Below are 115,343 nucleotides of genomic sequence, written 5' to 3'. Positions count from 1 at the left end.
CCGTGACCCGCTGCGCAACCGCTTCGAGATCGAGGCGGGACTCGTCGAGGGCAACTACGTGCCGCGCGGAGCCTGAGCCGAGCGGAGCGTGACGCGCGACCACGACGTGCCGCACGGAGCATGAGCCGCGCGACCGTGACGGGGAGCGTGAGCCCGCGGCCGCGACGCGCCCGGCGGAGCCTGAGCCCGCGGCCGCGACGCGCGGTCCCGGGCGGAGGAGCGGCGTCAGCGAGCGGTCGCGAGACCGAAGCGCGCGGGCGTGTGAATGCTGCCCGCGTCGACGCCGTGCCGAGAAGTGAGCTCGTCGACGATCTCCACCGTCCCGAGGTAGGCCCCGAGCAAGAAGATGCGGGTCGCGTCGTCGTCGCAGCACAGCATCTCGCCGGCCCAGCCGGCGACCGCGCGGGTGAGGGCCTGACCGGGCGCGCAGCCGCGGCCGGTGCCGGGGGCGCCGCCACGACGCGAGCGGTCGAGCCACGTGACCGTCATGCGCGCGGGTGCCGCGATCGCGGCGATCCAGGTCTCGTCGGGCACCTCGACGAAGATGCGGCCGGTCGAGCAGATCGGCAGCGTCGACAGCAGCGCCTCCATCTCGGCGAGAGAGTTCTCGTCGGCCGTGATGAGGTGCTGCACACGGGTGTGGCGCGAGGATCGGCAGGCGGCGTCGTTGTGCTCGGCAGAGACGGACATGATGGCATCCACTATACCCGCGATGAAGGGTTGCCTAACCTGTGTTGCCGCCCTGAGGCGGTGGCCGCGGAACCGGTCGCGTCACTCCACGAGAGCGTCCCGCAGGCCGGCGAGTTCGTCGTCAGTCACCCCGTGGGCCCGGAGGAATCCGGCGGGCGAGCCGTGCTCGGCATCCAGGCGTTCCAGGAGCGCGCGCATGACCGGCGCGGGAGAGCGGGTCGCCAGTTCTTCGGCGTGCCGGTTCTCGGGGTGCAAAGCGCGGATGCCGGACACGATCAGGCGATTGCGTTCGGCGGGGAGCAGGGACTCGGTGCGTGCGTAGTCCGCGACCACGGCGTCGCGGTCCACACCGGCCGCGGCGAGCGCGATCGCGACGGTGACGCCGGTGCGGTCCTTGCCGACGGTGCAGTGGACGAGCACGGGTTGCGCTCCCGCGATCGCGCGCACCGCGGCGACGATCCGCGCGGGCGAGTCGGAGATCAACTCGTCGTACAGCTCACCGAGGCTGATGTCGCGTTCGAAGAACGACTCGACCGACCCGAGGAACAGCGGCAGGCGGCGCACGTCGACGTCGAGTCCCGTGAGACGGCTCGGCGCGTGGCGCACTTCGTCGTCGTCGCGGAGGTCGACGATGCGCCGGAGTCCCAGCGCGCGGAGGGTCTCGAGGCCCTCGTCGTCGACGTGCCGCAGGTTGCCGGAACGGAAGAGCACGCCCGAGCGCGTGCGCCCCGAGCCCGCCGGCAGTCCCCCGACGTCGCGGAAGTTCGTCGCGCCCGAGACGAGCGTGCTCACGCCGCACCCCCGTGGTCGTGCGGGGCGCGGGGCGGCACCGGGTAGCGGCCCGCGATCGCGACGCGGTTGAAGGCGTTGATCGACACGAGCACCCAGCTCAGGGCGACGTATTCGTCTTCACTGAGGATGCCGCCCGCCCGGTCGTACACCGCGTCGGGGATGCCCTCGTCATGGATGAACGTGAAGGACTCGGCGAGTTCGAGGGCGGCGCGCTCGCGCTCGTCGAAGACCCCCGACTCACGCCAGGTCGCGATCTGCGCGATGACATCGGCGTCGAGGCCCGCCCGGACCGCGGCATCCACGTGCACACGGACGCAGTAGGCGCACCCGTTCAACTGCGACGCGTGGATCTGCACGATCTCGCGCAGCCGCGCATCGATTCCCGCGGCGGCGGCGATGCCCCCGACGGTCTGGGAGAAGGCTCGCAGCGCGGCGTACGCCTCGGGAGCCTTCTTCGACAGATGCACGCGCCGTTCCTCGCCCATGGCCCACAGCCTACGGCGCACCTCGGACACCGCGCCGGGGCCGACGCGCTCTCCCCACGGCATCCGTATCGAGAACAGGCGATGCACCCGGAACAGGGCGAAGCCGCGCGAATGGGCCTGTCCTGGGCACACCGCCTGTTCTGGTGCCACGTGTCGCCGGGCATCGAGCGAGCTGGCGACCGCGGCGGCGCGGTGACAGGCTGGCAACATGCCCGAGACCGACGAGTTCTCCTTCCTCCCCGCGCAGGCCGCCGGCGCCGGCACCGCGCTCCCGACCGTCGCGCGCGTCGAGTTGACGCTCTCGGACGGGCGCACGCTGAGCGGGTTGCGGTGGGGCGAGGCTCCCCCGCGGGCGACGTTCCTGCACGGTGCCGGGCTGAACGCCCACACGTGGGACACCACGCTGCTGCACCTGGGCGTCCCGGCGCTCGCTCTCGATCTCGCCGGACACGGCGATTCGTCGTGGCGCGAGGATGCCGCCTACGTCGCGCGCGTTCTCGCCCCCGATATCGCGGCGGCTCTGGACGCGTGGACCGACCGGCCGCAGGTCGTCGTGGGCCACTCGCTGGGCGGGCTCACGGCGGCCGCGCTCGCGGCATCCCGTCCTGACCTCGTCGCGCGGCTCGTGATCGTGGACATCACCCCCGGCATCGACCCGAGCGCCGGCCCGGCGCAGCTGCGGGCGTTCTTCGCCGGGCCCACCGACTGGGCGTCGCGCGACGAGCTCGTCGAGAAGGCACTGGCGTTCGGACTGGGCGGGGCGCGCGAGGCCGCCGAACGCGGAGTCTTCCTCAACACCCGCGTGCGCCCGGACGGCCGCGTGGAGTGGAAGCACCACTTCGCCCACCTCGCCGCCGCCGCGGCGGCTTCGGACACCGACACGACGACTCCGGATGCCGTGCGCGCGGTGCTGGCGTCCACGGGCTGGGACGACCTCGCCGGCGTGCGCGCGCCGCTCACCCTCATCCACGGAGATCACGGTTTCGTCACGGCAACCGACGCGGACGAGCTCGTGCGCCGGGCACCGGATGCCGAGGTGCGTGTCGTGCCGACCGGGCACAACGTGCAGGAGGAGGACCCGGCCGGCCTCGCCGCGTCGGTGCGGGAGCTGCTCGAACGGGAGTGAGGACCTCGAGACGGCCCGTCCCGCAGTGTCACACACGGCGGCGGCCTCGAACGGGTGAAAGTAGGCTGTCCTCACCCCACACCACGGCACCACAGCACACCCGGATGCCGTCGGCCTGCGAAAGGATGATCCCGCAATGCTGCGCCGCCCCGCCCTTGCCACGAGCGCGCTCCTGATCGGAGCCCTCCTGTTCACCGCGTGCACCGGCACGTCGACCCCGCCTGCCGCGACGGGGGCACCCGATCCGAACGCCACGCTCACCGTGCGCCTGTCGCTGGAGCCGTCCAACCTCGACATCCGCCGCACCAGCGGTGCCGCCCTGGAGCAGGCCCTCGTCGACAACGTCTACCAGGGGCTGGTGACGCGCAACGGCGACGACGACAACGCGATCGTCCCCGCCCTGGCGACCGAGTGGACCGTCTCCCCCGACGGACTGACGTACTCCTTCACGCTGCGCCCGGGCGTGACGTTCCACGACGGCAGCGCGCTGACCGCCGACGACGTCGTCTCGTCGCTGCAGACCGCGAAGGACGATGCGACGATCCAGAACAGCGCCGACCTCGCCGGGGTGGCATCGATCGCGTCGCCCGACCCCACGTCGGTCGTGATCACCCTCGCGCAACCGAACATGGATTTCCTGTTCTCCCTCACCGGTCGCGCCGGCCTGATCTTCAAGAACAACGACGCCACGAACTTCTCGACCGCCACGAACGGCACCGGCCCCTTCACCGTGTCGTCGTGGAACACCGGACAGAGCCTGACCCTCACCCGCAACGACGCCTACTGGGGCGACAAGGCGGGCGTGGCCGAAGTCGTGCTCGATTACATCCCCGACCAGAGCGCGGCGATCAACGCGGCCGTCAGCGGAGACGTCGACGTCGCCCTCGAGATCGACCCCGAGCTGCAGGGTCAGCTCGACGGCACCGGCAACTTCCAGATCGAGTCGGGGCTGACCACCGACAAGGGCACGCTGGCCTTCAACAACGCCCGCGCGCCCCTGAACGACCAGCGCGTCCGCGAAGCCCTGCGGCTGGCGATCGACCACCAGGCGCTCATCGACACCCTCGGCGCCGGCCAGACCCTCTTCGGCCCGATCCCGCCGCTCGACCCCGGATACGAAGACCTCTCGGGCAGCATCTCGTACAACCCCGACCGCGCGCGCGAGCTGCTCGCCGAAGCGGGGGCCGAGAACGTGAACCTCACCCTCACGATCCCGAGCGTCTACCCGACCTCGATCGCGACGTTCCTGGTCTCGTCGTTCGCCGATATCGGTGTGACGCTCCAGGTGCAGTCGGTCGACTTCGGCACGTGGCTGCAGAACGTCTACACCAACCACGACTACGACCTGAGCTTCGTGCGGCACGTCGAGGCGCGCGACTTCGGCAACTGGGCCGACCCGTCGTACTACTTCGGCTACGACAACGCGCAGGTGCAGAGCCTCTACGCCCAGGCACTGGCGACGACCGACGAGCAGACCTCGGCGGACCTGCTGAGCGAGGCCGCCCGGATCGTCTCGGACGAGGATGCCGCCGACTGGCTGTTCCTCTCGACGCCGCTCACCGCGGTCGCGACGAACGTGGCGAACTTCCCGAAGAACTCCCTCAACGTGCGCCTGCCCCTCGCGGGTGTGACGGTCTCGTCGGAGTGATCCGGTACGCGCTGACACGGCTGGGCCTGCTCGTCCTGGGCCTGGCCGTGTCCAGTGCGCTGATCTTCCTGTCGCTGCGGGTCCTTCCCGGCGACGTGGCGCTCCTCATCGCGGGCACTCAAGCCACGTCCGAGCAGGTCGACGCGCTGCGCGAGAGCCTCGGGCTCACGCAACCGCTGTGGCAGCAGTACCTCGACTGGATCGCCGGGATCCTCCGCGGCGACCTGGGCTCATCCCTCGTCACGGGGGCCTCGGTGACCGCCGAGCTGCTCGACAAGGCGCAGGTCACCGCGCCGCTCGCGGCCCTCTCGATGACCGTCGCCCTCGCCGTGGGGCTGCCGTTCGGGGTGCTGTCGGCCGTGCGTCGCGGGCGTCCCGACGGCACCGCCCTCAGCGTCGGCTCGCAGGCCCTCGCGGCCGTCCCGGTGGTGTGGGCGGGAATGATGCTCGTGGTCGTCTTCGCCGTGTGGCTCGGATGGCTCCCCCCGCAGGGCTTCCCGCGCGCGGGCTGGGGCGACCCGGCCGCGGCGTTCCGCGCGCTCGTGCTGCCCGCGGTCACGATCGGTGTCGTCGAGGGTGCGATGCTGCTGCGATTCGTCCGCAGCGCGACGCTCCAGGCGATGGGCCAGGACTACGTCCGCACCGCCGCCGCCAAAGGCCTGACCCGCACGCGTGCGCTGCTGCGCCACGGCCTGCCCAACGTGGGCCTCTCGGTGGTGACGGTGCTGGGCCTGCAGATCGCCGGAATCATCGTGGGCGCGGTCGTGATCGAGCAGTTGTTCACCCTTCCGGGTGTGGGACGGATGCTCGTCGCCGATGTCGCCGCTCGCGACCTCCCCAAGGTGCAGGGCGAACTGCTCGCTCTCACGGCGTTCGTGCTCGTCATCGGCTTCCTCGTCGACCTCGTGCACCGCCTCATCGACCCGCGGCAGAGGGAGGCCTCGTGAGGACGCTGCGCCGGCTCTGGAGCATCGGCACCGGGCGCTTCGGCATCCTGGTCGTCGTCGCCATCGCTCTCACGGCGCTCGTGTCGCTGGTGTGGACGCCGTTCGATCCCGCGAGCGTCGACGCGCGAGCGCGCTGGGCCGACCCGTCATGGCTGCACGTGCTGGGCACCGACGGGAACGGCCGCGACATCCTGAGCCTGCTGATGGCGGGCGCACGCACGACCGTGGTGGTCGCGGTGGGCGCGGGGGTCGTCGCTTCGCTGCTCGGGATCGCCCTCGCCGCTCTCGGGGCGCTCACCGCGCGGTGGGTGCGCGAGAGCGTGGCGGTGCTCGTCGACATCCTGGTCGCCTTCCCCGTACTCATCATCGCGATGATGATCACCGCGGTGTGGGGCGGCTCCCTCGGCGTCGTCATCTGGTCGGTCGGGATCGGCTTCGGCGTGAACATCGCCCGCGTCACTCGACCCGAGCTGCGGCGGGTGCTGCACAGCGACTTCGTCCTGGCCGGTCGCGCGAGCGGGCTGACCCCCCTGCAGAATCTCGTGCGCCACCTGCTCCCCAACGTCGCCCCCGTCTTCATCGTGCAGTTGTCGTGGGGCATGGCCGTGGCCGTCCTGGCCGAAGCGGGGCTGTCGTACCTCGGCTTCGGCGCCCCGATCACGCAGCCGTCGTGGGGCGTGCTGCTGAGCGATCTGCAGGCGTACATCTCCGTCCACCCGCTCGCGGTGGTGTGGCCGGGCCTGGCGATCACGGTGACGGTGCTCGGGCTGAACCTGCTCGGCGACGCGCTCCGCGATGCCGCCGACCCGACGCTCTCCGAACGCACCCCGCAGGCCCGCACGCACGTCCCGGTGGTGGTGTCATGAGTCTCGAGGTCGAGGGACTGCGCATCGAGATCGGCGGCCGCTCGGTCGTCGACGGCGTGAGCTTCGCGGTGCCCGACGGCGCGCGGGTCGGACTCATCGGCGAGTCGGGCTCGGGCAAGTCCCTCACGGCCCTGGCGGTACTGGGTCTGCTCCCGGATGCCGCGACCGTCTCGGGCAGCATCCGCTGGAACGGCCGCGAGATCCTCGGCCTGCCCGACCGCGAGCTCGCCCGGCTCCGCGGCGACGACATCGGCATCGTGTTCCAGGAACCGCGGACGGCCCTCAACCCCATCCGCACCGTCGGGCGCCAGATCGGCGAGTCGATCCGCATCCACGAGGGCGTCTCGCGGAGGGAGGCCCTGCGGCGGGCCGTCATCGAGGCCGCGCGGGTGGCACTGCCCGAACCCGAGCGGATCGTCTCGCGCTACCCGCACCAGCTCTCGGGCGGCCAGCGCCAGCGCGTGGCCATCGCCATGGCGCTGGCGTGCCGTCCGCGCCTGCTCATCGCCGACGAACCGACCACCGCCCTCGACGTGACGATCCAGGCCGGCATCCTGTCGCTCTTGCGCTCCCTGGCCCAGGATGCCGGAATGTCGCTCGTCTTCATCACCCACGACCTCGCCGTGCTCGCGCAGGTCGCCACGCACGCCGTCGTCCTGGAGCACGGCCGGGTCGTGGAGCAGGGGGCGGTCGCCGACCTGCTGCGCGCTCCGGCGTCCCCGGTGACGCAGGCCCTGCTGCGCGATGCGACCGCGACCGTGTGGCATCCGGAGATCGATCGGGGCCGACCCGAAAGCGAACGGGAGAGCGGATGAGCGACACGATCCTGCACGCGCGCGGACTCTCGCGCACCTACCTCACCCCCCGCACCCGCGGCTTCGGCCGTGCCGAACGCACCGCGGGACTGCTCGACGTCGACGTCTCGGTGCGCGCCGGGTCGGCGGTGGGGATCATCGGCGAGTCCGGCTCGGGCAAGTCCACCCTCGTGCGTCTGCTGCTCGGACTCGACGCCCCCACGGCCGGAACGGTCGAGGTCGAGGGGCGCGCGGTCGACGCGGGCGGCTCCGCGCGGTCGCTGCACTGGCTGCGACGGGCCACGGGCATCGTGCTCCAGGACCCGTACGCCTCGCTGGACCCGCGCATGAGCGTTGGACGCATCGTCGGCGAGCCCCTGTGGGCTCTGGGAATCGAGGGCGATCGACGGGCGCGTGTGCGCGAGGTGCTCGAACAGGTCGGTCTCGACGCCGACGTGGCCGAGCGGTTCCCGCACGAGTTCTCGGGCGGGCAGCGTCAGCGGATCGCCCTCGCCCGGGCGATCGTGCACCGTCCCCGCATCCTCGTCGGCGACGAGCCGCTGTCGGCGCTCGACGTGACGGTGCGGGCGCAGATCCTGCGGCTCATCGCACAGCTGCGGGCGGAGGAACACATGACGCTCGTGCTCGTCTCGCACGACATCGGCGTCGTGCAGAACGTGTGCGACCAGGTCGTGGTGATGAAGGACGGCCGGGTCGTCGAACAGGGCCCCACCGAGAAGGTCCTGCTGCAGCCGCAAGCCGCATATACGCGCCGGCTGCTGGCGTCGGTGCCCACCCTCCCCGCCTGAGCACCGTCACGAAAACAGGCTGCGCACCGAGAACAGGCCGATCCCGGCCGGATCACCCTGTTTCCGCGGCATCCCCTGTTTTCAGCGCGCGGATGCCGCGTTCCGGACGCCGCGGCCCCACCCGGACGCCGCGGCCGAACCTCGACGCCGCGGCCGGTCCCCAGGCCGTGACCAGAACAGGCTGCGCGGCGAGAACAGGCCGATCCCGGCCGGATCACCCTGTTTCCGCGGCATCCCCTGTTCTCGATGCAACGCGTGCCACGGCCCGGACGCGGCAGTCCCACCCCGACGCCGCGGCCCCAACCTCGACGCCGCGGCCCCAACGCCGCACCCCCACCTCAGGCCGTCACCAGAACAGGCTGGGCACCCACAACAGGCCGATCCCGGCAGAATCGCCCTGTTTCCGCGGCATCCCCTGCCGTCGAGGCAACGGATGCCGCGATGTCGGCGGCCGGCGCTAGCCTCTGCCCATGACCCCCGGCATCGTTCCCCCGTTCCTGCTCGATCGGCTCGCTTCCACCGACGATCCCCGCCTCGCGCGCGCCGCCGCCGCCGCGCGGAAAACCCTCGCGATCCCCCGCCCCGAGCGCTCGACACGCACGCGCCTGCGGCTGTCGATCGACGGCGGAGCGCTCGTCGCCGAAACCGGGCCAGCCCCCGACCGCGTGATCTCCGACGCCGGCAACAGCGAACGTCTGCCCGGTCGACGGGTGCGGACCGAAGACGATGCGCCGACCGGTGACCGCGCGGTCGACGAGGCCTATGACGGACTCGGCGCGACGTTCGACTTCTTCTGGGATGCCTTCGCGCGCAACGCCATCGACGGCGCGGGCGGCTCGCTGTCGGCCACCGTCCACTTCGGCGACGACTACGACAACGCCTTCTGGAACGGCGAGCGGATGGTGTTCGGCGACGGCGACGGCGACGTGTTCATCGGGTTCACCCGGTCTCTCAGCGTCATCGCGCACGAACTCGGGCACGGCGTCACCGAGGCCGCCGGGGGCCTGGAATACCAGGGGCAGTCGGGGGCACTGAACGAATCGCTCTCCGACGTCTTCGGCGTGCTCGCCGAGCAGCACGCGCGGGGGCAGCGCGCCGACGAGGCGTCGTGGCTCGTCGGGGCGGGGATCTTCGCCGACGCCGTCCAGGGCGTGGCGCTGCGCTCGATGTCGGCACCGGGAACCGCCTACGACGACGACGTGCTCGGCGCGGATCCCCAGCCCGGGCACGTGCGCGACTATGTCGAGACCGACGACGACAACGGCGGCGTGCACATCAATTCGGGCATCCCGAACCGGGCCTTCTTCCTGCTGGCCACCCGCCTGGGCGGCTTCGCGTGGGAGCGCGCGGGGCTCATCTGGTACCGCACCCTCACGTCGGGAACGCTGCCGCTCACCGCTGACTTTGCCGCCTTCGCCGCGGCCACGCGAGCGACCGCGGCGGCGGAGTACGGTGAGGAGTCGGAGGAGGTCGACGCCGTCCGAGCCGCGTGGGCGGGAGTGGGCGTCGAAGAGGATGCCACGACCTGACGGCCCCGACGACGCGCGTTTCGTCGTGGTCGTCGTGCGTTCCGGCGGCATCGCGGGCCTGTCGAAACGCTGGCGCGCCGAACCCGACCCCGACAGCCGCCCGCGGTGGCGGGAGCTCGTGGAGAGGTGCCCGTGGGACGCGCCTCCCCCGCCCGCGTCGGGGGCTGACCGCTACCAGTGGCGCATCGAGGTGCAACGCGGCGACTCCACCGTCCACCAGGCGCGCTTGGGCGACGGGCAGATCGCGGGGCCGTGGCGGACGCTCGTCGACGAGGTGCGTCAGGCGGCTCCCGCCGCGCGTGGCTGACTCCGGCCCCTACCGCGCGTGGGTGACTCCGGCCTCAGCCGCGCGCGGCTGACTCCGGCCCCTGCCGCGCGTGGCTGACTTCGGTCCCCCGCCGCGCGTGGGTGACTCCGGCCTCAGCCGAAGAGCTTCCGGCGCTTTTTCTTCGAGGGGATGCTCTTCTGCAGATAGACCACGCCGAGCCAGCGGCCGAACTTGAAGCCGACCCGGCCCATGCGGCCGACCTCGACGAAACCGAGTTTCTCATGCAGGGCGATCGAGGCGTCCGCCCCCTTGTCACTGATGGCCGCGACCATCTCGCGGATGCCCTTCTCGGCACACGCGTCGATGAGCGCTTCCAGAAGCGCGCGCCCGAGACCCTTGCCCGCGGCGGCCTGCCCCAGGTAGATCGAGTTCTCGACGGTGTACCGGTACGCCGACTTCGATTGCCACGGCTGCACGAGGGCGTAGCCGAGGATCTGGCCGCTCGGCGATTGCGCGACGAGGAACGGCAGATCCAGCTTGTGGAGCGTCGTGAACTTCTCGCGCCACTTCGCGATCGACCAGGCCTTCTCGTCGAAGGTGACCACGGAGTTGCGCACGTAGTAGTTGTAGATCTCGCGGATGTCGGGGATGTCCGCCTCGGTCACGCGGCGGATCTCGTACGCGAACGGCCGCTCCGGCTCGGGCGCCCGCCGCAGGTGCGCGGGGAGCCGGCGTCGGGTCTTCTCGTACTCCTCTTCCAACACGCACGCCACTTTACGGGGCGGCGGGTTTCGGGCGGATGACCGCCGAGCCGCTCAGGCGGGCAGACGCCAGTCCACGGGAGCCGCGCCCTGCTGCTCGAGCAGCGCGTTGACGCGCGAGAACGGGCGGGAGCCGAAGAAACCCCGACTGGCCGACAGCGGCGAGGGATGAGCGGATGCCACGATCGCGGTGTCGCCGAGCAGGGGCGTGAGGTTCGCGGCATCCCGCCCCCACAGCACGGCCACGAGCGGCGCGTCCCGGGCGACGAGGCGGCGGATCGCGTGCTCGGTGACGCGCTCCCACCCCCAGCCGCGGTGAGACGCGGGGGCACCGGGCGCGACGGTCAGGACCCTGTTGAGCAGCATGACGCCCTGCTCTCCCCAGGCCGACAGGTCGCCGTGCGGCGCGGGCGCGATGCCGAGGTCGTCCGACAGCTCACGGTAGATGTTCGACAGGCTGCGCGGGAGCGGCCGCACGTGCGGGTCGACGGCGAACGACAGGCCGATCGGGTGGCCCGGGGTGGGGTACGGGTCCTGCCCCACGACGAGCACGCGCACCGCGTCGATCGGGGTACGGAACGCCCGCAGCACCAGGTCGCCCGCGGGAAGGTACGGGTTCCCCTCGGCGCGGAGCCGCTCGCCGAGCGCGGCGATGTCCTCCGCCACCGGTGCGAGGGGCTCCACCCACGAGGCGTCGATGAGGCCCGCGTCGGCGAGCTCGGCGAGGGACTTCGCCGTCACGCGGCGTCTTCCTCGTGCACCGACCCCTGGAACGACCACGGGAAGTCGATCCACAGCGAGGTGTCCTTCCACGAGTAGTCGGGGGCGATGATCGTCGTCGGCTTCGAATAGATGACCGCCGAGCGGGCATCGGCACCGTGCCGGTCGAGGAGCTTCACCGCCAGGTCGAGGGTGCGGCCGCTGTCGGCGACGTCGTCGACGAGCAGCACGCGGCGGCCCGCGAGGTACGACAGGTCCAGCGCGGGGGGCAGTACCTCGGGCGCGTCGAGGACGGTCCCGACGCCGGTGTAGAACTCCACGTTCAGCGCGCCGCAGTTCTTCACGCCCAGGCCGTAGGCGATCGCGCCGCCCGGGAGCAGCCCGCCGCGGGCGATCGCGACGACCACCTCGGGCCGGAATCCGTCGGCGACGATGGCGCGGGAGATCTCTCGCGTCGCGACGCCGAAGTCCTCCCAGGTCAGCCGTTCGCGCTCATCCGTCGTCTCCGCCACGCGGATCCCCTCTCTTCGTGTGTCTTTCACCCTAGGGTGAATCCCGGATGCCGCCTCGCGCGGTGCTAGCCTCACGCCATGTCGCGCGTCTCCGGCGCGGTCGGTCGGGTGCGCGGGTCCGCGCTCGGGGTGACCGCGGGACTCATCGGGTGGTTCGTGCTGGTCGAGCTCGCCAGCGGCATCCTGCAGGGGTACTACGTGCCGCTGCTGCCCGACATCGTCGTGCACCTGGGCATCCGCGACGCCGACGTCAACTGGTTCGAAGCGGCACAGCTGCTGCTCTCCGCCCTCGTCCTCCCCGTGCTGGCGAAGCTCGGCGACGTCTTCGGCCACAAGAAGATCCTGCTGGCCTCCGCCCTGGCGACCGCGGCGGCGAGCTGGTGGCTGGTGTTCGCCGACACGTTCCCCGCGTTCCTCCTCGCGTGGGCCCTGCAGGGCTTCTACGTCGTATGGCTGCCGCTGGAGATCGCGCTCATCTTCGATCGCGGACGCCGGCAGAGCCGCGGTGTCTCGCAGACGCGGCGTGCGGCGGGCCTGTTGGTCGTGGGGCTCCAGGCCGGAGCCATCATCGGCGCCCTCGCCGCCGGACGCTTGTTCGCCGCGACCGGCGGCGATCTGCGCCTCGCCCTCACGGTCCCGGCGATCGCCGTTACCCTCGTGTGCGTCGTCATCTGGCTCGGCGTCCCCGAATCGGAACGGATGCCGGGGCGTCGCCGCCTCGACATCGGCGGGTTCGTGATGCTCGCCGCCGCCCTGCTGTGCCTCACCGGCGCACTGTCGTTCGTGCGCCTGCCCGCGGGCCCGGGGCCGGCGGTGATCGTCCCGCTCCTCGTACTCGGGGTGGTCTTGCTCGTCGTGTTCGCGCGGTACGAGCTCGGCCGCCCCGATCCCGCGGTCGACATCCGCGTGCTCCGCCGCCCCGAGATGTGGCCCGTGCAGGCCACGTCGTTCCTCGTCGGCATCAGCCTGCTCGGCGCACAGGGACCGCTGGCCACGTACGCCGGCACGGATCGCGCCCTCGGCTACGGACTCGGACTGGATGCCACGGACCGCTCGAACGTCATAGGCGTGTACCTCGTGTCGCTCATCGTCGGGGCGGTGCTGTTCGCGGTCACCTCCCGCCGGGCGAGCCCGCGCGTCGTCCTCATCGGCGCCGCGGTGCTCGTCGGCCTCGGATACGCCCTGCTCCTGCCCCTCCACGTCGAGCTGTGGCAGGTGCTGCTGTGTCTGGCGATCGCGGGCCTCGGCTCGGGGGCGCTCGTCGCGGCGATGCCGGCGGCAGCCGCGGCGGCGGCTCCGCGCGGGCAGACGGGCGTGGCATCCGCCCTCACCAACACCACGAAGACCGTCGGAGGGACGATGTCGTCGGCGGTGTTCGGCGTCGTCCTCGCCGGGGGCGCGGGAGCCGCGGTGGCGGCGACGGCCGCGCCGCTGGCGGGATACCTGACCGTGTGGGGAATCTGCGCGGCCGGCGGATTCGTCGCCGCGATCCTGCTGCTGTTCGTCCCGAAGGTCGCGTTCGCCGACAGTGCGGAGGGCGAGGCCGCCGCGGGGGCGGCGCGCGGCGAGGTCGCCTGAGCGCTCGGGGTCAGCGCACCCGCAGCGGACCGCGCGCCAGCAGGTGCTGCGCGGACTGCGCGACCGGGCGCATCGTCACGAGGTCGAGGTTGACGTGTCCGGGCGCCTCGAGCGCGTAGGCGATGACGTCGGCGACGTCCACGGCCACGAGCGGGGCTTCGACGCCTTCGTACAGCTTGTCGGCCCCCGCCTGGTCGCCGCCCAGGCGGTTGACGGTGAACTCCTCGGTGCGCACCATGCCCGGCGCGATCTCGATGACCCGCAACGGTTCGCCGTTCAGCTCCTGCCGGAGCGCGCCGACGAGCATCGACTCCCCCGCCTTCGCGGCGTTGTAGCCCGCTCCGCCGGGGTAGGCGGTCTGCGCGGCCGTGGAGGTGACGAACAGCAGGTCGGCGTGTCCGTCCCGCTCGGCCGCGCGCCGCAGGAGCGGGAGCAGGGATGCCACGAGCCGCTGCGACGACAACACGTTGGCCTCGAACATCCACCGCCAATCCTCGGGGTCGCCGTCTTCGACGCGGTCCGCGCCGCGCGCCCCGCCGGCGACGTGCACGAGGGCGTCGACACCGCCGGTCTCGTCGAGCCACGCGGCGAGCGTGGCGACCGCGTCACCGTCGGTGAGGTCGGCCACGTGGGCGACGATCCCCGTCTCGGCCTCGAGCGCGGTCAGGCGCTCGGCACGACGTGCCACCCCCACGACGTCCCACCCGCGGGCGCGCAGCTCCCGCGCGGTCGCCTCGCCGATCCCCGAACTGGCCCCGGTCACCACTGCGCGTCGCGTCATGGCATCCACGCTACCCGCGGCCGGCGACACGGAGTCGCCGCGAACGTTACGGCGCGTGTCCGCCCCTGTTGTCGGTGTCGGCGGCTCTCTCTACGCTCTCAGCAGGCCGTGGCATCCGTCGTCGGCCCCCGAGATTTCCGAAGGAGAAGCCGTGTCCGCACCCGAGAACTGGCGTTTCGAGACCAAGCAGATCCACACGGGTGCCCAGCCCGACCCTGTGACCAAGGCCCGCGCCACTCCGATCTACCAGACGACGTCGTACGTGTTCGACAACGCCGACCACGCCGCGAACCTCTTCGCGCTGGCGGAGTTCGGCAACATCTACACCCGCATCCAGAACCCCACCCAGGACGTCGTCGAGCAGCGCATCGCCGCGCTGGAGGGGGGCACCGGCGCCCTCCTGGTCGCGAGCGGCCAGGCGGCCGAGACGTTCGCCGTGCTCAACATCGCGCAAGCCGGCGACCACATCGTCTCGTCGAGCTCGATCTACGGCGGCACGTACAACCTCTTCAAGTACACCCTCGCCAAGCTCGGCATCGAGACGACCTTCGTCGAGAACCAGGACGACTCCGAGGAGTGGCGCGCGGCGGTCCGCCCGAACACGAAGCTCTTCTTCGCCGAGACGATCGGCAACCCGAAGATCAACGTGCTCGACATCCGCACGGTCGCCGACGTCGCCCACGAGAGCGGCGTCCCGCTCATCGTCGACAACACGATCGCGACGCCGTACCTCATCCGTCCGTTCGAGCACGGCGCCGACATCGTCGTGCACTCCGCGACGAAGTTCATCGGCGGCCACGGCACCACGATCGGCGGCGTCATCGTCGACGGCGGAACCTTCGCCTGGTCGCAGAACGTCGAGAAGTTCCCCGGTCTCACCGAGCCCGACCCCTCGTACCACGGTGCGAGCTACACCACCGCGGTCGGCGACGGCCTCGCGTACATCATCAAGGCCCGCGTGCAGCTGCTGCGCGACCTCGGCGCCTCGATCGCTCCGCACAGCGCGTGGCTGCTCATCCAGGGCCTCGAAACCTTGTCGCTGCGCATCGAGCGCCACGTGCAGAACGCGCAGGAGATCGCCGAGTGGCTCGAGAGCCACGACGACGTCGCGAGCGTGAACTACTCGGGTCTGCCCACGTCGCCCTGGTACGCCGCCGCCAACAACTACGCACCCAAGGGCGTCGGCGCGGTGCTGTCGTTCGAGCTCAAGGGCGGTGTCGAGGCGGGCCGCGAGTTCGTCAACTCGCTGGAGCTGTTCAGCCACCTCGCCAACATCGGCGACGTGCGCTCGCTCGTCATCCACCCGGCCTCCACGACGCACTCGCAGCTCACCCCCGAGCAGCAGCTGACCTCGGGGGTCACCCCGGGTCTCGTGCGCCTGTCGGTCGGTCTCGAGAACATCGCCGACCTGAAGGCCGACCTCGACCAGGCCCTCGCCGCCGCGCGGCGCCTGTCGGAGGCCGCGCGCGCCTGACGCGTCCCCTCGACGCCCCGATCCGGTCCACCGGGTCGGGGCGTCGTCGCGTGTGGCCCCGCCCGCGCGTCACGCGCCCTCCGACGCCGCACGATGGTCCCCGGGCCGCCCCGTGGCCCGCGCCCTCCCCGGCCTCGGTCCCGGCCGCACACCGGGAGGAGATTCGGCGGAGGGAGGACCCCGCACGGGCGAGGCATCCTCCGCTCCGCGGATCTCCTCCGCCCCGCGCGGACGCAGGCCCGGACGGGGGCTGGACAAGCGCGTAACAGTCGGTACGCACCCCGCGCGAGCCGGGAGAATGGATGCCATGGACTGGCAGATCTCCGAAGACACGGTGCCCTCGGCGCCGATCACGGAGGCCGACGCGCGGTCCCTGCTCGGGCGCCCGCCGGCCACCGGCGCGTGGCGCGACGGCGATCCCGCGGGCGATCGGCGTTTCGCGGCGTTCGGGGAGTTCCGCACCGAGAACGGTGAGAGCCTGCCGGGCTTCCGCCTCGCGTACGAGACCTGGGGCGAACTCTCCCCCGCCCGCGACAACGCCGTCCTGATCCCCCACGCGCTGACCGGCGACAGCCACGTCCGCGGGGCCGCGGGTCCCGGTCACCCCACCGCGGGCTGGTGGGGCGATCTCGTGGGCCCGGGCGCCGCCATCGACACCGACCGCTGGTTCGTCGTGGCTCCGAACGTGCTGGGTGGATGCCAGGGCTCGACGGGACCGGCCAGCATCGCCCCCGACGGGTACGAGTGGGCCTCGCGCTTCCCGTACCTCACGATCCGCGACCAGGTGGGGGCGCAGGCTCTCCTGGCCGACGCGCTCGGCATCGATCGCTGGTCGGCGGTGATCGGCGGTTCGATGGGGGGCATGCACGCGCTGGAGTGGGCGGTGGGGCTCCCCGACCGGGTCGAGCGCGCCGCCATCCTCTCGGCCCCGCCGGTCACGACCGCCGACCAGATCGCCCTGAACACGGTGCAGGTCGACACGATCCGGATGGACCCCCGATTCGCGAGCGGCGAGTTCTACGACGCGGGCGACGGCGACGGGCCCCACCGGGGACTCGCCCTGGCCCGGCGCATGGCACTGCTGAACTACCGCAGCCCCACCGAGCTCAACCAGCGCTTCCAGCGGTCGTGGCAGTCGGGCGTCAGCCCCCTGGGCCACGGCGGACGCTTCGCGGTGGAGTCCTACCTCGACTTCCACGGCAACAAGTTCACGCGACGGTTCGACGCCAACAGCTACCTCACCCTGGTCGAGGCGATGAACTCGCACGACGTCGGCCGCGACCGCGAGGGGGTCGAGGACGCCCTGCGGCGCGTCACCGCGACGACCCTCGTGCTCGGCGTCGACACCGACCGCCTCTTCCCGGTGGACGGGCAGCACCGCATCGCCCGCGGCATCCCGAACACCCTCGATGGGGATCAGGCGGTCGTGCTCTCGAGCGACTTCGGCCACGACGGCTTCCTCATCGAGACCGCCGCCGTCGACCACCACCTGCGGCGGCTCTTCGCGGCCTGAGCCCGGATGCCGCCGGCAGCGGCACCGCGAGTCAGCCCTGCGTCGGGATCGAGCCGGTGATCGCGGTCTGCGCGGCCTCGGCGGCCGGCATCCGGTGCGCGGGGTGACGCCCACTGCGGTCTTCGACGCGGAACGAGATCACGGCCACGATCAATCCGCCCAGCGCCAGCGCGCCCCCCACCCAGGCGGGGGCGACGAGGCCGAGTCCCGCGGCGATGACGAGCCCGCCGAGGAACGCGCCGAGGCTGTTGCCGATGTTCAGCGCGGAGTGGTTCAACGCCGCCGCGATGGACTGGTTGTCCTCGGCCACGTCCATGAGCCGTGTCTGGATCGAGGGGCTGAGCGCCGAACCGAAGAACGCGACGAGGAACGCGAAGAGGACGAGGCTCACGATCCACCCCGCCGTGAGGGCGAGTCCCACCGAGGCCAGGCCCAGCGCGATGAGTCCGGCGAACAGCCAGAACCGGAGATCCTTGTCGGCCAGGGCGCCCCCGACGATGTTGCCGATCGTCATCCCGACGCCCACGAGCACGAGGACGACCGAGACCGCCCACTCCGGCTGACCCGCCACGTCGGTGACCATGGGCGCGATGTAGCTGTACATCGCGAAGAAGCCGCCGAACCCGACCGCGCCGATGCCGAGCGCGAACCACACCTGCCCGAGACGGAACACGCGCAACTCGTCGCGCAATCGCCGCCCCGGCATCCCCGGGTGGGCCGGCACGAAGAACGCGATGCAGATCGTCGCGAGCAGGAAGATCGCCGCGACCACCGCGAACGCCGCACGCCAGCCGACCTGCTGTCCGAGGAGGGTCCCCAGGGGAACGCCGACCACGTTCGCGATCGTGAGCCCGGTGAGGACGAAGGCGACGCCCTTCGCGCGATTACCGGGCCCGAGGGCGTCGGCGGCCACGAGCGCACCGATGCCGAAGTACGCGCCGTGCGGGAGGCCGGCGAGGAAGCGGGAGGCCGCGACGAGTTCGAACGTGGGCGCGATCACGGTCAGCACGGTGAAGAAGGTCAGCGCCGCGGCGAGCGCGATCATCACGCGATGCCGGGGGAATCGCGCCACCGACCCCGCGATCGTCGGCGCTCCGACGACCACGCCGAGCGCGTACAGCGACACGAGCCAGCCCGCCTGGGCGATCGCGTCGTCGGGAGAGGCCGCCCATGCGGAGGGGGCGAGATCGCGCGCGATGTTGGGGAGCAGCCCCATCACCACGAACTCGGTCATGCCGATACCGAAGCTGCCGATGGCGAGAGAGAGGAGCGCCCGCGTCGCCGCACCCCTCGAGGTCGTCTGAGAGGTCACTCGCCGATGGTAGTCCGCGGCGGCGCGCGGTGTCGAATCGTTTCGGCGCGGTGCGTGCCCGCGCGGGCCGCCGGAGTCAGGACGCGTCGTCGATCGCGCGCTCGAGCCGCTCGATCTTGCCGTCGATCTCGCCCGTGCGCCCCGGGCGGATGTCGGCCTTGAGCACGAGCGAGACGCGCGAGCCGTAGGGCATCACGGCATCCGTCGCCCGCTTGACGACGTCGAACACCTCGTCCCACTCGCCCTCGACCTCGGTGAACATCGAGGTCGTCCGGTGGGGCAGGCCCGAGGCGCGGACCACGGCGACCGCGGCGGCCACGGCGTCGTGCACGGACCCGTCGGCATTCTCCGCCGCAGCGGTACCGACACCGGACGGGGCGACCGAGAACGCGATGAGCATGACTCGAGGCTACTTCGCCGCGACGCGGGCGGGAACGGGGCGGCGCCCGAGCACCCAGTCGCGCAGGGAGGCCGGGTGCGGGACGCGACCGGTGGCCACCCGCACGACCCGGACGATCGCCCACACCATGAGCACGAGCGCGAGGAGGTTGCGCAGCTCCAGCAGGATCACCGGGAACGGCGCCGGGTGCGTGGCCATGAGCCCGTCGTACACGAGCGGGTACACCCACTGCGTGAGACCGCAGATCGCCAGCGTCATCGCGGCGAAGCCGTACCACCGGCGACGGTCGAGCATGAGGCCCAGCACGACCGGTGCGAACAGCCAGACGTAGTACTGCGGCGAACCGACCTTGTTCAGGGCGATGAACGCCGCCACCAGCGCGAGCGAGAGCGGCGGGAACACGCTGAGGAACGTCGCACCGCGCCACATCTTCTGCGCCCCGATGACCGCCACGGCGGCCATCACGAGCAGCATGAGCGGGGTCATGACCGCGATCACGATGTCGGAACCCGGGCCCGAAACCTGGAAGGTGAGCACCCCGCCGTCGTAGTAGACCTCGGAGCCGGGGACGTAGAACGACGCCAGGAACATGTACAGCCCGCCGACGGGGGCCTCCATCTGGATGCCGCGGGAGGTCTGGTCGCCCACGAACCCGAACACGTAGGGCGCACCGCCCAGAGCCACGACCGGGATGATCGTCGCCAGCGAGACCGCGACGGCACCCCAGATCAGGGCGAGGCGGCGACGCACCGCCACGAAGCCTGCGGCCAGGATCGCCGCGGGCCACACCTTCATCCACACCGCGATCGACAGCAGGACGGAGGCCAGGAACGGCCGCCGGACGAGCCAGATGCTGCCGAGGATCGCCAGGGGGACGGTGATGCCGTCGATCCGGTACAGCCCCACCGGGCCGACCAGCAGGATGGCGGCGAGCCAGAACCAGGCGGCGAGCACCCGACCGCGCGAGCGGCCGCGGCCGACGAGGATCACGAAGGCGACGAGGTTGAACAGCGACACCGTGATCGCCCACGCCGGCGTGTATCCCACGGCCCAGGCGAACAGCCACGCGAACGTCATCGGCAGGAACGCGAGCTGCGGGTAGATCCACTTCTCGGTGATGCCGGGCCATTCCCACATGTCCGAGCGCGTGCAGGAGGTGACGTCGATCCCCCCGAAGAGCGCGCAGCGCGACCACGGTTCGTACACCAGATACACGTCACCCATGGGTTCGTTGGGCTGCTGATAGCCCAGGATCCCCACCGTGACGTGAACGGCGACGAACGCCAGCAACAGAACGACGACACGCCTCACCACCGGATCATCCTAAGCGGGCGGGCTCCGGCGCCCCCGACGGACGGATGCCGCCCACCGCGCGACGCCGCGGCCCGCGGCGTCCTCCGCCGGGCAACCGTTATGCGATCGAGTCCGTCACTCGGTGCCGAGGAGCGCGGCGACGACCGGCGGCAGCGCCTCCGCCACGTCGAACGCCGTGATCGGGCCGCCGCCTCCCCCGTGCCGCGCGGCGGCGGCGGTACCGGCCGTTCCGTGCAGCCACGCCGCCGTCGCCGCACACGCGGCGAGGTCGTCCGGCGCGGTGCGACCGTCCGCGACCGCGGCGGCCACGACGGCGCCGAGCACGCCCGCCAGAACGTCGCCCGTTCCGGCCGTCGCGAGCCAGGGCGTCCCGGTGCGCACACGCTGTACCCACCCGCCGGGCGCCGCGACGACCGTCACCGCACCCTTGGACAACACGACCCCGCCGAGGCGGTCCGCCGTCTCGCGAGCGAGGGCTTCACGGGCGTCGTCGTCCGCCGCCGTCCGGGCCTCGAGCCCGAGGGCCTCCCGCAACCGCGCCAGCTCTCGGGCGTGCGGTGTGACGATCACCGGCGCGGAGGCCGACGCCACCAGGTCGAGCGCGCCCGCGTCCGCGACGACGGGTTCCGAGCCCGCGAGGATGCCGCGCAGCGCCGCCGTCTCGGAAGCGTCGCGCTCGGCGGCATCCGTTCCCGACCCGATGACCCACGCCTGCACGCGACCGTCGGCGGTCACGGTCTCGGGGCGTCGCTGCAGCACGAAGTCCTGGGCGCGCGCCGGACCGAGGTACCGCACCATCCCGGTTCCCGTGCGCCACGCGGCCTCGACTCCCAGAACCGCGGCACCGGGATACCGCGCGGATCCCGTCCGCATGCCCACGACCCCGCGGGAATACTTGTCGTCGTCGCCGGTTGGCTTCCGAAGTGTGCGGGCTGCCTCGAGCCCCGTCCAGTCCCTCGCCGTCATGGCGTCACCCTAGAGCCCGAAGGTCCGATGTGAGCACCCTCTTCACTCCCTTGACCGTCCGCGGTATCGAGATGCGCAATCGCCTGTGGGTCTCGCCGATGTGCCAGTACAGCGCCGTCGACGGCATCCCGAACGACTGGCACCACGTGCACCTCGCGCAGTTCGCCGCGGGAGGGGCGGGCCTCGTCATCGCCGAGGCGACCGCCGTGTCGCCGGAGGGCCGCATCTCCCCCGCCGACGTCGGGCTGTGGAACGAGGCGCAGGTCGAGGCGTGGGCCCCGATCGTCGCCGCGATCCGTGCGCGCGGCGCCGTCGCGGGCGTGCAGCTGGGACACGCGGGACGCAAGGCCTCCACCACCCCGCCGTTCGGCGGCGGTCGCGGCTCGGTCGCACTCGAGGACGGCGGCTGGACGACGGTCGCCCCCTCCGCCCTCGCGTACCCCGGCTTCGCCGAGCCGCGCGCGCTCGACCTCGCCGGAATCGACCGGGTCGTGCAGGACTTCGCCGATGCCGCGCGCCGCGCGATCGCGGCCGGCTTCGAGGTGCTCGAGATCCACGCGGCCCACGGGTACCTGCTGCACCAGTTCCTCTCGCCGCTGAGCAACCACCGCGACGACGAGTACGGCGGCTCGTTCGACGGCCGCGTACGCCTGCTCGAACGTGTCACCGCGGCGGTGCGCGAGGCCGCCCCGGCGGCCGCGGTGTTCGTACGGTTCTCGGGGACGGATGCCGCCGACGGCGGGTGGGACATCGACGACACGGTCCGCGCGGCCGAGCGTGTGGCGTCCCTCGGCGCCGACCTCGTCGACATCTCCAGCGGCGGGCTCGTGCCGCACCAGCACATCGAGACCGGCCCCGGCTACCAGGTCCCGCTCGCCGAGACCGTCCGGCGCGAGACCGGGCTCCTCGTCGCCGCCGTCGGAATGATCGACGACGCCGCGCTCGCCGAGGCCGTCGTCGCCGACGGGCGCGCCGACGCGGTGCTCGCCGCACGCGAGTGGCTGCGCGACCCGCACTACGCCCTCCGCGCCGCGGCCGAACTCGGCGTCGCCGTGCCCGCCCCGCCCCAGTACCTCCGGGCCTACTGAGGTCGCATCCTCTGCGATGCGCACGACCTCAGCCGGGACGCCCCGAGATCAACGGAGGTCGTGCGCATCGCTGAGATCATGCGCGAGCCGGCGCGGACCCGGATGCCACCGCCCGGCCGCCGCGCACCTCACGCGAAGCGGCGGCGGGCCGTGGCATCCTGCACCTCGCCGACCAGCTCTTCGATGACGTCCTCGAGGAACAGCACCGCCCGTACGTCGCCGGCGTCGTCGCGCACCTGCGCGAGGTGGCGGCCCGATCGCCGCATGAGCGCGAGGGCGTCCTCGAGATCGGTGGACTCGAGCACCGACACCATGTGGTGGATGCGCTTGGCCGGGATGGGCCGCGCCATGTCGGCTTCGTCGTCGGGTCCTTCGGCGACGCGGAGGACGTCCTTGAGGTGGACGTACCCGGTCGGGTGTCCGTGCTCGTCGACGATCACATAGCGGGAGTAGCCGTGCCGGGCCACCGCCCGCTCGATCTCGGCGGGAGTCGTGTGCTCGGGCAGCGTCACCAGCTGCGCCATCGGCACCGCGATGTCGGCCGCCTTCTTCTCGGTGAACTCCACCACCGCGGTCACGGTGCCCGCGGCGTCGTCCAACACGCCCTCACGGCGCGACTGGTTCACGATCGTGGCCACCTCGTCGAGCGTGTAGGTCGAGGTCGCTTCGTCCTTGGGTTCGACCCGGAACAGCCGCACCACGTGATTGGCGATCCAGTTCAGCGCGACGATGATCGGGTAGAACGCCTTCGAGACCGCCACCAGCGGCGGCGCGAGCATCAGCACCGCCCGGTCCGGCAGCGAGAACGCGAGGTTCTTCGGCACCATCTCGCCGAAGACGACGTGCAGGTACGACACCAGCAGCAGCGCCACGACGAAACCGGCGATGTCGACGGCGGTCTCGGACAGCCCCGTCAGACCGAGCGGCTCCGCGAGGAGGTGGTGGATCGCCGGCTCCGAGACGTTCAGGATCAGCAGCGAGCAGATCGTGATGCCGAGCTGGCAGGTCGCGAGCATCAGCGTCGCGTGCTCCATGGCGTACAGCGCGGTCTTGGCCGCCCGGGAGCCGCGTTCGGCGAGCGGTTCGACCTGCGAGCGGCGCGCCGAGATGACGGCGAACTCGGATCCGACGAAGAAGGCGTTCGCGATCAGCAGCACCACGAGCCACGCGATTCCGGCCCAGTCGCTCATCGCTGGTCACCTCCTCGAGCCGCACGCACGAGGTCGTCGACTCCTTCTTCGGTGGGGGTCGGGGTGAACTGCACACGGTCGACGCGTCGGCCGTCCATGCGGTGGACGGTCAGGATGCCGTCATCGATGGCGACCGTGTCCCCCACTGCGGGGATGCGCTCGAGCTCGGCCATGAGGAAGCCGCCGACGGTGTCGTAGACCTCTCCCTCGGGCACGCGCACGCCGGCGCGGTCGAGGAGTTCGTCCGGACGCAGGTCGCCGGGGAAGGTGACGGATGCCGCGGAGCGCACGATGCCCGCCCGCGATCGGTCGTGCTCGTCGAGGACCTCGCCGACGATCTCTTCGACGAGGTCCTCCAGAGTCACGACCCCGGCCGTCCCGCCGTACTCGTCCACGACGATCGCCATCTGGTACCCGCGGGACCGCAGCTCGGCCACGAGGGTGTCCAGGTGCACCGTCTCGGGAACGCGCAGCGGCTCGGTCGCGAGGGCGGCGACGGGGACGTCGGCGCGGCGGTCGCGCGGCACGCCCACGGCGGCCTTGAGGTGCACGACCCCGATGATGTCGTCCATTGACTCGTCGTAGACGGGGAAACGGCTGTGGCCCGTGCGCCGGGCGAGCTGGATGACGGCGTCGGTGGGCTCACCGGCGGCGAGCGCGTGCACGCTCGGCCGCGGGGTCATGACATCGGCGGCGCTCAGCCGCGCGAACGTGAGGCTGCGGTCGAGGAGCGAGGCGGTGTCCTGCTCGAGCATGCCGGCGCTCGCGGACCGCTTCACCAGGCTCGACAGCTCTTCGGCGGTGCGCGCTCCGGAGAGCTCTTCCTTCGGCTCGATGCCCGTCGCCCGCAGGACGCCGTTGGCGCTGCCGTTGAGGACGGCGACCGCGGGGCGGAACACCGCGGTGAAGGCGACCTGGAACGGCATCACGAGCTTCGCCGTCTGTCGCGGGATCGCCAGGGCGAAGTTCTTGGGGACGAGCTCGCCGAGGATCATCGACAGCACTGTCGCGAAGCCGACGCCGACGACGGCCGCGAGCGGCACGAGCACGGCTTCGGGCAGCGACCACGCGACGAAGACGGGGCGGAGCAAGTTGGAGATCGCCGGTTCCATCGTGTAACCGGTCAGCAGCGTCGTCAGGGTGATGCCCAGTTGCGCGCTCGAAAGGTGGGTCGAGGTGATGCGCAGGGCATCGATCGTCAGCGACAGCCGGGATTCGCCCGCGGCGCGCCGCGATTCCAAGTCGGCGCGGTCGAGATTGACCAGGGCGAACTCGCTGGCGACGAAGAGTCCCGTCCCGACCGTGAGAAGCAGCCCCACGCCCAGCATGACGTAGTCCATCACGCGTCACCCCCGCTCACGGCGGGAGAGGGTCGTCGGGGCTCGGGTCTACAACTGGGAGGGTCGTCCATCGTGCCCCGATTCTATGGCCTCCCGGCGTCCGCGGCACCGGGCGGGCGGCATCCCGGTCGGACCCCCAGGATGGGGGGATGGATGCCGCCACCTCCTCCCTCCAGCGAAAGGCCGCCGCCGCGGAAGACGCCGTGCTCGCCGCGTACCTCCGCCGCTACGGACCGGTCGCATGGGCGCACGCCGCGACCACCGGAGACGGCGCAAGGACGTGGCACTACTGGTGGCACGCCCACCTCGTGCACGCGCTGTGCGAAGCCGAGCGGCACCGGCCCACCGCCGCGCGTCGTCGTCTCATCGGTGACCTGCTGCGCGGAATCACGGTCCGCACCGCGGGCACCTGGATCACCCCCTACTACGACGACATCGCGTGGATGGCGCTCGCCCTGGCCGAGGCGCGCCCGCACGGCCACGCGCGCGCCCGCATCGCACGAGTCCTGGAGCGCGCGATCGATCCGGCCGTGGGCGCCCTCCCCTGGCGCACCGGCAGCGTGCTCTACAACGCCCCCGCCAACGGACCGGCGGCGATGGTCCTCGCCCCCAGCCGCCACCGTCGGAGCGCGCTGCAGCTGAACGAGTGGATGGCCACGACCCTCGACGAGCCGGGCACCGGACTGGTGCGGGACGGCATCGAGCACGGGGTGGTGCGGTCCGAGCTGTGGACCTACAACCAGGGCGTGGCGATCGGTGCCGCCGTCGCCCTCGGCGACCGACCGCGGGCCGCCGCTGTGGTGCGGGCCGTCGAGCGCTGGTGCGCCGCGGACGACGGCCTGTTCCCCGCGGCCGGGGGAGGCGACGGAGGGCTGTTCGCCGGCATCCTGGCTCGCTATCTCGCCGTCGCGGCGACGCGCCTGGACGAAGAGGATGCCGCCCGCGCCCGGCGACTGGTGAGTCGCAATGCCGAGACCCTCTGGGAGGGGCGTCGCGGCGGGCGTTTCGCGGCCGACCCCCGCCGACCGGCGAGAGCCGAGGGCGACGACCTCGACCTGTCGGTCCAGCTCGGCGCGTGGATCACGCTCGAGGCCGACGTGACGGCGGCCGACGCGGTCACCAGCTGACCGGAAGCGCCTTGCCCTCCTCGTAGCCCGCGGCCGACTGCAGCCCGACGCGAGCCCGCTCGTGGAACTGCGGCACTGTGGCGGCTCCGGCGTACGTGAACGAGGACCGCACGCCCGACGTGATCATGTCGAGCAGGTCTTCGACGCCCGGACGCTGGGGGTCGAGGTAGATCCGCGACGACGAGATCCCCTCGGCGAAGAGCTCCTTGCGTGCGCGCTCGAACGCGTCCAGCCCCTGGAATCGCCCCTGCACCGCCTTCGTGGAGGCCATCCCCCACGACTCTTTGTAGATCCGGCCGTCGTCGTCCGTGCGCAGACGCCCGGGCGACTCGATCGTGCCCGCGAACCACGAGCCGATCATGACCGACGCCGCCCCCGCGGCCAGAGCCAGGGCCACGTCGCGCGGGTAGCGCACGCCGCCGTCGGCCCACACGTGCGCTCCGGCGGCCCGGGCGGCCTCGGCCGTCTCGAGCACCGCCGAGAACTGCGGACGGCCGACCGCGGTCATCATGCGCGTGGTGCACATCGCTCCGGGGCCGACGCCGACCTTGAGGATCGAGGCGCCCGCTCGCGTCAGATCGCGCACGCCGTCGGCGGTGACGACGTTGCCCGCCGCGATCGGGATGCCGAGCTCCAGCGCCGCGACCTCGCGGAGCGCGCGCAGCATCTGCTCCTGATGACCGTGGGCGGTGTCGACCACGAGGACGTCGACGCCGGCAGCGGCGAGCGCCCGCGCCTTGCCCGCGACGTCGCCGTTGATCCCGACGGCCGCGGCGACGATCAGGCGACCGTCGGCGTCCACACCGGGGCGGTACACCGAGTCGCGCAGCGCGCTCCGCGCCGACAGCGTCCCGACGATGCGGTCCCCGTCCACGACCGCCACGATGTCCGCCGACCCGACGAGCTCGAACACCTCGTGCGGATCCCCGATGCGGGAGACCTCCACCAGCGGGGCGTCGGTGCGGGCGATGTCGCCCAGGGTGGCATCCGGGAGCGCGGTCGCCAGGCGCGGGGCGGGCACGATCCCGCGAAAGCCGTCGAGCCCGACGGTGCCGTCCGCGCGCTGCTCGGCGACGACGATCCCCCGTCCGGCCACGGCCGGCAGGACGAGCCGCGCGTCGGCGACGGTCGCGGACGGCGGGAACACCAGGGCCGCGTCCCACGCGGCCGGTTGCGCCTTGACCCACTGCACCGCCTCGACCAACCGGGGCAGGGACATGTCCTGCGGCAGCACGCCGAGTCCGCCCCGCCGGGCGAGCGTCGCCGCCAGCCGCGGGCCGGTGACCGAGTTCATGTTGGCCGAGACGAGCGGAAGCGTCGCACCGCTGCCGTCGCCGGGAGCCAGATCGACCCCGAGCCGGCTGCCGACGTCGGAATGACGCGGGACGAGGAAGACATCCGAGTAGGTCAGATCGACATCGGGCTGTGCACCGGAGAACTCCATGGCATCCACCTCACCACATCCGAAGTCCCACAAGAGCCCGGAGCGCCGCCAGGAACCTCGGCTAGGCTGGAGCGAGTGCGCAACGAGGACGACTGCGTGCATCCACAGGAATCTTCATCGAGGAAAGCAGGCGATCGACTGTGTCGAGCCAGGTGACGGGCGTCGGTACTTCGAGCGAGGGCGAGTTCGGCGCGAACGAGTGGCTCGTAGACGAGCTCTACGAACAGTTCACGGTCGACAAGCACTCCGTAGACAAGGCCTGGTGGCCGATCCTGGAGGCGTACCACCCGGTCGTCGACGGATCCGCCGAGGCCGCGGCCCCGCCGTCGGAGCCGAAGCCGGTGACCGCGCCGATTCCGGTGGTCGGTCAGGCGCCGGTGGCACGCACGACCGCGAAGCCCGCGGCGCCGCAGCCGATCCCGGCGCAGGCCCCCAGCCCGATGCCCTCGGCCGGTTCCGAGAGCACCGAAGAAGACCGCGTCACTGTTCTCAAGGGCATGCCGAAGGCGCTCGCGAGCAACATGGACGACTCGCTCACGGTGCCCACCGCGACGAGCGTGCGGACGATCCCGGCCAAGCTGATGATCGACAACCGCATCGTCATCAACAACCACATGTCGCGCACCCGCGGCGGCAAGGTCAGCTTCACGCACCTCATCGGGTGGGCGCTCATCCAGGCGCTCAAGGAGTTCCCGAGCCAGAACGTCTTCTACGCCGAGATCGACGGCAAGCCGTCGGTCGTCGCCCCCGCGCACGTCAACCTCGGCATCGCGATCGACATGCCCAAGCCCGACGGCACGCGCGCGCTGCTGGTCCCCAGCATCAAGCGCGCCGACACGCTGTCGTTCAGCGAGTTCCTCGCGTCGTACGAAGATCTCGTCCGCCGCGCGCGATCGAACAAGCTCACGCCCGCCGACTTCCAGGGCACGACGATCTCGCTCACCAACCCCGGCGGCATCGGCACCGTCCACTCGGTCCCCCGCCTCATGCGCGGCCAGGGCGCCATCATCGGCGCCGGCGCGCTCGAGTACCCCGCGGAGTTCCAGGGCGCGAGCGAGAAGACGCTCAACGAACTGGCGATCGGCAAGACGATCACGCTCACCAGCACGTACGACCACCGCGTCATCCAAGGTGCGGGCTCGGGCGAGTTCCTCAAGAAGGTGCACGAGCTGCTCATCGGCCAGCGCGGCTTCTACGACGCCATCTTCGCGGCGCTGCGCATCCCGTACGCGCCGATCCACTGGGCGGCCGACATCAGCGTCGACCTGTCCGAGCGCATCGACAAGAGCGCCCGCGTGCAGGAGCTCATCAACTCCTACCGCGTCCGCGGCCACCTCATGGCCGACATCGACCCGCTCGAGTACGTCCAGCGCACGCACCCCGACCTCGAGATCGAGTCGCACGGTCTGACGTTCTGGGACCTCGACCGCGAGTTCGTCACCGGCGGTCTCGGCGCCAAGCGCGTCGCCAAGCTCCGCGACATCCTCGGCGTCCTGCGCGACTCCTACTGCCGCACCATGGGCGTGGAGTACATGCACATCCAGGACCCCGCGCAGCGCCAGTGGTTCCAGAGCAACATCGAGGTCAAGTACACCAAGCCCGGCCACGACGAGCAGCTGCGCATCCTCTCCAAGCTGAACCAGGCCGAGGCTTTCGAGACGTTCCTGCAGACGAAGTACGTCGGCCAGAAGCGCTTCAGCCTCGAGGGCGGCGAGTCGCTGATCCCGCTGCTCGACCAGATCCTGCAGGGCGCCGCCTCCGCGGGTATGGACGGTGCCGCGATCGGGATGGCCCACCGCGGTCGCCTCAACGTGCTGACCAACATCGCCGGAAAGACCTACGGTCAGGTGTTCCGCGAGTTCGAGGGCGCCGTGGCCGTGGGCAGCAAGCGCGGCTCGGGCGACGTGAAGTACCACCTCGGCACCGAAGGCACGTTCGTCGGCGACTCGGGCGACGAACTGCCGGTCTACCTCGCCGCCAACCCCTCGCACCTCGAGACCGTCGACGGCGTGCTCGAAGGCATCGTCCGCGCCAAGCAGGACCGCAAGCCCATCGGGACGTTCTCGTGGCTGCCGATCCTCGTGCACGGCGACGCGGCCTTCGCCGGCCAGGGCGTCGTCGTCGAGACGCTGCAGATGTCGCAGCTGCGCGGCTACCGCACCGGCGGAACGATCCACGTCGTGGTGAACAATCAGGTCGGCTTCACGACCACGCCCACCGACGCCCGCACCTCGGTGTACGCCACCGACGTCGCCAAGACCATCCAGGCTCCGATCCTGCACGTCAACGGCGACGACCCCGAGGCCGTCGTGCGCGCCGCGGATCTCGCATTCCTCTACCGCGAGGAATTCCACCGCGACATCGTGATCGACCTCGTCTGCTACCGCCGCCGCGGGCACAACGAGGGCGACGACCCCTCGATGACGCAGCCGCTGATGACCAACCTCATCGAGGCCAAGCGCTCCGTGCGCCGCCTGTACACCGAGTCGCTCGTCGGCCGCGGTGACATCACCGAGGACGAGTACGAGCAGGCCAAACGCGACTTCCAAAGTCGCCTCGAAGTCGCTTTCGCCGACACGCACGCCGCCGAGACCGGGTCCACCCCCGTCGTCCCGACCGATGCGTCCGACGAGATCGTCGTCGGGGCCCCCGAGACCACGGGTGTCTCCCGCGAGGTCGTGAACCACATCGGCGACGCGTTCGTGAACAAGCCCGACGGCTTCACGGTGCACAACAAGCTGCAGCAGCTGCTCGAGAAGCGCCTGGACATGAGCCGCAACGGCGGGATCGACTGGGCCTTCGGCGAGCTGCTCGCCTTCGGTTCGGTGCTGATGGAGGGCACCCCGGTGCGCCTGGCCGGTCAGGACTCGCGTCGCGGCACGTTCGTGCAGCGTCACGCGGTGCTGCACGACCGCTCCAACGGCCAGGAGTGGCTGCCGCTGGCCAACCTCAGCGAGAACCAGGGCCGTTTCTGGGTCTATGACTCGCTGCTGAGCGAATACGCCGCCATGGCGTTCGAGTACGGCTACTCGGTCGAGCGCGCGGACGCCCTCGTGCTCTGGGAGGCGCAGTTCGGCGACTTCGCCAACGGCGCGCAGTCCGTCATCGACGAGTTCATCTCGTCGGCCGACCAGAAGTGGGCGCAGCAGTCGAGCGTCGTCCTGCTGCTCCCCCACGGCTACGAGGGACAGGGCCCCGACCACTCGTCGGCGCGCATCGAGCGCTACCTGCAGATGTGCGCGCAGGACAACATGATCGTGGCGCGCCCCTCGACCCCCGCGTCGTACTTCCACCTGCTGCGCCGCCAGGCCTACCAGCGTCCGCGCCGGCCCCTGGTCGTCTTCACCCCGAAGGCGATGCTGCGGTTGCGCGGTGCGACCAGCCCCGTCGAGGACTTCCTCGAGGGCCGGTTCGAGCCGGTGCTCGACGACGACCGCGGCATCGACCGTGGCGCGGTGACGCGCGTGCTGCTGCACGCTGGCAAGATCCACTGGGATCTCCGCGCCGAGCTCGACAAGAACCCGAACCCCGAGATCGCTCTCGTGCGTCTCGAGCAGTACTACCCGGCACCGATCGACGACCTGAACACCGTGCTCGCGCAGTACCCGAACGCCGAGCTGGTCTGGGTGCAGGACGAGCCCGAGAACCAGGGCGCGTGGCCGTTCGTCGCTCTCGAGGTCGCCGACCAGCTGCGCGGCCGTGGCATCCGGGTCATCTCCCGCGCCTCGGCGGCATCGACGGCGACGGGTTCGCCGAAGGTGCACGCCAACGAGCACGCCGAGATCATGAAGGCGGCGCTCACGAGCTGAGCGCACCGACGACGAGGGGGCCCGGTCATCGACCGGGCCCCCTCGTCGTCGTCGAGTTCAGGATGCCGGGGCGGCGAGGCCGAGCGTCGGGGCCAGCGCCGGGATCGCGAACGCGAGGCTCCCGTCGAGCGCCTCGCCGGTGTGTCCCGCTCCCTCGACGATGTGGGTCAGCACGGTGAAACCCGCCGCCTGGGCCACCTGGGAGTTCGCGAGCTGACCGGGACCGTACGTGGTGTCGAGACTGCCCCACGTGAAGATCGCGGTGTGACCGGCGTAGGTGCCCGCCGGTGCGGAACTCATGATCACCGACGGCTTGTTCGCCTGGAACGCGGCGGCGTCGCCGTTGTAGACGTCCGCCACCGTCTGGTCGACGTGCTCGGAACCGGGGAACTCGTTTCCCATGACGTCGAGCATCTGCCCCCAGACATGGGGGTACTTCGCGCCGTACATGACTGCGCAGGAGCCGCCGTTGGAGAAACCGCCGATCGTCCAGTACCGGTGGTCCTTGACGATGTTGAGGTTCTGTTCGGCCCACTGCGGCACGAGCTGGTTGATGTACGTGGCGACGGCGCCGAACTTCGCGGAGTCGACGCAGGCCGGGTCGCGGTCGGGCGCGGTGAGCTGGTCCACCACGATCGCGATCGGAGCGAGACCCTTGTTCGTCGACGCGAAGGCGTCGAGGGCCTTCGCCAGCGCGGTGGGGTCCGGCGAGCCGGGCTGTCCCATCATGAACACCAGAAGGGGCAACGCCGGGGGGTTCGCGACCTGAGCGGCAGGGGGAAGATACAGCGACGCGTCGCGTGCGGCGTACTGTCCCGTGGGGATCTTGGTGCTGCCGGTCAGGGCGCTCACCGTTCCCTTCGCGGGCATATCGGCCGGGGGCTCCCAGGCCTGGTAGAGGGCCGCGGGGTCTCCCGCGGCGGCATTCTGCTGTGGGAGGGAGGCCGGATCGAGGGCCTGCACACCGAGGATGGCGGCGAGGTTGTGCGTCACTCCGTAGGAGGCGTTGACCCCCAGCGCCGCGGCCAACAGCGAGGCGAGGACCGTGACGGAACCGACGATCCGCCGCCCCCAGGGTCGGCGGCAGATCCCCACGACGCCCACCGCCGCGGCGGCGACGCCTCCGGCTGCCCAGAGGCCCGCGCCGGACGGCAACGGCCCTTGGAAGACGCCGAAGTGCTCGAGGACCCGAGCCACGCCGTACATGACGACTCCGGTCCCGAGGCCGATCATGAGGGTGCGCACGAGACGGCGCGGAGGCCACACGATGACCGCCACCGCGCCGAGGGCGGCGATCACGGCGCACACGATGAGCAGCGGCGAATCGATGAGTTCGAATGACAGCACGAATCGGATCACCGACGGCCTCCCCACGCGGTCCGGGCCAGAGCGACGATCTCACGACGGGACGCATCCGGCAGATAGGCGCGACCGACGGCGGCGCCGATGGCGGGCAGGTGCAGCGGATCGCGGTACGCCAGCGTGAGCTCGCGGTAGCGCGGGCGGAACTTGCCCTTGAAACGGAACAGCGAAGCGAACCCGTACGCGGGTTCGAGAACCTCGGCCAGCCAGCGCAGCAGCGCGCGCAACGGCGCGGGGTCGCCGTCCATGGGCGCATCCGGCGCCTCGGCCAGCGGAGCCCCCGACAGACTCAGGACCGCCGCGCCCTCCTCCTGCAGCTGCAGGGCGGCCTTGGCGATGAGGAACTCCATCATCCCGTTGGGGCCGTCGGCGCGTCGGCGCATGAAGTCGAGCGTCCATCCGGTCACCGCGCCGTCGGTCCAGGACGGCATCCAGCTCGTGACGGCCTCGATGCGACCGTCGGGCCCGACCGCCAGGAGCAGCCGCACATCGCGGTCGCGCAGCTCGTCGAGGGAGCCCAACGTGAAGCCCATCTCGGGGAGCGCCCGATCGGCGACCCATTCCTCGTCGATCGCGATGATCTGAGAGGCCTGCGAGACGGTGAGCTCGTGCCAGCGCGTCCAGACCGCGGTGTAGCCCTCGCGCTCGGCGCGGGTGAGCGGCTGACGCACCTTCTGCCACGCCTTGCCCGCGAACGTCAGACCGGGCAGATCCATGACGGTCTCGACGCCGACCGGCACATGGCGCCAACCGAGGCCCTCGAGGTCGGCGGCGGTGTCCGCGTGAACGCTGTAGAAGGCCGGGATCCACCCGTGCTCGACGCAGAATTCCGAGAACGTGCGCAGCACTTCCGGCCGGCGAGCCGCCGGCGCGACCGGATCGGCGACGGCGAGCGCGACGTCGCCCACGAGGCGATAGGCCACCGCGCACTCGCGGTCCTCGGAATACCAGTGCCGGTTGCCGGACCAAGTGCCGAGGAAACCCAGGGTGTCGCTCCCCCGCCGCAGCAGTTCGCGGTACCGGAGGGTGTCGCCGGGATCAGGACGCTGTACCCGCCGATAGAGCCAGAGGATCGCGCCGATCGCGATGGCCCAGAACAGCACGCCCACCCACTGATACGCGAAGAGCGCCGGACCGTGGTGGGGGAACGTGCCGGAGCCCGCCGGGTTCGTGTACGCCGGCGGAAGGAAGCGCCGCAGGGTGAGCAGGACGAGGTCGGGGATCGACGGGTCCCGGTCGAAGGCGCGGCGCCCCAGCGACTCGATGATGAAGAACGCCGTCGCGCAGGCGAGGAACGCGACGCCGATCACCCCGGCGACCGTGCGGGCGGCGCGCCGGGTGGCCCGCACCGGGAAGCGTCCGCGGGCGACGAGCAGCACGACGGCGAGCGTCAACGGGATGGCCACCGTCGCCAGCGCCCACAGGACGTACTCGGCGCCGCTGCCGTCCACCCACGGGTCGATGCGCAAGCGGCCGTCCACGAGCGACACGACGGGGATGACCGCGGATGCCGTGAGCGCGAGCACCGCCAGGATGAGCGCCGCACGGCGGCCGAGCCGCAGCCCCCACGCGGCCACCAGCATCAGGACGAGCGGCGTCACGGCCAACAGGGCAGGACCGAGCCCGCGCGTCATCAGCAGCGCCAGCTGCTCGTCGCACACCGCGGACGAGACCCGGCCGCAGCGCGCGAGGAGCTCGTCGTCGTACTGGGTGTAGGCGTCGACCACGAGGGACAGGGGCCCACGACCGCCGCCGCTCACGAGGGCGACGAGAGGGCCGCTCCCCACGACCTCAACGAGGAGCGCGAGCAGGGTGCGCGTCTCGCGCGTGGAGCTGCGGTGCCACGCGCGCCGCTCCCGCCCACGCGCGAGGATCTCGCCCACGCCCAGACCGATCACCGCAGCGGTCACGCGGTACCACGAGTCGGCGTCGCCGGCGTAGAGGGCGAACAGCGCGAGGGTCGCGAACCCCACGAGCCGGAGGCGGCGACGCCACAGCGTGGGCGCGAAGGCGGACGCGGCCATGACCACCCCGGCGATCGGGGTGGTGGGATCGAGGACCGGCACTTCGGCGGCCACCACGGGGCGCAGGTCGGTCACCGCCCACGCGGCGGCGTGGAAGCCGATCCCCGTCAGCAGCCCGCCCACGCCGAGGACCCCGAGGAGCACGGCCGTGCGTCGCGACCCGAGCAAGCGTTCGGCGTACGCGAGCGCCGTCAGCGCGAGCGCCACCGACACGACGGCGTCGATCGGCGAGTCCGGGATCACGAGCGCGGTGATCACCGTCCACCAGCGACCGACGGTGAAGGTCGCGAGGGGCCCGGCCCCCCAGACCGACGCGTCCTGTCCCCATAGCGTGCCCGTCAGGGCGGCCGTGGACAGCACCACGACGACGAACGCGGACGAGACCGGATGCAGCGCGAGGTACCGTCGGACGGCCCGAACGAATGCGGCCCCGCGTTCGCGGGTACGCCGACCGCGCGCCGGGGCGGCGGGGTCGGGCGGAGCGTCGGACATCGGCGGGATGCTACTTGGCGACTCTGTGGGCAGCACTCAGTACCAGATGTCCAGGAGGGGCGTGGCGGCAGGAGCGAACGCGCCGTCGATCTCGCCGAGTCGGGCGGGCTCCCCCGCGACCAGTCCGGCCGAGGCCAGTTCGGTGGCGCGCACGCCCCCGAGCAGCAGCGAGGCGAGCGCCCCGACCGGCATCCGCACGTCGGGCTCGGCGTCGGTGGGTTCCACGACCGCGGCCCCGCCGGCGTCGATGCGCACGGCCCACGCGCCGTGTGCGAAGCCGAGGGGGTCGTCGATCCCGAAGACCATGTCGAGCGCGCCCGAGTAGTCACGGGATGCCAGAGCCCGCGGCACGTCGAGCACCCTGAGCCAGTGGTGGTCGGTGAGGGTGGCCGTGACCGCCCGGCGGTCGGAGATCATCCACTGCACTGGCGGGGCCGGCGGCTGCAGATCGGCCTTCACGCGGGCGACGAGGTCGTGTTCGAGGGCGAATCGCCACAGCGCAGCGAGCGCCTCGTCGCCGTCGGCGAACAGCGCGCGCACCTGCAGGTCGTGGGCGGTGTAGTCCTCGCGCTCGTCGAGCGTGTACACCAGGATGCCCCGCTCGACGCCGTCGAGGTCGCGGTACGCCACGGCGCGGATCTTCTTGGCATCCTTCGACTCGGGCGTCAGCCCGGCGACACCGCGCCAACGGCCCTCCCACCCGGGGACCGCGCCCGGTCGGCGCACGCGGATGCGCTCGTGCACCGCGGCCAGCCGCTCGGGCAGGCTCTCGGGTGCGACGAAGTCCAGACGCCCCGGTGCGACCGGACCCGTCCAGCGGGCGCGGCTGGTGTCCACGACGACGTCCGATGCCCAGGCGGCGGGAGAGAAGCCCCACCGCCCGTAGATCGTGGCCTCGGTCACGGTGAGACCCGCCAGGGCGTACCCCGCGGCGGCGGCCGTGCGCAGTTCGCCGGTGAGCATCGCCCGTGCGATCCCGCGGCGGCGGTGCGTGGGCGCGACCGTGACCGCGCTGATCGACCAGAGCGGGAGCGTGCGGCCCGGCGAGACGGTGAGCTCGCTCGCCCACGAATCCACGGTGGCGACGGGAGCCTCGGGAACGGCGCCCGCGCGGTCGAACACTCCCGTGAGTCGACGATCGCGCAACGACTTCCGCGCGCTCTCGACCTCTTCGGCGGTCGGCTCCTCGCCGAGGAATCCCCGCGACACCGACCTCAGGAACGGTGCGAAGGCGTCTCCGTCGGGGTCGACAAGGGCGTACTCGAGGCCGGATTCGGCCAATGCGTTCGAGGAGGCGGTGTCCAGCGGAAGGGTCGAGGTCTGCGTCGGAGCCATGCTCCCAGCCTAGAGACGACCGGGGACACTCCGCCCGAGGGTCTCAGTGGGTCGCTTGGATGGAACGCAGGCGCGACAGCACCTGGTCGCGCAACTCGTCCGGCGCGGTCTCCTTGCACGCCCGCGCCACGACCTCGGTGAGGGTCCGGGCCACGAGCGCTTCGTCCTGGCATCCGGGGCAGTTCTCGAGGTGCTCGCGGATGTCGTTGTGCTCGGTCTTGCAGACCTCGTTCCGGAGGTACTCCTCCAGATCGCGTCGGGCCTTGTCGCAGCCGCAGTCGCTCATTTCTTCACTCCCGTCGCGGCCTGGATGCCGCGCTCCTTCGCATAATCCGACAGCAGGTCGCGCAGCAGCCGCCTGCCGCGGTGCAGACGGCTCATGACCGTGCCGATCGGAGTCTTCATGATGTCGGCGATCTCCTGGTAGGCGAAGCCCTCGACGTCGGCGAGGTACACCGCCATCCGGAAATCCTCGGGGATCGACTGCAGGGCGTCCTTGACGACGGACGCGGGCATGTGGTCGATCGCTTCGGCCTCGGCCGAGCGGGCGCTCGTGGCCGTGGTGGACTCGGCCCCGCCGAGTTGCCAGTCCTCGAGGTCGTCGATGGCGCTCTGATAGGGCTCGCGCTGCTTCTTGCGGTACGTGTTGATGTACGTGTTCGTGAGGATGCGGTACAGCCACGCCTTGAGGTTGGTGCCCTGGGTGAACGTCGACCACGAACCGAAGGCCTTGACGAAGGTCTCCTGCACGAGGTCGGCCGCGTCGGCCGGGTTGCGCGTCATGCGCATCGCCGCCGCATAGAGCTGATCCATGAAGGGCAGCGCCTGCTCTTCGAACTGCGCGCGAGGCTCCGTCGCATCTGCCGTGTCGTCCATCAGGCGCAAGTCTACGTCGGGCGTTCCCGACGCCCACTGCAGCGCCGGACGCTGGAGAAGTGCGGTCATGTGTCGTCCCCCTTTCAGTAGGGTAGGAACCGATGAGCGACCACGGGTATTCCCCCCTTTCCCCGACCGCCGCGCCGCGCGGAGAATGGGCCGCGCCCGTCGCCGACACGGCGGTGGATGCCACGGTGACCGTCCCCGGCTCGAAGTCGCTGACCAACCGCGAGCTCGTGTTGGCGGCGCTCGCCGACGGCCCGGGTGTCCTGCACGCGCCCCTGCACTCCGACGACTCCGCCCGCATGATCGACGCGCTGCGTGTCCTGGGCGTGGGGATCGAAGAGATCGACGAGGGTTCGCCCTTCGGGCCCGACCTGCGCGTGACGCCTCCCGCCGCCTTCACCGGCGGCACGACCGTGGATTGCGGTCAGGCCGGCACCGTCATGCGCTTCGTGACGCCCGTCGCCGGACTCTCCCGCGGCGACGTGCATCTCACGGCCCACGAGAGCGCCCTGCACCGCCCGATGGGCGCGATGATCTCGGCCCTGCGCGAGGTCGGCGTCGACATCGACGACGGGGGCAACTGGACCCTGCCCTTCACCGTCCGCGGGCACGGACAGGTGCGCGGCGGCGAGGTCGAGATCGACGCGAGCCAGTCGAGCCAGTTCGTGTCGGGGCTGCTTCTGGCCGCGCCGCGCTTCGACGTCGGCCTGCACCTCCGGCACGTGGGCTCGCGCCTGCCGAGCCTGCCGCACATCGACATGACCATCGAAGCGCTCGCCCACCGCGGCGTCCACGTCGAGCGTCCGTCCACGGGCGAGTGGATCGTCCCCGCGGGCCCCGTGCGCGCGAAGGACATCGCGATCGAGCCCGACCTCTCCAACGCCGCCCCGTTCCTCGCGGCGGCGATGGTCGCCGGCGGCTCCGTCGCGATCACCGGATGGCCGGCGCACAGCACGCAGCCCGGTGCGCTCCTCCCCGAGATCCTCGGCGAGATGGGCGCCCACGTCAGCCGGCGCGGCGGCACCCTCACCGTCACGGCCGGCGACCGCATCGTCGGCGCCGAGCTCGACCTGGCCGCCGCGGGTGAGCTGGCGCCCACGATCTTCGGGCTCGCCGCGTTCGCCGACGGCCCCACGACCCTGCACGGGATCGGGCACATCCGCGGCCACGAGACCGACCGCATCGCCGCCCTCGTGGGCAACCTGCGCAGCCTCGGGGGCGAGGCGCACGAGCTCGAGGACGGCATCCGCATCGTCCCCGCTCCTCTCCACGGCGGCGGGTGGAGGGCGCACCACGACCACCGGATGGCCACGACGGGCGCCCTCATCGGCTTGCGCACCCCGGGCGTCGTGATCGATGACATCGGCACCACGGCGAAGACCCTGCCGCAGTTCGCCGCCCTCTGGCACGCGATGCTGGGCACCGATGTCTCGGGCTGACGCGTGAGCTGGCTCGACGACGCCGCCGACGACGACGAACCGGAATTCGACGAGTCGTCGGTCCGGGTCCGCCCGAATCCCAAGGGGAACCGGCCGCGCACGAAGCGCCGACCGGCGCACGCCGACGCCCGCATCGCCCGGGTCCTGGCCGTCGATCGCGGCCGGTACACGGTGCTGATCGACGAGGACGGCCCCGACGAGCGCCGTGTGCTCGTCACGCGGGCCCGCGAGCTCCGCAAGCAGGCCATCGTCAACGGCGACCGCGCCCGCGTGGTCGGCGATCTCTCGGGCACCGAGGGGACGCTCGGCCGCATCATCGGGATCGAGGAGCGCACGTCGCTGCTCCGCCGCAGCGCCGACGACACCGATCAGGTCGAGCGCGTCATCGTGGCCAACGCCGACCAGATGCTCGTCGTCGTCGCCGCCGCCGACCCCGAGCCGCGCGAACGCCTCGTCGACCGGTACCTCGTCGCTGCCCTGGATGCCGGCATCCGTCCGTTGCTCGTGGTGACCAAGACCGACCTGGCCGACCCGAGCGAGTTCCTCGCGCACTTCGACGGCGTCGACCTCCGCGTGTTCACCAGCGGGCAGGACGCCATGCCGCTCGAGCGCATCGGCGAGGCCCTCGTCGGGCACTCGACGGTGTTCGTCGGGCACTCCGGCGTCGGCAAGTCCACGCTCGTGAACGCGCTGACGGGCTCGGTGCGCGCGACGGGTCACGTCAACGAGGTGACGGGGCGAGGGCGCCACACCTCGTCGTCGACGGTCTCGCTGCGCTACCGCGGCCCGGCCGGGTCGGGGTGGGTCATCGACACCCCGGGCGTGCGCTCGTTCGGCCTGGGGCACGTCAACCCCGCGAACGTCCTCGCCGCCTTCACCGACCTCGCCGAAGTGGCCGAGGAGTGCCCGCGCGGCTGCACGCACCTGCCCGACGCCCCCGACTGCGCGATCATCGAGGCCGTGGCATCCGGTCGCCTGGGTCCGGGAGCGGCGGCACGACTGGACTCGCTGCAACGGCTGCTCACGACGTTCCAGTCCATCGAGCGTTCTAGGCTGGAGGGGTGACGATTCTCGAAGCCGGCCAGGCCGCTCCCGATTTCACCCTGCTCGACCAGGACGAGCACCCCGTCTCGCTGAGCGACTTCCGCGGTCGCCGCGTGATCGTGTACTTCTACCCCGCGGCGCAGACACCCGGGTGCACGACGCAGGCGTGCGACTTCCGCGACAGCCTCGCGTCGCTGCAGGGCGCGGGGTACACCGTGCTCGGCGTCTCTCGCGACACCCCCGAGAAGCTGCGCTCCTTCCGCGACAGCGACGGACTCACCTTCCCGCTGCTGAGCGACCCCGACCACGCGGTGCACGAGGCGTACGGTGCGTGGGGCGAGAAGCAGAACTACGGCAAGACCATCACCGGCGTGCTCCGTTCCACCTTCGTCGTCGACGAAGAGGGCCGCATCGTCGAGGCGCAGTACAACGTCAAGGCCACCGGCCACGTCGCACGCCTGCGCAAGGCCCTGGGCCTGGCCACCGCCTGACCCACCGGTCTCCCCCTCGCCCTTCGACGCTCCACGTCAGAGCCCGCCCGCGGACACGACTCGACGCCGCGCGGCGGAGCACGCCCGCAGACACGACGAAGGAGATCCGAACCCGGAAGACGGCTGCGGCCCGTGATGACGCGGCGGCCGAACGACGCGGGACACGGTTCTCCTTCGTTGTGCCCGCGCGACCGCGCCCACGCGCACGCGCGGGACGGTGGATGGACCGCGGCACGGCGAATGGATCCGGGGTCGACCGGGGGGGCGGCGACGCCGTGCGTCAGGTGTCGTCGCGTCGTCGCGGGGCCGCGGCTCGTACGGCGAGCACGAGCAGGACGAGGCCCACGACGGCCGGCGCGGCGATGAGCAGCGCGGCCGTGGCGGACGCCCACTCCCCCGTCACGGCGCCGATCGCGACCGACAGGATCAGCAGCTGCGTCACGATGCCGCCGGAGCGCCCGGCCGAGACGTCGCGCGCTGTCGCGACGGCGAACGCCCCGATCGCAGCCGCGCCGATGACGGTGAGCACGATGAGCGCGAGCGAGCTGACGACCGAATCGGTGTCTCCGCCCACGAGCGCGACCACCTGCCACCCGGCGAGGGCCAGGATGCCGACCGCCTCGAGTCCGAGCACGAGAGCTGCCAGAAGACGAACCGGCATCACCGCATCCTTCCCGACGAGTGTTTCCCCGGCGTTGCAACCTGGAAACCTGCCGGTTACCTCTTGATCGGCCGGAAGCGCTGTGGGAGCATGGGAAAAGCCGTGTGCTCCCACAGCGACGTGGGGCGAGCGATCGCTCGCGTTCCCACCAGGGTACCGGACCCGAACCCCGGTGCCCGCCGATGAAAAATCTTCCGCAACAAGGAGCACCCCTATGGATTGGCGCGACAAAGCAGCCTGCCTGACCGTCGACCCCGAGCTGTTCTTCCCCGTGGGCAACACCGGACCCGCGGTCGACCAGATCGAGAAGGCCAAGTCGGTCTGCGCGCGCTGCACCGTCACCGAGGTCTGCCTGCAGTACGCCCTCGAGTCCGGCCAGGACTCGGGCGTGTGGGGCGGCCTCTCCGAGGACGAGCGCCGAGCCCTCAAGCGTCGCGCCGCGCGCGCCCGCCGCGCGTCCTGACGACGGTCTCGGCAGAGACGAAACCCACCCCTCGGGGTGGGTTTCGTCGTTTCCGGCGGGTCACAGAATCAGTGATGCGCACAACCTCAGCGGGTTCCTCCCCCGCCCTCGGAGGTTGCGCGCATCGCTGAGCGTGCGACCCCGCGGCGGTCAGCCCGCCGAGCGGTCGATGTAGCGCAGCGGGATCTCGATCGTGACCTCGGTGCCGTTGCCCATCAGGGTGTGCCAGTCGATCGTGCCGCCGAGTTCGCCCTGGATCAGCGTCCGCACGATCTGCGTGCCGAGGCCCCGGCCGACCTGCCCCTCGGGGAGACCGACACCGGTGTCGCGTACGCGCACCTCGAGCATCTCGTCGCCGCGCTCGGCCGAGATCTCGACGTCGCCCTCCTGGCCGGCCAGTCCGTGCTCGACGGCGTTCGTGACGAGTTCGGTCAGCGCCAGAGCGAGGGGGGTGGCGTACTCGCTGGGCAGCGTTCCGAACCGGCCGGTGCTGCGTGTGCGGGCACGGGTGTTCGGGGCCGCCGCCACCTCGGCGACGAGCTTCAGCACGCGCGCGAACACGTCGTCGAAGTCGACGTTCTGCGCCAGCCCCTCGGACAGGGTGTCGTGGACCACCGCGATCGCCGAGACGCGCCGCATGGCCTGGGTCAAGGCATCCCGGGCTTCGTCGGAGTGCGTGCGCCGCGCCTGGATGCGCAAGAGGGATGCCACGGTCTGGAGGTTGTTCTTGACGCGGTGATGGATCTCGCGGATCGTCGCGTCCTTGGTGATGAGCTCCTGCTCCTGGTGGCGGATCTCGGTGACGTCGCGGCTGAGCACGATCGCGCCGATCCGCGTCCCCCGGTCGCGGAGCGGGATCGTCCGCAGCGACACCTGGACGCCCCGCGCCTCGATGTCGGCGCGCCACGGCGCCCGACCGGTGACCACGATGGGGAGCGACTCGTCGACGTCCTGGCGCTTGGCGGGGAGGATGCGCTCGGTGACCTCGGCGAGGGACTCCCCCTCGAGCTCGTCGTCGAAGCCCATGCGATTGAACGCCGAGAGCGCGTTGGGGCTCGCGAACGTGGTGATCCCGTCGACGTCGAGGCGGATCAGGCCGTCGGAGGCACGGGGCGCACCGCGCCGCGGCGAGGTGGGGGCCTTCAGATCGGGGAACTCCGCCGACGAGATCATGCCGAACAGGTCGTCGGCGCAGTCGTTGAAGGTGATCTGCTGGCGTGAGGGGGTGCGGGTCTCGCCGAGGTTGGTGTGGCGGGTCAGCACGCCCACGGTCGCCACGGCGTGCCCTTCGCGGGAGAGCTCGCGCACGATGGGCACCGCGCGCACGCGCGTCGGGGTCTCTTCGAACCAGTCGGGGGATGCCGAGTCGACGATGCGTCCGCTCTGGAACGCCTCGCGCACCTGCGTCCGCCACTGGGGGCGCACGCGGTCGCCGACGATGTCGCGGTAGAACAGCGTCGCCGCTCCCCCGGGCCGGGTGTGCGCGACGGCGACGAACGAGTCGTCGGGGGTGGGAACCCAGATCACAATGTCGGCGAAAGCGAGGTCGGCCAGCAGCTGCCCGTCACCGGCGAGCCGGTGCAGCCACTCGACATCGGCCTCGCTGGAGCGGCCCTGGGCGTAGACGAGTTCGCTGAGTGTCGACACCCCTCCACACTAGAGGCCCGCATCCCACGGGAATGCCGCTGCCCCGGGTGCACGCACCCGGGGCAGCGGCGGAGGGGGTCAGGCCTGCGTCACGCCCACCGTGTAGGTGGCCTGCGACGAGCCGTACGCGACCGCGCCGGTGGTGACCCCGAAGGAGCGCACCAGAACGATGGCGTTGGCCGTCCCTCCGACGGTCGGCACGGTGGCGAACGTCGGAGAGACGTATCCGTCCGCGTCGGGGTCGAACTCGAGCACGTCGGTGTCGGTGAGGCTCACCGTCACGACGGAGCCGTCGGCCAGCGGCATGCCGTCCCGTGCCACGTCGATCGACAGCGGGAACGAGTCACCCACCTCGACGTCGGAGATGTCGTACGCGCTCGCCGTGATCTGACCGGAAGCGGAGGCCGCGGGAGCGGCGACCGCGACCGCCACGACCGGGACGCTCCAGGCGAGGGCGGTGGTGAATGACCGCCGTGAGACGCCGTCGGCGGGAGTGGACTTGTTCATGATCAGGTGTTCCGTTCCTGGGTGAAGGCGATACCGGTGACGACGCTCACCGCGTCGCCGTGTAGGAGAGCGCGACGGTGTTGGCACCCGACGCGCCGGCGATCTCGACGGTCGCCGCGCCCGCCGGGAGCGAGGTCAGCGCCGTCTTGAAGATCGCCTCGGCCGAGGCCCCCGGGGCGAGGGACGAGAGCGTCTTCGTGCCGTACGCGCTCTTCACCCGCACGGTGACCGTCTCGGGCGAGGTGTTCTTCACGGTGACCGTGAGGCGCGCTTTGCCCCCGACGACGGCGGCCGTCGCGGTGCCGTCGATGGTGAGGGCGGTCGCCTTCGCCACGACCGTGAGCGCGGGGAGGGTGACCGTCGTCGCCCGGGAAGCCGCGGCGGTGATCGTCACGGTGCCGACGCCCGAGGCCGTCACCGACGGAGCGGCGGCCAGACCGAGAGCGTCCGAGGTGACCCGCACGCTCGTCTTGCCACCGGCGAACGTGGCCGGCCCCGAGACGGTGAAGGTCACCGAGACGCCCGACATCGCGTGCCCGGACCCATCGGCGACCGAGACGCCACCCGGCGCTGCGGTGTCGCCCACGACGACGGTCCGCGCCGTCCCGCGCGCGGTCAGCACCGGCGCATCGGTCGAGCCCACCGACGCCAGCGACGCCGAGGCGACGGCGGAGACGTTGCCGGCCTTGTCGGTGGCACGCGCCTGAACGGTGTGTCCCCGGGAATCGAGGGTCAGGGCGGCGGAGTACGCCGTCCAGACGCCGCCGTCCACCCGGTACTCGGTCGAGGCGACACCCGAACCGGCATCCGTCGCCGAGACCGTCACGGTGCGACCGCTCACGGAAAGTGCGACCTGAGGCGCGTCCCGGTCGACCGCCACGGAGACGGGGATGCGCACGACGCTGCCGCTGGGCTGTGCCCGCACGATGATCTGGCTGGCGGCGACCGCGTCGGCGGGCACCGTCAGGGCGAGGTTCGCCGCGCCGCCCGACACCGTCACGGGTGCGAACGTGGCGGAGCTCCCGACCCACTCGACCGTCGCCGTGGTGTTGACGGGGCTACCGGTGGAGGTGAGGTCCAGACCCGACACCGCGAGCGAGAGCGAGGACGTAGCCGTGACGGGGGCCGACGGGATGCCGGTCACCTGGGCCGAGCGCCGAGCGAAGTCGGGAGCGAGCCCGGGGTTCGCCTTCACGTAGTCGATCCACGCGTCGCGGTCGATGAGGCCGGAGTCCTTCGTTCCGGTTCCCTGAGTGAAGATCCGGAAGTTGTCGCCGCCCTGCACGAGGAAGCTGAACGACCCGATGCGGTACGAGGCGGTGGGGTCGATCGGCGCGCCGTCGACCGAGATCGAAGTGACCCGGTCGCCGGCCGCGCGGGAGGCGTCGAAGGTGTATGCGACGTTCTTCGACAGACCGAGCTTCAGGAAGGGCCGAGAGGGCACCGTCCCGTCCGGGTTGGTCTGCCACTGCTGCTCGAGCAGGGTCTTGAACTGCGCGCCGGTCAGCGAGGTCGTCCACAGGTTGTTCACGAACGGGAGCACCGCGTTGGCTTCGGCGTAGGTGACCACGCCGTCGGGAGCGTACGCCAGGTCGGCGCGCAGGCCGCCCGGGTTCACCACACCGATCTGCGCGCCGCCCCGCTCGGCCGTACCGAGGCTGGCCACGAGCGAGTCGGCCACGAGGTTGCCGAGCGTCGACTCCTTCGAACGGTCGTCGCGGGAGCCGCCACCGTACACACCGTTGGTGTAGGCGCCACCGGCGAACGCGGTCGTGATGTCCTTCGACACCGACCCGACGGGCTGGTTGCCGATCTGCGCGGCCGCGGCCAGGGCGGCATCCGTGATGCTCTTGACCTGGGCGACCCGCGGGTAGGTCGACACGAGCGTGTTCGTGGCCACCTTGGTGCGGGCGACGTTGGCACCCGTGTAGGAGAGCACGTCGCCGGTCGTGTCGGACACCGTCAGGACGACGTTGCCGATGTTCTCGCCGTAGTTCCCGGTCTGGATGACCGGGCGCGTGCGACCTTCGACTCCGGGGACCGGAGCGTCCCACGCGTACGTCTTGTGCGTGTGCCCGGTGAAGATCGCGTCGACCTTCGCCGAGGTCTCGGTGACGATCTCGGCGAACGGACCGCCCGCGGCGATCTCCTGCTGCAGGGTCGCCCCGTCGGGGGTGCCGGCGCCGGCGCCCTCGTGGTAGGCGGCGACGATGACGTCCGCTTCCCCGTTGGCGGGGTCGCCGTCGGTCAGCTGGGCCGCGACGCGGTTGGTGGCCTCGACGGGGTCGCCGAAGTCGAGTTCACTGATGCCGCCGGGCGAGACGAGCGCCGGGGTCTCCTGCGTGACCGTGCCGATGACGCCGACCCGCAGACCCGACACCGTGCTGATCGCGTACTCGGGCAGCGCCGGGGTGGTCGTCCCCTTGCGGTACACGTTGGCACCGAGGTAGGCGAACTTCGCGTTGGGGCCCGTGCCGACCACGCGGTCGACGAGGTCGGCGAAGCCGCGGTCCAACTCGTGGTTGCCGATGGCGGAGGCCTTCAGGTCGAGCGCGTTGAGCACGTCGATCGTCGGCTGGTCGTCCTGAGAGGCCGACGCGAACGGCGAGGCGCCGATGTTGTCGCCGCTGGAGAGGAAGAGGGTGTTGGCCTCTCCGTACTGGGCGCGCAGCTGCTCGACGGTGCCGGCGAACTGCGGGGTGTTGGCGTCGATGCGCCCGTGGAAGTCGTTGATGTCGACCAGGTTCACCGTCGCGGTGGGGGTGAGGTCGACGCCGACGATGACGGGGTCGTGGTCGCTGGAGCGGAACGCGGAGGTGTCGTAGAAGTTCGTCGCGTTGTAGTTGTAGCGGCTGTACTCCAGAGCGATCGACTCACCCGAGTTGATGTTCCAGATGTCGGCGCCGCGGACGCGCGAGTCGGCCGACGCCGACGCGAAGACGTGGTCGAGCGATCCGCTCTGTCCGCTGAACGAGTAGGAGTACTTGCCCGACTTCGACCCCTGGTCGATGTAGCCGGCGGTGGTGAGGACAGCGATCGGGTCTTCCTTCGAGTAGGCGTTGAAGTCGCCCATCAGGAACACCTTGTCGGTGCCCCACTCGCTCTTCAGACCGTCCGCGAAGGACACCAGGTCACCGGCCTGCGCGACGCGCGAGGCGTTCGAGGCGCCCTGACCGTCGCCCTTGTCGGCGTTCTCGCCACTCCCCGACCCCTTCGACTTGAAGTGGTTGACGATCGCGATGAACTCCGAGTCGTCGCCCTTTCCGACGAGGCCGAACTTCTGCGCGAGCGGGCGGCGAGCGTTGTCGAAGGCCGAACCCGTGGTGAGGATGCGCGAGTCGCCCTCGGTCCGCACCGCCGCTTTCTTGTAGATGAAGGCGGTCCGGATGACGTCCTCCGTCGCCGGCAGGGCAGACGGGGATGCCACGAAGGCCCACACGTCGCTGCCGGCCGCGGTGTTCAGTGCCGCGGTGAGGGTGCTGAGCGCGGTGTCGCGGTTCTTGCCGAAGGCGGCGGAGTTCTCGATCTCCTCGAGGCTCACGACGTCGGCGCCGAGGGCGGTGATCGCCGTGACGATCTTGTCCTGCTGGCGCTGCAGGTTCGTGGCGTTCGCGGCGCCGCGGGCGTCGCAGCCCGTGTTGACGGTGATCGGGTTACCGGCGCGGTCGTTGTAGAAGGAGCAGCCGGAGAGAGTGTCACCCGTGGTGGTGAAGTAGTTCAGGACGTTGAAGGTCGCGACCTTGATATCGCCGCCCACCGCAGCGGGAGCCTCGGCACGCACGCGGGAGAAAGCCGCCGGAGACACCGAGGCGTCGTTGTCGGCGGTCAGCTGCGTGGTCGGCTGGAACTTCCAGGCGTTGTTGCGGTAGTCGAGCACCACCGGTCGCGTGAACGTCGCCGCAGCGCCGACCGAGACGGTGGTCTTGCTCAGGTACGGCAGCGGGATCGCCTTGTTGGCGGTGCTGCCCAGGAAGTTGATCGTCGCGCCGTCATCGAGCGTGACCGCGCGCGCGGCGTTGTCGGCCACCGCGGCGGTGTAGTCCGCCGTTCCGGGGCGAGCGATCTCGGTGGGCGTGATGAGCGGCTTCGTGCCGGTGGCCAGGCCGATCTCGCCGTACTGATTGGTCGAGTACGTGTTGCTGACGGTGTAGTCGCCCTGCGGAGCGACGAGCATGCCCTCGAGCGCCTCGCGCTGCGACGCTTCACGGGGGACGGCGACGGTGGCGGGGGTGACGCTGCCGGTGCCGACCTTGCTCAGACCGCCCGCGGCGACCGACAGCTGGGTGAGGCCGAAGTACTCCGCGACGGTTCCGGTGACCTGCACGAGGTCGCCGACGGCGACCTGGGACACGGTCGACGGCGAATAGATGAACAGGCCGTCGGAGGCGGTGTGGGTGGCGAGGTCGACCGCGCCGCCCGTCCCCTCGGTCTGGACGTAGTACCCGGCGAAACCGCCGGTGGGGTACGCCGCCGTGACGACACCGCGCGTGGTGACGCTCTGCCCGGTCAGGGGCGAGGAATCACCGGTGCCCTGGATGGTCGCGATCGGGGTGACGGATGCCGCGGGCGTCGACGGTGACGGGCTCGGCGATGCGCTGGGCGACGCAGAGGGGGATGCGGACGGAGAAGCGGACGGCGACGGCGACGGCGAGGGCGTCGTCGATGCGGAGTTCTGCGGCGTGATCGCGCTGGGCTGGGTGAAGTCGGCGCCGTTGTCATCGGTGTCGGCGAACCCGGTGCGAGCGAGCGAGTTCGGCACGCTGTTCGCGCCGGTCACGGTGGCCACGCTGCCCTCGAACGTGTTCGAGGCGCCGTAACCGAGGAGGTCGGCGATCGCGGTCTGGTTCGTGACGCTGCCGGTGGGAGCGGTGACCGCGCTCGTGGTCTTGGCGAGGATGAGCGTGCCGGTCGTACCCGACGGCGTGATCTTGCCCGCGAGGTCGAGGTCGGGAGTGGGCAGCGCCGCTCCGGTGGACCCGTTGCCGTTGAGCTGGACGAGGAAGTACGCGTGCGCCTTGATCGTGCCGCTGAGCGCGCCCACCCCGTTGGATGCGCCGGTGCCGGTGGCCGAACGGTACTGCAATGACCAGCTGGACAGGTCGACGTCGACCCCACCCGGGTTGTATAGCTCGACGAACTTCTTCGCGTACGGCGCGTTCGCGCTGCCGCCCTTGAGGTAGGCCTCGTTGATGACGACGCCCGAGCCTCCGGTGTCGGCCTGAGCGGGTGCGATCGCCGCGAGGGGGATGAGCGCCCCGACGATCGCGGCGGCGAGGGCGCTGGACAGCGCCGACATGGACAACGGGCGCGCAGACATGGCGATCTCCTAGATAGGCGTGGGGAACCACGTGCGACCGTAGGGATCGATGATCACCGGCGGGGGATCGCGAGGTTAGCGGTTCACGAACGCGGCGCTTCACGACGGTGTCTCCGGGCGCGGGAGTCGCGTGGCGACGGGCGCGGCGTCGGGTGAACATCTGCGGGTGAAGGAGTCGGATCGGGCACTCGGGGGACATAATGATCGCGTGTCCGAGGCCCCCTCACCTCCCGACCGGTTCGCGACCCCCGAGTCCGTGGCCCGGGTGCTGGGGATCGACGTCGCGACGGTGCTGTCGCTCGTGACGGAGGGCCGGATCCGCGGGGTGTGGATCGGCGACCCCGAGACCTGCCGCGTCGAGCTCGACAGCGTGGAGGGCTACCTCGACGATCAAGCCGAGAACGCCCGCAGAACGGCGCTCTGGCTGCAGTCGCAGACCGCGAGCTTCCCCGAGCTGTGGGGCCACGGCGACGTGCGCCATCCCGACTGATCAGCGGTCCTCTTTCACCCGTGGATCACGCCGGTCGGCGGGGTCGGTGACGCTCGCCGACACCCACGGGCTCCCCTACGGTCGGGGCCACTGATCCCACCGGTAGCCCTGAGACGGAAGCCCCCCATGCCCGTTCCCCTCCCCCGCGGCCCGGCGCGCACCTCGGCCGCCGTTCGCTCCGAGTCGTCCTTCGCCCCGCAGCGCACCTCGTCCGAGCACCTGCCCTCCGCCGAGGTCTTCACCCGCAACGTCGTCCGCGGCGTGCTCGAGGTGTTCGCGGGGGTGCGCGAAGCGGAGCAGCTGGCGCGGTGGACGACCGAGGAGGTCTACCGCGCCATCGTGGTGCGCGCGGGGCTCGCGGCCCGCGCGCGCAGCGCGCGACGCATGCCGACCCCGCGCGACGTGCACCAGATCCGGTCGGTGCACCTCTTCTCGCCGTCCGACGGGGTCGTCGAAGCGACCGTCATCGCCTCCGCCCGCACCCGTACACGCGCGATCGCTCTGCGCGTGGAAGGCCTGGACGGACGCTGGCGCGTGACCGCGCTGGCGCTGCTCTGACCCCGGCTCAGGGCCGCCAAGAGGCCAAGAAGTTGCCCAGGCGCTCGATGGCATCCGAGATCACGCGCGCCTCGGGGAGCGTCACGATGCGCACGTGGTCGGTCGCGGGCCAGTTGAAGCCCGATCCCTGCACGAGCAGCACGTGCTCGGCGATCAGGAAGTCGTGGACGAACTTGGCGTCGTCGGGGATCTCGTACACGTCGGGATCGAACCGCGGGAAGGCGTACAGCGCACCGCGCGGCAGCACGCACGACACGCCCGGGATCGCTTCGAGGCCCTGCCACGCGGCATCCCGCTGCTCGTGCAGACGGCCGGTCGGGGCGATGAGTCCGTCGATCGACTGCACGCCGGACAGCGCCGCCTGGACGGCGAACTGCGCGGGCACGTTCGGGCACAGACGGGTGGATGCCAGCAGGTTGATGCCGTGCAGGAACCCCTCGGCGTGGTCCTGGGGACCGGTGATGACGAGCCAGCCCGAACGGTAGCCCGCGACGCGGTAGGTCTTGGACAGGCCGTTGAAGGTCAGGCACAGCAGGTCGGGCGCGACGGTGGCCATCGGGATGTGCACGGCGTCGTCGAACACGATGCGGTCGTAGATCTCGTCGGCGAGCACCAGCAGCGAGTGTTCGCGGGCGATCGCGGCGAGCCCCTCGAGAACCTCGCGCGAGTACACCGCGCCGGTGGGGTTGTTCGGGTTGATCACGACGATCGCCTTGGTGCGCGGGGTGACCTTCGAGCGGATGTCCTCGAGATCGGGCTGCCACTCGCGGGTCTCGTCGCACAGGTAGTGCACGGGCGTGCCACCGCCGAGGCTCGTCATCGCCGTCCACAGCGGGTAGTCGGGGGCGGGGATCAGCACCTCGTCGCCTTCGTCGAGGAGCGCCTGCATCGTCATCGTGATCAGTTCGGACACGCCGTTGCCGAGGTACACGTGATCGGGATCGACGTGCGGGAAACCGGGCTCCTGCTCGTACCGCGAGACGACCGCACGGCGGGCGGACAGGATGCCGCGGCTGTCGCTGTAGCCGTGGGCGTGGGGCACCGAGGCGATCATGTCGCGCACGATCTGGTGCGGCGCCTCGAAACCGAAGATCGCCGGGTTGCCGGTGTTGAGCTTGAGGATCGAGTGCCCTTCGGCCTCGAGCCGATCGGCCTCGACGAGGGCCTCCCCACGGATCTCGTAGAGGACGTCCTTCAGCTTCGACGACTGATCGAGGGGGCGCAGCGGGCTCATCGGTTCAGGATATCCCCGCGGCGATCCGGCCAATCGACCATCGGTGGCCTTCCCGGACGCACGGATGCCGTGCCCCCGCGAGACGGCGGGAGCACGGCATCCGCGTGCGGGTTACTTCTTCTTGCCGGCGGCGCGACGATCGGCGCGGTTGCCTGCGGCGGGCTCGGCGGCGTCGGTGCGCTGGCCGAAGGCTCCGCGCGGACCGGCGGGCGCGTCGGCGGCGGGGGCGGCGGCCTGACCGGCCTGACGCAGGCGGTTGGTCGCCGCCTGCTGCACCTGGCCGCGGTCGTTGCGGACCTCGACCTCGCCCGCGTCGTTCGCCGCGGAGTACTCCAGACGCTGACCCTCGACGGGGGCGGGCGCGAGGCCCTTGGCCTCGACCTGCGTGACCTCTTCGCCGTCTCCCTTGCGGACCTCGACCTCGAGGTTGTAGAGGAATCCGGCGGATTCCTCCTTGATCTGCCCCATCATCGACTGGAACATCTGGTACCCCTCGCGCTGGTACTCGATGAGCGGGTCGCGCTGGGCCATCGCGCGCAGACCGATGCCGTCCTTGAGGTAGTCCATCTCGTAGAGGTGCTCACGCCAGCGGCGGTCGAGCACCTGCAGGACGACGCGACGCTCGAGCTCGCGGAGCGCCGGGGCACCGAGGGTCTGCTCGCGGTTCTCGTACGCGATGCGCGCGTCCGAGATGATCTCGCGCTTGAGGCCCTCGGGGGTGATGCGACCCTTGTTGCCGCCGGCTTCGGCGACGACCTCGTCGATCGTGACGCTCACCGGATACATCGTCTTCAGCTCGGTCCACAGCGCGTCGAAGTCCCACGACTCGGTGTGGCCGCTGCCGGTGTGGTCGTCGATGATCGCCGTGATGGCATCCTCGATGAAGTGCTGCACGCGGTCGGCGATGTCGTCGCCCTGGAGCATGTGACGGCGGTCGGCGTAGATGGCCTCACGCTGGCGGTTGAGGACGTCGTCGTACTTCAGCACGTTCTTACGCATCTCGGCGTTGCGGGCCTCGACCTGCGACTGGGCGCTCTTGATCGCGCGCGAGACGAGCCCGGACTCGATCGCGACGTCGTCGGGGAAGTTCGTGCGGGAGAGGATCGCCTCGGCGGCGCCCGACTGGAACAGGCGCATCAGGTCGTCGGTGAGCGAGAGGTAGAAGCGGCTCTCGCCGGGGTCGCCCTGACGGCCCGAGCGGCCGCGCAGCTGGTTGTCGATGCGACGCGACTCGTGGCGCTCGGTCCCGAGGACATACAGGCCGCCCGCCTCGGTGACCTTCGCGGCCTCCTCGGCGACGGTGTCGCGCATGGACTGGTAGACCGAATCCCACTCGGACTCGTACGCCTCGGGGGTCTCGACCGGGTCGAGTCCCTTCGCCTTCATCTCTTGCACGGCGAGGAACTCCGCGTTTCCACCGAGCATGATGTCGGTTCCGCGACCGGCCATGTTCGTGGCGACCGTGACCGCGCCCAGACGCCCGGCGCGGGCGACGATCTCGGCCTCGCGCGCGTGGTTCTTGGCGTTGAGGACCTCGTGACGCACGCCCTTCTTGGACAGCAGCCGCGAGAGGTACTCGCTCTTCTCGACGCTCGTCGTGCCGACGAGGACCGGCTGGCCCTTCGCGTGGCGCTCGACGATGTCCTCGACGACCTGGGCAAACTTCGCCGTCTCGTTCTTGTAGACGAGGTCGGCCTGATCCTTGCGGATCATGGGCTTGTTCGTCGGGATCGGGACCACGCCGAGCTTGTAGGTCGACATGAACTCCGCCGCCTCGGTCTCGGCGGTACCGGTCATGCCGGAGAGCTTGTCGTACAAGCGGAAGTAGTTCTGCAGCGTGACCGTGGCCAGTGTCTGGTTCTCGGCCTTGACCGGCACGCCTTCCTTGGCCTCGATGGCCTGGTGGATGCCTTCGTTGTAGCGGCGCCCGACGAGGATGCGCCCGGTGTGCTCGTCGACGATCATGACCTCGTCGTTCATCACGACGTAGTCGGTGTCGCGCTTGAACAGGGCGATCGCCTTGATCGAGTTGTTCAGGAACGAGATCAGCGGGGTGTTCGCCGATTCGTAGAGGTTGTCGATGCCGAGGTAGTCCTCGACCTTCTCGATCCCGGGCTCGAGCACGCCGATGGTGCGCTTCTTCTCGTCGACCTCGTAGTCGACGCCCGCTTCGAGGGTGCGCGCGAGCTTGGCGAACTCGGTGAACCAGCGGTTGGCCTCGCCGGAGGCCGGACCCGAGATGATCAGCGGGGTGCGCGCCTCGTCGATGAGGATCGAGTCCACCTCGTCGACGATGGCGTAGAAGTGACCGCGCTGCACCAGGTCCTCGCTGCGCCACGCCATGTTGTCGCGCAGGTAGTCGAAGCCGAACTCGTTGTTCGTGCCGTAGCTGATGTCGGCGGCGTACTGCTCACGACGGATCTCGGGGGTCTGACCCGACACGATGGTGCCGGTCGTCATGCCGAGGGCGCGGTACACGCGACCCATGAGCTCGGACTGGTAGCTCGCGAGGAAGTCGTTGACCGTGACGACGTGGACGCCCTTGCCCGCGATCGCGTTGAGGTAGGCCGGCAGGGCCGCGGTGAGCGTCTTTCCCTCACCGGTCTTCATCTCGGCGATGTTTCCGAGGTGCAGGGCCGCGCCGCCCATGATCTGGACGTCGTACGGACGCTGTCCGAGCGTGCGCTTGGCCGCCTCGCGGACCGCCGCGAAGGCCTCGGGCATGAGCTGGTCGAGCGTCTCGCCCGCCTCGTACCGCGCGCGCAGCTCGACGGTCTCGTTGCGCAGTTCTTCGTCGGTGAGCTGCTCGTAGTCCTCCTCGAGGGCACCGGTCGCCTTCACGACGCCCTGCAGTCGGCGGAGGATGCGCCCCTCTCCGGCGCGCAGCAGTTTCTCGAGCGGATTGGCCACGAAGCATCTCCATCTGTCGGGTGCGACGCCCCCCTGGACGTCGGCCTGCGCACAGGCATACACGCCCATGTTATCCGTGTTACCCGTTCGTGACCTGCGAGCCTGCTGGCTTTCACCCCGTCCTCGCGCCTCAAGCGAACACCCGGCTCCCGCACGGGTGCCCGGCCTAGGATCGACCCATGGCCGGTTTCTGGGGTAAGAGGAAGCGCGAAGAGCAGGATGCCGCGGATGCGGATCTGGCACGCCGCGCGGAGCTCGCCATCGTCGCCGCTGACGAACGCGTCCGCCTGACGTCCGACGAGCTGGATTTCGCCCGCGCCGAGCTGGGCGACAAGGCGACCGAAGACCTCGCGGCCGCGCTGCAGTCGGTCAAGGTGCACCTGGCCGAGGCGTTCCAGCTGCACCAGCTCAATCACGACGAGATCCCCGACACCAAGGACGAGCTGCGCACCCGCAACGGGCGCATCATCCAGCTGTCGCAGTGGGCGGAAGACCTCCTCGAAGAGCGCACCGCGGTGCTCCGGCCCAAGATCGACGCCGTGCGCCGCGCGCCCGAGACTCTCGCGCGCGTGCGCGCCGACCGCGACCGGCTGGCCGAACGCGTGCCGCACGCCCGCGAGGTGGTCGAGCGGCTCGCGCAGCGCTACAGCCACTCCGCCCTGCAGCAGGTCGCCGGCAATCCCGAAGAAGTCCAGCAGCTGCTCGACTTCGCCGTGCACACCGCAGGGGTCTCCGAGCGGCGCCGTGAGGCCGGTCAGCGCGAGCAGGCGTCGGTGGCGCTCGAGGCGTCGACCGAGGCGGTCCGGCGTGCCGAGTCCCTGCTGGATGCCGTCGACACCTTCGAGATCGAGGCGTTGCGCGCCGAGTCGACGCTCGCCGCCGTGATCGACGATTCTCGCGGCGACCTCGTCGAGGCGCGGCGCGGTCCGCAGACGCCCGTCGTCCTGCAGGCGATGGCGACCCTCGAGCGCGAGCTCGCGGCCCTCCCCGCCGCCGGAGCGCGCACCGACCCGTTCGCCGCACTCTCTTCGCTGCGTCAGGCGAACGCCGACCTCGATCTCGCGCGCGAGCGTGCCGCGCGGCCGGTCCCCTCGCAAGAGCAGGTCGAGCACGCGATCGACGACGCCGACCGTCAGCTCGCCGTGGCCCGCGGCCTCATCACCGGCCACCGCGGCTGGATCGGTGCGGATGCCCGCACGCGATTCGTCGAGGCCGAGCGGCTGCGCGCGGGACTGCCCCTGGGCCCGATCCCCGAGGAGCAGCGCGAGACGGTGCTGGCCACCGCGCGACGGACCGGAGGGCTGGCATCCGAGTCCCTCCAGCTCGCGCAGCGCGACATCGAGCAGTCCCGGCCCGATGACTGGGGCGGCAACGGGTACGGTGGCGGCGGATCCGGCCGCGGCGGCGGCATGGGCGGCGGCAACATGGTCGGCGGCATGCTCGGCGGCCTCGTCATCGGTTCCCTGCTGGGCGACATCTTCGACGGCTGAGCCGTCGCCGATACGCACGAAGCGGGGCCCCGTCCGATGGACGGGGCCCCGCTTCGTGCGTTCGTGATCAGGACGCGACGCGCTCCTCGGGCGACGCCTGCGTCCCCAAGGCGATGACGCCGTAGTCCCAGCCCTTGCGGCGATAGACCACGCTGGGGTGGTCGGAGCGGGCGTCGATGAACAAGAAGAAGTCGTGGCCGACGAGCTCCATGCGGTCGACGGCGTCTTCGACCGTCATCCACTCGGCGTCGAACTGCTTCTGCCGGATGACGACGGGCGAGTAGTCCTCTTCCGACTCCGCACCGGAGAGCACGGGGACCTCACCCGTGGCGACGGCGTGCAGCACGTCGACCGAGGCGGGCTGGACGTCGATGCCCGAGAGCTCTCCCGTTCCCTTCTCGAACTTCGCTCCGCGCGGGTGGTTCCGCGCATCGACGCGCTTCTGCTTCGCCCGACGGACCTGCTCCGAGATCTTGTCGACGGCCAGATCGAGAGCGGCGAACTTGTCGGTGTCGGTCGCCTCGGCCCGCACGACGGGGCCCTTCCCGTCGAGGGTGAGTTCGACCGTGTCATCCTCCATGCGCCCGTTGCGATAGGAGCGGTGGGTGACCTTCACTTCGAGCGACGTCGCGCGGGGCGCGAGGTGCTCGATCCGGCTGACCTTCTCTTCGACCACCGTGCGGAATCGATCGGTGATACCGACTCCCACGCCGACGATGCTGGTGTCCATCCGTGACCTCCTTGTTCCGGGTTCCGCCCGGTCTAAGGGCGGAACAGCCGTCGCCTTCAGTCATCCCCACGGTAGTGGCGCGACACTGACCTGTCACGTACCAATCACCTCCGATTCATGTGAGGATCCGCTGCGTCTCGGCGTGTCTGCGAGCGTGACGGCGAGAACCTCGTCCGCTCCCGCGGCCCGCAGCGCCTGGACCGCCTCGGTCAAGGTCGCCCCCGTGGTCACGACGTCGTCCACGATCACGACCGGACCCGGAGGAGGACGGCGCGCGACGAAGGCACCGGAGACATTCACCTGCCGAGCGCGACGGTCGAGTCCGCGCTGATCGGCCGCGGTGCGCCGCATCCGCAGGAGCGGGACGGGGCGTACCCCCGCGCGGCGCACGAGAAGGTCGACCGGGCGGTATCCGCGTCGCCGATCGGCCGCGCGCGAGGCGGGCACCGTCGTCACGGTCGCGCCGGCGGGCACGACGGCGAGTGCCGCGGCGAGGGCGGGGCCGAGCGCACGCGCCAGTCCCGTCCGCCCGTCCGTCTTGAGGGCGCGGATCATCCGGGCGGCCGGACCGTCGAATCGCACCGCGCTCACCACCTCGACATCCACGGTGAGCAGACGCCGCCGCACGCGGGGCGCGAGCGACGCGCGGCATTCGTCGCACACCTCGACGTCGAGCGCGCCGCAGCCCGCGCACGCCACCGGGAACCAGAACGCGAGGGCGTCGAACGCCGCCGCACGCCATCCGTGCGACGACAACGTCGGGAGTGGAGCGGTCACGACGTCAGGATGCCGGGTCTCCCGGGCTCCGTGGGGGCGCGGTCGCACGATCCGTGGACAGCCGGCCGAAGACGGCGCCTCGGCAGGAGCGGTCAGGACGTCGTGCCCTGCTGCACCGCGAGCACGCGGATGTCGCTGGCCACGAGCGTCCACGAGCTGCCGCGGCGGCTGAACAGGCGCCCGGAATCATCGAGGATGCGCACACTCGCGCTCCCGCCCGCGATCGCCCGGGCGTTCTCGGGGACCGGTCCGACCGTGCCGCGCCCGCCGACGCTGAGCTCGTCGAGACGAGCGGCACCCTCGACGGAGGTCAACACGCCCACCGTGGTGTCGTCGAGCCACGCGAGGTCGAACGCACCCGGTTCCGAGAACGAGAGCACGTGCGGCGGTCCGAGGTTGACCGTCGTCCCCTCGCGGACGATGCCGGCCAGCCACACCTCACGCACGCCCGCGACGGTCACGACCGCGGCGATCCGCGTGCCGTCGCGGGAGATCTGGAACGCCACGACCTCCGACGCGTCCGGCCAGGCGTTCCCGATGTCGCGGGGCACGCCCTGGGGAGTGTAGGCGCGCAGCTGGGAGGGAGCGGTGCGCGGGACGCTCCAGATCGCTCCCTCGGCGTCGATCGACGGCGGGAGCAGGCCCGGCCGATCGTCGAGCAGGTAGGTCGCCCCGTCCGCGAGGGCGCTGGCGACGGTGCCCTGCTGCGTCAGGACGGCCGCGAGGCTGCGATCGGCCTCCAGCTCGATGCTGGTCGGGGCGAGCGACTCCACCGCGTCCGACAGGGCGGGAATGGTCTCGACGGCCTCGCCGCTGAGGACCCCGAAGCTGCCGTCGGCCGTCAGCACCGCGGGCGACGGGTCGACGCGCGTCACCTTCACCGGCAGCTCGCTGGCGGCGATGGGAGTCCCGTCCACCGTCATCTGGACTTCGCTGATTCCGGCCGTGACGAGGCTGCGCGCCAGCTGGGTCTGCATGCGGTCCAGGGTCGTCCGATCCAGGCTCAGCGCCGCCCGGGGCAACTGCACCTGGGCGACGCCGCGAGAGGACAGGGTCACCGAGCGCCCCACCAGCGACAGCTCGTCGGGGAATGCGCTGCGCACGGCACCCGCGAGCCACCCGCTGGGCTGCCCGTCGACGAGCGCCGTGGTCACACGACTGGCCACGAGCGGGCGCGGGAACCACCGCACGTCGGGCACGATGAAGCTCCACGTCGGATCGAAGTACGCCACGGATGCCGCCTGGTAGACGGTCGGGAAAACCTCTTCGTAGAGAACGACGCCGTCGGGCGCGGACGTGATGCGCCACTGGTCGTCGACGCGCGCGAGGCTGAACGACAGGGTCTGAGTGGCACCGTTCACCGCCGGGGAGTAGGCCCCGTTGGCATCCACACCGGCGACGGTGGACAGTTGCACCCCCACCGACGAGCCGTCGGGCACGGCGGTCGCGCGACGGTCGGCGAGGCGGTCGATCGTCACGCGGGTGCGCGGGTCCCACTGCGTCCCCGGGGCGAGGAAGAGCTTCGCCGTCGCCCAGTCGTCGGCCGGGCCGGACCCGGCCCGCAGGAACCCCTCGACGATCTCGGCGGGAGAGGCGTCGTCCTGCGGTCCGTCGGGGACGAAGGCGAAGGCCTGGGAGTCGTCGCCCTGCGGCCCGCGGCCGGGGTTGACGTAGCCGGTCGTGGGAAGACCGGTGCAGGCGGTGAGGGCCAGCACCAGCAGGAGTCCGAGGCCGGCGAGTGCGCGCTTCACGAGGGGGTCCTCCCCGTCCGTCCGAGGGAGATCGGCTGGGTGAGGCCGAGCGCTTCGAGCGCGCCGCCCTGTTCGTCCTCGGGCACGAGCGGCAGCGGCGACCCGCCGAGCGGGCGGCCGTCGCGCGGGAGGGTGAGCAGGAAGTTCGATCCGCGACCGAGCTCGGACCACACCGACAGCGTGCCCCCGTGCAGGCGGGCGTCTCCCAGGGCGATCGAGAGCCCGAGGCCCGTCCCCCCGATCGTACGGACGCGGGAGGGGTCGGCCCGCCAGAACCGGTCGAACACGCGCTCGACGTCTTCGGCGCGCATGCCCAGACCGAAGTCGCGCACGCTGAGGGCCACGGCATCCCGGTCGCTGTCGACCGAGACGACGATGGGACGGCCCTCGCCGTGCTCGATGGCGTTGCCGAGCAGGTTGCGCACGACGCGGCGGACGCGCCGGGCGTCCATGTCGATGGGCGTGTAGCCGCCGGGCGCGACCAGCCGCACGTCACTGCCGTGCTGCTGGGCGAGCTGCTCCATCGACGCGATGACGTCTTCGGCGAGGTGCGCCATGCTGGTGGGCTCGAGCTCGAGTTGAACGGATCCGGCGTCGTACCGGCTGATCTCGAGCAGATCGCCCAGGAGCACCTCGAAGCGCTGCACCTGCGCGTGCAGCAGCTCGGCGGCGCGCGCCGTGGCCGGCTCGAACTCCCCGCGCTGGTCGTTGATCATGTCGGCGGCGAGGCGGATCGTGGTCAGCGGTGTGCGCAGCTCGTGCGAGACGTCGGACACGAACCTCTGCTGCACGAGCGAGAGATCGGCGAGTTCCTTGATCTGCGACTCGATGCTGTCGGCCATCGCGTTGAACGACCGGTTCAACGTCGCCAGTTCGTCCTCGCCGCGCACCGGCAGCCGGACGCCCAGGTCGCCCGCGGCGAGCTTGGCGCTGGTCTCGGCGGCATCCGCGATCGGAGTCGTGACCGACCGCAGCACGACCCACGCGATCGCGCCGATCAGCACCACGAGCACCAGCCCCACCACCCACAGCAGGACCTGGACGAACGCGAGGGTCTGCGACGCGCTGGCGAGGTCGTAGCCCATGTACAGCTCGTAGTAGTCGACGCCGTCCTCGGCGGGGAACCGGAGCTGATGACCGACAAGGATGCCGGGCACGATGCGGCCGTCGTCCGAGGGCAGCGCCACCGACTGCCACCACTGCAGATCGGGGTTGGACTGCACCTGGGTGCGCAGCGCCTGGGTGACGATCGAGGAGTCGAAAGCCGGAGAGATGAAGGGCTGCGGGGCCAGCGGCGACGGCGGCCCGATGCGGTAGAGGGCGATGAGGTCGCTGGAGGACTGCTGCGACAGGCGCGTGGCGATGCCGTTCATCAGCGTCTGCGCCGCGGCGGGATCCGTGGAGTCCACCGCGGCGTCGAGCGTGGCCTGGGCCGCGGCCGTCGCGCGCTGCGCCTCGAGGAGCACCTGGTCCTTGCGGGCGGTGAACAGCTCGTTCTGGATGACCAGGGCCATCGCCACGCACGTGACGAGGATCGTCGCGGCGGTCAGCGCGACCGTGATGACGATCGTGCGGAACCGCAGCGATCGCCGCCACAGGGTCGCGAGGCGGTCACGGATGTCGCGCCAATCGATCGGCCGCCTGATCCGCGAGACCGGAACTGCGCGCACCGCGCCCGTCATGCGGGCCTCAAGCCACCGCGCCGGCGCGGTAGCCGACCCCGCGCACGGTGGTCACGATGCGCGGGTTGTCGGGGTCGGCCTCGATCTTGGCCCGCAGGCGCTGCACGTGCACGTTCACCAAGCGGGTGTCGGCCTTGTAGTGGTAGCCCCACACCTGCTCGAGGAGCATCTCGCGCGAGAAGACCTGCTGCGGCTTCTCGGCGAGCGCGACGAGGAGTTCGAACTCCAACGGCGTGAGCGCGATCGGCGTGTCGCCGCGGCGGACCTCGTGCGCCGCGACGTCGACGACGAGGTCGCCGATGCGCAGCGTCTCGTCGACCGCGGCCTGGGTGGGGCGCAGCCGCGTACGGATGCGGGCGACGAGTTCTTTCGGATTGAACGGCTTGACGATGTAGTCGTCGGCGCCGGACTCGAGACCCTTGACGACGTCGGCGGTGTCGGTGCGCGCCGTGAGCATGATGATCGGGATGCCGGACTCCGCCCGCACGCGGGTGCAGATCTCGATGCCGTCGACGCCCGGGAGCATGAGGTCGAGGAGGATGAGGTCGGGGCGCTCGGTGCGCCAGGCCTCGACCGCGTGCGCACCGTCGGCGCAGAACACCGTCTCGAATCCCTCGGTGCGCAGCACGATGCCGATCATCTCGGCCAGCGCGGTGTCATCGTCGACCACCAGGATCCGTGAAGTCATCGGGTGTACGTCTTCCGTCTCGGACCCGTTCGAGAACGGGCAAGGCGCCGCGGGTGGGGGCGCATCACCCCGAGCGTAGTCGACGTGTCCGCGGTGCGGCCGAGCGTGCGGGGGGTGTGTGACACGATGAAGGACACAGCCGACCGCCGAGGAGGCGCCATCGTGACCGCGTACCCCGCCTGGACGCCGGCCTCGCGCGCCGGCATCGTGCCGCTCCACCCCTACGGTTTCGGCACCATCCTCGGTCGGTCCTTCGTGGCCCTCCGGCACAACCCGCGGGTCCTCCTCGGGTTCGCCCTTCTCGTGCAGACGCTCGCCTACGTCATCGTCAGCGTCGCGGTCGCCGCGGTCGCCATCGCGACCTTCGCGCGGCTCGACACGCTGGTCGAGGGCACCGAGGAGTTCGACACCGTCATGGTCGGGTCGATCGCCCTCACCGGCCTCGCTGCTCTCGTCCTGGGCGCCCTCGCCGGCGCTCTCAGCGTTCTCGTGCAGGCCGTCGTCGTCTCCGAGGTCGCCTCGGCCGTGGTCGCCGAGAAGCCGACGCTCCGCGACGCATGGCGTCGCGTGCGGCCGGTGTTCCTCCGACTCATCGGCTACTCGCTCCTCATCTTGCTGGCCATGGCCGTCGTCCTGGCACTGCTCGGCGGGATCGCCGTCCTCCTCGGTCTCGTGCTGCTTCCGCTCGGGATCGTGGCCGGCATCCTCTTCGCGCTCGGGCTCATCCCGCTGTACCTGTGGCTGGCGACGAAGCTCTTCCTCGTCCCGTCCGCGATGATCCTCGAGGGCGTCGGTATCCGCCGGGCCATCGCCCGGTCCTGGGTGCTGACGCGGCGCCGGTTCTGGCCGACGTTCGGCGTGATCGTCATCATCTCCCTCGCGTTCGGGGTCGTGGGACAGGTCATCTCGATCCCACTGGGCCTCCTCTCCGGGGGGATCTCCACGATCGTCGCCCCCACCGGTGCCTCCGACCCCAGTGCCCTCATCGCGTTCGTCGTCATCCAGCTGGTCGGGCAGGTCGGCATCCTGCTCGTGCAGTGCATCGCGGTCGTGGTGCAGTCGACGTCGGCCGTGCTGGTCTACGTCGACGCCCGCATGCGCGTGGAGGGTCTCGACCACGACCTCTTCGCCTACGTCGACGCGCGAGACTCGGGCACACAGGATCTCCCCGACCCGTACCGCGTGGGTGCGGGCCGCACCTGGTCCCCGGCGCCCGCCTGGGGCCCGCCGGCCGGAGCGCCCGGAACGCCGTCGGGCGCTGCCGCATGGGCCGCGCCGCCGTCCCCGGCCGGGGCCCCCGCCCCCGCCCCCGCGCCGCCGGCCGCCTCACCGCCGTACACCGCCGCACCGCCGCAGCCCTCTGCCGCACCGCACACGACCATCGACACCGCCCCGGCCCCGCCCGCCGACCCGACCGCGTGGGCCCCGCCCGCGACGCCGCCGGCCGACCCGACCGCGTGGGCCCCGCCCGGCAGCCCGCCCGCGGAATCGTGAGCCCGATTCTCTGGCCGAGGCCGGCCTTCTCGCCGCTGCTGCCCGACGCCGACGAGGCACGCCAGTGGGCCGAGCGCGAACTCGCCGATCCCGTGTACCAGGCCGCCGAGCCGACGTTCTTCGACCGCCTGGTGCGCGCCGTGCTGGAGTTCCTCGAGCGCCTCTTCTCGGCCCCCGCCTCCGGCGACTGGGGCCCGTGGGCGTTCGTCGTGCTCGCGGTCGTCGTCATCGCGGCGATCGTCGTGGGAGTGCTGGTGTGGGGACGTCCCCGGGCGCTCGTGCGCGCACGGACCGCGGCACGGGCCCTGTTCGACGACGACGACGCACGTTCCGCCGAGCAGCTCCGCGATGACGCCGTCGCGGCGGCCGACCGCGAGGACTGGGACGCGGCGGTGGTGCTGCGCTTCCGCGCCTTCGCGCGCGGCCTCGGCGAGCGCGGGATCGTGGATCCGCCGCCCGGAGCCACGGCGCGGCTGTTCGCACGGTCTGCGGCCGACGCCCTCCCCGTCCTGGGCGCCCAGCCCGCCGAGGGCGCCGCCGCGTTCGACGACGTGCGGTACCTCGGGCGGCACGGCACCGCGGAGTCGTACCGCCTCATCTCTCAGCTCGACGAGGCGGCCGTGCGCGCCCGGGTCGTCGGGGTGGATGCCGCGGGGGTGGCGCCGTGACCACGACCGCTCTCTCCCCGACGGCTCGTCGCCGCGTCGGCGCCGGGTGGATCGCGCTGATCTCGGCCCTCGTGCTGATCGGACTGTTCGGGACGACGCTGGTGTACGGCGGCTGGACGCAGCGAAACGCGCTCGACCCCGAGTCCCCGGCGCCCGACGGGACCCGTGCGCTCGTCCGGATCCTCGAGCAGCAGGGGGTGCGCGTCGTCGTGGCGCGCGACCGGGCCGCCGCCGAGCGGGAGCTCGCCGCGACCCCGTCGACCCTCGTCATGCGCGACGCGCCGATGCTCTCGGACGGAACCCTCCGCAGCCTCGGCGCGAAGGCCCGCGACGTCGTGCTGATCGAACCGCGCTCGCGCAGTCTCGACGTGCTGCTGAACGGTTCTTCGCTCGGCGGCGTCGTCGAGGAGCGCACCGTCGACCCCGGGTGCGAGGCGGCCGTGCCGCGGACGGCGGGCCCCTCCCGCGCCGGCGAACTGTACGTGCCCGGGGAGGGCGTGACCGGCTGCTACCCGGCGGAGGACGGATACGGCGTCCTCGTCTCGGGGAGCGGCGACCTCACGGCCGCGGCGGTCGACGGGCTGTCCGTGGTCACGAACCGGGCGCTGCCGCTCGAGGGAAACGCCGCCCTGGCCGTCGGCCTGCTCGGCCGCTCCGCCTCGCTCGTCTGGTACGTGCCGTCCCCGTCGGATGCCGACACCGGGGTGGCTGCGCCCACGATCGGCGACCTCACTCCCTCGTGGGTGACACCGGCGTTGGTGTTGCTGCTGCTCGCGGGGCTGACGGCCGCTTTCTGGCGCGGTCGGCGATTCGGCCCCCTCGTCGCCGAGCGTCTGCCGGTCACGGTGCGGGCCACCGAGACGACCGAGGGCCGCGCGCGGCTGTACGCCGCCTCCGGCGATGCGGCGCACGCCCTCGACGAGCTGCGGCGCGCCACGCGACGCCGCCTCGTGCGCCTCCTGGGCATGTCCGCGCGCACGCCCGCCGAGCACCTCGCCGACGCCGTGGCCGAGCGGCTCGCCGCCGACCGCGCGGTGGTGCACGGCATCCTGATCGACGATCTTCCCGGCACCGACCGCGAGCTCGTCGCCGCGAGCGATCGCCTGCGCGACCTCGAGACGAGCGTCCGCGCCACCCTCCCCACGGAAAGGAACCCCCGATGACCGACAGTCCTCTCGGCTCCCCCGACCCGGCCGGCGCCGCGATGCCGGCGTCCGAGGCCGTCGCCCCGACGCCGAGCGCTGCGCCCGCACCGTCACCGGGCGATGCCGACCTGCGGCAGGCGATGCACCGGGTGCGCGCCGAGGTCGGCAAGGCCGTCGTCGGGCAGGACGGGACCGTCACGGGGCTGCTCATCGCTCTGCTGGCGCGCGGCCACGTCCTGCTGGAGGGCGTCCCGGGTGTGGCCAAGACCCTGCTCGTGCGCTCCTTCAGCCGCGCGCTCGGCCTGGACACCCACCGTGTGCAGTTCACCCCCGACCTCATGCCGGGCGACGTCACCGGTTCGCTCGTGTACGACGCACGCTCGGGCGAGTTCGAGTTCCGCGCGGGGCCGGTCTTCACGCACGTCCTGCTCGCCGACGAGATCAACCGCACGCCCCCCAAGACGCAGGCGGCCCTGCTGGAGGCCATGGAGGAGCGGCAGGTCTCGTCCGACGGAGCGAGCCGCCCGCTCCCCGATCCGTTCCTCGTCGCCGCGACCCAGAATCCCGTCGAGCACGAGGGCACCTACACACTGCCCGAGGCGCAGCTCGACCGCTTCCTGCTGAAGCTCGTGGTCGACCTCCCCGGCCGCGACGCCGAGGTCGACGTGCTGCGCCGGCACGCGGGCGGGTTCGACCCGCGCCGGCTGGGCGAGGCGGGGATGGATGCCGTGGTCACCCCGGCCGAGATCCTCGCGGCGCAGCGCGCCGCCGCGTCGGTCGCCGTCGCCGACGACGTGCTCGGCTACGTCGTCGACCTCGCCCGCGCCACGCGGCAGAGCCCGTCGGTGCTGCTCGGCGTGAGCCCGCGCGCGTCGACCGGTCTGCTCGCGGCGGCGAAGGCGTGGGCGTGGCTCGTCGGCTCGCCCGCGATCACGCCCGACCACGTCCAGACGATGCTCGTCCCCGTGTGGCGGCACCGGATCCGGCTGCGGCCCGAGGCCGAGATCGAGGGCGTCTCGGTGGATGCCGTCCTCACCTCGGTCCTGCAGCAGACGCGCGTCCCGCTCTGATGTACGTCACCGGCCGTCTGGCCCTGCTCGTCGCGCTCGGGGTGATCCCGCTGATCCTGCTGCACGCCGCCGGCGCGGCGCCCTGGGCCGTGGTCGGCGGGTGGCTGGTGCTGTGTGCCGGACTGGCCGCGGCCGACACGCTCCTGGCCGCCGACGCGCGTGCGCTCGAGATCACGCGCCGCTTGCCGGACCGCGCCCTGCGCGATCAGCCCGTCGCGGGCGAGCTGCGCGTGCGCAACACCGGCCGACGGACGCTGCGCGCCCGGGTGCGCGACGCGTGGCAGCCGACGGCGGGCGCCCCGCCCGAGCGACTGCACCTGGTGGTCCCTCCCGGTGAGCGCCGGGGTGCTGCTCTGTCGCTGCTGCCGCGGCGGCGCGGAGAGCTGCGCAGCGAGTTCGTCGTCGTGCGCTCTCAGGGTCCCCTGGGGCTCGGGGGGCGGCAAGCGACGCTCGCGGCACCGGCGCGGCTGCGCGTGCTCCCGCCCTTCACCTCGCGACGGCACCTCCCCTCGCGGCTGGCGCGGCTGCGCGAACTCGATGGCAACACGTCGCTGCAGGTGCGCGGGCAGGGCACCGAGTTCGACAGCCTGCGCGAGTACGTGCGCGGAGACGATGTGCGCTCGATCGACTGGCGGGCCACCGCGCGCGCGGGCACGACGATGCTGCGCACGTGGCGCCCCGAACGCGACCGGCACGTCGTGATCGTCATCGATACGGGTCGCACGGCCGCGGCACGCGTCGGCGACGGCGCGCGTCTGGATGCCGCGATGGAGGCCGCCCTGCTCCTCTCGGCCCTGGCGACACGCGCCGGAGACCACGTGCACCTGCTCATGTTCGACCGGGTGACCCGCGCCCGGGTCACGCGCGTCGACGGAGCGCAACTGCTCCCCGCACTCGTGGACGCGATGGCCACCGTGGACCCGCAGCTCATCGACACCGATTGGGATGCCGCGTTCGCCCAGGTGCGCGGTCTGACCCAGCGCCCCGCGCTCGTGGTGCTCCTCACCGCCGCCGACGACCCGGAGGCGGCGCGCGCGTTCCTCGCCTCGCTCCCGGCCGTCGCGGCGCGCTCGCGTCTGCTCGTGGCCACCGCCACCGACGGTCCGGGAGAACCCCCGGCACGCGACGACGCCGCGGCCGTGTACGCCGCCGCCGCGATCGAACGCGCGCGCTCGGACGCCGAACGCGTGCGCGCGGCGGTCGTCCGCGCGGGGGGCGATGCGGTGACGGCGTCGGCCGACGACCTCCCCCCTCTCGTGGCGGACCGCTACCTCGCCCTCAAGGCCGCCGGGCGCCTCTGACGCACCGGGTCGCGGCATCCGGGACTAGCACACCGCTCCGCCATGCACCCGTCCGCATACGTCGCGGCTTATCCTGGGGGGTACCCTTCCAGCCGCCGGCGTGTCCCTCCGCGCCCGGCTGCGCCGTCTACGCACAGGATGCGGGAGCTCTCTTGCCAGGAAACGCCACCACTCGCTTCGACGATGTGGCCCTCGTGTCGGTGGCGAGCGTGCTGCCCAGCCGAGTGACCACCTCTGACGACATCGAGGAGAGGCTCGCCCCCGCGCTGACGCGGCTCAAGCTCAAACCGGGGCTGCTGCGCCGGGTGGCCGGTGTCGTGGAGCGCCGCAACTGGGCCGAGGGAGAATCCTCCGACGAGGCGACGATCGCGGCGGGCAAGCAAGCGCTGGCCGAGGCGGGCGTCGACCCGAGTGAGATCGGCCTCATCATCAACACCTCCGTCACGCGCAAGCACCTCGAGCCCTCGGTGGCGGTCCGCCTCCACCACGGCCTGGGGCTGCCGAGCTCGGCGATCAACTTCGACGTCGCCAACGCCTGCCTCGGCTTCATCAACGGCATGAGCCTGGCGGCGGGCATGATCCAGTCCGGCCAGGTGCGGTACGCGCTCATCGTCAACGGCGAGGATGCCGACGAGATCCAGGTCAACACGATCAACCGGCTCGTGCGCGAAGACCTCGATCGCGACGCCTTCATGCAGGAGTTCGCCTCGCTCACGCTCGGTTCCGGCGCGGCGGCGGCGGTGCTCGGCCGCGCCAGCGACCACCCCGAGGGTCACCGCATCGTCGGTGGGGTCACGCGCGCCGCGACGCAGTTCTACGACCTGTGCGTGGGCAGCGTCGACGGCATGTTCACGGACGCGAAAGCCCTGCTCAAGGGCGGCCTCGACCTCGTCGTGTCGGCCTGGAAAGAGGCCAAGGGCGAGTTCTCATGGACGGGCATGGACCGCTACATCACCCACCAGGTCTCGTCGGTGCACACCTCCGCGATCGTCCGCGCGGCCAAGCTCGACCGGAGCCGCGTGCCGGTGACCTACCCGAACCTGGGCAACGTGGGCCCGGCCTCCATCCCGATCACCCTGGCCGAGGAGCAGAAGACCCTGCGTCGCGGCGATCGCGTGCTGCTGATGGGAGTGGGCTCCGGGCTGAACACCGGGATGTTGGAGCTGGCCTGGTGACGGTCACCGGTCTGCGGGCGACTCTCCCTCCCGCCGGGCTCCCCGGCCTGGACCCGGCCTTCTCCCGACTCATCGACGTCGAGGGCACCGGCGCCGACGCGGGCCGACGCCGCACGTGGCACATCCTCGACACCGGCGACCTGCTCGACGAGCGCGGCATCACCCCGGTCGGCACCATCGTGGCCGTCCACGGCAACCCGACGTGGTCGTACCTGTGGCGCGCGTTGGTGACCGCCTCGCTCGTCCGCGCCGACGCGGGCGCGCCCGCCTGGCGCGTCGTGGCCGTCGACCAGCTCGAGATGGGCTTCTCCGAGCGCACCGACGTGCGCCGGACGCTCGCACAACGCATCGCCGACCTCTCCGCCCTCGTCGAGGCGGCCGGCATCCGCACCCCTGTCGTCACGATCGGCCACGACTGGGGCGGTCCCGTCTCGCTCGGGTGGGCGGTCGAGAATCGCGACGGTCTCGCGGCGGTCATCGCTCTCAACACCGCCGTGCACCACGCCGAGGACGCGCTGCTGCCGTTCCCGCTCCGGGTCGCCACGGCCCGGGGGATGCTCGCGGCCGGCACGACCGGCACGACGGCGTTCCTCGACACGACCCTCGCCCTCGCCGACCTCGACCCGGCGGTACGGGCCGCGTTCCGCACGCCCTACGCCACGGTCGAACGCCGACGGGGCATCGGCGGGTTCGTCGCCGACATCCCCGCCACGGCGTCGGACGAGAGCACGCCCGCCCTCCGCCGCCTCTCGGCGGGCCTGCGCGACCTCGACGTCCCGGCCCTGCTGCTGCGCGGGCCGAAGGACCCCGTGTTCGGCGAGGTGCACCTCGACGATCTCGTCGACCGTCTCCCGCACGCCGACGTGCACCGCTACGAGGGGGCGGGGCACCTCGTCGCCGAGGAGCGACCGTACGCCGAGGCGGTCCTGGACTGGCTCGCCGAGAAGGTCGTACCGGGCCCGGATGCCGGCTCCCCCGAGTCCGCACCGCCCGCCGACGACGCCCTCGGGGACGACGACGCGGCTCCCGCTCCCCTGTGGGACGCGCTCACGACCCGCCGCGCCGACGACGACGTCGCGGTGATCGACATGGCCGCTCGCCCCGGCCGCGCCCCGCTCCGGGTGAGCTGGCGACAGCTCGCCGCCCGCGTCGACGAACTCGCCGCGGGACTCGACGCGATCGGCGTCCGCGCCGGCGACCGCGTCTCGCTCCTCGTCCCGCCGGGACCGACCCTCACCGCCGTGCTGTACGCGTGTCTGCGCATCGGCGCCGTCGTCGTCGTGGCCGACCGCGGGCTCGGCATCCGGGGTCTCTCGCGCGCCGTGCGGGGTGCGGTACCCGACGTCGTGATCGGCGAGGTCACCGGCCTCGCCGCCGCGCGCGCCCTGGGCTGGCCGGGACGCCGCCTCTCCGCCGCAGCGCTGCCGACCGCTGCCGCGCGCGCCCTGGGCGTGGAGGCGAGCCTGTCCGAGGTGGCCCTCGCCGGCCGCGGGCGCGAACTGCCCGCTCCCCCGCACATCGACGCCGACGCCGCGGTGCTGTTCACGTCGGGATCGACGGGCCCCGCCAAGGGCGTCGTGTACACCCACCGGCAGCTCTCTTCGCTGCGCGACGCGTTGGCCACGCACTTCGACGTCGGCCCGGACACGGGACTCGTCACCGGTTTCGCGCCGTTCGCCCTCCTCGGCCCCGCCCTGGGTACGCGATCGGCCACCCCCGACATGGACGTCTCCGCGCCGCGCACCCTCACCGCGAGCGCTGTCGCGGCAGCGGTCCGCGCGTCGGACGCGCGCATCGTGTTCCTCTCCCCCGCCGCCGTCCGCAACGTCGTCGCCACCGCCGGCGCGCTCACGACCGAGGACCGCGCCGCCCTGGCCGGCGTGCACACGTTCCTGTCCACGGGCGCACCCGTGGGAACCCCGCTGCTGCGACGGGCGCACGAGCTCATGCCGAACGCGACGGCGCACACGCCGTACGGCATGACCGAGTGCTTGCTCGTCGCCGACATCACGCTGCCCGGGATCGAGGATGCCGCGGCCTCCGGCGATCGCGGGGTGTGCGTGGGCACACCGATCGGCCGCGGCCGCGTGCGCATCGCCGCCCTCGACGCCGAGGGGCGAGCCACCGGCTCTCCCGTCACCGATGCGGGCGTGACCGGCGAGGTCGTCATCAGCGCGCCGCACCTCAAGCGCGGCTACTTCCGCCTCTCCCTCACCGACCGCGAGGCGCGTCGCGACCTCGACGCACTGCCCGGGCGCTGGCACCGCACGGGCGACGTGGGCCACCTCGACGCCGTCGGACGCCTGTGGGTCGAGGGCCGGTTGCCCCACGTCATCACGACGGCCCACGGACCGGTCACCCCCGTCGCGATCGAGCAGGACGTCGAGTCCGTCTCGGGCGTCTCGCGTGCCGCGGCGGTGGGCGTCGGGCCCGTCGGTCGGCAGGTCGTCGTCGCCGTCGTGGAACGCGATCCGGGCGTGCGGCGCGCGGGCGTGGCATCCCCGGGTCTCACCGAGGTCGTGCGGGCGGCGACGCCGCAGGCCCTGGCGGCCGTGCTGGTGGTGCCCGCCCTGCCCACCGACATCCGGCACAACTCCAAGATCGACCGCTCGCGTCTCGCCGCCTGGGCGGAGCGGATCCTGGCCGGCGAGCGGCCGACGGCGCCGTGAAGGTCCTCGCCACCGGCGCGTCCGGATTCCTCGGCCGCGCGGTCGTCGTCGCTCTTCAGGACGCCGGGCACGAGGTGCGGACACTCCAACGCCGCCCCTCGGGGATGGCCGGCGCCGACGACCGCCTCGGTTCGGTGACCGACCCGGATGCCACGGCCTCCGCCGTCACCGGGGTCGACGCCGTGGTTCACCTGGCGGCGAAGGTGTCGCTCGCAGGAGACCCGGCCGAGTTCCAGGCCGTGAACGTCGAGGGCACCCGCACGCTGCTGGACGCGGCATCCGCCGCGGGCGTGTCGCGCATCGTGCACATCTCCTCACCGTCGGTCGCCCATGCGGGCCACGCCCTGGCCGGAGTGGGTGCCGAGCCCGCCGACCCGGTCGCCGCGCGCGGCGAGTACGCGCGCACGAAGGCCGAGGCCGAGTTGCTCGCCCTCGGTCGCGCCGGGGCGACGGCATCCGTTGTCGCCATCCGGCCGCACATCGTCTGGGGTCCCGGCGACACGCAGCTCATCGCCCGGGTCGTGGATCGCGCGCGCCGCGGACGGTTGCCGCTGCTCAACGGCGGCACCGCACTCATCGACTCCACGTTCGTCGACAACGCCGCGAGCGGGATCGTCGCCGCCCTCGAGCGCGTCGACGACGTCAGCGGCCGCGCCTACGTGCTGACCAATGGCGAGCCTCGGCCCGTGGGCGATCTGCTCGCCGGCATCTGCCGCGCCGCGGGCGTCCGGCCGCCGGCGTTCAGCGTGCCCGCCGGTCTCGCCCGGGCGGCCGGATCGCTCGTCGAGCGGGTCTGGGCCGTACGCCCGGGCACCGACGAGCCGCCCATGACGCGCTTCCTTGCCGAGCAGCTCTCCACCGCCCACTGGTTCGACCAGACCGAGATCCGCCGCGACCTGCACTGGACGCCCCGCGTCTCGATCGACGAGGGTCTGCGCCGCCTCTCCCGCGCTTGACGCGCGGCATCCGTCCCCCGCGCCCTTCCCCGGTAAACGCCATTCCTCTCGAGACACGCGGTGTCGTGGCGTGTCTCGACAGGGACGGCGTTTATCGGGGCGGAGGAGATCCGGCGCAGACGCGGGAGGCCCGCCCCCAGCGGGGACGGGCCTTCGGGGCGCGGGACTCAGACCAGGTCGAACCGGTCGAGCTCGGTGACCTTGCGCCACGCGGCGACGAAGTCGCGCACGAACTTCTCCTTCGCGTCGTCGGAGGCGTACACCTCGGCGAGCGCGCGGAGCTCCGAGTTCGAGGCGAACACGAGGTCGACGCGCGTGCCGATCCCGACCGTCTCGCCCGAGCCGTCCTTCGTCCCCTGGAAGGCGTGCTTGCCGGAATCCAGCGGCTTCCACGTCGTGCCGAGGTCGAGGAGGTTCACGAACACGTCGTTCGTCAGGGCGCCGGGGGTGCCGGTGAAGACACCCCAGTCCGAGCCGTCCCAGTTCGCGCCGATCGCCCGGAGGCCGCCGACGAGCACGGTCATCTCGGGCGCGGTGAGCGTGAGCAGGTTCGCCTTGTCCAGCAGCAGGAACTCGGCCGGGAGTCGCGTCTCGCGCGAGGCGTAGTTGCGGAAGCCGTCGGCGATCGGCTCGAGCCAGCGGAACGAGTCGACGTCGGTCTCCTCCTGCGTGGCGTCGGTGCGGCCGGGGGTGAAGGGCACCTCGACCTCGACGCCGCCCGCGCGGGCGGCCTGCTCGACACCGGCGTTGCCGGCGAGCACGAGCAGATCGGCGATCGAGACCTTCTTGCCGTCCGACGCCTGCGCGTCGAACTCGGCCTTGATGCCCTCGATCACCGAGAGCACGGATGCCAGCTGCTCGGGATTGTTGACCGTCCAGCTCTTCTGCGGCTCGAGGCGGATGCGCGCACCGTTGACGCCGCCGCGCTTGTCGCTGCCGCGGAAGGTCGAGGCCGCGGCCCACGTCGTGGTCACCAGCTGCGCCACGGACAGACCGCTGTCGAGGATCTGCTGCTTCAGCGCCGCCGCGTCGGCGGCGTCGATCAGCGGGTGGTCGACGGCGGGCACGGGGTCCTGCCAGTCGAGCACCTCGGCCGGCACCTCGGACCCGAGGTAGCGGGCACGCGGTCCCATGTCGCGGTGGGTGAGCTTGAACCACGCGCGGGCGAAGGCATCCTGGAAGGCGGCGGGGTCTTCGGCGAAGCGGCGCGAGATCTTCTCGTACGCCGGGTCGACGCGCAGGGCCAGGTCGCTCGTGAGCATGCGGGGCTCGCGGCGGCCGTCCGAGTGCGCCTCGGGAACCATGTCGGCTCCCCCGCCGTTGACCGGACGCCACTGGTGAGCACCCGCGGGGCTCTGGAAGAGCTCCCACTCGTAGGCGAAGAGGATGTGGAAGAACTCGTTGTCCCAGCGGGTCGGGTGGTAGGTCCAGGTGACCTCGAGACCGCTGGTGATCGTGTCGTCGCCCTTGCCGGTGCCGTGGCTGTTCTTCCAGCCGAGGCCCTGGTCCTCGATGTCGGCGGCCTCGGGGTTCGGCCCGACGTGCGAGTCGCTGGCGGCGCCGTGGGTCTTGCCGAAGGTGTGGCCGCCGGCGATGAGGGCGACGGTCTCCTCGTCGTTCATGGCCATGCGCCCGAACGTCTCGCGGATGTCGTGGGCCGACAGCTGCGGGTCGGGGTTGCCGTTGGGGCCCTCGGGGTTGACGTAGATGAGGCCCATCTGCACCGCGGCCAGCGGACGCTCGAGCTCGCGGTTGCCCGTGTAGCGCTCGTCGCCGAGCCACGTGGTCTCGGGGCCCCAGTACACGTCGTCGTCCGGCTCCCACACGTCGGTGCGACCGCCGGCGAAGCCGAAGGTCGGGAAGCCCATGTCCTCCAGCGCGACGTTGCCGGCGAGGATCATGAGGTCGGCCCACGAGATGGACTGGCCGTACTTCTTCTTGATCGGCCACAGCAGGCGGCGGGCCTTGTCGAGGTTGACGTTGTCGGGCCAGCTGTTCAGCGGTGCGAAGCGCTGCATGCCGGCGCCCGAGCCGCCGCGACCGTCCGTCACGCGGTACGTGCCGGCGCTGTGCCACGCCATGCGGATCATCAGGGGACCGTAGTGGCCGAAGTCGGCGGGCCACCAGTCCTGCGAGGTCGTCATGACCTGCTGGATGTCCTTCTTCACGGCATCCAGGTCGAGCGCCTCGAAAGCGGCGCGGTAGTCGAAGCCCGCGTCGAGCGGGTCGCGCAGCGCGTTGTTCTTCGCGAGGATCTTCACGTTGAGGCTCTCGGGCCACCAGACGCGGTTGGCCGACCCCTGGGTCGGGTGGGGCAGCGCGCCCGCGGGCTCGCTGTCGGCGGGGGCTTCGCCCACCGGCAGTCGGTTGTCGTCGGGGGCGGGGCCGTCGTGGAAGACGGGGCATCCGTTCAGAGTGTCGCTCATCGGGATCCTCTCGGTGTTTCGGCTTCGGACTTCGCTCGACACTCGGGACACACGCCCCAGAACGTCACCTCGGCGGTCTCGATGAGGAAACCGCTCCCCTCCGGCATGTGCAGGCACGGCGCCGACCCGACGACGCAGTCCACGTCGTCGATCCGGCCGCACCCGGTGCACACCACGTGGTGGTGGTTGTCACCGACGCGCAGCTCGAACGTGCCGGCGTGACCGGCGGGTTCGATGCGGCGGGCCAGTCCCGCGTCGGCGAAGTCGCCGAGCGCGTTGTACACCGACTGCTTGCTCGTGCCGGGAAGGGTTCCGACGATGCCGTCGAAGACGTCATCGGCGGTGGCGTGCGGGCGGGCGCGCAGGGCTTCGAGCACCGCGACACGCGTCGCCGTCACCCGCAGCCCCACCCCGCGGATGAGGGCATCCGCGGTGGCATCCGTCCGATCGTCGAGCATTCCCCCACTCTAGCTTGTTTTGAGTGAATCAAAAATGACGCGCGGGGGAACAGCGAGATTCGCGGATGCCTCAGCCCGAGACCAGCGTCGGCGTGCCGCCCTCGTACTCGGTGACGTCGCCGGTCTCGCCCGACCTGAACGCTCGGCGACCCACGACCAGCATGTAGACCAGGAACACGCCCAGCGCGGCCGCGCCGATCGCGATCTTCACCTGCCAGGGCCAGGTCGTCGGCGTGACGAAACCCTCCACGAGCCCCGAGAGCCCCAGCGCGAAGACCAACCCCACGGCCACGGTCGCCAGCGCGCGCCCCTCGGCGGCGAGCGCGGCGGCGCGGGTACGCCGCCCGGGCGCGACCCAGGCCCAGAAGATGTGCAGGCCCGCCGCACCGGCCACGAAGATCGCCGTGAGCTCGAGCAGACCGTGCGGGAGGATGAACTGGAAGAACACATCAGAGCGGTCGAACGCGATCATGATCGCCGCCGACGAGCCCACGCCGATGGCGTTCTGCATCATCACCATGAGCGGCCACACGCCGGTGACGCCGAAGAGCACGCACTGCGCGGCGATCCACGCGTTGTTGGTCCACACCGTGCCGGCGAAGACGGCGTTCGGGTTCTCGCGGTAGTACTGCACGAACTGCTGATCGGCGTAGTTCTGCAGCTCGCTCTGCGCGCCCAGCGCCGCCACCGCGCGAGGATCCGACGAGATCCACAGGGCGACGAGGGAGGCGACCACGACGAAGCCGACGGCGATGGCGAGCGTCGTCCAGCGCACGCGGTACAGGGCCGCGGGGAGCTGCCGGAGGAAGAAGCGCGGCACCTGGCGCAGCACGTTCTCGCGGACACCCGTGAGACGCAGCCGCGTGCGCGCGAGCAGGATCGAGACGTAATCGCCCTGGGGCGTGCGCCCCGCCGACGTCTTGATGTCCGCGAGATCCGCCGAGGCCGCGCGGTACCGGGTGACGAGCTCGTCGACCTCGGGACCGGTCAGCCGCCGCGTCCGGCCCAGCTCGTCCAGCCGCGCCCACTCCTGCCGGCGCGCGGCCGTGAGGGCGTCGAGGTCCATGTGATCAACTGTACGCATGGCTTCGCCCGCGGCATCCCCTCCGGTCCCCGGTCCCGCGACGACGCTCGTGCACGCCGCGGCCGACGAGACGCTCACCGGCGAGGCCGTCGCACTGGACGTGCAGCCGCTCGGGTTCTTCCTGCGCGCGGTGGGATGCCTCATCGACATGGTCGTCGGCATCGTGCTGCTCGTGGCCGGCTCGCTCCTTCTCACCGCCCTCGTGGCCGGTGGGACGATTCCGGACAGCGCTTTCCGCATCGGCGTCATCGTGCTCATCGTGGCGGTGATGGTGGTCGTTCCGACGACGGTCGAGACACTCTCCCGCGGGCGCAGTCTCGGCCGCCTCGCGGTGGGCGGGCGCATCGTGCGCGTCGACGGCGGAGCCACCGGCTTCCGCCAGGCGTTCATCCGCGCGCTCGTGGGCGTGCTGGAGCTGTGGTTCACGCTCGGCGGCATCGCCGCCGTCGTGGGGATGTTCACTCCGCGCGCCCAGCGAGTCGGCGACCTGATGGCCGGCACGGCGTGCGAGCGCACGCGGACGCGCCCGCTGCCGGCGGCGGCGCCGGGGGTCCCCCCGGGGATGGAGGGGTGGGCGGCGGTCGCCGATGTCTCACGCCTCCCCGACCGGCTGGCCGCCCGCGTCGCGCAGTTCGTCCGCGGAGCCGACGCGCTCGAGCCCGCCGCCCGCGCGCGCGTCGCCGCGAGCCTGGCGCAGTCGGTGCAGCCGTACGTCTCCCCCGTGCCCGCGGTCGACCCCGAGACGCTGGTGCGCGCTGCGGCGGCGGTGCGACGCGACAGGGAGTACCGGGCGCTCCTGCTCGAGAACGAGCGGGCGGCGTCCCTGACCTCGGCGCCCGACGCCTGAGGCCTGAGGCCGGGTCAGGCCCGGAGGGTCTCGTGGCGCACGACGACCCAGCCCCGGGGAACCGACAGGCGGTCGGCGTGGATCGCGCACAGATCGTGCGCGTGCGGGTCGCCCGCACGGCCGAGGGGGCCGAGCGCGGCCATCTGGTCGCCGTAGTCGTAAGTGAGGGTGCTCATCGCCTCGCGGGCGCATCCCACCTTCGAGCAGAGTCTGTCGCGCATCGCGGGTCAGCCTAGGCCGGGGCCGCGCCGGGCCGACGACGCCGCGCCGCGGCCGAGCGGGGTGGGTCGGCGCGCAGGCGAGCCGCCGCGCGACCCAACACGTCCGCGAGCGCCTCGACGTCGGCATCGTCGAGCGCTGCGAACAGGAGACGGTGAACGGCTTCGATGTGGCCGGGGAACACCGTCGCGAGCGTCGCACGGCCCGCGTCGGTGAGTGTCACGACGATGCTGCGCTCGTCCTCGGGCGACGGGGCGCGGGTCACGAGCCCGCGCTGCTCGAGCAGCTGCGCCTGGTAGGTGAGGCCGCTGCGGCTGTAGACGACGCCGTCCGCGAGATCGGTCATGCGGAGCGCGCCTCCGGGAGCGTCGCCGAGACGGGCGAGCAGCTGGAACTGCACGTACCCGAGGTCACCCGCTTCTCGCAGCTGCTTCTCGACGGCGTGCCGCACCAGGCTGCTCACCTCGGTGAACGCGAAGTAGGCGTCGAGCTGCCGCGGACTCAGGGCGGCAGGGAGATCGGTCATGCGTCGATCCTACCTTGCTTCGAGTTCGAAGCACTGCTACCGTCCTCATATGCTTCGAGTTCGAAGCACCAACGAAAGGACATCATCATGAAGGCAGTTCGGTTCCATAACGTCGGCGGACCCGAAGTGCTCCGCCTCGAAGAGGTCGAGATCCCGACGCCCGCGGCGGGACAGGTGCGGCTGCGTGTGACCGCCTCGGCATTCAACGCCGCGGACAACGGGATGCGGGCCGGATTCCTCCCCATCCCGATCTCGCTCCCCCACATCCCGGGGTATGACGTCTCCGGCGTCGTCGACGCGCTCGGCGCGGGCGTCACCGGCCTCGAGGTCGGGCAGGGCGTCATCGGGTTCCTGCCGATGGAGGCCGACGGCGGGGCCGCGGAGTACGTCGTCGCCCCCGCCGCCGCACTCGTCACGGCACCACACAGCGTTCCCCTCGCCGACGCGGCCGCCCTGCCTTCTGTCGCCCTGACCGCGTGGCAGGCGCTCTTCAATGACGGTCGGCTGCATGCCGGTCAGCGTCTGCTCATCGTGGGCGCCGGCGGAGCGGTCGGTGGGCACGCGATCCGCCTCGCGCGGCGCGCCGGTGCACACGTGATCGCGACCGCGAGCTCGCGCAGCGTCGCGGCGGTCGCGGCCGCAGGGCCGGACGTCATCATCGACCACGCGGCCCAGTCCCTGCTCGACGCGGTGACCGAGCCCGTCGACGTCCTGCTCAACCTCGCCCCGCTCGACCCCGAGGAATTCGCGAGCCTGGTGGCGCTCGTCCGCGACGGCGGCACCGTGGTCAGCACCACCGCGTTCATGACCACTCCTTCCGACGAAACGCGCGGCGTGCGCGCGGCCACCGTCTTCGTCCGAGCGAACCGTGAGCGCCTCGCGCAGATCGTCAGGCTCGTCGATGCCGGCGAACTCGTCGCCGGCGTCGACCGTCGGATCGGGCTCGACGGCCTCCCCGCCCTGCACGCCGAGGCGAGCGAGGGCCGCATCGCGGGCAAGGTCGTGGTCCTGGCATCCGCCGACGCCCGATGAACCGCGGGTCGGCGGGCGTTCATGATGGCACCGCCCGCCGGCCGCCGCGCCGTCACCGCGGGAAGACTGGATCGTCGCCCACCACGCGACGGCCCGACGGTCACCTCGACCGTAGGATGGGCGCATGCGTCGTCGATCCCGTGAGGCCCGGCCGGTCGCGCGGCCCTCGCGCCACGGTCGTCACGGCCGCGAGAACCGCAGCCCCGTCGTGCGGCCGCCCCTGCCCCCGCTGGACACCCGGATCGAGCGTTTCGACATCGCCGTGAGCACGGCCGCCGAATTCCTGCGGTCGGCGTGGAGCGAGCTGCGCGACGTGTCGTTCGAGATCGGCATCATGCCCCCCTCGGCCACCGGAGCGATCCCCCGCTGGCAGGTGCTGCGCGAGCAGAAGCGCATCATCCTCTACCGCGTTCCGATCGAGCGACTCGGCCACCCGCACATCGACGACGACCTGCACCGCCGCATGATGATCGAGGGCGCCGTGTTCCGGGCAGCGGCCGAGTACCTCGAACGCGACCCATGGGATCTCGGCCCCGAGCGCTTCCGCTTCTTGTGAGCGGCGCCGCTGCTCAGGGCAGGATCGTCAGGGCTCCCGCCGCCGCGTCGGCGGGCCACAGCGGGTAACCGGCCAGCGCCCCGGGAGCCGCGTACGAGACCGCCGCGTGCACCGCGCGGTCCGGAGCGAGCTCGTACACGCCGGCCGTGACCGGCACCGCGACGGAGCCTCCCGCGGGCACCGTGACGGTCACGGGGACCCCGCCGGACTGCGGCGTCACCGAGACCGACGCCGGTCCGCTCGCGTCATCCGCGGCGATCACGAGCGTGCCCCCGGCACCGGGGGCGACCGCCACGAGACCGGATGCCGCGAACGCGGGGGCCGGGGCATACCAGGCGAAGTCCGCGCCCTCCCCGAAACCCGTGGTCGACCACGCGCCGCCGACGACGGGCTCGGTCGCCTGGACCGAGATCGTGTAGGCGCCCGAGGCCAGTCCCGACAGGTCGAGCGAAGTGGGTGTCCCGGCCGGCAGAGCGAGCGTGCGGGGATCGCCCACCGGCGCACCACCGTCGACGGGAGCGATCGTCACGGTCGCCGACGCCTCGGCGCCGGGCGAGAGCAGCCGCAGGACCGTGCCCGCGTTCCCTTCGCCGGTCGTGAGCACCTGAACACCGGGGATGACGAGATCGGTCGCGGCCTGCGCGAGCGGGGCGGCTTGATCGCTGCCCCCGGGGAGCAGGACGCGGGTGAGACTCGTCTGGAGCGAGGCGTGCACGGGCGCGCCGGTGGCCACGACCCGCACCACCGGGCTCTCCTCGCCCAGCAGCAGGCCGGCGAGCGGGAGGACGCGCTGCCCACCGGCGGGGACGACGAGGCCGGTGCCGCCCGGCGGTGTCGAGACGCCCTGAGCGCCGTAGACCGACAGCTGCACGGTCGCCGGGACGTCGCCGGGATTGCCGAGGACGACGAGGTCGTTCGCGCCCGTCGTGGTCGCTCCCGCCACCAGCCAGGACTCCGCCAGCGGCGGGCGGCACGCCGAGGCGCTGAATCCGGTGAGGTCGCTCGAGGCGACGGTGGCGGAACCGGCGGCGGCGTAGGGGGTCGCGACACGGTCGATCGGAGGCGCCCGGAAGGCCGTGGCATCCCCCGATCCGTCGGCGGTCGCGCCGCCGAGGGTCGAGACGTCCGCTCCCGTCCCCTCCGGTCCCGCCACGGTCTCCTGGGCGGCGGCGACGCTCAGGGCGCCCGCCGACTCTGCCGTGCGCCCCAGGGCGAAGACGGGCCCGTCGCACGCGAGGACGGTGTCCGAGGGAGCCGGGGTGACCTGCACCCGCACCGGTTCGGCCACGCGGGTCGGCCACGGGGCGGCGATGCCGGCCACCGTTCCGACGACCACGGCCGCGGCGACGGCGCTGCCGGCGACGACACGGGCGCTGGTGGTGGCCCAACGGACCAGGCGACGATCGCTCATCGGGTACCTCCCCGGACGGGTCCGACGGTGCGCGGAGTGCGGCGGGCGACGCGCCGCGATGCGGCGGTGGGAACCGCCAGCAGCAGGGCGACGAGCAGGGCCGCGAGCGAACCGACCGCGACGAGCTGCTGCACGCGGGTCTGGTGGGCATCGAGCCCGGCGCGCGGCTGGACCTCGGAGGTCACGCGCCACAGCTCGCCGCGTGCGGTCGACCCGACGCCGTCGAGCGAGTTGCGCTGGTCGAGGGAGGTCGCCGCGGTCAGACGGGCGCCGCGGATGACGTCGTCCTCTCCCCCGGGAGCCGGTTCGAGCAGCACGAACGCGATGCCGCGGGCCGCGAGGCCGGCGACGGCGTCTTCGGAGGACGGAGTGACGAGGTCGGCGGCGAGCGCGGCGAGTTCCTCGTCCGCGGGGCGGGCCTGCGTGCGGGTGGCCTCGACCGTGCTCTGCCCGGTCAGGGTCGCACTGCCGCCCCATACGACGTCGACGCGCAAGCCGTCAGCGCGGGGATCCAGCACGATCGTGCCCATCGCGGTCGACCCTCGCCCCTCCGCGGCGACGAAGGCGGGGAGCGTGGAGACGGGGCCGTTCGTGAGCACGGCGCGGGGAGATGCGGTGGTCACGGCCGTCAGCGAGGGCGCCACGGCGACGAGCAGGGCCGCGAGGGCCACGACCGCCCCGATCGGCCGCAACACGCGCACGCGCTCGACGAGACCGGCATCCAAAGCGATCACGGCCGCGCCCACGACGCCGAGCCAGGCGACACTCAGCCCCGCGCCGGGCCACAGGGCCACCGGCGTGGAGTGGTCGAACGTCACCGCGATCCCGACGGCGGCGAACGCGGTCGCCAGGCCCGTCGCCGCGATCACGAGCAGGCTGGTCGCCGTGATCCACCGGGGGGTCAGCACGGCCAGGAGGGCGAGCACCGCGAGCGGGGCGGCGAGCAGCGCCACCCACCACACCGGACCGCCGGTGAGCGCGGCCCACCCGCCCGGATCCGAGGTGGGGAACCCGGCGGCCAAGAGCGCACGTCCGAGGGGGTCGGCGGTGGCTTCGGCGCCCGCGAAGGGCACACCCGGATCCGCGAGCAGTCCCCAGGGGTTCCCGAGCCGGACCTGGGTCCAGATGAGCGGCGCGAACACCACGATCGAGGGGATGACGAGCCACACCACGCGGGCGATCCCCCGCGGGGCCGCCAGGGCCACCACGACGAGCGCGGCCGACCACAACACGACGACGGCCGGAGCCAGCGAGGGGGAGCACGCCAGCACGGCGACGAGCAGGATGGATGCCGCTCCCGCGGGCGCCCACGACCGGTGCGCGACGCTCGCGGCGAAGAAGAGCCACGGCAGCAGCAGATGCAGCAGGAGCGCGGCGGGCCGGCCCTCGACGAGCGCGGCGAGGAAGGTGGGGGCGAGCGCCCAGGCGAGCGCGGCGGTGATGCGCAGGAGAGAGGATTCCGTGACGCGTGTGGCGGCGAACCACCCGCCCAGCACCGCGAGCGGCAGGGCGAGGATCCACAGCACCACGAGCGCCCGCGACGGCTCGGCCGGGGACAGGGATCCGATCAGGGCGATGAGTGCCGAGAACGGGTCGGCGGGACCGACGACGTCCAGGCCGAGAGGACGCGCTCCCCAGGCCGCGTCCTGCCACAGCTGGGCGACGCTCGCCCGCAGGGGGGCGAGCGCGCCGCCGCCGAGGACGGGCCAGGCCAGCAGAGGGGCGAACAGCAGGGCGGAGACCGCGAGGGCACCGAGGACGACCCACGCCCCGCCGCCGACGAAGAAGCGCAGCTCGGAGCGCACGGGCGCGTCGCTCTCGGCCGCGTCTCCCGCCCACTGCAGCCGGAGCTCCGACCGCGAGACACGCAGGGGCGCGATGCGGGACCATCCGACGGTGCGCAGAGTGCGGATCCGTCGGCGGGCGCGGGCGACGGCGGCCGGGCGGGCCATCACGAGAATCGCGGCACCCCACTCCGGCACGACCTTGTAAGGCACCTTGGCCACGAGGTGGGCGATCGTGCGCCACAGCGCCAGCGGCAGGAACGACAGCCAATGCAGCACGACCGCGGCCGCCGGCGCGTACGCCAACCGACGGTGCAGTTGCGCGGTGCGCTCGGCGAAGGCACGTCGGCGGGCGCGGGCGCGACCCCGCGCCATCGCGGCGACGCCGTCGCCGGCCACGGCGATCCGTGCGGCGGGAACGAGCGAGACGCGGTCGCCGGCCAAGCGCGCGCGGATGCCGAGGTCGAGTCCCTCGTCCGCGCCGCCGAGGGCCGGGTCGAGGCCGCCGAGCGCGCGCCACGACTCACGGCGCACGAGCACCCCGCGGACGTCGACGCCGAGCACGTCGGCATCCCCGTCGCGTTGGCCCTGGTCCAGTTCACCGGCGGCGAGTTCGACACTGCGGCCGTAGCGGGTCACGCTCACGCCCAGCGAGACGATCTCGGCCGGGTCGTCCCACGCGACGAGTTTCGGCGCGGCCAGGGCGAGCGACGACGACAGCTCCAGCGCGCCCGCGAGGCGCAGCAGGGCATCGGGGTCGGGCGCGGTGTCCTGGGCGAGGAGCCAGACGGCGTCCCCCGTCAGACGGGGGCTCGCCAACGCGGTCGCCGCGGCGAACGGCGTCCCCGGGGAGGCGGTGATCACGCCTTCCGCGCCGGAGGCCGCCGCGATGCGGGTCAACTCCGGATCTGCACCGCACAGCACGATCGTCAGGGCATCGACCGGCCGAGTCTGGGCGGCCAGCGCCTCGAGGGTGCGCGTGAGGTGGGGAGCGGCGGGGATGCGTCCTTCGGGGCGGACCACGAGGACGGCGTGTACACGGGCGGGCATGGCGTGGTCAGCCTAGGCGGGGTGTCCGGTGTTCGCGGACGCCGCGCCGAGCCGTCGAGGATCCCTCAGGAAGGCTCGGATGCCGGGAGTCAGGCGCGACGCTTGAGCTTGCGGCGCTCGCGCTCGCTGAGGCCGCCCCAGATGCCGAACCGCTCGTCGTTCTGGAGGGCGTACTCGAGGCACTCCGAACGAACGTCGCACGACGTGCAGATGCGCTTGGCGTCGCGGGTCGACCCGCCCTTCTCGGGGAAGAAGGCCTCGGGGTCCGTCTGCGAACACAGCGCGTCGGTCTGCCACGCGAGGGTGTTCTCTTCGGTGGCGTCGATGTCACGACGGACACCGGGAACCCCCAGATCGACCGGATCGACGAACCAGTTGTCCGGGACACCGGACCGGTACTGCGATGTCGCCATCTCGTCCTCCCCCTCGTTCGACCCACGGACGCGTACGAGTAATTACACCCGTGTCATTCGAATTGGTCAAGCTGCGGATCGTAAACCCTCAAGGGCGAGGTGAACCTTCACGCGGTCCTCTCGGCGTGTCGCGCGTCACTCCCCCGGCATCGCGACGAAGACCTCGCCGCCGGTGACGGTCACGGGCGACTCGTCGGGAGTGACCACCGCGGCCTGGCCGGGCGCCAATTCGATGGCGGTACCCGAGGCCCCCGTCACCACGGCGCGCCCCGCGACCGACAGCGCGATCGAGACACCCCGCAGCACCACGTCGGCGGGAACGTGTGCGCCCGTCACGTGAGCGAGGGCGAAATCGCGGATGCCGGGGGCGAACAGCTCGGTCCCGTCCGCGGCCGCTCGGGGAGCGAGGAGGGGCGGGGCCGCCGGGCGGAAGTCCACGAGGGCGAGGAGCTCGGCGACGTCGATGTGCTTGGGGGTGAGGCCGCCGCGCAGCACGTTGTCGCTGGCGGCCATGATCTCCACGCCCAAGCCCGCGACGTAGGCGTGCAAGACACCGGCGGGAACGAAGATCGCCTCGCCGCGACGCAGTTCGACGAGGTTCATGAGAAGGGCGACCACGATGCCGGGGTCGGCCGGGTAGGCCGAGGCAAGCGTCCGCGTCAGGCCCAGTTCGCCGGCGAACTCCTCGGACTCCGCGGATGCCGCAGCCGACACGATCTGCTCGATCTCCGCCGCGCCGGCCTCGCCGAGCGCCCACGCGATCGCCGCGCGGAGAGCCGCAGCGGGTTCGGCGGCGTCCAAGCGCTCGCGGAGGGCGCGCACCCCGTCGCCGTCGCCGAGCGCGGCGACCAGCCGACGCGTCGCGGTGACGTCGCGCAGGCCCGCGAGGGCCGTGAAGGTCTCGCTGAGAGCGACGATGACCTCGGGCTTGTGGTTGTCGTCCTTGTAGTTGCGGTGACCCGCGTCGACGGGCACGCCGGCCGCCTCTTCGCGCGCGAAACCCTCGACAGCCTGACGCTTCGAGGGGTGCACCTGGATCGACAGGGGCGCCCCGGCAGCGAGGAGCTTCAGGAGGTAGGGAAGACGGGAGGGCACTCCGGCCTCGGCCGCAACGTCGCCGAGCCACGTGTCCAGCGTCCGGTCCGACCCGTCGTGCACGAGCGCCGGGGAACCGGCGTGATCGCCGAACCACACCTCCGCCTCGGGGGCACCCGAGGGCGTGCGGCCCTCGAGGTCGGCTAGGAGCGTCGCGCTCCCCCAGGCGTAGTCACGGGGCGTGTTCGAGATCTCAACCAGCACGGCCGCCAGCCTAGCGCTGCCCCCTCGGCCCGGAGAGCGGCGGACGGTAGCCTGATCTGACCATGGCGATGTACACCAGTCACCCGGTCTCGGCGCTGCCGGCCGCTCCGACGCGGGAGACCACGGGTCACCTGCTCCTCCGCGCGTGGTGCGTCTTCGTCCTGGTCCTCGCCCTCGGCGGTGTCGGGGTCGTCAACGCGATCGGCCCTACCGCCACCGGCGTCGTGGTGGTCGCCGCCGGGATCGTGTCGGCGGTGGTGTGGATCGTCGTGCGACCGCCCGTCGCCGTCCGTCGTCTTCCGTGGCTCGCGTTCGCCTACGTCGCGTGGGCCGGGGCCTCGGTGGCGTGGAGCGCGTGGCCGGCGGCATCCGTCCTCACCTGGCTGCTGCTAGCTCTCACCACCTTCCAGGGACTGTTCATCGGCGCGGTGCTGGCGTGGCGCGACGTCGTCCGCGCGGTCGCCTCGGCGGCCAAGTGGATCGTCGGACTCTCGCTGCTGTTCGAGCTGGCGGTGTCGCTCTTCGTCCGCGGCCCTCTGCTGCCGGGATTCGTCCTGCCCGTGGGACGCATGGATCCGATCGTGTACTGGTCGCGCGACAACCTGTTCGACGGAGGTCGCATCCAGGGGATCTTCGGCAACGCGAATCTCCTCGGTGCCGCGATGCTCGTGGCGATCATCGTGTTCGCCATCCGCATCGCCGCGGGGGCACCGCGCCGATCCCTCCTGGTCGGGTGGATCGTCGTCGCCGCGTTCCTGTTCGTGCGGGCCGGCTCCGCCACGACCGTGATCGCCGCGGGGTTCGTCGTGCTCGTCCTGGCCACGGTGATGGTGATGCGCACCGCCCGCCGCCCCGGCGAGCGGACGCGATGGTACGTGCTGTACGCGCTCATCGGCCTCGGCGGGGGCGCCGTCCTGTGGTTCGGGCGCGACGGGGTCTTCGGCATCCTCGGCCGCGGCGCCGACCTGACCGGACGCGAGGGCATCTGGGCCGACGTGCTCGCGCGTGCCGACCAGCACCCCCTCGTCGGCTGGGGGTTCTCCACGCCCTGGATCGCCTCCGAGCCGCTGATCGACGGGTGGGTCGTCGACCACGGGCAGACGGTCGTGCAGGCGCACAGCATGTGGCTCGACGCCTACCTGCAGCTGGGCGGTGTCGGCGTCGTCCTGCTGGCGCTGGTGTTCCTCGCCTACGTCTGGCGGTCGTGGTTCTTCGCCGTCGACCGCCCGCGATGGGATCTGCGCGCCGACCGCCCCTACTCCCCGCTCACGCTCCTGCCCACGCTGATCGGCGGCCTCCTCGTCGTGCAGGGCCTCACCGAGTCGGCACCGCTGCTGCTGTGGGGATGGATGTTCGTCGTGCTGTTCGGGTCGAAGATCAAGCAGTCCCCGCTCGTGGGCGTGGGCCCCGCCGAGCAGAGCATCGCGATCGAGCGCGGCGAGCTCCAGAGATCGGGGTCGTGAGCGCCGACCGCTCCCCCACGCGCCCCGATCCCCGACCGGTCCTGGCGTCGGCGGAGCTGGCGCGGGCGTTCACCATCGCATCCTTCGCGGCCGTCTTCGGCGCCTCCGCGATCCGGGGCCTCGCCGGCGACGTCACGTATGCGACCGTCCTGACGGGACTGTGCGCGCTCGGCGTCGCCATGCTGATCGTGCGCCGCCGCGAAATCGAGGTGCTGCACCTCGCTCCCACGACCCTCGTGGTGTTCGTGGTCTGGGCGGGCGCCAGCGTGCTGTGGAGCACCGACGCCGCCCGCACCGCCGTGGGATGGGCGGCCCTGGTGGGGGTGTCGTTCCTCGGCGTCGTCATCGGGCACGTGCGCGACGCCCACCAGAGCGTGCGGGCGCTCGGCGACGTCTTGCGCTGGCTGCTGGCGGCCTCGCTCGCGCTCGAGGTGCTCAGCGGCATCCTGTGGGACACCCCCATCCCGTTCCTCGGCATCCGGGGCGACATCACCGAACTCGGCCCGGTCCAGGGGCTGTTCGGCAGCCGCAACGACCTGGGCGTCGTGACGGTGATCGCGCTCCTGACGTTCCTCGTGGAATGGCGCACGCGGTCGGTCCGGCCCGCCACGGCGGCGGCATCGGTCGCGCTCTCGGTGGGCCTCGCCCTGCTGAGCGGCTCCCCCACGGTCGTCCTGGTGGCGGTGGTCACCGCCGTGGCCGCCGCGGCACTCGCGGCGGTGCGCACCCTGGCCCCGCGCCGGCGCCGCGCGGCTCAGCTGACGCTCGGGGTCGCGGTCCTCGCGGCGCTCGCCCTCGCCTGGGCGCAACGCGCGGCGATCGCCGCAGCCCTCGACGGCCGCGACGATTTGTCGCTGCGTACCGATCTGTGGGGCGAGATCCTCCGGTTCTCCGACGACAGTCCCGTCCACGGGTTCGGGTGGTTCGGGCCCTGGCCGCCCGACACCGCACCGTTCAGCGTCCTCAATTTCGGTCTGGACCAGCAGCACGCCTCCGCGCTCAACGCGTACCTCGACGTGTTGCTGCAGCTGGGCTGGGCGGGACTGCTCGTCTTCCTCGTCCTGTGCGCGCTCGCCCTGGCGCGCGCCTGGTTGGTGGCGGGCGAGCGTCGCGCGGTCGTGCACACGTGGGCGCCGTTGACACTCGTCGCGCTACTGACGGTGTCGCTGTTCGAGAGCTCCGTGCTGTCGGGCGCCGGGCTCTTGCTGCTCGTGCTGTGCGCGGTGCGGGCGGGGCAGTCCAGGTCCTGGCGCGAGCGGCTCGGCAACCGCGCCGCTCCCGCTCCCGGCGTCGCGACGGGCGGGGCCGACGCTCAGGGCCGGCCCGACGGCGCCGGGTAGACTGCGGGCTGGCCGCGACGGCCCGCGCCTTCGACGAAAGACTTCTTCGTGACGTACACCCTTCAGAACGCGGTGCTCCCCCTGGACCGCGATCCCGATCTGCTCCCCCTGTACGTCGACCCCGAGACGTGGTCGACGATCGACGAAGAGCCCGTGCGGGTCACCAACGTCGCCCAGCTGAGCAACGTGCTCGACCGGCACCGGGCCCGCATCGTCGCCGGTCGCCGCGTCTCGTTCGGCACCTACTTCAACGCCTTCCCCGCCGCCTACTGGCAGCACTGGACGGCCGTGCGCGAGGTCCGCCTGAGCGTGCGCACCTCCGGGGATGCCACGATCCTGGTCTACCGCTCCACCGGCGGCGGCACGCGGCAGCGCATCGAGACCCGCGAGGTCCGGGGCGATGGGGTCGACAGCACCTTCGACCTCGTGCTCGACCAGTACAGCGACGGCGGCTGGATCTGGTTCGACGTCGCCGCCGACCGCACCGACGCGATGTTCGAGGGCGCCCAGTGGACGACCGAGCAGGAGCCCGTGCGCGCCGGCAAGGCGAGCATCGGTATCACCACCTTCAACAAGCCCGACTACTGCGTGACGACGCTGCAGGCCCTGGCCGATTCGCCGGATGTGCTCGACGTCGTCGACCGCGTCTTCCTCATCGATCAGGGCACGGCGCTCGTCTCGGACGAGACCGAGTTCCCCGAGGTCGCCGCACGCTTGGGCGAGACCCTGCAGGTGGTACGCCAGCCCAACCTGGGCGGCTCCGGCGGATTCGCCCGCGCCATGGTCGAAACCTTGCAGCGGCCCGAGAGCGACTTCGTCCAACTCCTCGACGACGACGTGCGCATCGAGCCCGAGTCCATCCGCCGCTCGGTCGTCTTCGGCCGCTACGCCTCGGTCCCCACGATCGTCGGCGCGCACATGTTCGACCTCCTCGACCGCCCGAAGCTCCACGCCTGGGCCGAGGTCGTCGACGACGAGCCGTTCATGTGGCGCGCGCTCTTCCAGGAGCGCCTCCCGCACGACTTCAGCGTCGCGAACCTGCGCCAGACGCCGATGCTGCACATGCGCCTCGACGCCGACTACAACGGCTGGTGGATGTGTCTCATCCCGACCAGCATTCTGCGCGAGATCGGTCTGTCCCTTCCGGCCTTCATCAAGTGGGACGACGCGGAGTTCTGCGTGCGGGCCCGGGATGCCGGCTACCCGACGGTCTCCATGCCCGGCGTCGCACTGTGGCACGTGTCGTGGGTCGGCAAGGACGACTCGATCGACTGGCAGGCCTACTTCCACGCGCGCAACCGCATCGTGGCCGCCCTCCTGCACTCGCGGTCTCCGCGCGGCGGCACCCTCATCCGCCACAGCCGACGCGTCGACCTGAAGCACCTCATGATGATGCAGTACTACCCCGTCGAGCTCCGCCACCGGGCACTGCGGGACATCCTCTCCGGGCCCGCGCACATGCGCGAAACGCTCGACCGGGCCATGCCCGAGGCCCGTCTCATCGCGCAGAAGCACCCCGAGACCCGCATCCACAAGGACTCCGGCGTGCCGCTGCGCTCGCGACGCGGACGCCAGGTCTTCCGACGCCTGAAGAAGAACGAGTTCGACAGCCCCACCGGGCTGGCCCTCCGCACGTTCACCATCCGCACGCTCATCTCGCACTGGGTGCACGCACCCCGCCCCGAGAACCTCGAGCAGCCCGAGGTCGAGTTCGGCAAGGGCGACGCCCACTGGTGGCGCGTACCCCTGTACGACAGCGCCCTGGTCAGCGCCGCCGACGGGTCGGGCAAGAACGTCTACACGCGTGACCGCGCGCAGTTCCGCCGGATGCTCCTGGACACCGTGCGCCTGCACCGCCGCCTCCAGCGCGAGTGGCCCCGCCTGTCGAAGCAGTACCGCCAGGCCCTCCCCGACATGGTGTCCGAGGCGCAGTGGCGCGCGACCTTCGAGGAGCGTGCGTGAGCGTGGCATCCTTCGATCCGTCAACCGCGACCATCGTCGTCGTCACCTACAACCGCACCACTCTGCTCACGCGCCTGCTCGAGAGCATCGAGCGGATGTCTCCCGCCCCCGGGCACCTCGTGATCATCGACAATGCCTCGACGGATGACACCACCGAGGTCGTCGAGTCCTTCCGCGATCGGCTCCCCACCGAACTGGTGTACCGCCGCCTCGAGACCAACACCGGAGGCTCCGGCGGTTTCAGCGAGGGCATGCGCGTCGCGTACGAGCTGGGCTCGGAGTGGATCTGGCTCATGGACGACGACGTCGAGGTCGTCACCGACGGCCTGGACCGCATGGGGCGATGGGCGCCGAAGTTCCGCAGCATCCAGGGTCGCCGCTACGACTACGACGGCAGCGAGTTCTACTGGCAGTACCGCGTGGCCGAGTCGATGGCGATTCCCATCCCCTTCGCCCCCGCCGGATTCGACTCGTCGGGCTTCAAGCCGATGAACTCGGGCTGCTTCGAGGGCATGTTCATCCACCGCGACGTCGTGGCGAAGATCGGCCTGCCCGACCCGCGCTTCTTCATCTACTGGGACGACCAGCTCTACGGCTGGCTCGCGTCCCGCGTGACCGACTCGGTCATCGTGAACGAGTTCGTCCTGCGACGCACCCGCGAGATCAAGCAGTGGGACATGGGCATCCGGCACATGAACGCCTCCAGCGACGCGTACCGGTACTACATCATGCGCAACCGCGCGTACCTGGCGAAGTACTACCGCGAGCTCGGCGTCTACCGGGCCGTGCCGTTCGCGGCCGGAACGGCCCTGACCTTCGTCAAGGAGCTCATCCGCCTGGTCGTGGTGGAGCGGAAGCTGCGCGGCACGAGCCACCTCTTCCGTGGGCTCCGCGACGGACGCACGATCTCGCGCGACGCCTCCTGGCGCCCGATGCCGCCGCTGGAGCCCGCTCAGCCGGTCGCGTAGTCGGCGTTGTAGCGGTCGAGGACCTCGGCGATCGGGGCGTCCAGCTGCAGCCCGCCGCCGTCGAGATAGAGCCCGCGCGAGCAGAAGCGGCGCAGGTCCTTCTCGTTGTGGCTGACGAAGAAGAGCGTCCGGCCGTCGGCGAGTAGCTCGTCGATCCGGCGGTAGCACTTCTCGCGGAACGACCGGTCGCCGACGGCGAGCACCTCGTCCACGAGCAGGATCGGTTCGTCCAGCTGCGAGACGACCGAGAACGCCAAGCGCACCTTCATCCCGTTCGAGAGGTGCTTGTACGGGGTGTCCACGAAGTCGCCGATCTCGGCGAAGGTGATCATGTCGTCGAACCGGCGCGAGACCTCGGCGCGCGGCATCCCGTGCAGTCCGGCGGTGAGGCGCACGTTCTCGCGCACCGTCAGGTCGCCGACGAAGCCGCCGGTGATCTCGATGAGCGGCGCGACGCCTCCGTGCACCTCGACCGTGCCCTCGTCGGGCAGCAGGACGCCGGCGACGAGCTTGAGGAGCGTGGACTTGCCCTGTCCGTTGCGTCCCACGACGCCGATCGCCTCGCCGGGCCCCACCGAGAACGACACCCCGCGTAGGGCCCAGAACTCGTCGGGACGCGTCCGGCGGGCCGCACCCCCGAAGAGGTCCTTGAGCGAGCGGCCGCCGCGACGGTTGCGTCGGAAGCGCACGCCGAGATCGTGCACCTCGATAGCGGGACGGTCCATCACAGCTCCTTCAGCACCGGACGCTCCAGGCGCGGGAACAGCCACACACCCAGACCCAGGATGCCGAGGCTCAGCGCGGCGCCGACGATCACCGTGAGCGGATCCCATTGGTCGGGGAAGAACCCGACGCGGTACAGCGTGATGATGCCGGCCAGCGGGTTGAAGGCAGCGAGGTCGGCGAAGACGCCGGGAAGGTTGCCGACGCCGTAGATGATCGGGGAGGCGTAGAACAGCGCCCGCAGCACGAGACGGGTCGTCCGCTCGAGGTCGCCGAACATCACGCACAGCGGGGCGACGATGAGGCCCAGTCCGACCAGCAGCATCGTCTGCAGCAGTACGGCGACGGGGAACAGCAGCAGCCCCCACGACACCTGAGCGCCCCCGAACAGGGCGAAGAGCACGAGCACGGGGAGGGAGAAGAGGAACTCGATCCCCTTGCTGAGCACGATGCGCGTGACCCAGATGGTGCGCGGGATCGACGTGGAGCGCACCAGACGGGCGTCCTTCTTGAACGCCCGCGTGAAGTCGGTCACCGCGGAGTTGAACCACACCCACGGCAGCAGCGCCGCGATGAGGAACACGATGTACGGGTCCTCCCCCACCGACCGGTGGAAGACCTGGGTGAAGACGAACCAGTAGATCCCGCTCATCACGAGCGGATCCAGCACCGACCACAGGTATCCCAGCGCGCTCGTGGAGTACCGCACACGCAGATCGCGCGACGACAGCAACCACAGCGAGTGGAGGGAGCGCCGCACCGATCCGGGGGCGCCGACGGTGGCGGGGGTCACCGGAGAATCCTATGCGCCCGCCCTCACCCGAGGCTGAGGGGCAGCTGCTCGGCCAGCGACGGGGCGAGGGTGCGGGAGTACGTACGAGAGAGGTGGTTGTCGTCGCGGTAGACCGCGACGTTGCCGATCACGCCGGGGCAGAAGTCGTCGGGGCAGATCCACTGCGTGAGGTCGACGAGCCGCACCCCGGGGGCGGCGAGATCCCGCGCCGGATTGACGTCGGCGAGGGAACCGGCCCGAGGAACGGCGCAGTCGACGGGATCGTCCGCCTCCATCACGCACCCGTACATGTCGAACGCGAACCGGGGGTTGTCGCGGACCGCGATGACGTCGATGCCCGCGTCGCCCATGCGTCCGAGGAAACGTTCGATGCCCGGCCGGAGGGTCTCATCCGTGTCGCCGGCATCGGAGCGGGTGACGACGGTCAGCACGGCCGCGGGCGCGATCCGCTCCGCGTGGGCGATCGCCGCCTCACGCCACGCCCCGCACTGGTCATCCAGTCCGGGGTCGTCCATGCCCATGGAGCATCCGCCCTTGATGAGGAACACGACACCCCACCCGTTGTCGGCCGCGACGGGGAGGAGGGCTCCCGTGACCTGCTGGGAGTGCGAGTCGCCGATCACGACGACGGTGTCGCCCGCGCGGGAGGTGCCGCGGGTCTCCGAGCACGTCCCGTGCAAGATGTCCTCCTGCACGGCGCGTTCCGCCGCGCACTCGTGGTCGAGGTGCACCCACTCCTCTTCGAGCATGGTCGGCAGCGGAAGCAGAGCGGCCTCCGCGGGCGGCTCGGGAAGCGCGGAGTCGCGCAGAACGGCGGCGCCGGGGTTGTCGAGCAGGGCGCGGGCCTCGATCTCCCGGTCCTGAATCGCCGTGGACACCTGCCAGGCGGCGAGGGGCGTCACCACGACCGCGGTCGCCACGACGAGCACCGCGACCGGGACGAGAGGGGAGGGGTCCGTCCGCCGCCAGGCGCGGACGGGCGCGTCGACGAGAGCGGTGAGCCCCCGCGCCAGCACGAGCGACGCGCCGATGACCAGCGCCCCGCCGACGATGCCCGCCTCGGGCCGGTCGGTGAGCACGAGCAGCGTGATGAGCACCGGCCAGTGCACGAGGTAGAGGGCGTACGCGTCGCGTCCGAGCATCCCGAGCGGACGGGAGGCCAGCAGTCGCGCGGGACCCGCGGGGCGTTCCCCCGAGCCCGAGACGACGATGGCGGCCGCGCACAGCACGGGCCACAGCGCGAGGAACCCGGGGAACCCTCCGCGCACGTCGACGACCATGCCGAGCACGAGCAGCCCTACCAGACCCGCCCACCCGACGATCGCGCGGACAGGCGCGCCGAGACGCACGGAGGGCAGGATCACCACGAGCAGCGAGCCCGCCGCGAATTCCCACAGCCGGGCACCGGTGTCGAAGTAAGCGGCCCGCTGGTCGGCGGCGGTCAGGAGGACCGAGTACACGAAGGATGCCACGAACACCGCGCCGAAGGCGGCTCCCACCACGCGATCGGGGGCGAGCGCCCAGCGGCGGACGACGATCTGGCAGACCGCGAGGACGGCCACCCACAACAGGAACGCCTGGCCCTGCACCGAGAGCGACCAGAAGTGCTGCAGCGGACTCGGCGTCTCGGTGCGGGCGTAGTAGTCCACCGCGTCGGCCGCCAGGAGCCGGTTCTGCACGTAGAGCAACGAGGCCCAGGTCTGCTCCCAGACGGAGGCGAACGCGGTCGGCGGATACAGGGTCCGCACGAGGGCGAGCACCCCGACGAGAGTGATCGCCGCGGCCGGGAACAGCCGACGGAAGATGCCGAGCAGGTGCCGCACCGGGCGGACCGGAGTCGGGCCGGCCATGCGCCGGACGAACCCTCGCGTCAAGAAGAACGCGGACAGCATCAGGAAGACGTCGACGCCGCCTGAGACGCGCCCGAACCACACGTGGTAGGTGACGACGAGCAGCACGGCCACGGCCCGCAAGCCGTCGACGTCGGGACGGTACTCCCACCGCGCGTCTCCCGCGGCGCGGGCGAGGGACGGCGAGTGGCGGGAGGAGAGTCCGGTCGCCGTCACGCCAGCTGGTTGTTCCACATCGACAGGGCCGAGCCGATCGCCATGTGCATGTCGAGGTACTGGTACGTGCCGAGGCGGCCACCGAAGAACACGTCCTTCTCGCCCTTCGCCAGCTCGCGGTAGGCCAGGACCCCCGCCCGGTCGTCGGGAGTGTTCACCGGGTAGTACGGCTCATCCGCGCGCGTGGCGAAGCGCGAGTACTCGCGCACGACCACCGTCTTGTCGGTGGGGTACCGATCAGCGCGCTCGGGGTGGAAGTGCTTGAACTCGTGGATGCGCGTATAGGGGACGTCGGCATCGGCGTAGTTCATGACGCTCGTGCCCTGGAAGTCACCGATCGGCAGGACTTCCTGCTCGAAATCGAGCGTGCGCCACGACAGCTCGCCCTCCGCGTAGTCGAAGTAGCGGTCCACGGGACCGGTGTAGACGACCGGCACCTGGCCGACGGTGGCCGCCTTGTTCAACGGCTGCGTCTCGTCGAAGTAGTCGGTGGAGAGCTTCACCTCGATGTTCGGGTGATCCGCCATCCGCTCCAGCCACGCGGTGTAGCCGTCGACCGGGAGCCCCTCCCACGTGTCGTTGAAGTAGCGGTTGTCGTACGTGTACCGAACGGGGAGCCGCGAAATGATCTCCGCCGGAAGATCCTTCGGATCGGTCTGCCACTGCTTGGCCGTGTAGTCCCGGATGAACGCCTCGTACAACGGTCGGCCGATCAGACCGATCGCGCGCTCCTCGAGGTTCGCGGCATCCTTCGCGTCGAACTCGCCGGCGAGCTCCTGCACGAGCGCCCGCGCCTGGTCGGGCGTGTACGCCGCCTGGAAGAACTGGTTGATCGTGCCGAGGTTGATCGGCAGCGGGAACACCACGCCCTTGTGCGTCGTGTAGACGCGGTGGACGTACGACGTGAAGTCGGTGAAGCGGTTGACGTACTCCCACACCGACGGGTTCGACGTGTGGAACAGATGCGCGCCGTACCGGTGCACCTCGATACCGGTCTCGGACTCGGCCTCGGAATAGGCGTTGCCACCGATGTGGTGACGGCGATCGATGACCGTCACCTTCCGACCCGAGGCAGCCGCGCGCTCCGCGATCGTGAGACCGAAGAAGCCCGAACCGACGATGAGAAGATCCATGGAGAAAGAGACTTTCGTGTCGACGGACGCGCGGGTCTCGCCCCGCACCCGACCAGTCTATGCGGGCACCTCGCCGCCGCCCTCAGGGGTGGATCAGGTGCCGTCCGTTAGCATGGCGTGTCGAAATGACCGCGAACGGAGACGGGCTTGCATGGGTGACTGGATCAGCGCGATTCCGTCGTACCTCGTCGTCGCGGCCGTTCTGATCGTCCCGGGAGCAGCGGTCGTCGTCGCCGGCTGGGGCTTTCGCAGCCCGCAGCGCCTGCTTCTCGCACCGGCGATCTCGGTCACCGTCGCCGCCGTCGCGGCATCCGTCGCCCCCCTGGTGGGGTTGCGGTGGAATCTCGTCCCCCTCGCGCTGACGACCCTCGTCGTGGTCGGCATCGCGATCGGTCTGCGTCGCTTCGCGGGTACCGACGGGGCCCCGGCCGACCGCCGAGTCGGACTCGTCGCGCTCGTCTCTCTTGCTGCCGCCGCACTCGCGAACGCGGTCGTCTTCGCGCGCGCCTTCGGTTCGCCCGACAACATCGCGCAGCGGTTCGACAACATCGTGCATCTCAACGCGATCGCGCTCGGTCTGCAGAACGGCAGCGCCTCGCCCTTCCAGATCGGCTCGACGTCCGACATCGGCTTCTACCCGAACGCCTGGCACGCGTTGACGACCCTCGGCGCCGAGCTGACGGGCGCGTCCGTTCCGGTAGCCGTCAACGGCGCGAACCTCGCGATCGTGTCGATCCTGTGGCCCGCCTCGACCCTGGCGCTCGCGGGCGCGTTCTTCGCGCAGAGGCGGACCGCGTACATCGTCTCAGCCGCCCTCTCGACCGGTTTCGGCGCGTTCCCCGCCCTCTTCTTCAACTGGGGCGTGCTCTACCCCAACCTGGTCGGATACGCGATGATGCCCGCGGCCCTCGCGGTGGTCGTGACGATGCTGCGCGAGCGGCGGGCTCCGGCCCTCGTACGGTCGGCGCTCCTCACCGCCCTGTTGGCCGGCGGTACGTTCCTCGGCCACCCCAACGCCTTCCTCAGCCTGCTGTTCTTCTCCGCCGCCGTCGTGATCACCACCCACGCCGTCCGAGCCGCGACCGAACGCACGCGAGGGTCGATCCTCGGTCTCGCGATCGCGGCCGCCGGTTTCGCCGTCGCGATCGTCGGAACCGTTACCGTCTTCCGCACCGGGGCGGAGCACTCCGGGTGGGCTCCGTGGCAGCAGTTGGCCCAGTCGCTCGGCGAGGGGCTGCTCGCCTCTCCGCGCGGATTCTCCCCGACCCTGATCATCTCCGTCCTGCTGATCGCGGGTTTCGTCGTCGTCGCCCGACACCCCCGGGAACTTCCCGTCCTCGCTCCGTTCGCCGTGGCGGTGCTGTTGTTCGCGATCTCGTCGGGCCTGCGGATCGACCACCCACTGCGCCAGCTGCTGACCAACCCCTGGTACAACGACTCCAACCGGCTGGCCGCTCTGCTGCCCCTCGTCGCGGTCCCCGTGGCGACTCTCGGTGCCGTCGCCGTGGTCGATCTCGCACGCCGCTGGGGCCGCGCGCGTCGCCTGCCCGCATGGACCGGCCTCGTCGCCGGAATCGCTGCGATCGCCGCCGTGTTCTCGGTGGCCATCGGCCCGAACGTGCGCATCGCGCTCGCTCAGGTCCACGAGGCGTACGCCTACACCGACAGCTCACTGATCCTCTCGAGCGACGAGCAGGCCCTGCTCGAACGCCTCGACGACGAAACCCCGGCCGACGCCCTCATCGCCGGCAGTCCGAGGACGGGAACGTCCCTCGCCCTGGCGTTCGCCGATCGGAACGTGGTCCAGAAGCACGTCTTCGGCTCCCCCTCTCCCGAGGTGCTGTTCCTCAACGCGCACCTGCGCGACATCGACACCGATCCCGCCGTCTGCCGCACCGTGGACGGCCTGGGCGTGGACTACGTGCTCGATTTCGGCCGACAGGACGTGATCGATCCCGCGGGCGCGACGGCGTACGACGGGATCCAGGACCTCGCGGCGGGGACGCACCTCGTGCTCGTGGATGAACAAGGCCCGAACGCCCGCCTGTTCCGCATCGAGGGGTGCTGATCATGGCGCGCCGAGCGACCGTCGCGGTCGCGTACGACTGCCTGTTCCCGTACTCCACCGGGGGCGGGGAGCGGCAGTACCGCGCGTTCGCCGACGCGATCGGCGCCGCCGGGCTCGATGTCGACTACCTCACTTCGGTGCAGTGGGACGGCCCCGTCCCCTCCGAAGAGCGCTTCCGGATCGTGCCGGTGTCCACGCGTCTGTCGCTGTACACCGCCGACGGAGTCCGGCGCATCCCGGCGGCCCTGCGGTACGCCGCGGGCCTGTTCCGGGAACTGCGGCGACGTCGTTCGCGGTACGCGGCGGTCATCGTCAGCGGACTGCCGATCTTCAACGTCTTCGCCGCACGCCTGGCCCTCTGGGGGTCGGGAACGCGACTCGTCGTGGACTACCTGGAGGTCTGGCACCGCCGCCAGTGGGTCGAATATTCCGGGGCCGTGACCGGCACGATCGCCTGGATCCTGCAACGGGCCGCGATCGCGATGACTCCGCTGGCGACCTGCCACTCGCAGTTGAGCGCGAGCCGCCTACGACGCGAGGGACTGCGCAGCGCGCCCCTCGTCAGCCCCGGGCTCATCGACGCCGCCGTCGAGACCGCACCGACGTCCCCGGCATCCCGCCCCCCGTACGTGCTGTACGCCGGCCGCCACATCCCCGACAAGCGCGTCGAGACGCTCCCGGCGGCCGTCGCCGAGGCTCGCACCGCGATCCCCGACCTGCGCCTGGTCATCCTCGGGACGGGGCCGAGTACCCCGCAGGTCCGCGCCGAGGTGGATCGCGTCGGCGGTGCGGAGTGGACCGAGTTCCCCGGTTTCGTGTCGGATGCCGAGCTCGACACGCTCCTGCACGGCGCCCTGGCCCTGATCAACCCGTCGCGACGCGAGGGCTACGGCCTCGTCGTGGTCGAGGCGAACGCCCACGGCACGCCCGTCGTCCTCGTCGCCGACGAGGGAAACGCCGCGACCGAGCTCGTCGACGACGACGTCAACGGCGTCGTCGCCCCCGCCACTTCCCCCACCGACCTCGCCCGGGCGATCCGGGCCATCGCCGACGGCGGTGACGACCTGCGCCGCTCCGCGCGCGCCTGGTACGACACCGCCGTGGGCACCCGCACCATCCGACGTACCGTGGAGGGGATCCTGTCGGCGTTGCAGCTGCCGACCTCCCCCGCACCGCGGATCATGAAAGAAGACACGCCGTGACCTCTCCCGCCCCGAACGACGCCGTCGAACTGACGATCCTGATGCCGTGCCTCAACGAGGCCGAGACCCTCGAGGTCTGCATCCGCAAGGCGCAGGGATTCCTCCAGCGCAGCGGCATCCACGGCGAGGTTCTGATCTCCGACAACGGCAGCACCGACGGCTCGCAGGCCATCGCCGAGGGCTTGGGAGCCCGCGTCTCGCACGCGCCGCGGCGCGGCTACGGCGCGGCCCTGATCAACGGCATCGAGCAGGCCCGCGGCCGGTACGTCATCATGGCCGACGCCGACGACAGCTACGACTTCGAGAACCTCGAACCGTTCGTGGAGCGCCTGCGCGCGGGCGCCGACCTCGTGATGGGCAACCGTTTCCGCGGCGGGATCGCCCCCGGTGCCATGCCGCCGCTGCACAAGTATCTCGGCAACCCCGTGCTGTCGTTCATCGGTGAGCTGTTCTTCCGTCCCGGCATCCGCGACTTCCACTGCGGTCTTCGCGGCTTCAACCGCGCCCGCATCCGCGAGCTGGACCTGCAGACGACCGGCATGGAGTTCGCCTCCGAGATGGTGGTGCGCGCCTCGCTCGCCCGCTACCGCATCGAAGAGGTCCCCACGACGCTGAAGAAGGACGGCCGGTCGCGCCCGCCGCACCTGCGCAGCTGGCACGACGGCTGGCGCCATCTGCGCTTCCTGCTGCTCTTCGCGCCCCGCTGGCTCTTCGTCTACCCGGGTCTGGTGGCGTTCTTCCTCGGCGCGATCGCCGTGGGCGTCCTCGCGTTCGGGGGCGTGAACATCGGCGGCGTCGGCTTCGACGTGACGACGATGGTCTACGCCAGCGCGCTGTGCGTCATCGGGTTCCAATCCCTGCTCTTCTTCTGGCTGACCAAGCTCTACGCCACCCAGGAGGGATTCCTGCCCACCAGCGAGAGGTACCGGCGCATCGTCGCGCGTTGGTCGGCCGAGCGCGGGCTCCTCATCGGCCTCGGCCTGTTCGTGCTCGGCGTGGTCATCGGCATCGTGCAGGTCATCCTGTGGGGCAATCTCGATTTCGGCACGCAGAACGCCGCCCAGGCCGTCCGCATCGCCGTGCCCAGCGCACTGCTGATCATCCTGGGCTTCCAGACCGTGATGATGAGCTTCTTCTCGGGCGTGCTCACCACGCCCCGGCGCGAACAGCGCCCCGAAGCCGTCATCGAGAGCTGATGCCGTCCGGCCGCATCCTCGTCGACCTCCTCGGTTTCACCGGCTCGCGGGGAGGGACCGAGACGTACGTCCGGGAGCTTCTGCCGCGCCTCGGCGACCTGCTTCCGGACGTGCGCTTCGCCGCCCTCACCGGGCGCACGGGGACCGAACGGGTCGAGGCGTTCTTCCCGGGCCGCGTGCAGACCCTGCGGGTCGTGGGCGCGGACCCCGCGACCTGGGCGCTCGGAGCGGTGGCCGCCACCGACGCGATCGCGCGTCGGCACCGCGCCGACCTCGTCTGGGCCCCGCAGAACTTCGGCCCCGTGCTCCGCGGGGTCCCGCGCGTGGTGACCGTCCACGACGCGATCTACGACGAGATCCCGGGCGGGCTCGCGCAGCGCGCGCAACGCGGACTCACGTCCTGGCTAATGCGCCGCTCGGCACGGACCGCTGATCGGGTCCTGACGGTCTCGCACGCCGCCGCGAAGAGCATCGTCCGCAACCTCGGCGTCGACGCTGACCGCATCGCCGTGGTCCACAACGGCAGCGCCGATCCGCGACCGGTTGACGATCCCGCCGCGGTCGTGGCATCCCTCGCCCTGCCCCCGGGACGCCCCGTCGTCCTCAGCGTCGGCAATCGGATGCCGCACAAGAACTTCCCCGGGCTCCTCTCCGCCGTGGCGTCCCTTCCGCCCGCCCGGCGCCCCGTCACCGTGATCGCGGGCAGCCGACTGCCCGATCCGCTCGATGAGGACGTCGCCCGCCTCGGGCTCCAGGGCGACGTCGTGCTGCCGGGATGGGTGAGCGACGCGCAGCTGGAGGCCCTGTTCCAGGTCGCCGATCTGTACGTCTGCCCCTCGCTCGTCGAAGGATTCGGCCTGCCGGTCGTCGACGCCCTCCGCCGCTCGGTCCCCGTGCTCGCGAACGACGTCCCGGTGCTGCGCGAGGTCGGCGGCGACGCCGCCCGGTACGCCGATGCGACGGATGCCGCGGCCTTCGGCGCCGCGCTCGCCTCCGCGCTCGCGAGCCCGCCGGATGCCGCCGCGCGCGGCCGCGCGCAGGAATGGGCGTCGCACTTCACGTGGGACGGTGCGGCCGAGGCGACCGCCGTCGAGCTCGAGCGCATGCTCGCTGCGGGAGCGCGCCGATGAGCGCCGCCGACGCCGCGCCGCTCCAAGGTCCGTCGATGAAGCGACGCCTGCTCGGATTCCTCCTCGTTCCCGCGATCGCCGCGCTCTCCCCGTTGATCGCCCTGCCCGCCGTCGTCCAGATCGCCGGGGCGAGCGGATGGGCCAGCGCCATCGCCGGCGAGAGCATCGGGACCTTCGCCGCCATCGCGATCGGATGGGGGTGGGCCACGATCGGTCCGGCCCTGATCTCGATCGCCGCGGACGACGACGAGCGCGCGCGCCTCTACCGCGAGTCCATCGCGGTGCGCCTGATGATCTCGATCATCGCCCTGCCCGCGCTCGGGGTGATCTGCTGGTTCATCGCCTCGCCGGGGTCCGAGTGGCTCACGGTCCTCATGGGCGCCCAGGGCGCCCTCATCGCCCTCTCGTTCACGTGGTTCTGCGCGGGCGTCGGGGATCCGAAGACGATCGTGATCTTCGACGCCGCCCCCCGCCTCATCGCCAACCTCGCCGCGGCGGGGCTCGTCCTGATGACCGGCGTGGTGGTGCTGTACCCGCTCGCGGGAATCGCCGTGACCCTCATCGGGACCGGCTTGTTCACGATGCGCCTGCTGCGCCGGCATCCGGGTCCGTGGCCGCGTCCCCGGGACATCCCCGCGCTGCTGCGCTCGAACCTCTCGGTCGCGCTCAACGACGCCGGGCTCAGCGGGTACTCCAGCGTCCCCGCGCCCGTCGTGAACGTCACCGCCTCGGCATCGGCCGCCGGCGGCTACGCCACGGCCGACAAGATGCTCAAGCTCGGGCAGTTCATCCCGATGACCCTCGCCAACGCTCTGCAGGCCTGGATCGGCGAGGCGCACGGCGCGCACCGAGGACGCCGGATGGGCGTCGCGCTGGTTCTCGCGGCGGGCGCCGGCCTGATCGGGTGGGCGGGACTCGCCCTGGTCGGGCCGTGGCTGACGAGCACGTTCCTCCCCGCCGCTCCCGCCCCGTTTGACATCCTGCTGGTGATGGGCCTGGTGTTCTTCTTCTTCTCGGTGCGGACCGCCGTCGCCCGCCTGGTGCTCTTCCCGGCCGGTCAGGCCGGCGCCGTGATGCGCGCGACCCTCATCGCCACCGCCCTCGGCATCCCCCTCATGATCGGTCTCGCCCTGGTGTGGGGACCGCTCGGGGCCGCCCTCGGCTACGCCTTCACCGAGGGCGCCGCCACTCTCCTCCTCGCCCGCCGCTGCTTCCGCGTGCTGCGCGACCTGCGGCACGCCCCCAGCGAGGCCCCGGTATGACGTCGCCGCGCCGCGTGCTCGACCGTCGCAGAAAGGAAGGCCCCGTGAAGGTCGCCATCAACGGACGATTTCTGCTGGACTCCTTCGGCGGCGTACATCGCGTCGCCGTGGAGCTGAGCCGTCACCTCGCGGACGAGCGGTCTGACATCATCCTCGTCGTTCCCCCCGCCGCGGTCGACGAGGTGCCCGAGGGTGTCCCGTTCGAGGTCGTCGGTCGGGCGGCGGGCGCGGTGTGGGAGCAGATCGACCTCCCCCGCTGGCTGCGGCGGAACGGCTCTCCCGTGCTGCTGAACTTCGCCAACATCGCCCCGATGACCTACGCGAACCAGATCACGATCCTGCACGATATCGCCCCCGCGATCCGCCCGCAGGACTTCTCCTTCCTGTTCCGCGTGCAGTGGCACCTGGCGGTTCGCCTCGGCATGCGCCGCCGCGGCCAGCAGATGGTCACCGTCAGCCGGACGTCGCGGAGCGAGATCGCCGCGCATTTCCGGATGGATGCCGACAGCATCACCGCCATCCCGCTGGGAGCGGACACCCTGCCCCTCCCGTCCCTCTCCCCCGCCCCCGCCGACCGCACGATGCTCGTGACGTTCGGTCGCCACGGCGCCGCGAAGAACGCCCGGGCCGCGATCGACGCCCTCGCCCTCCTCCCCGCCGATTCCGGCATCGAGGTGGCCTACGTCGGCGACCTCGACCCCGCGCTCGAGCCCCACGCCGCCGCGAGGGGGATCGCTCCCGGCCGCATCCACTGGCTCGGCCGCGTAAGCGACGACGAGCTCGCCGAGGCGTTCTCGCGCGCGGCGGCCTTCGTCTGGCCCTCGCTGCACGAGGGGTTCGGTCTCCCGCCCCTCGAAGCCCAGCGGCTCGGTACCCCGGTTCTGGCATCCGACATCCCGATCAACCGTGAGATCCTCGGTGATTCCGCCCGGTACTTCCCGGCGACGGATGCCGCGGCCCTCGCCGCCCTGTTCAGCGAGATCGCCCGCGACCCGTCGCTGCGCGCCGACCTGTCGCGCCGGAGCCTCGCCAACGCGGAGGACTTCACGTGGCGCCGGGCCGCGGAGCGGTGGAGCGCCCTGATCGACGCCCGCGTGGGCTGATTCCCCGCCGCCGGGGTCGGCGGGGCACAATCGAGGGGTGAACATCGGCTTCGTCGTGACGACCCTGGGGCGCCTCGACCCCCTCCGCGCCCTCCTCACCTCGCTCGAGGGTCAGCTCCGCGGCGGCGACCACGTCGTCCTCGTCGCGCAGGGCGCCCAGGACGACGTCGCGGCCCTCGCGGCCGAGTTCTCCGGGCGCGGTGTCCCGGTGACCGCCACGACGTCGGGTCGCGGGGCCTCTCTGGGCCGCAACACCGGTGTGGCCGCGCTCCCAGCGGGCGACGCCGTCGTGACGTTCCCCAACGACAACACCACCTACCCGCCCGGCACCGTCGATGCCCTGCACGCCGCCGTCGACGACCCCGCGTTCCTCGCCGGCGGGTTCACGTCGTGGGACGAACGCGGTCCGAAGACGACGCTTCCCGCCCCCGGCACACCCCTCGACAAGTACAACGTGTGGGCCGTCATCGAGATGGGCATCCTGATGCGCCGCTCGCTGTTCGACGCCGTGGGGGCCTTCGACGAGGACCTCGGCCCCGGCTCCGCGACCCCCTGGCAGGTCGCCGAGGGCACCGATCTGCTGCTGCGCGCGATGGCCCACGAGCCGCGCCTGCTGCGCGAGTTCCGCTGGCTCCCCGCCGATGTCCACGTCGACGGGATCTCCACCGGCTTCGGACTGTCGGATGCCGAACGCCGGCGGAAGCTGCGCGCCTACGGGCGCGGGACCGGCCGGGCGTTCGCCGTCCACGGATACCCGCTGTGGTGGCGTGCGGCGTTCACCGGTGCAGGCCTGCTCTACGGCGTGCGGAACCCGAAGCCGATCACCCTCGCCGACGGCTGGCCGATGTTCCTCGGCCGCCTGGAGGGCGCGCTCGGGCGCACCCTCGGTCAGGCACGGATGGTGTCCACGACGCGCTGAGGCTCCGCGGGGCGGACGGAGCGCCGCTGGTAGGCTACGGAAGTGTCTTCGAGAGTTCTGATCACCGGCGGTGCCGGCTTCATCGGGTCCCATCTTTCCGAGCGTCTGCTCGACGAGGGCCACGAGGTCATCTGCGTCGACAACTTCTTCACCGGGTCGCGCCGCAACGTCGAGCACCTCTTCGCGAACCCGCGCTTCGAGCTGATGCGCCACGACGTGACGTTCCCGCTCTACGTCGAGGTCGATCAGATCTACAACCTCGCGTGCCCCGCCTCCCCCGTGCACTACCAGCACGACCCGGTGCAGACCACCAAGACGAGCGTCATGGGCGCGATCAACATGCTGGGGCTCGCCAAGCGCTTGCGCGTGCCGATCCTGCAGGCCTCGACCTCCGAGGTCTACGGCGACCCCGCCGTCCACCCGCAGACCGAGGACTACTGGGGCAACGTCAACCCCATCGGCACCCGGTCCTGCTACGACGAGGGCAAGCGCGCCGCCGAGACGCTGTTCTTCGACTACCGCCGTCAGCACGACCTGGCGATCAAGGTCATCCGCATCTTCAACACGTACGGCCCGCGCATGCACCCCAACGACGGACGCGTGGTGTCGAACTTCATCGTGCAGGCGCTCCGCGGCGAGCCGATCACCATCTACGGCGACGGATCCCAGACACGCTCCTTCTGCTTCGTCGACGACCTCGTCGACGGCATGGTGCGCCTCATGAACACGGGCCACGAGGTGACCGGCCCCATCAACGTCGGAAACCCGGGCGAGTTCACGATGCTCGAGCTGGCCAACGCCGTCCTCGAGATCACGGGCAGCTCGTCCACCATCGAGCACCGCCCGCTCCCCCAGGACGACCCCAAGCAGCGCCAGCCCAACATCGATCTCGCCCGCCGCGAGCTCGGGTGGGAGCCGACGGTGGCGCTACGCCCGGGCCTGGAGCGCACGATCGAGTACTTCCGCGGAGTTCTCGCCACCGCCTGAGCGTGCCGCCCGCGCACCCGTTGCGCCCCATCGGAGGCCCCTGATGCTGCAGTCCCTGCGTTCGCTGTGGCGGTCGGCGCGCGATCGGCGCGCTTTCCGCCCATTCGTGGCCGGGTTCGACCGGCTGTGGTGGGCGCGCGCCATCGAGCGGGCCGACCTCGTCGATCTCGACTATGTGGGGGCGCAGACCGGCCGTGATCTCACGGCGCGCGCGGCGATCCGACGCTACGTCGGCGGCGGATACCGAAACGGCTTCCGACTGAACCCGCTCTTCGTGGACTCCGCGGTGGGCGATCACCTCCCCGAGGCTTGGCGCGTCCCGGCCCTGTACGCGTACGTCATCGCCGATCCACGGGGGCTGCAGGTGAGCCCCCTGTGGGACGCGGTCGCCTACGGCGAACGGCACCCTGACGCGTGGGACGTCCCCGGTGGCCCCGTGGCCCACGCGTGGCACCGACGCCGGCGCGACTCTCTCCCATTCGGCCCTGACGCGGCCCCGTCCCCGGCTCCCTGGGACGTCTTGAACGACGTCATCGCGGATGCCGCGCACCGCGCACGAGTCGGTGGCGAGGTCCCCGCACCGGCGGGCACGGTCCCTCTGGATCGCGAGCTCCTCATCGCGCTGGGCCCCGAAGAGTGGGACTTCGACGAGTCGATCGCCGAGGCCGTCGCCTTCGCCGCGGTCCCGGGGCAGGGAGCGGCGATCGCCGTCCTGGACGGCCGCGCGGAGGACTGGACGCTCGCGCGCATCGCTGCGGCTTCGACGGATCGCATCCGGGTGAGTCGGCGACGGCACGACGACCCGTCCGCGGCGCTGGACGAGCTGCGTCGCACCTCTCTCGCGACGGTCCTGATCATTCGGGGACCGAATCAGACGCTCACCGCCGCCGACGCCGCGGTCTTGGCCGACCGGGTGGAACGCGATGCCCCCGGGACGTTCCTCGCGCCGGTGTGGCTCGACGGCGACGGCACGATCGCCGCGGTCGGAGCCACCGCCGAGGGGCGTCTTCTCGCGGGTCACCCGGCGGAGGATCTCGCGGCACTCCTCGACTCCGGCCCGACGTGCGAGGTGCCCGCCCTCGCGGGCTCCACGTTCGCCGCGCGCCGTAACGACCTCCGCGCGGATCTGCGTGGCCCGGATGCCGCGACCTTGGCGTCGGCAGAGGGGCGCGCATGCGTGTCCCTCGATCTGTTCACTCGGACGCGGTCACAGGTCGCTGCCGCGCAATTGCCGCCGATCGCCGAAGACGCCGGAGCCCTGCTGCAGCGCGCCGGGTGGGATCGCATCGATTCCGGGCCCTCCCCTCGTGTCCGCCGGCCCGTCCGCGAGACGGTCCTCGCGGACGGCTCCCGCGTGCCCGTCCTGCGGTGGGCCCTGCGCACCGCCGCCCCCGTGGGTCCGCGAGCCGAGGGATGGGGCGACACCCACTTCGCGCGAGCCCTGGCCGCCGCACTACGGCGCCTGGGCCAGGAGGTCGTCATCGACGCCTACGCGGCGCGCGACCGCGCGACCCGCCACCTCGACGACGTCACCGTGGCGTTGCGCGGACCGGAGCCCCTCGAAGCGTCCCCGTACGGCGTTTCACTGCTGTGGATCATCAGCCATCCAGATCAGATCGGTCCCGCGGACGTCGCCGGTTTCGATGCCGTCTTCGCCGCTTCCGCACCGTGGGCGCGCCGAGCTACGGCCGAACTCGGCGTGCCGATCTCGGCGCTGCTGCAGTGCACGGACTCCACGCGGTTCCACCCCTCCGGTGCACCGCGCACGCATGACATCCTGTTCGTCGGCACCGCCCGCGGCATCCTCCGGCCCTCGGTGGTGGAGCCCATCCGCGCCGGGATCCCGGTCACCGTGATCGGCCCCGACTGGCGCGGGTGGATCCCCGCCGAACGCATCGCGGCGACGGGCGTCGGGAACGACGCACTGCCGGGGCTGTACGAGCGCGCGGGCGTGGTCCTCAACGACCATTGGCCCGCGATGCAGGAGCGCGGATTCATCGGTAACCGCCTGTTCGACGTCGTCGCCGCGGGTGGTCGCGCGATCAGCGACCGCGTCGACGGCATCCCGGAACTGTTCGAGGGTGCGGTGCGCACGTACGACGAGATCCCCGAGCTGATCGCGATGCTCTCGGGTGACCTCGACGCCACCTTCCCCTCCGCCGAACAGCTGGCGCGGATCGGTGAGCGCGTGCGCGCCGCCCACTCTTTCGACGCGCGCGCGCGGACCCTCCTCGATGCGGCGCTCACGGCGCGCGGACGGGGTCCAGGCGGCGGGGCGACGGCGAGGGGACTGGCATCATAGAATCCATGCCCTCCGAGTCCCCCGCGCTGCGTCCGCGCGGCCTCGGACTCCTCTGGTCGTCCAGCCTCGTCCGCTATCTCGTCATGGGCGGGCTCAGCTTCGCGTTCGATTTCGGATTGCTGTGGGCCCTCCACGACCTCGCCGGCGTCCCCCTGGGCATCGCGACCCCGACGGCGTTCCTGGCGAGCTTCGTGGTCACCTACACGCTGCAGCGCCTGTTCGCCTTCCGCGCGAGCGACGCGGTAGCTCCCAGTGTCGTCCGCTACGCCCTTCTGGTAGGTGCCAACACCCTCCTGACCACGGGGATCGTCGCTCTGAGCGACGGTGCCGGATGGTCGTGGATGGTGGGCAAGGTCATCGCCGTGGCAGTGACCACCGTGGGCAATTACTTCGCGTACCGTTACTGGGTCTTCGCCCGACCGAAAGGCACCCCCTCGCATGTATAAAGGCGCGTCGATCGCGGCAGTCGTCCCCGCGTACAAGGAAGAGAAGATGATCGCGCAGGTCATCGAAACCATGCCTTCCTTCGTCGACCACATCGTGATCGTCGACGACTACAGCCCCGACGACACCAGTGCGGCCGTCCGCGCCGTCGGCGACCCCCGCGTCACCCTCATCCGGCACGAAGTGAACCAGGGGGTCGGCGGTGCCATCATCACCGGTCACCGCGCCGCGCTCGACCTGGGCAGCGATGTGAATGTCATCATGGCCGGCGATGCTCAGATGGATCCCGACTACCTGCCCGCACTCCTGGACCGCGTGGTCGAAGATGGATACGGCTTCGCCAAGGCCAATCGGTTCTACTCGCCCGAGTCCTTCACCGGGATGCCGGGATACCGGGTGTTCGGCAACATCGCGCTGTCGTTCATCACGAAGCTGTCATCCGGGTATTGGAACCTGTTCGATCCCCAGAACGGGTACACCGCCATTCGTTCCGACGCGTTGCGACGGGTCCCCCTCGATCGCGTCGCCAAGCGTTACAGCTTCGAGAACGACCTGCTGATCCACCTCAACATCCTGCAGATCTCCGCCGTGGACGTGCCGATCCCCGCCGTGTACGGCGACGAGGTCTCCAGCATCCGGTTGAGCAAGGTCGTACCCGAACTCGTGCACCGCCTCACCGTGGGGTTCTGGCACCGGATCTGGTACCGCTACGTGCTCTGGTCGTTCTCGCCGATCGCACTGCTGCTCTTCCTCGGCCTGGCCTTCCTCGGCTTCGGCGCGATCGTGACGATCTGGCTGTTCTTCCAGATCCTCGGCTCAGCCATCGCCACCGCCGCGACCGTCATGCTGGCGGCCCTCCCCCTCATGCTGGGGACGCAATTGCTGATCAGCGCACTGCAACTCGACATTCAGGCGACCCCGTCGACGCCGGAGTTCACACCGTTCGACGGATCCTGAGCCCACCGGGCGTCGGCGTGTGCGGGGCCGACCCCCGGCGGGTCGCGCTCAGGCGTGGACGGCGGTCCGGACGAGTCGTCCGCCCTGTGACGCCGACTCCAGCGAAGCCTCGACGACGCGCAGCACATGGACGGCCTCGCGCATCGTGGACAGCGTCGTCGGCAGCCCGTTGACCGCGTCTCGGAAGGCCTCGAGTTCGGCGCGCAGCGGCTCGCGCTTGGCGAAGGCGAAACGCGTGACGTCTCCCTCGGAGACGCCGCGGAAGGTCGACACCGACTCCCACTCCAACGCCGCGGTACCGTTTCGGTGCAGCGTCAGGTCGGCCGTAGCGGTGTCGGCGATGAACGTGCCGCGCTCGCCCGTGATGACGGTGACCCGCTCTTTCATGGGGCTCAACCAGTTGATGAGGTGGTTGACCACGGCTCCGTCCGACAGGCGACCCGCGATCGTGATCATGTCCTCGTGCGAGCGCCCGCTCTTGAACGCGGTCTGGGCCGAGACCGCATCGTACGAGGACTGCGCCACCCAGGCGGTGAGATCGATGTCGTGGGTGGCGAGGTCCTTGGCCACACCCACGTCGCCGATACGCGCGGGGAAGGTGCTCTGGCGCCGCGTGGCGATCTGATAGACATCGCCGATCTCGCCCTCCGCGAGCCGCGCGCGGAGCTGCTGCAGCGCGGGGTTGAAGCGCTCGACGTGACCGACCGCGCCCACCAGGCCGCGGGCCTCGAAGAGGTCGGCGAGTGCCTCCCCCTCTGCCGAACTGTCGGCGATGGGCTTCTCGACGAGCACGTGGATGCCCGCGGATGCCAGCGTCGACGCCGCCGATGCATGGAAGCGCGTCGGCACGGCCACGACCGCGATATCCAGTCCCGCTGCCGCGAGCGCGTCGACGTCGGGCAGGACGTCCATCCCCGCCGCGACCCCGTGGGTATCGCCCGCGGGATCGGCCACGGCGACGAGCTGGATGCCGTCGATCTCGCGCAGAAGCCGGGCGTGATGGCGTCCCATCATGCCGAGGCCGAGCAGGCCGGCGCGCAGGGGCGCGGTCATGCGCCTGCTCCCGCGACGGTGGCCACGGCGGTGATGATGCGCTCGAGGTCAACGGGACTCAGCGAGGGATGCACGGGCAGCGAGAGGACTTCGCGCGCGGCACGCTCGGTCTCGGGCAGGTCGAGGCCGGGAGCGAAGTGCGCCAGCGACGGAAGACGATGGTTGGGGATGGGGTAATACACCCCGCTGCCGACCTGGTGCTCCTCGCGGAGTGCTCGGACGAAGCCGTCGCGGTCATCCGCCACGCGGATCGTGTACTGGTGGTACACGTGGTGCGCGCCCTCGGCGACGGCGGGGGTGGCCACGCCCGTGAGGTGGGCGTCGAGGAACGCGGCGTTACGACGACGTTGCGCGGTCCAGGCGTCGACCTTCGTCAGCTGGACACGGCCGATCGCGGCGTGCAGGTCGGTCATCCGGGCGTTGAAGCCGACGACCTCGTTCTCGTACTGGCGCTCCATGCCCTGGTTGCGCAGCAGGCGCAGAGCACGTGCGACCTCGGGGCGCCCCGCGGTGACCATTCCGCCCTCACCGCTGGTCATGTTCTTCGTCGGGTAGAGCGAGAACATCGCGAAGGCGCCGAACGTGCCGACCGGACGATCGTGCAGGCGCGCGCCGTGCGCCTGGGCGGCGTCCTCGAAGATCAGAAGCCCGTGGCGGTCGGCGACGGCCTGAAGGGATGCCATGTCCGCGGGATGACCGTACAGGTGGACCGGCATGATCGCGCGCGTCCGGGGCGTCACCGCGGCCTCGACGCTCGCGGCATCCAGGGCGAAGGTGGCCGGATCGATGTCGGCGAAGACGGGCGTCGCACCGGTGAGCGCGACAGAGTTCCCCGTCGCGGCGAACGTGAACGAGGGGACGATGACTTCGTCGCCGGGCCCGATGCCCGCAGCGAGAAGGCCCAGGTGCAGACCGGACGTCCCCGAGTTGACCGCGACCGTCTCACGGCCGTCGACGAAGTGGTCGGCGAACTCGCGTTCGAAAGCGGCCACTTCGGGGCCCTGGGCGATCATGCCGCTGCGCAGCACCCGGTCGACAGCGGCTCGCTCGTCATCTCCGATGAGCGGTTTGGCCGCGGGAATGAGATCAGGCACCGGTGTCCTCCTTGAGTGCTCCGTCGGTCTCGATGAATCGGGAGCCCGTCTGCGGGCAGATCCACCCGTCGCCGTCCTGTTCGAGGGGCAGACCCGCCGGGCCCACCCACCCGATGCGACGCGCGGGCACGCCCGCGACGAGTGCGAAATCGGGCACGTCCTTCGTCACCACCGCGCCGGCCGCCACGGTCGCCCAGCGGCCGATCTCGACCGGGGCGACACAGGTCGCGCGTGCGCCGATCGAGGCACCCTGACGGACGGTCACTCCCACCGGCGTCCAGTCCGAGGCGGACTTCGGCGACCCATCGGGATTCACCGCGCGCGGGTACGTGTCGTTGGTGAAGACCACCGCCGGGCCGACGAACACACCGGTCTCCAACCGGGCCGGTTCATAGACGAGGGCGTAGTTCTGGATCTTGGATCCGTCGCCGACCTCGACGCCGGGGCCGACGTAGACGCCGCGACCGATCACGCAGTCGCGACCGATGGTGGCGCCTTCGCGCACCTGCGCGAGATGCCAGACCGAGGAGCCGTCGCCGATACGGGCTCCGCTGACGTCGGCAGACGGATCTATGCGGGCGGGACGCGACGGCGCGGCGCGTGAGAAATCAATCGGCACGGGAAACCACTCTAATGAGCGAGGCCCCTCGCTCCAGCGAGACGCCCCGGGGCGGGGATCAGTCTCGTCCCCTGTCGGCGATCGTGACCATCGCGGCGACTGTGCCGACGGTCACGTCCTGACGTGTCTGGACGGTGAACAGCGCCGCCTGCGCGAGCCCGTGGCTGCTTGGCTCGCTCACACCGGCCGCGTTGGCATTGACGTAGTACTGTCCGGCGCCGAGGTGCACCTGGGCGACCCGGAGATCGATGCTGACCGGTCCGCTGATCGGGTCGAGGCGGTGCTCGAGCAGCTCGGTGTTGGAGGCCAGCACCATGTGTCCAAGGGGCGTATCGATGCTGAAGCCCAACTCCCATTGCTCGATAGGCTTCATCGAATCCACGTGCACACGGATCGTCAGGGGGTCACCCTCCTGGACGACTTTGGTCCGGCTTCCGTCGTCCGCGAGGAGCTCGACGCGCTTGACCTGGATGGGGTGGACAGTCTGCTCGGGGGGCGCCTCGCCGACGCGGCGACCCTCGAGCACATCGCGCAGCGCGCCGATCGCCTCGCGGGTCTCGCCGTCGAACACCACCGCACCGTCCTTGAGCACGATTCCGCGGTCACACAGCTCCGCGACCTGCTGAGCGGAATGGCTCACGAGGATGATCGTCCGCCCCTGTGCACGGAACTCGGCGATGCGATCCATGCACTTGCGTTGGAACGTCTCGTCGCCCACCGCCAAGACCTCGTCGACCAGGAGGACGTCGGGGTCGGTGTGGATGGCGACGGCGAAGGCCAACCGAACGTACATGCCGGAGGAGTAGAACTTCACCGCCGTGTCGATGAAGTCGCCGATCCCGCTGAATTCGACGATCGCGTCGAATTCACGGTCGATCTCGTCCTTGGTCATGCCGAGGATCGACGCGTTCAGGTAGACGTTCTCGCGACCGCTCAGGTCGGGGTGGAATCCCGCCCCGAGTTCGAGGAGAGCCGCCATGCGCCCTCGGGTCTCGACCGTGCCGACCGAGGGCGAGAGGATGCCGCCGATCAGCTTGAGCAGAGTGCTCTTGCCCGAACCGTTCGCCCCAAGAAGGCCCACCGTGGTGCCCGCCTCGATAGTCAGGGACACGTCGTCCACGGCGACGAAGTCGCGGCGGAACGACTTGCCGAGTCGGCCGAGGTGCACCACGCGGTCTTTGAGGCTGTTGTCCTGGCGCACCCGGAAGTGCTTCGACACCGCGTTCAGGCGCACGATGTCGGGGGCGGTCGTTGCGATATCCGTCATCACAGCTCCTGAGCGAAGTTGCCCTGCATCCGCGTGAACACGCGGTGCGAGATCACCAGCAGCACGAGACCGATCGCACCGGCGATCAGCATGCGCAGGGCGAGGTTGGCCGGATAGTCCTCGGGGGTTCCTGCGCCCCAGAACGCACGATGGAATCCCAGGACCGCGATGGTCAACGGGTTCGCGGCATAGACCTCGAGAACCCACTCCGGCAGGGAGAACCGCGTGATGACGTCCTGCACCATCTTCCAGGAGTAGACGATCGGCGCGCCCCACATCGCGAGCATGAGGACGACCTCGGTGAGGTACTGGATGTCTCGGAGGTAGACGTTCAACGCCGACAGGAGGAGGCCGATGGCCAGACCGTAGATGGTGATGAGGATCACCGAGGGGAAGAACCACAGCATCTCGACCGGTTCCGGCAGAGCCCGGAAGATGAGCGCAGCCACCAGCAGCACCCCGAGTTGCACGAGGAACATGAATCCGGCCCCGCCGATGCTGGCGAGCGGGAAGATCTCGCGCGGCAGGTAGATCTTCTTGACGAGGCCGCCGTTTTGGAGGATGGACCCCGTGGCGCCGAACACCATGTCGTTGAAGAACACGTAGAGGGTCAGTCCCGAGAAGAGGTAGACCGCGAAGTTGTCGATCCCCTCCGCAGCGCGGAGGAATTGCCCGAGGACGATGAAGTACATCAGGAATTGGATCAGCGGACGGATGACCGTCCAGAGGAATCCGAGGAAACTGTCGCGATAGCGCGCCTGCAGATCCCGTCGCACGAGCAGATTGAGCAGGTCGCGGCGGGCGTAGATCTCTCCGATCTTCCCGAACCGTCCCGTCGTACGCCGACCGCGCGGATCCACGACCGCGTACGGCTCGGTGGAGATCCGGGCGAACCTCGCCTCGGTCTCTGCACTCATCGCTGTCATCCTTGTCGTCCCGTCATCGCCTCTTACGTCGTCCTACCCGCACCACTGCCTGGATCCATCGCCCGGGTCGCCGGGATGGATCCATCAGACGGCGCAGGCGGTGCACCGTGCCCATGTGGTTGACCCGCATGTACATCCGCAGGAAGTCGGCGCCTGACCCGGTACCGACGAATCCCGCGTCACGGAGGCGATCAATCTTCTCGTGCGCATAGCCCGGAATCGTCGCCGACATCTCGTCGAGCTTGAAATCCAACGCCGTGTGGCTGACCGCCGCGTAGTCGGGTGCGACGATCGTTCGCGAATGGAATCCGAGCTCGCCCGCCGCGTAGGAGGGCATGCGTTCAAGGATATGCGCCAATCCGCCGTCCTTGTACGCCTCCCTATCGCCGAAATCGGCATAGCGCCACTCCCGCTCGACCAGCAGGCGCAGAGCCGCAGGACGGGCGAAGAACATCGAGCCGTAGGGAGCCAGCGGCGAGACGTCGTCCAACGGGACGCGGATGCCCATCTCGTCCGCGAGGCGCTCGAATCCGGGTTTGTTCGCCCACCACGCGCGACCGAGCGTCGGGTAACCGATGTGAATCATCGGAGGGAAGGCCAGGCCGAGCCCCTCCTCGCGCTGGAAGAGACCGAGCACGCGCGAAGAGTGCTCCCGGTCGTGCAGGAGGTTGAGGAACTGCTGTTCGCGGAAATGCGTTCCGACGTTGTAACCGTCCTGCGGTGTCTTCTTGCTGTGGAGCTTCACGACGACGTCGTAGCGGCCGGGCGACAACACGTCGCGGCATCCGATGAGGAAGGCACTCTGGTCGCGTCCGTCGTTGGACTCCACGACGCGTACAGATACCTCGCCCCGTTGTCCCGGAAGCCGGGCGATGTGCGATCGGATCCGCTCGGCCCGCTCCGCGTCGGGCGTGGTGACCACGAGGTCGTAGGGCACCGGGAGCGTGTCGGCCCGCTCGAGGATCTCCGGCGTCATCTCGTCGTAGAAGATATGGGCGATCACGACGACACGCAGCGGCGCGGCCGGATCGTACGGTGAGTGATCGGGACCGATGACGTCCATCAGACCGGCATCGGCGTTGAGCACCTTCGGAGCGACATTGCGCGCGAGATTGCTCAATGCCAACGGGGTGGGATAGCCGCCCTCGGCCGCTGCCTCCAACGCCCACCGGCCGATCACCGCGTGGCGGTCCAGGAACGGCGGGGAGTGGAAGAACACCCGGCGCTTGAGCGTCGGGCACCCGTCGCCGATCAACGCTTCGGGAGCGAGCAGCGAGGCGTTGACCGACCCATAGACCTCCGAAGCGAAGGCGACGCTGCAGACGAATCCGGCCTCGCGGAACGCGGGAGTGAAGACGATCTCGTGCGCGAGCACGGCATCGCGGTATTCGCTCATCTCGGGGAGGTCGCGCCAGTACCGCGCCCAACGCTCCGAGGTGAACATCGAACGGCGCACCGCGATCCAGAACGACTGCAGGTGATGCGGCACGCCGGCGGAGCCGGTGAACGGATGCCACTCCTCGGCG

General features: G+C 71.4%; 97 protein-coding genes (1 of these 97 running past the window's edge). 48 read left to right on the top strand and 49 right to left on the bottom strand.

Translation table 11 applies throughout. The annotated features are described in order from the left end of the window. A protein-coding gene (locus AC3E6M_RS16185; protein WP_138173273.1) for a Fe-S oxidoreductase crosses the window boundary here: on the top strand, positions 1-76 show its end. Its footprint begins 380 nt before the window's first position; the window shows 76 of its 456 coding nt (coding positions 381-456); the start codon falls outside the window, past its left edge; the stop codon is at positions 74-76. A 149-nt stretch (positions 77-225) separates the two neighbouring features. Here the strand turns inward: AC3E6M_RS16185 and AC3E6M_RS16180 are convergent, their stop codons facing one another. The 3 genes from AC3E6M_RS16180 to AC3E6M_RS16170 form a co-directional block, all read right to left on the bottom strand. After that, on the bottom strand, positions 226-690 hold the full coding sequence (locus tag AC3E6M_RS16180; RefSeq protein WP_138173275.1) for an SIP domain-containing protein: 465 nt from the start codon (positions 688-690) through the stop codon (positions 226-228). Positions 691-771: 81 nt separating this feature from the next. Continuing rightward, positions 772-1,482, bottom strand: a complete 711-nt coding sequence (locus tag AC3E6M_RS16175; RefSeq protein WP_138173277.1) for a tyrosine-protein phosphatase — start codon at positions 1,480-1,482, stop codon at positions 772-774. After that, entirely contained in the window at positions 1,479-1,967 is a 489-nt protein-coding gene (locus tag AC3E6M_RS16170; RefSeq protein WP_138173279.1) for a carboxymuconolactone decarboxylase family protein, read from the bottom strand. The genes AC3E6M_RS16175 and AC3E6M_RS16170 overlap by 4 nt, the downstream gene beginning before the upstream one ends. Positions 1,968-2,175: 208 nt before the next feature. Here AC3E6M_RS16170 and AC3E6M_RS16165 point away from each other — a divergent pair, with 208 nt between their 5' ends. From AC3E6M_RS16165 to AC3E6M_RS16130, 8 genes are all read left to right on the top strand, one after another. Next, entirely contained in the window at positions 2,176-3,093 is a 918-nt protein-coding gene (locus tag AC3E6M_RS16165) for an alpha/beta fold hydrolase (RefSeq protein WP_490530510.1), read from the top strand. A gap of 136 nt (positions 3,094-3,229) precedes the next feature. Continuing rightward, a complete protein-coding gene (locus AC3E6M_RS16160) occupies positions 3,230-4,741 on the top strand; it encodes an ABC transporter substrate-binding protein (protein ID WP_490530509.1) in 1,512 nt (503 codons plus the stop codon). Then, positions 4,738-5,688 (top strand): ABC transporter permease, encoded by a 951-nt coding sequence (locus AC3E6M_RS16155; RefSeq protein ID WP_138173285.1) that lies wholly within the window; start codon positions 4,738-4,740, stop codon positions 5,686-5,688. The genes AC3E6M_RS16160 and AC3E6M_RS16155 overlap by 4 nt, the downstream gene beginning before the upstream one ends. Continuing rightward, positions 5,685-6,554, top strand: coding sequence for an ABC transporter permease (locus AC3E6M_RS16150; RefSeq protein WP_138173287.1), 870 nt, complete (start codon positions 5,685-5,687; stop codon positions 6,552-6,554). The genes AC3E6M_RS16155 and AC3E6M_RS16150 overlap by 4 nt, the downstream gene beginning before the upstream one ends. Beyond that, positions 6,551-7,369 (top strand): ATP-binding cassette domain-containing protein, encoded by an 819-nt coding sequence (locus AC3E6M_RS16145; RefSeq protein ID WP_490530508.1) that lies wholly within the window; start codon positions 6,551-6,553, stop codon positions 7,367-7,369. The genes AC3E6M_RS16150 and AC3E6M_RS16145 overlap by 4 nt, the downstream gene beginning before the upstream one ends. Beyond that, positions 7,366-8,157, top strand: a complete 792-nt coding sequence (locus tag AC3E6M_RS16140; protein WP_138173291.1) for an ABC transporter ATP-binding protein — start codon at positions 7,366-7,368, stop codon at positions 8,155-8,157. The genes AC3E6M_RS16145 and AC3E6M_RS16140 overlap by 4 nt, the downstream gene beginning before the upstream one ends. A gap of 470 nt (positions 8,158-8,627) precedes the next feature. Beyond that, positions 8,628-9,686, top strand: a complete 1,059-nt coding sequence (locus tag AC3E6M_RS16135; protein WP_490530507.1) for a M4 family metallopeptidase — start codon at positions 8,628-8,630, stop codon at positions 9,684-9,686. After that, positions 9,673-9,993: a protealysin inhibitor emfourin gene (locus AC3E6M_RS16130; RefSeq protein WP_490530506.1), complete on the top strand. Its 321-nt coding sequence runs from the start codon at positions 9,673-9,675 to the stop codon at positions 9,991-9,993. Before AC3E6M_RS16135 ends, AC3E6M_RS16130 begins: the two co-directional genes overlap by 14 nt. A 113-nt stretch (positions 9,994-10,106) precedes the next feature. On the opposite strand, the gene AC3E6M_RS16125 is transcribed toward AC3E6M_RS16130, so the two are convergent. The 3 genes from AC3E6M_RS16125 to AC3E6M_RS16115 are packed head-to-tail and all read right to left on the bottom strand — an operon-like array spanning position 10,107 to position 11,947. Further along, positions 10,107-10,718: a GNAT family N-acetyltransferase gene (locus tag AC3E6M_RS16125; RefSeq protein WP_138173297.1), complete on the bottom strand. Its 612-nt coding sequence runs from the start codon at positions 10,716-10,718 to the stop codon at positions 10,107-10,109. Between the two features lie 51 nt (positions 10,719-10,769). Beyond that, positions 10,770-11,456 carry a uracil-DNA glycosylase gene (locus AC3E6M_RS16120; protein WP_138173299.1) on the bottom strand — a complete coding sequence of 229 codons (687 nt, stop codon included), beginning with the start codon at positions 11,454-11,456 and terminating at the stop codon, positions 10,770-10,772. Continuing rightward, the gene (locus AC3E6M_RS16115) at positions 11,453-11,947 is read right to left on the bottom strand and encodes a phosphoribosyltransferase (RefSeq protein WP_138173301.1); all 495 of its coding nucleotides are present in this window, start codon (positions 11,945-11,947) and stop codon (positions 11,453-11,455) included. The genes AC3E6M_RS16120 and AC3E6M_RS16115 overlap by 4 nt, the downstream gene beginning before the upstream one ends. A gap of 78 nt (positions 11,948-12,025) precedes the next feature. Here AC3E6M_RS16115 and AC3E6M_RS16110 point away from each other — a divergent pair, with 78 nt between their 5' ends. Next, positions 12,026-13,525, top strand: a complete 1,500-nt coding sequence (locus tag AC3E6M_RS16110) for an MFS transporter (protein ID WP_171024200.1) — start codon at positions 12,026-12,028, stop codon at positions 13,523-13,525. A gap of 10 nt (positions 13,526-13,535) precedes the next feature. Here AC3E6M_RS16110 and AC3E6M_RS16105 read toward each other — a convergent pair whose 3' ends face one another. After that, positions 13,536-14,306, bottom strand: coding sequence for an SDR family oxidoreductase (locus tag AC3E6M_RS16105; RefSeq protein ID WP_490530505.1), 771 nt, complete (start codon positions 14,304-14,306; stop codon positions 13,536-13,538). Positions 14,307-14,457: 151 nt separating this feature from the next. Here AC3E6M_RS16105 and AC3E6M_RS16100 point away from each other — a divergent pair, with 151 nt between their 5' ends. Both AC3E6M_RS16100 and metX read left to right on the top strand, forming a co-directional pair. Next, positions 14,458-15,780 carry a bifunctional o-acetylhomoserine/o-acetylserine sulfhydrylase gene (locus AC3E6M_RS16100; RefSeq protein ID WP_490530504.1) on the top strand — a complete coding sequence of 441 codons (1,323 nt, stop codon included), beginning with the start codon at positions 14,458-14,460 and terminating at the stop codon, positions 15,778-15,780. 307 nt (positions 15,781-16,087) lie between these two features. Further along, the gene (gene metX, locus AC3E6M_RS16095; protein WP_138173305.1) at positions 16,088-17,293 is read left to right on the top strand and encodes a homoserine O-acetyltransferase MetX; all 1,206 of its coding nucleotides are present in this window, start codon (positions 16,088-16,090) and stop codon (positions 17,291-17,293) included. A 31-nt stretch (positions 17,294-17,324) separates the two neighbouring features. Here metX and AC3E6M_RS16090 read toward each other — a convergent pair whose 3' ends face one another. The 4 genes from AC3E6M_RS16090 to AC3E6M_RS16075 all read right to left on the bottom strand — a co-directional run bounded on the left by AC3E6M_RS16090 (position 17,325) and on the right by AC3E6M_RS16075 (position 21,285). Continuing rightward, entirely contained in the window at positions 17,325-18,527 is a 1,203-nt protein-coding gene (locus AC3E6M_RS16090) for an MFS transporter (protein ID WP_394529714.1), read from the bottom strand. A gap of 154 nt (positions 18,528-18,681) precedes the next feature. Beyond that, on the bottom strand, positions 18,682-19,005 hold the full coding sequence (locus AC3E6M_RS16085; protein ID WP_138173309.1) for a thiamine-binding protein: 324 nt from the start codon (positions 19,003-19,005) through the stop codon (positions 18,682-18,684). 9 nt (positions 19,006-19,014) lie between these two features. Beyond that, complete coding sequence (locus AC3E6M_RS16080) at positions 19,015-20,319, bottom strand: glycosyltransferase family 87 protein (protein ID WP_171024202.1); 1,305 nt, start codon at positions 20,317-20,319, stop codon at positions 19,015-19,017. A gap of 114 nt (positions 20,320-20,433) precedes the next feature. Next, positions 20,434-21,285: an ADP-dependent NAD(P)H-hydrate dehydratase gene (locus AC3E6M_RS16075; RefSeq protein ID WP_490530503.1), complete on the bottom strand. Its 852-nt coding sequence runs from the start codon at positions 21,283-21,285 to the stop codon at positions 20,434-20,436. A gap of 29 nt (positions 21,286-21,314) precedes the next feature. Between AC3E6M_RS16075 and AC3E6M_RS16070 the strand changes: the two genes are divergently transcribed. Continuing rightward, a complete protein-coding gene (locus tag AC3E6M_RS16070; protein WP_138173313.1) occupies positions 21,315-22,373 on the top strand; it encodes an NADH:flavin oxidoreductase/NADH oxidase in 1,059 nt (352 codons plus the stop codon). Between the two features lie 128 nt (positions 22,374-22,501). Here AC3E6M_RS16070 and AC3E6M_RS16065 read toward each other — a convergent pair whose 3' ends face one another. Together AC3E6M_RS16065 and AC3E6M_RS16060 are read right to left on the bottom strand one after the other, a co-directional pair. Next, positions 22,502-23,563 carry a hemolysin family protein gene (locus AC3E6M_RS16065; protein ID WP_138173315.1) on the bottom strand — a complete coding sequence of 354 codons (1,062 nt, stop codon included), beginning with the start codon at positions 23,561-23,563 and terminating at the stop codon, positions 22,502-22,504. Beyond that, positions 23,560-24,903 carry a hemolysin family protein gene (locus tag AC3E6M_RS16060; protein ID WP_490530502.1) on the bottom strand — a complete coding sequence of 448 codons (1,344 nt, stop codon included), beginning with the start codon at positions 24,901-24,903 and terminating at the stop codon, positions 23,560-23,562. Before AC3E6M_RS16060 ends, AC3E6M_RS16065 begins: the two co-directional genes overlap by 4 nt. 149 nt (positions 24,904-25,052) lie before the next feature. Between AC3E6M_RS16060 and AC3E6M_RS16055 the strand changes: the two genes are divergently transcribed. After that, the gene (locus AC3E6M_RS16055; protein ID WP_490530501.1) at positions 25,053-26,030 is read left to right on the top strand and encodes a glycoside hydrolase family 76 protein; all 978 of its coding nucleotides are present in this window, start codon (positions 25,053-25,055) and stop codon (positions 26,028-26,030) included. On the opposite strand, the gene guaB1 is transcribed toward AC3E6M_RS16055, so the two are convergent. Continuing rightward, positions 26,020-27,474: a GMP reductase gene (guaB1, locus tag AC3E6M_RS16050; RefSeq protein ID WP_138173320.1), complete on the bottom strand. Its 1,455-nt coding sequence runs from the start codon at positions 27,472-27,474 to the stop codon at positions 26,020-26,022. The genes AC3E6M_RS16055 and guaB1 overlap by 11 nt on opposite strands. Positions 27,475-27,614: 140 nt before the next feature. On the opposite strand from guaB1, the gene AC3E6M_RS16045 reads away from it, so the two are divergent. Beyond that, positions 27,615-31,283: a multifunctional oxoglutarate decarboxylase/oxoglutarate dehydrogenase thiamine pyrophosphate-binding subunit/dihydrolipoyllysine-residue succinyltransferase subunit gene (locus AC3E6M_RS16045; RefSeq protein ID WP_138173322.1), complete on the top strand. Its 3,669-nt coding sequence runs from the start codon at positions 27,615-27,617 to the stop codon at positions 31,281-31,283. Between the two features lie 57 nt (positions 31,284-31,340). Here the strand turns inward: AC3E6M_RS16045 and AC3E6M_RS16040 are convergent, their stop codons facing one another. From AC3E6M_RS16040 to AC3E6M_RS16020, 5 genes are read right to left on the bottom strand one after another with little or no spacing between them, the layout of a single operon-like run. Further along, positions 31,341-32,642, bottom strand: a complete 1,302-nt coding sequence (locus AC3E6M_RS16040; RefSeq protein WP_490530500.1) for an alpha/beta hydrolase — start codon at positions 32,640-32,642, stop codon at positions 31,341-31,343. Next, positions 32,639-35,161, bottom strand: a complete 2,523-nt coding sequence (locus AC3E6M_RS16035) for a bifunctional lysylphosphatidylglycerol flippase/synthetase MprF (protein WP_490530499.1) — start codon at positions 35,159-35,161, stop codon at positions 32,639-32,641. Before AC3E6M_RS16035 ends, AC3E6M_RS16040 begins: the two co-directional genes overlap by 4 nt. A gap of 36 nt (positions 35,162-35,197) precedes the next feature. Next, positions 35,198-36,496 carry a GNAT family N-acetyltransferase gene (locus AC3E6M_RS16030; protein ID WP_490530498.1) on the bottom strand — a complete coding sequence of 433 codons (1,299 nt, stop codon included), beginning with the start codon at positions 36,494-36,496 and terminating at the stop codon, positions 35,198-35,200. Positions 36,497-36,539: 43 nt separating this feature from the next. Beyond that, a complete protein-coding gene (locus AC3E6M_RS16025; protein ID WP_138173331.1) occupies positions 36,540-36,782 on the bottom strand; it encodes a zf-HC2 domain-containing protein in 243 nt (80 codons plus the stop codon). Beyond that, the gene (locus AC3E6M_RS16020) at positions 36,779-37,441 is read right to left on the bottom strand and encodes a sigma-70 family RNA polymerase sigma factor (protein WP_138173333.1); all 663 of its coding nucleotides are present in this window, start codon (positions 37,439-37,441) and stop codon (positions 36,779-36,781) included. The genes AC3E6M_RS16025 and AC3E6M_RS16020 overlap by 4 nt, the downstream gene beginning before the upstream one ends. A gap of 32 nt (positions 37,442-37,473) precedes the next feature. Here AC3E6M_RS16020 and aroA point away from each other — a divergent pair, with 32 nt between their 5' ends. From aroA to bcp, 3 genes are read left to right on the top strand one after another with little or no spacing between them, the layout of a single operon-like run. After that, a complete protein-coding gene (gene aroA / locus AC3E6M_RS16015) occupies positions 37,474-38,817 on the top strand; it encodes a 3-phosphoshikimate 1-carboxyvinyltransferase (protein ID WP_490530497.1) in 1,344 nt (447 codons plus the stop codon). Between the two features lie 3 nt (positions 38,818-38,820). Next, the gene (gene rsgA / locus AC3E6M_RS16010; RefSeq protein WP_490530496.1) at positions 38,821-39,882 is read left to right on the top strand and encodes a ribosome small subunit-dependent GTPase A; all 1,062 of its coding nucleotides are present in this window, start codon (positions 38,821-38,823) and stop codon (positions 39,880-39,882) included. Continuing rightward, positions 39,879-40,352, top strand: a complete 474-nt coding sequence (gene bcp, locus AC3E6M_RS16005; RefSeq protein WP_138173339.1) for a thioredoxin-dependent thiol peroxidase — start codon at positions 39,879-39,881, stop codon at positions 40,350-40,352. Before rsgA ends, bcp begins: the two co-directional genes overlap by 4 nt. A 280-nt stretch (positions 40,353-40,632) precedes the next feature. Here bcp and AC3E6M_RS16000 read toward each other — a convergent pair whose 3' ends face one another. Continuing rightward, positions 40,633-41,013, bottom strand: coding sequence for a histidine kinase (locus AC3E6M_RS16000; protein ID WP_138173341.1), 381 nt, complete (start codon positions 41,011-41,013; stop codon positions 40,633-40,635). A gap of 214 nt (positions 41,014-41,227) precedes the next feature. Here AC3E6M_RS16000 and AC3E6M_RS15995 point away from each other — a divergent pair, with 214 nt between their 5' ends. Next, positions 41,228-41,476, top strand: coding sequence for a WhiB family transcriptional regulator (locus AC3E6M_RS15995; RefSeq protein ID WP_013583608.1), 249 nt, complete (start codon positions 41,228-41,230; stop codon positions 41,474-41,476). Between the two features lie 150 nt (positions 41,477-41,626). Here the strand turns inward: AC3E6M_RS15995 and AC3E6M_RS15990 are convergent, their stop codons facing one another. The 3 genes from AC3E6M_RS15990 to AC3E6M_RS15980 all read right to left on the bottom strand — a co-directional run bounded on the left by AC3E6M_RS15990 (position 41,627) and on the right by AC3E6M_RS15980 (position 48,947). Next, entirely contained in the window at positions 41,627-43,123 is a 1,497-nt protein-coding gene (locus tag AC3E6M_RS15990) for a sensor histidine kinase (protein WP_138173343.1), read from the bottom strand. Positions 43,124-43,201: 78 nt separating this feature from the next. After that, positions 43,202-43,630, bottom strand: coding sequence for a hypothetical protein (locus AC3E6M_RS15985; RefSeq protein ID WP_138173345.1), 429 nt, complete (start codon positions 43,628-43,630; stop codon positions 43,202-43,204). A gap of 46 nt (positions 43,631-43,676) precedes the next feature. Next, positions 43,677-48,947: an ExeM/NucH family extracellular endonuclease gene (locus AC3E6M_RS15980; protein ID WP_490530495.1), complete on the bottom strand. Its 5,271-nt coding sequence runs from the start codon at positions 48,945-48,947 to the stop codon at positions 43,677-43,679. A gap of 208 nt (positions 48,948-49,155) precedes the next feature. On the opposite strand from AC3E6M_RS15980, the gene AC3E6M_RS15975 reads away from it, so the two are divergent. Continuing rightward, positions 49,156-49,437 carry a MerR family transcriptional regulator gene (locus AC3E6M_RS15975; protein ID WP_138173349.1) on the top strand — a complete coding sequence of 94 codons (282 nt, stop codon included), beginning with the start codon at positions 49,156-49,158 and terminating at the stop codon, positions 49,435-49,437. A gap of 126 nt (positions 49,438-49,563) precedes the next feature. Next, positions 49,564-49,995: an Rv3235 family protein gene (locus AC3E6M_RS15970; protein WP_394529704.1), complete on the top strand. Its 432-nt coding sequence runs from the start codon at positions 49,564-49,566 to the stop codon at positions 49,993-49,995. A 7-nt stretch (positions 49,996-50,002) separates the two neighbouring features. Here the strand turns inward: AC3E6M_RS15970 and AC3E6M_RS15965 are convergent, their stop codons facing one another. Both AC3E6M_RS15965 and secA read right to left on the bottom strand, forming a co-directional pair. Further along, on the bottom strand, positions 50,003-51,229 hold the full coding sequence (locus tag AC3E6M_RS15965; RefSeq protein WP_490530494.1) for a pyridoxal phosphate-dependent aminotransferase: 1,227 nt from the start codon (positions 51,227-51,229) through the stop codon (positions 50,003-50,005). Positions 51,230-51,340: 111 nt separating this feature from the next. Next, a complete protein-coding gene (gene secA, locus AC3E6M_RS15960; RefSeq protein ID WP_138177500.1) occupies positions 51,341-54,139 on the bottom strand; it encodes a preprotein translocase subunit SecA in 2,799 nt (932 codons plus the stop codon). 179 nt (positions 54,140-54,318) lie between these two features. On the opposite strand from secA, the gene AC3E6M_RS15955 reads away from it, so the two are divergent. Continuing rightward, positions 54,319-55,629, top strand: coding sequence for a hypothetical protein (locus AC3E6M_RS15955; protein WP_138177498.1), 1,311 nt, complete (start codon positions 54,319-54,321; stop codon positions 55,627-55,629). Between the two features lie 67 nt (positions 55,630-55,696). On the opposite strand, the gene hpf is transcribed toward AC3E6M_RS15955, so the two are convergent. From hpf to mtrA, 5 genes are all read right to left on the bottom strand, one after another. Next, on the bottom strand, positions 55,697-56,359 hold the full coding sequence (gene hpf, locus AC3E6M_RS15950) for a ribosome hibernation-promoting factor, HPF/YfiA family (protein WP_138177496.1): 663 nt from the start codon (positions 56,357-56,359) through the stop codon (positions 55,697-55,699). Positions 56,360-56,452: 93 nt separating this feature from the next. Continuing rightward, positions 56,453-57,136 (bottom strand): ComF family protein, encoded by a 684-nt coding sequence (locus AC3E6M_RS15945; RefSeq protein WP_490530493.1) that lies wholly within the window; start codon positions 57,134-57,136, stop codon positions 56,453-56,455. A gap of 92 nt (positions 57,137-57,228) precedes the next feature. Further along, positions 57,229-58,887, bottom strand: a complete 1,659-nt coding sequence (locus AC3E6M_RS15940) for an LpqB family beta-propeller domain-containing protein (protein WP_138177491.1) — start codon at positions 58,885-58,887, stop codon at positions 57,229-57,231. Next, positions 58,884-60,569 (bottom strand): MtrAB system histidine kinase MtrB, encoded by a 1,686-nt coding sequence (mtrB, locus tag AC3E6M_RS15935; protein WP_138177488.1) that lies wholly within the window; start codon positions 60,567-60,569, stop codon positions 58,884-58,886. Before mtrB ends, AC3E6M_RS15940 begins: the two co-directional genes overlap by 4 nt. A gap of 7 nt (positions 60,570-60,576) precedes the next feature. After that, on the bottom strand, positions 60,577-61,257 hold the full coding sequence (gene mtrA / locus AC3E6M_RS15930) for an MtrAB system response regulator MtrA (protein WP_138177486.1): 681 nt from the start codon (positions 61,255-61,257) through the stop codon (positions 60,577-60,579). 162 nt (positions 61,258-61,419) lie between these two features. Here mtrA and AC3E6M_RS15925 point away from each other — a divergent pair, with 162 nt between their 5' ends. The 8 genes from AC3E6M_RS15925 (at position 61,420) to AC3E6M_RS15890 (ending at position 71,735) form a co-directional block, all read left to right on the top strand. Then, positions 61,420-62,751 carry a glycerophosphoryl diester phosphodiesterase membrane domain-containing protein gene (locus AC3E6M_RS15925; RefSeq protein WP_490530492.1) on the top strand — a complete coding sequence of 444 codons (1,332 nt, stop codon included), beginning with the start codon at positions 61,420-61,422 and terminating at the stop codon, positions 62,749-62,751. Further along, positions 62,748-63,419 (top strand): DUF4129 domain-containing protein, encoded by a 672-nt coding sequence (locus AC3E6M_RS15920; protein ID WP_490530491.1) that lies wholly within the window; start codon positions 62,748-62,750, stop codon positions 63,417-63,419. The genes AC3E6M_RS15925 and AC3E6M_RS15920 overlap by 4 nt, the downstream gene beginning before the upstream one ends. Beyond that, entirely contained in the window at positions 63,416-64,582 is a 1,167-nt protein-coding gene (locus AC3E6M_RS15915) for a DUF4350 domain-containing protein (protein WP_490530490.1), read from the top strand. Before AC3E6M_RS15920 ends, AC3E6M_RS15915 begins: the two co-directional genes overlap by 4 nt. Positions 64,583-64,704: 122 nt before the next feature. Continuing rightward, complete coding sequence (locus AC3E6M_RS15910; RefSeq protein ID WP_490530521.1) at positions 64,705-65,634, top strand: AAA family ATPase; 930 nt, start codon at positions 64,705-64,707, stop codon at positions 65,632-65,634. Further along, positions 65,634-66,935 carry a DUF58 domain-containing protein gene (locus AC3E6M_RS15905; protein ID WP_490530489.1) on the top strand — a complete coding sequence of 434 codons (1,302 nt, stop codon included), beginning with the start codon at positions 65,634-65,636 and terminating at the stop codon, positions 66,933-66,935. The genes AC3E6M_RS15910 and AC3E6M_RS15905 overlap by 1 nt, the downstream gene beginning before the upstream one ends. Before the next feature lie 152 nt (positions 66,936-67,087). Next, a complete protein-coding gene (locus AC3E6M_RS15900) occupies positions 67,088-68,110 on the top strand; it encodes a 3-oxoacyl-ACP synthase III (RefSeq protein ID WP_138174483.1) in 1,023 nt (340 codons plus the stop codon). After that, positions 68,107-70,779, top strand: coding sequence for an alpha/beta fold hydrolase (locus AC3E6M_RS15895; protein WP_490530488.1), 2,673 nt, complete (start codon positions 68,107-68,109; stop codon positions 70,777-70,779). Before AC3E6M_RS15900 ends, AC3E6M_RS15895 begins: the two co-directional genes overlap by 4 nt. Continuing rightward, entirely contained in the window at positions 70,776-71,735 is a 960-nt protein-coding gene (locus AC3E6M_RS15890; RefSeq protein WP_138174480.1) for an NAD-dependent epimerase/dehydratase family protein, read from the top strand. The genes AC3E6M_RS15895 and AC3E6M_RS15890 overlap by 4 nt, the downstream gene beginning before the upstream one ends. 167 nt (positions 71,736-71,902) lie before the next feature. On the opposite strand, the gene katG is transcribed toward AC3E6M_RS15890, so the two are convergent. The 3 genes from katG to AC3E6M_RS15875 all read right to left on the bottom strand — a co-directional run bounded on the left by katG (position 71,903) and on the right by AC3E6M_RS15875 (position 75,685). Continuing rightward, entirely contained in the window at positions 71,903-74,161 is a 2,259-nt protein-coding gene (katG, locus tag AC3E6M_RS15885) for a catalase/peroxidase HPI (RefSeq protein WP_490530487.1), read from the bottom strand. Further along, on the bottom strand, positions 74,158-74,619 hold the full coding sequence (locus AC3E6M_RS15880) for a Fur family transcriptional regulator (protein ID WP_138174476.1): 462 nt from the start codon (positions 74,617-74,619) through the stop codon (positions 74,158-74,160). The genes katG and AC3E6M_RS15880 overlap by 4 nt, the downstream gene beginning before the upstream one ends. 70 nt (positions 74,620-74,689) lie before the next feature. Beyond that, entirely contained in the window at positions 74,690-75,685 is a 996-nt protein-coding gene (locus AC3E6M_RS15875) for a stage II sporulation protein M (protein ID WP_490530486.1), read from the bottom strand. 16 nt (positions 75,686-75,701) lie between these two features. Between AC3E6M_RS15875 and AC3E6M_RS15870 the strand changes: the two genes are divergently transcribed. After that, positions 75,702-76,550: an RDD family protein gene (locus AC3E6M_RS15870; protein ID WP_490530485.1), complete on the top strand. Its 849-nt coding sequence runs from the start codon at positions 75,702-75,704 to the stop codon at positions 76,548-76,550. A 14-nt stretch (positions 76,551-76,564) separates the two neighbouring features. Here AC3E6M_RS15870 and AC3E6M_RS15865 read toward each other — a convergent pair whose 3' ends face one another. Next, a complete protein-coding gene (locus tag AC3E6M_RS15865; RefSeq protein WP_138174470.1) occupies positions 76,565-76,771 on the bottom strand; it encodes a DUF3499 family protein in 207 nt (68 codons plus the stop codon). A gap of 11 nt (positions 76,772-76,782) precedes the next feature. Then, positions 76,783-77,295, bottom strand: a complete 513-nt coding sequence (locus AC3E6M_RS15860) for a MarR family winged helix-turn-helix transcriptional regulator (protein ID WP_138174468.1) — start codon at positions 77,293-77,295, stop codon at positions 76,783-76,785. Between the two features lie 87 nt (positions 77,296-77,382). Between AC3E6M_RS15860 and AC3E6M_RS15855 the strand changes: the two genes are divergently transcribed. Together AC3E6M_RS15855 and AC3E6M_RS15850 are read left to right on the top strand one after the other, a co-directional pair. Then, positions 77,383-78,327 carry an NADP-dependent oxidoreductase gene (locus tag AC3E6M_RS15855; protein WP_171024252.1) on the top strand — a complete coding sequence of 315 codons (945 nt, stop codon included), beginning with the start codon at positions 77,383-77,385 and terminating at the stop codon, positions 78,325-78,327. Positions 78,328-78,451: 124 nt separating this feature from the next. Next, on the top strand, positions 78,452-78,883 hold the full coding sequence (locus AC3E6M_RS15850; RefSeq protein ID WP_230005565.1) for a hypothetical protein: 432 nt from the start codon (positions 78,452-78,454) through the stop codon (positions 78,881-78,883). 13 nt (positions 78,884-78,896) lie between these two features. On the opposite strand, the gene AC3E6M_RS15845 is transcribed toward AC3E6M_RS15850, so the two are convergent. From AC3E6M_RS15845 to manA, 4 genes are all read right to left on the bottom strand, one after another. Continuing rightward, entirely contained in the window at positions 78,897-80,294 is a 1,398-nt protein-coding gene (locus tag AC3E6M_RS15845; protein WP_138174466.1) for a DUF5719 family protein, read from the bottom strand. Then, the gene (locus AC3E6M_RS15840) at positions 80,291-83,128 is read right to left on the bottom strand and encodes a glycosyltransferase (protein ID WP_138174464.1); all 2,838 of its coding nucleotides are present in this window, start codon (positions 83,126-83,128) and stop codon (positions 80,291-80,293) included. Before AC3E6M_RS15840 ends, AC3E6M_RS15845 begins: the two co-directional genes overlap by 4 nt. 89 nt (positions 83,129-83,217) lie before the next feature. Further along, positions 83,218-83,541, bottom strand: a complete 324-nt coding sequence (locus AC3E6M_RS15835; RefSeq protein WP_138174462.1) for a WhiB family transcriptional regulator — start codon at positions 83,539-83,541, stop codon at positions 83,218-83,220. Between the two features lie 135 nt (positions 83,542-83,676). After that, positions 83,677-84,840 carry a mannose-6-phosphate isomerase, class I gene (gene manA, locus AC3E6M_RS15830; RefSeq protein WP_138174460.1) on the bottom strand — a complete coding sequence of 388 codons (1,164 nt, stop codon included), beginning with the start codon at positions 84,838-84,840 and terminating at the stop codon, positions 83,677-83,679. A 62-nt stretch (positions 84,841-84,902) separates the two neighbouring features. On the opposite strand from manA, the gene AC3E6M_RS15825 reads away from it, so the two are divergent. Genes AC3E6M_RS15825 through AC3E6M_RS15810 form a run of 4 tightly spaced genes read left to right on the top strand, consistent with a single transcriptional unit; the run spans position 84,903 to position 90,573 of the window. Beyond that, positions 84,903-86,303: an O-antigen ligase family protein gene (locus AC3E6M_RS15825; protein ID WP_138174458.1), complete on the top strand. Its 1,401-nt coding sequence runs from the start codon at positions 84,903-84,905 to the stop codon at positions 86,301-86,303. After that, on the top strand, positions 86,300-87,643 hold the full coding sequence (locus tag AC3E6M_RS15820) for an O-antigen ligase family protein (protein WP_252370942.1): 1,344 nt from the start codon (positions 86,300-86,302) through the stop codon (positions 87,641-87,643). Before AC3E6M_RS15825 ends, AC3E6M_RS15820 begins: the two co-directional genes overlap by 4 nt. A gap of 48 nt (positions 87,644-87,691) precedes the next feature. Next, the gene (locus AC3E6M_RS15815) at positions 87,692-89,605 is read left to right on the top strand and encodes a glycosyltransferase (RefSeq protein ID WP_138174454.1); all 1,914 of its coding nucleotides are present in this window, start codon (positions 87,692-87,694) and stop codon (positions 89,603-89,605) included. A gap of 2 nt (positions 89,606-89,607) precedes the next feature. Further along, positions 89,608-90,573 carry a glycosyltransferase family 2 protein gene (locus AC3E6M_RS15810; RefSeq protein ID WP_138174493.1) on the top strand — a complete coding sequence of 322 codons (966 nt, stop codon included), beginning with the start codon at positions 89,608-89,610 and terminating at the stop codon, positions 90,571-90,573. Here AC3E6M_RS15810 and AC3E6M_RS15805 read toward each other — a convergent pair. From AC3E6M_RS15805 to glf, 4 genes are read right to left on the bottom strand one after another with little or no spacing between them, the layout of a single operon-like run. Further along, positions 90,558-91,298 carry an ABC transporter ATP-binding protein gene (locus tag AC3E6M_RS15805; protein ID WP_138174452.1) on the bottom strand — a complete coding sequence of 247 codons (741 nt, stop codon included), beginning with the start codon at positions 91,296-91,298 and terminating at the stop codon, positions 90,558-90,560. The genes AC3E6M_RS15810 and AC3E6M_RS15805 overlap by 16 nt on opposite strands. Beyond that, positions 91,298-92,089, bottom strand: a complete 792-nt coding sequence (locus AC3E6M_RS15800; RefSeq protein WP_138174450.1) for an ABC transporter permease — start codon at positions 92,087-92,089, stop codon at positions 91,298-91,300. Before AC3E6M_RS15800 ends, AC3E6M_RS15805 begins: the two co-directional genes overlap by 1 nt. Positions 92,090-92,112: 23 nt before the next feature. Next, on the bottom strand, positions 92,113-94,155 hold the full coding sequence (locus tag AC3E6M_RS15795) for an acyltransferase family protein (protein ID WP_171024251.1): 2,043 nt from the start codon (positions 94,153-94,155) through the stop codon (positions 92,113-92,115). After that, a complete protein-coding gene (gene glf, locus AC3E6M_RS15790; protein ID WP_138174446.1) occupies positions 94,152-95,288 on the bottom strand; it encodes a UDP-galactopyranose mutase in 1,137 nt (378 codons plus the stop codon). Before glf ends, AC3E6M_RS15795 begins: the two co-directional genes overlap by 4 nt. Before the next feature lie 151 nt (positions 95,289-95,439). Here glf and AC3E6M_RS15785 point away from each other — a divergent pair, with 151 nt between their 5' ends. Genes AC3E6M_RS15785 through AC3E6M_RS15735 form a run of 11 tightly spaced genes read left to right on the top strand, consistent with a single transcriptional unit; the run spans position 95,440 to position 108,858 of the window. Beyond that, entirely contained in the window at positions 95,440-97,356 is a 1,917-nt protein-coding gene (locus AC3E6M_RS15785) for a DUF6541 family protein (RefSeq protein WP_138174444.1), read from the top strand. Positions 97,357-97,358: 2 nt separating this feature from the next. Beyond that, positions 97,359-98,558: a glycosyltransferase family 4 protein gene (locus AC3E6M_RS15780; RefSeq protein WP_138174442.1), complete on the top strand. Its 1,200-nt coding sequence runs from the start codon at positions 97,359-97,361 to the stop codon at positions 98,556-98,558. After that, on the top strand, positions 98,555-99,754 hold the full coding sequence (locus tag AC3E6M_RS15775) for a glycosyltransferase family 2 protein (RefSeq protein WP_490530484.1): 1,200 nt from the start codon (positions 98,555-98,557) through the stop codon (positions 99,752-99,754). Before AC3E6M_RS15780 ends, AC3E6M_RS15775 begins: the two co-directional genes overlap by 4 nt. Further along, positions 99,754-100,884: a glycosyltransferase family 4 protein gene (locus AC3E6M_RS15770; RefSeq protein WP_138174440.1), complete on the top strand. Its 1,131-nt coding sequence runs from the start codon at positions 99,754-99,756 to the stop codon at positions 100,882-100,884. Before AC3E6M_RS15775 ends, AC3E6M_RS15770 begins: the two co-directional genes overlap by 1 nt. A gap of 35 nt (positions 100,885-100,919) precedes the next feature. Beyond that, positions 100,920-102,146: a lipopolysaccharide biosynthesis protein gene (locus AC3E6M_RS15765; protein WP_490530483.1), complete on the top strand. Its 1,227-nt coding sequence runs from the start codon at positions 100,920-100,922 to the stop codon at positions 102,144-102,146. 44 nt (positions 102,147-102,190) lie between these two features. Continuing rightward, the gene (locus AC3E6M_RS15760) at positions 102,191-103,249 is read left to right on the top strand and encodes a glycosyltransferase family 4 protein (protein WP_490530482.1); all 1,059 of its coding nucleotides are present in this window, start codon (positions 102,191-102,193) and stop codon (positions 103,247-103,249) included. A gap of 37 nt (positions 103,250-103,286) precedes the next feature. Continuing rightward, positions 103,287-104,168 carry a glycosyltransferase family 2 protein gene (locus AC3E6M_RS15755; RefSeq protein ID WP_490530481.1) on the top strand — a complete coding sequence of 294 codons (882 nt, stop codon included), beginning with the start codon at positions 103,287-103,289 and terminating at the stop codon, positions 104,166-104,168. Positions 104,169-104,210: 42 nt separating this feature from the next. After that, positions 104,211-105,155, top strand: a complete 945-nt coding sequence (locus tag AC3E6M_RS15750; protein ID WP_212743535.1) for a UDP-glucuronic acid decarboxylase family protein — start codon at positions 104,211-104,213, stop codon at positions 105,153-105,155. Between the two features lie 43 nt (positions 105,156-105,198). Beyond that, positions 105,199-107,457, top strand: coding sequence for a glycosyltransferase family protein (locus AC3E6M_RS15745; RefSeq protein WP_490530480.1), 2,259 nt, complete (start codon positions 105,199-105,201; stop codon positions 107,455-107,457). Between the two features lie 5 nt (positions 107,458-107,462). Next, positions 107,463-107,903, top strand: coding sequence for a GtrA family protein (locus AC3E6M_RS15740; protein WP_138177514.1), 441 nt, complete (start codon positions 107,463-107,465; stop codon positions 107,901-107,903). After that, positions 107,896-108,858 (top strand): glycosyltransferase family 2 protein, encoded by a 963-nt coding sequence (locus AC3E6M_RS15735; protein WP_138177516.1) that lies wholly within the window; start codon positions 107,896-107,898, stop codon positions 108,856-108,858. The genes AC3E6M_RS15740 and AC3E6M_RS15735 overlap by 8 nt, the downstream gene beginning before the upstream one ends. A gap of 48 nt (positions 108,859-108,906) precedes the next feature. Here the strand turns inward: AC3E6M_RS15735 and AC3E6M_RS15730 are convergent, their stop codons facing one another. The 6 genes from AC3E6M_RS15730 to AC3E6M_RS15705 all read right to left on the bottom strand — a co-directional run. Further along, positions 108,907-109,911, bottom strand: coding sequence for a Gfo/Idh/MocA family protein (locus tag AC3E6M_RS15730; protein WP_138177518.1), 1,005 nt, complete (start codon positions 109,909-109,911; stop codon positions 108,907-108,909). Next, positions 109,908-111,005: a DegT/DnrJ/EryC1/StrS family aminotransferase gene (locus tag AC3E6M_RS15725; protein ID WP_490530479.1), complete on the bottom strand. Its 1,098-nt coding sequence runs from the start codon at positions 111,003-111,005 to the stop codon at positions 109,908-109,910. Before AC3E6M_RS15725 ends, AC3E6M_RS15730 begins: the two co-directional genes overlap by 4 nt. Then, positions 110,998-111,624, bottom strand: coding sequence for an acyltransferase (locus tag AC3E6M_RS15720; protein ID WP_490530478.1), 627 nt, complete (start codon positions 111,622-111,624; stop codon positions 110,998-111,000). The genes AC3E6M_RS15725 and AC3E6M_RS15720 overlap by 8 nt, the downstream gene beginning before the upstream one ends. Positions 111,625-111,682: 58 nt before the next feature. After that, positions 111,683-112,891 carry an ABC transporter ATP-binding protein gene (locus AC3E6M_RS15715; protein ID WP_171024373.1) on the bottom strand — a complete coding sequence of 403 codons (1,209 nt, stop codon included), beginning with the start codon at positions 112,889-112,891 and terminating at the stop codon, positions 111,683-111,685. Next, positions 112,891-113,808: an ABC transporter permease gene (locus tag AC3E6M_RS15710; protein WP_138177522.1), complete on the bottom strand. Its 918-nt coding sequence runs from the start codon at positions 113,806-113,808 to the stop codon at positions 112,891-112,893. The genes AC3E6M_RS15715 and AC3E6M_RS15710 overlap by 1 nt, the downstream gene beginning before the upstream one ends. 22 nt (positions 113,809-113,830) lie before the next feature. Beyond that, positions 113,831-115,343, bottom strand: a 1,513-nt coding sequence (locus AC3E6M_RS15705) for a rhamnan synthesis F family protein (protein WP_490530476.1), incomplete at its 5' end; no start/stop codon positions are given.

The organism is Microbacterium sp. SCPM-O-B-15248 (M128) (assembly GCF_058214835.1).
This window is presented reverse-complemented; position numbering and strand designations above follow the sequence as displayed.

Coding starts and splice junctions, on each gene's coding strand:
- AC3E6M_RS15955 (WP_138177498.1), top strand. CDS start 54,319: ATGGCCGGTTTCTGGGGTAAGAGGAAGCGCGAAGAGCAGGATGCCGCG.
- metX (WP_138173305.1), top strand. CDS start 16,088: ATGGACTGGCAGATCTCCGAAGACACGGTGCCCTCGGCGCCGATCACG.
- AC3E6M_RS15905 (WP_490530489.1), top strand. CDS start 65,634: ATGTACGTCACCGGCCGTCTGGCCCTGCTCGTCGCGCTCGGGGTGATC.
- AC3E6M_RS16065 (WP_138173315.1), bottom strand. CDS start 23,563: ATGAGCGACTGGGCCGGAATCGCGTGGCTCGTGGTGCTGCTGATCGCG.
- AC3E6M_RS16105 (WP_490530505.1), bottom strand. CDS start 14,306: ATGACGCGACGCGCAGTGGTGACCGGGGCCAGTTCGGGGATCGGCGAG.
- AC3E6M_RS16110 (WP_171024200.1), top strand. CDS start 12,026: ATGTCGCGCGTCTCCGGCGCGGTCGGTCGGGTGCGCGGGTCCGCGCTC.
- AC3E6M_RS16140 (WP_138173291.1), top strand. CDS start 7,366: ATGAGCGACACGATCCTGCACGCGCGCGGACTCTCGCGCACCTACCTC.
- AC3E6M_RS15840 (WP_138174464.1), bottom strand. CDS start 83,128: ATGCCCGCCCGTGTACACGCCGTCCTCGTGGTCCGCCCCGAAGGACGC.
- AC3E6M_RS16060 (WP_490530502.1), bottom strand. CDS start 24,903: ATGGACTACGTCATGCTGGGCGTGGGGCTGCTTCTCACGGTCGGGACG.
- AC3E6M_RS15910 (WP_490530521.1), top strand. CDS start 64,705: ATGCACCGGGTGCGCGCCGAGGTCGGCAAGGCCGTCGTCGGGCAGGAC.
- AC3E6M_RS15985 (WP_138173345.1), bottom strand. CDS start 43,630: ATGAACAAGTCCACTCCCGCCGACGGCGTCTCACGGCGGTCATTCACC.
- AC3E6M_RS15980 (WP_490530495.1), bottom strand. CDS start 48,947: ATGTCTGCGCGCCCGTTGTCCATGTCGGCGCTGTCCAGCGCCCTCGCC.
- AC3E6M_RS15855 (WP_171024252.1), top strand. CDS start 77,383: ATGAAGGCAGTTCGGTTCCATAACGTCGGCGGACCCGAAGTGCTCCGC.
- AC3E6M_RS15970 (WP_394529704.1), top strand. CDS start 49,564: ATGCCCGTTCCCCTCCCCCGCGGCCCGGCGCGCACCTCGGCCGCCGTT.
- AC3E6M_RS15870 (WP_490530485.1), top strand. CDS start 75,702: ATGGCTTCGCCCGCGGCATCCCCTCCGGTCCCCGGTCCCGCGACGACG.
- AC3E6M_RS16085 (WP_138173309.1), bottom strand. CDS start 19,005: ATGCTCATCGCGTTCTCGGTCGCCCCGTCCGGTGTCGGTACCGCTGCG.
- AC3E6M_RS15715 (WP_171024373.1), bottom strand. CDS start 112,891: ATGACGGATATCGCAACGACCGCCCCCGACATCGTGCGCCTGAACGCG.
- AC3E6M_RS16075 (WP_490530503.1), bottom strand. CDS start 21,285: ATGACGGCGAGGGACTGGACGGGGCTCGAGGCAGCCCGCACACTTCGG.
- AC3E6M_RS15880 (WP_138174476.1), bottom strand. CDS start 74,619: ATGCTCGACGATCGGACGGATGCCACCGCGGATGCCCTCATCCGCGGG.
- AC3E6M_RS16020 (WP_138173333.1), bottom strand. CDS start 37,441: ATGACCGCACTTCTCCAGCGTCCGGCGCTGCAGTGGGCGTCGGGAACG.
- AC3E6M_RS16145 (WP_490530508.1), top strand. CDS start 6,551: ATGAGTCTCGAGGTCGAGGGACTGCGCATCGAGATCGGCGGCCGCTCG.
- mtrB (WP_138177488.1), bottom strand. CDS start 60,569: ATGACGGGCGCGGTGCGCGCAGTTCCGGTCTCGCGGATCAGGCGGCCG.
- AC3E6M_RS15765 (WP_490530483.1), top strand. CDS start 100,920: ATGAAGCGACGCCTGCTCGGATTCCTCCTCGTTCCCGCGATCGCCGCG.
- AC3E6M_RS15875 (WP_490530486.1), bottom strand. CDS start 75,685: ATGGACCTCGACGCCCTCACGGCCGCGCGCCGGCAGGAGTGGGCGCGG.
- AC3E6M_RS16170 (WP_138173279.1), bottom strand. CDS start 1,967: ATGGGCGAGGAACGGCGCGTGCATCTGTCGAAGAAGGCTCCCGAGGCG.
- AC3E6M_RS16165 (WP_490530510.1), top strand. CDS start 2,176: ATGCCCGAGACCGACGAGTTCTCCTTCCTCCCCGCGCAGGCCGCCGGC.
- AC3E6M_RS15740 (WP_138177514.1), top strand. CDS start 107,463: ATGCCCTCCGAGTCCCCCGCGCTGCGTCCGCGCGGCCTCGGACTCCTC.
- AC3E6M_RS15845 (WP_138174466.1), bottom strand. CDS start 80,294: ATGAGCGATCGTCGCCTGGTCCGTTGGGCCACCACCAGCGCCCGTGTC.
- AC3E6M_RS16090 (WP_394529714.1), bottom strand. CDS start 18,527: ATGACCGAGTTCGTGGTGATGGGGCTGCTCCCCAACATCGCGCGCGAT.
- AC3E6M_RS15850 (WP_230005565.1), top strand. CDS start 78,452: ATGCGTCGTCGATCCCGTGAGGCCCGGCCGGTCGCGCGGCCCTCGCGC.
- AC3E6M_RS16160 (WP_490530509.1), top strand. CDS start 3,230: ATGCTGCGCCGCCCCGCCCTTGCCACGAGCGCGCTCCTGATCGGAGCC.
- AC3E6M_RS16000 (WP_138173341.1), bottom strand. CDS start 41,013: ATGCCGGTTCGTCTTCTGGCAGCTCTCGTGCTCGGACTCGAGGCGGTC.
- AC3E6M_RS15735 (WP_138177516.1), top strand. CDS start 107,896: ATGTATAAAGGCGCGTCGATCGCGGCAGTCGTCCCCGCGTACAAGGAA.
- aroA (WP_490530497.1), top strand. CDS start 37,474: ATGAGCGACCACGGGTATTCCCCCCTTTCCCCGACCGCCGCGCCGCGC.
- AC3E6M_RS16130 (WP_490530506.1), top strand. CDS start 9,673: ATGCCACGACCTGACGGCCCCGACGACGCGCGTTTCGTCGTGGTCGTC.
- AC3E6M_RS15805 (WP_138174452.1), bottom strand. CDS start 91,298: ATGGACCGTCCCGCTATCGAGGTGCACGATCTCGGCGTGCGCTTCCGA.
- AC3E6M_RS16025 (WP_138173331.1), bottom strand. CDS start 36,782: ATGAGCGACTGCGGCTGCGACAAGGCCCGACGCGATCTGGAGGAGTAC.
- guaB1 (WP_138173320.1), bottom strand. CDS start 27,474: ATGGAGTTCTCCGGTGCACAGCCCGATGTCGATCTGACCTACTCGGAT.
- AC3E6M_RS16035 (WP_490530499.1), bottom strand. CDS start 35,161: ATGTCCGACGCTCCGCCCGACCCCGCCGCCCCGGCGCGCGGTCGGCGT.
- AC3E6M_RS16180 (WP_138173275.1), bottom strand. CDS start 690: ATGTCCGTCTCTGCCGAGCACAACGACGCCGCCTGCCGATCCTCGCGC.
- AC3E6M_RS15745 (WP_490530480.1), top strand. CDS start 105,199: ATGCTGCAGTCCCTGCGTTCGCTGTGGCGGTCGGCGCGCGATCGGCGC.
- AC3E6M_RS15860 (WP_138174468.1), bottom strand. CDS start 77,295: ATGACCGATCTCCCTGCCGCCCTGAGTCCGCGGCAGCTCGACGCCTAC.
- mtrA (WP_138177486.1), bottom strand. CDS start 61,257: ATGACTTCACGGATCCTGGTGGTCGACGATGACACCGCGCTGGCCGAG.
- katG (WP_490530487.1), bottom strand. CDS start 74,161: ATGAGCGACACTCTGAACGGATGCCCCGTCTTCCACGACGGCCCCGCC.
- AC3E6M_RS15730 (WP_138177518.1), bottom strand. CDS start 109,911: ATGACCGCGCCCCTGCGCGCCGGCCTGCTCGGCCTCGGCATGATGGGA.
- AC3E6M_RS16055 (WP_490530501.1), top strand. CDS start 25,053: ATGGATGCCGCCACCTCCTCCCTCCAGCGAAAGGCCGCCGCCGCGGAA.
- AC3E6M_RS15825 (WP_138174458.1), top strand. CDS start 84,903: ATGGCGATGTACACCAGTCACCCGGTCTCGGCGCTGCCGGCCGCTCCG.
- AC3E6M_RS15865 (WP_138174470.1), bottom strand. CDS start 76,771: ATGCGCGACAGACTCTGCTCGAAGGTGGGATGCGCCCGCGAGGCGATG.
- AC3E6M_RS15785 (WP_138174444.1), top strand. CDS start 95,440: ATGGGTGACTGGATCAGCGCGATTCCGTCGTACCTCGTCGTCGCGGCC.
- AC3E6M_RS15835 (WP_138174462.1), bottom strand. CDS start 83,541: ATGGCGACATCGCAGTACCGGTCCGGTGTCCCGGACAACTGGTTCGTC.
- AC3E6M_RS16135 (WP_490530507.1), top strand. CDS start 8,628: ATGACCCCCGGCATCGTTCCCCCGTTCCTGCTCGATCGGCTCGCTTCC.
- glf (WP_138174446.1), bottom strand. CDS start 95,288: ATGGATCTTCTCATCGTCGGTTCGGGCTTCTTCGGTCTCACGATCGCG.
- AC3E6M_RS15965 (WP_490530494.1), bottom strand. CDS start 51,229: ATGAGCCCGCTGCGCCCCCTCGATCAGTCGTCGAAGCTGAAGGACGTC.
- hpf (WP_138177496.1), bottom strand. CDS start 56,359: ATGGACACCAGCATCGTCGGCGTGGGAGTCGGTATCACCGATCGATTC.
- AC3E6M_RS15780 (WP_138174442.1), top strand. CDS start 97,359: ATGGCGCGCCGAGCGACCGTCGCGGTCGCGTACGACTGCCTGTTCCCG.
- AC3E6M_RS15710 (WP_138177522.1), bottom strand. CDS start 113,808: ATGAGTGCAGAGACCGAGGCGAGGTTCGCCCGGATCTCCACCGAGCCG.
- AC3E6M_RS15770 (WP_138174440.1), top strand. CDS start 99,754: ATGCCGTCCGGCCGCATCCTCGTCGACCTCCTCGGTTTCACCGGCTCG.
- AC3E6M_RS16030 (WP_490530498.1), bottom strand. CDS start 36,496: ATGGCTCCGACGCAGACCTCGACCCTTCCGCTGGACACCGCCTCCTCG.
- AC3E6M_RS15995 (WP_013583608.1), top strand. CDS start 41,228: ATGGATTGGCGCGACAAAGCAGCCTGCCTGACCGTCGACCCCGAGCTG.